Source organism: Frateuria terrea, assembly GCF_900115705.1.
Classification (GTDB): Bacteria; Pseudomonadota; Gammaproteobacteria; order Xanthomonadales; family Rhodanobacteraceae; genus Frateuria_A; species Frateuria_A terrea.
Genome location: NZ_FOXL01000006.1, coordinates 113,166 through 225,759 on the forward strand (window position 1 = coordinate 113,166; position 112,594 = coordinate 225,759).

General features: G+C 69.3%; 99 protein-coding genes and 2 pseudogenes (2 of these 101 only partly in view). 54 read left to right on the top strand and 47 right to left on the bottom strand.

Annotated elements, in window-relative coordinates:
* Positions 1–230, bottom strand: the start of a protein-coding gene (locus tag BMZ38_RS11845) for a uroporphyrinogen-III C-methyltransferase (protein ID WP_091338360.1). It extends 865 nt beyond the left edge of the window; 230 of the gene's 1,095 nt are visible here — the first part of the coding sequence; its start codon is at positions 228–230; its stop codon lies beyond the left edge, outside the window.
* Between the two features lie 213 nt (positions 231–443).
* Positions 444–1,199, bottom strand: coding sequence for a uroporphyrinogen-III synthase (locus tag BMZ38_RS11850; RefSeq protein WP_091337709.1), 756 nt, complete (start codon positions 1,197–1,199; stop codon positions 444–446).
* Positions 1,200–1,270: 71 nt separating this feature from the next.
* Here BMZ38_RS11850 and BMZ38_RS11855 point away from each other — a divergent pair, with 71 nt between their 5' ends.
* The 3 genes from BMZ38_RS11855 to BMZ38_RS11865 all read left to right on the top strand — a co-directional run bounded on the left by BMZ38_RS11855 (position 1,271) and on the right by BMZ38_RS11865 (position 2,818).
* The gene (locus BMZ38_RS11855; protein ID WP_425431886.1) at positions 1,271–1,753 is read left to right on the top strand and encodes a YiiD C-terminal domain-containing protein; all 483 of its coding nucleotides are present in this window, start codon (positions 1,271–1,273) and stop codon (positions 1,751–1,753) included.
* A gap of 26 nt (positions 1,754–1,779) precedes the next feature.
* The gene (locus tag BMZ38_RS11860; protein WP_091337712.1) at positions 1,780–2,193 is read left to right on the top strand and encodes a hypothetical protein; all 414 of its coding nucleotides are present in this window, start codon (positions 1,780–1,782) and stop codon (positions 2,191–2,193) included.
* Positions 2,194–2,374: 181 nt separating this feature from the next.
* Complete coding sequence (locus BMZ38_RS11865; RefSeq protein WP_091337715.1) at positions 2,375–2,818, top strand: rhodanese-like domain-containing protein; 444 nt, start codon at positions 2,375–2,377, stop codon at positions 2,816–2,818.
* Positions 2,819–2,837: 19 nt separating this feature from the next.
* Here the strand turns inward: BMZ38_RS11865 and BMZ38_RS11870 are convergent, their stop codons facing one another.
* The gene (locus BMZ38_RS11870; RefSeq protein WP_245747286.1) at positions 2,838–3,893 is read right to left on the bottom strand and encodes a 2Fe-2S iron-sulfur cluster-binding protein; all 1,056 of its coding nucleotides are present in this window, start codon (positions 3,891–3,893) and stop codon (positions 2,838–2,840) included.
* Positions 3,894–3,960: 67 nt separating this feature from the next.
* Here BMZ38_RS11870 and BMZ38_RS11875 point away from each other — a divergent pair, with 67 nt between their 5' ends.
* From BMZ38_RS11875 to BMZ38_RS11890, 4 genes are all read left to right on the top strand, one after another.
* Positions 3,961–4,398: a hotdog fold thioesterase gene (locus BMZ38_RS11875; protein WP_091337721.1), complete on the top strand. Its 438-nt coding sequence runs from the start codon at positions 3,961–3,963 to the stop codon at positions 4,396–4,398.
* 52 nt (positions 4,399–4,450) lie between these two features.
* Positions 4,451–5,398, top strand: coding sequence for a serine/threonine protein kinase (locus BMZ38_RS11880; RefSeq protein ID WP_091337724.1), 948 nt, complete (start codon positions 4,451–4,453; stop codon positions 5,396–5,398).
* A 69-nt stretch (positions 5,399–5,467) separates the two neighbouring features.
* Positions 5,468–5,902: a hypothetical protein gene (locus BMZ38_RS11885; RefSeq protein WP_091337728.1), complete on the top strand. Its 435-nt coding sequence runs from the start codon at positions 5,468–5,470 to the stop codon at positions 5,900–5,902.
* A gap of 36 nt (positions 5,903–5,938) precedes the next feature.
* A complete protein-coding gene (locus tag BMZ38_RS11890) occupies positions 5,939–7,126 on the top strand; it encodes a class I SAM-dependent rRNA methyltransferase (protein ID WP_091337731.1) in 1,188 nt (395 codons plus the stop codon).
* 153 nt (positions 7,127–7,279) lie between these two features.
* Here the strand turns inward: BMZ38_RS11890 and BMZ38_RS11895 are convergent, their stop codons facing one another.
* On the bottom strand, positions 7,280–8,473 hold the full coding sequence (locus BMZ38_RS11895; protein ID WP_091337734.1) for an NAD(P)/FAD-dependent oxidoreductase: 1,194 nt from the start codon (positions 8,471–8,473) through the stop codon (positions 7,280–7,282).
* A 120-nt stretch (positions 8,474–8,593) separates the two neighbouring features.
* Here BMZ38_RS11895 and BMZ38_RS11900 point away from each other — a divergent pair, with 120 nt between their 5' ends.
* The 9 genes from BMZ38_RS11900 to BMZ38_RS11940 all read left to right on the top strand — a co-directional run bounded on the left by BMZ38_RS11900 (position 8,594) and on the right by BMZ38_RS11940 (position 17,794).
* On the top strand, positions 8,594–9,664 hold the full coding sequence (locus tag BMZ38_RS11900; RefSeq protein ID WP_091338364.1) for a DNA topoisomerase IB: 1,071 nt from the start codon (positions 8,594–8,596) through the stop codon (positions 9,662–9,664).
* Positions 9,665–9,708: 44 nt separating this feature from the next.
* The gene (locus tag BMZ38_RS11905; protein WP_091337737.1) at positions 9,709–11,148 is read left to right on the top strand and encodes a DNA recombination protein RmuC; all 1,440 of its coding nucleotides are present in this window, start codon (positions 9,709–9,711) and stop codon (positions 11,146–11,148) included.
* A 251-nt stretch (positions 11,149–11,399) separates the two neighbouring features.
* Positions 11,400–11,999 (top strand): GTP cyclohydrolase I FolE, encoded by a 600-nt coding sequence (folE, locus tag BMZ38_RS11910; RefSeq protein ID WP_091337740.1) that lies wholly within the window; start codon positions 11,400–11,402, stop codon positions 11,997–11,999.
* 55 nt (positions 12,000–12,054) lie between these two features.
* Positions 12,055–13,212, top strand: coding sequence for a GGDEF domain-containing protein (locus BMZ38_RS11915; RefSeq protein WP_091337744.1), 1,158 nt, complete (start codon positions 12,055–12,057; stop codon positions 13,210–13,212).
* 39 nt (positions 13,213–13,251) lie between these two features.
* On the top strand, positions 13,252–13,587 hold the full coding sequence (locus tag BMZ38_RS11920) for an EF-hand domain-containing protein (protein WP_091337747.1): 336 nt from the start codon (positions 13,252–13,254) through the stop codon (positions 13,585–13,587).
* A 168-nt stretch (positions 13,588–13,755) separates the two neighbouring features.
* Positions 13,756–15,063: a TCR/Tet family MFS transporter gene (locus BMZ38_RS11925; protein WP_091337751.1), complete on the top strand. Its 1,308-nt coding sequence runs from the start codon at positions 13,756–13,758 to the stop codon at positions 15,061–15,063.
* Positions 15,064–15,079: 16 nt separating this feature from the next.
* Positions 15,080–15,592 (top strand): DUF1993 domain-containing protein, encoded by a 513-nt coding sequence (locus tag BMZ38_RS11930; RefSeq protein WP_091337755.1) that lies wholly within the window; start codon positions 15,080–15,082, stop codon positions 15,590–15,592.
* A 159-nt stretch (positions 15,593–15,751) separates the two neighbouring features.
* On the top strand, positions 15,752–15,964 hold the full coding sequence (locus BMZ38_RS11935; protein ID WP_091337758.1) for a hypothetical protein: 213 nt from the start codon (positions 15,752–15,754) through the stop codon (positions 15,962–15,964).
* Positions 15,965–16,150: 186 nt separating this feature from the next.
* Positions 16,151–17,794 carry an NAD(P)/FAD-dependent oxidoreductase gene (locus BMZ38_RS11940; RefSeq protein WP_091337762.1) on the top strand — a complete coding sequence of 548 codons (1,644 nt, stop codon included), beginning with the start codon at positions 16,151–16,153 and terminating at the stop codon, positions 17,792–17,794.
* 86 nt (positions 17,795–17,880) lie between these two features.
* Here BMZ38_RS11940 and BMZ38_RS11945 read toward each other — a convergent pair whose 3' ends face one another.
* Positions 17,881–20,826, bottom strand: a complete 2,946-nt coding sequence (locus BMZ38_RS11945) for a bifunctional diguanylate cyclase/phosphodiesterase (RefSeq protein WP_091337765.1) — start codon at positions 20,824–20,826, stop codon at positions 17,881–17,883.
* Between the two features lie 218 nt (positions 20,827–21,044).
* On the opposite strand from BMZ38_RS11945, the gene dinG reads away from it, so the two are divergent.
* From dinG to BMZ38_RS11980, 7 genes are all read left to right on the top strand, one after another.
* Complete coding sequence (dinG, locus tag BMZ38_RS11950) at positions 21,045–23,150, top strand: ATP-dependent DNA helicase DinG (RefSeq protein WP_091337768.1); 2,106 nt, start codon at positions 21,045–21,047, stop codon at positions 23,148–23,150.
* Between the two features lie 31 nt (positions 23,151–23,181).
* Positions 23,182–23,739: a HutD/Ves family protein gene (locus tag BMZ38_RS11955; protein ID WP_091337772.1), complete on the top strand. Its 558-nt coding sequence runs from the start codon at positions 23,182–23,184 to the stop codon at positions 23,737–23,739.
* 87 nt (positions 23,740–23,826) lie between these two features.
* Positions 23,827–24,414, top strand: a complete 588-nt coding sequence (locus BMZ38_RS11960) for an NnrU family protein (RefSeq protein ID WP_091337776.1) — start codon at positions 23,827–23,829, stop codon at positions 24,412–24,414.
* 73 nt (positions 24,415–24,487) lie between these two features.
* Positions 24,488–24,685 carry a hypothetical protein gene (locus BMZ38_RS11965; protein WP_091337779.1) on the top strand — a complete coding sequence of 66 codons (198 nt, stop codon included), beginning with the start codon at positions 24,488–24,490 and terminating at the stop codon, positions 24,683–24,685.
* A gap of 28 nt (positions 24,686–24,713) precedes the next feature.
* Positions 24,714–25,334, top strand: coding sequence for a DUF938 domain-containing protein (locus BMZ38_RS11970; protein WP_091337783.1), 621 nt, complete (start codon positions 24,714–24,716; stop codon positions 25,332–25,334).
* A 128-nt stretch (positions 25,335–25,462) separates the two neighbouring features.
* Positions 25,463–26,008 (top strand): lipocalin family protein, encoded by a 546-nt coding sequence (locus BMZ38_RS11975; protein WP_091337786.1) that lies wholly within the window; start codon positions 25,463–25,465, stop codon positions 26,006–26,008.
* 132 nt (positions 26,009–26,140) lie between these two features.
* On the top strand, positions 26,141–26,485 hold the full coding sequence (locus BMZ38_RS11980; protein ID WP_175483767.1) for a YchJ family protein: 345 nt from the start codon (positions 26,141–26,143) through the stop codon (positions 26,483–26,485).
* A gap of 76 nt (positions 26,486–26,561) precedes the next feature.
* Here the strand turns inward: BMZ38_RS11980 and ligB are convergent, their stop codons facing one another.
* The 4 genes from ligB to BMZ38_RS12000 all read right to left on the bottom strand — a co-directional run bounded on the left by ligB (position 26,562) and on the right by BMZ38_RS12000 (position 34,598).
* Positions 26,562–28,247 carry an NAD-dependent DNA ligase LigB gene (gene ligB / locus BMZ38_RS11985; protein ID WP_091337793.1) on the bottom strand — a complete coding sequence of 562 codons (1,686 nt, stop codon included), beginning with the start codon at positions 28,245–28,247 and terminating at the stop codon, positions 26,562–26,564.
* Positions 28,248–28,536: 289 nt separating this feature from the next.
* Positions 28,537–29,292: an NRDE family protein gene (locus BMZ38_RS11990; protein WP_091337796.1), complete on the bottom strand. Its 756-nt coding sequence runs from the start codon at positions 29,290–29,292 to the stop codon at positions 28,537–28,539.
* 94 nt (positions 29,293–29,386) lie between these two features.
* The gene (locus BMZ38_RS11995) at positions 29,387–32,242 is read right to left on the bottom strand and encodes a TonB-dependent receptor plug domain-containing protein (protein ID WP_091337801.1); all 2,856 of its coding nucleotides are present in this window, start codon (positions 32,240–32,242) and stop codon (positions 29,387–29,389) included.
* Positions 32,243–32,492: 250 nt separating this feature from the next.
* Positions 32,493–34,598, bottom strand: coding sequence for a TonB-dependent receptor family protein (locus BMZ38_RS12000; RefSeq protein WP_245747268.1), 2,106 nt, complete (start codon positions 34,596–34,598; stop codon positions 32,493–32,495).
* A 113-nt stretch (positions 34,599–34,711) separates the two neighbouring features.
* On the opposite strand from BMZ38_RS12000, the gene BMZ38_RS12005 reads away from it, so the two are divergent.
* Together BMZ38_RS12005 and BMZ38_RS12010 are read left to right on the top strand one after the other, a co-directional pair.
* A complete protein-coding gene (locus tag BMZ38_RS12005) occupies positions 34,712–35,884 on the top strand; it encodes a murein hydrolase activator EnvC family protein (RefSeq protein ID WP_091337805.1) in 1,173 nt (390 codons plus the stop codon).
* A gap of 92 nt (positions 35,885–35,976) precedes the next feature.
* Positions 35,977–37,320, top strand: a complete 1,344-nt coding sequence (locus BMZ38_RS12010; RefSeq protein ID WP_091337808.1) for a S41 family peptidase — start codon at positions 35,977–35,979, stop codon at positions 37,318–37,320.
* Positions 37,321–37,511: 191 nt separating this feature from the next.
* Here BMZ38_RS12010 and tatC read toward each other — a convergent pair whose 3' ends face one another.
* The 4 genes and pseudogenes from tatC to BMZ38_RS12030 all read right to left on the bottom strand — a co-directional run.
* Entirely contained in the window at positions 37,512–38,267 is a 756-nt protein-coding gene (gene tatC, locus BMZ38_RS12015) for a twin-arginine translocase subunit TatC (RefSeq protein WP_091337812.1), read from the bottom strand.
* Positions 38,254–38,718 (bottom strand): Sec-independent protein translocase protein TatB, encoded by a 465-nt coding sequence (tatB, locus tag BMZ38_RS12020; RefSeq protein ID WP_091337815.1) that lies wholly within the window; start codon positions 38,716–38,718, stop codon positions 38,254–38,256. Before tatB ends, tatC begins: the two co-directional genes overlap by 14 nt.
* A gap of 18 nt (positions 38,719–38,736) precedes the next feature.
* The gene (tatA, locus tag BMZ38_RS12025; RefSeq protein ID WP_091337819.1) at positions 38,737–38,982 is read right to left on the bottom strand and encodes a twin-arginine translocase TatA/TatE family subunit; all 246 of its coding nucleotides are present in this window, start codon (positions 38,980–38,982) and stop codon (positions 38,737–38,739) included.
* A 73-nt stretch (positions 38,983–39,055) separates the two neighbouring features.
* Positions 39,056–39,739 (bottom strand): annotated as a pseudogene (locus BMZ38_RS12030) (lipid-binding SYLF domain-containing protein); the annotation flags it as partial.
* 109 nt (positions 39,740–39,848) lie between these two features.
* Here BMZ38_RS12030 and hemH point away from each other — a divergent pair.
* Entirely contained in the window at positions 39,849–40,898 is a 1,050-nt protein-coding gene (hemH, locus tag BMZ38_RS12035; RefSeq protein ID WP_091337825.1) for a ferrochelatase, read from the top strand.
* Between the two features lie 166 nt (positions 40,899–41,064).
* Here hemH and BMZ38_RS12040 read toward each other — a convergent pair whose 3' ends face one another.
* Both BMZ38_RS12040 and BMZ38_RS12045 read right to left on the bottom strand, forming a co-directional pair.
* Complete coding sequence (locus BMZ38_RS12040) at positions 41,065–41,484, bottom strand: hypothetical protein (protein ID WP_091337829.1); 420 nt, start codon at positions 41,482–41,484, stop codon at positions 41,065–41,067.
* Complete coding sequence (locus BMZ38_RS12045; RefSeq protein WP_091337832.1) at positions 41,481–42,674, bottom strand: class I SAM-dependent methyltransferase; 1,194 nt, start codon at positions 42,672–42,674, stop codon at positions 41,481–41,483. Before BMZ38_RS12045 ends, BMZ38_RS12040 begins: the two co-directional genes overlap by 4 nt.
* 326 nt (positions 42,675–43,000) lie before the next feature.
* Between BMZ38_RS12045 and BMZ38_RS12050 the strand changes: the two genes are divergently transcribed.
* Together BMZ38_RS12050 and BMZ38_RS12055 are read left to right on the top strand one after the other, a co-directional pair.
* On the top strand, positions 43,001–43,660 hold the full coding sequence (locus BMZ38_RS12050; protein WP_245747269.1) for a hypothetical protein: 660 nt from the start codon (positions 43,001–43,003) through the stop codon (positions 43,658–43,660).
* Positions 43,661–43,697: 37 nt separating this feature from the next.
* Positions 43,698–44,441, top strand: coding sequence for a pteridine reductase (locus tag BMZ38_RS12055; RefSeq protein WP_091337835.1), 744 nt, complete (start codon positions 43,698–43,700; stop codon positions 44,439–44,441).
* A gap of 45 nt (positions 44,442–44,486) precedes the next feature.
* On the opposite strand, the gene BMZ38_RS12060 is transcribed toward BMZ38_RS12055, so the two are convergent.
* From BMZ38_RS12060 to tsaD, 5 genes are all read right to left on the bottom strand, one after another.
* Entirely contained in the window at positions 44,487–45,341 is an 855-nt protein-coding gene (locus BMZ38_RS12060) for a DUF6159 family protein (RefSeq protein ID WP_091337838.1), read from the bottom strand.
* Between the two features lie 78 nt (positions 45,342–45,419).
* Positions 45,420–45,902, bottom strand: a complete 483-nt coding sequence (folK, locus tag BMZ38_RS12065; protein ID WP_091338369.1) for a 2-amino-4-hydroxy-6-hydroxymethyldihydropteridine diphosphokinase — start codon at positions 45,900–45,902, stop codon at positions 45,420–45,422.
* A 5-nt stretch (positions 45,903–45,907) separates the two neighbouring features.
* A complete protein-coding gene (locus tag BMZ38_RS12070) occupies positions 45,908–47,161 on the bottom strand; it encodes a mechanosensitive ion channel family protein (protein WP_091337842.1) in 1,254 nt (417 codons plus the stop codon).
* Between the two features lie 85 nt (positions 47,162–47,246).
* Positions 47,247–47,606 carry a dihydroneopterin aldolase gene (folB, locus tag BMZ38_RS12075; RefSeq protein ID WP_091337846.1) on the bottom strand — a complete coding sequence of 120 codons (360 nt, stop codon included), beginning with the start codon at positions 47,604–47,606 and terminating at the stop codon, positions 47,247–47,249.
* Between the two features lie 92 nt (positions 47,607–47,698).
* Entirely contained in the window at positions 47,699–48,760 is a 1,062-nt protein-coding gene (gene tsaD / locus BMZ38_RS12080; RefSeq protein ID WP_175483768.1) for a tRNA (adenosine(37)-N6)-threonylcarbamoyltransferase complex transferase subunit TsaD, read from the bottom strand.
* 72 nt (positions 48,761–48,832) lie between these two features.
* Here tsaD and rpsU point away from each other — a divergent pair, with 72 nt between their 5' ends.
* The 6 genes and pseudogenes from rpsU to BMZ38_RS12110 all read left to right on the top strand — a co-directional run bounded on the left by rpsU (position 48,833) and on the right by BMZ38_RS12110 (position 53,671).
* Complete coding sequence (rpsU, locus tag BMZ38_RS12085; RefSeq protein WP_055999514.1) at positions 48,833–49,048, top strand: 30S ribosomal protein S21; 216 nt, start codon at positions 48,833–48,835, stop codon at positions 49,046–49,048.
* Positions 49,049–49,151: 103 nt separating this feature from the next.
* Entirely contained in the window at positions 49,152–49,598 is a 447-nt protein-coding gene (locus BMZ38_RS12090) for a GatB/YqeY domain-containing protein (RefSeq protein ID WP_091337850.1), read from the top strand.
* Between the two features lie 250 nt (positions 49,599–49,848).
* Positions 49,849–50,019, top strand: coding sequence for a DUF1328 domain-containing protein (locus tag BMZ38_RS12095; protein ID WP_091337853.1), 171 nt, complete (start codon positions 49,849–49,851; stop codon positions 50,017–50,019).
* 104 nt (positions 50,020–50,123) lie between these two features.
* Positions 50,124–51,920, top strand: a complete 1,797-nt coding sequence (locus tag BMZ38_RS12100; RefSeq protein WP_091337855.1) for a DNA primase — start codon at positions 50,124–50,126, stop codon at positions 51,918–51,920.
* A gap of 67 nt (positions 51,921–51,987) precedes the next feature.
* The gene (locus BMZ38_RS12105; RefSeq protein WP_091337858.1) at positions 51,988–52,611 is read left to right on the top strand and encodes a DedA family protein; all 624 of its coding nucleotides are present in this window, start codon (positions 51,988–51,990) and stop codon (positions 52,609–52,611) included.
* 51 nt (positions 52,612–52,662) lie between these two features.
* Positions 52,663–53,671 (top strand): annotated as a pseudogene (locus BMZ38_RS12110) (bile acid:sodium symporter family protein).
* A 47-nt stretch (positions 53,672–53,718) separates the two neighbouring features.
* Here BMZ38_RS12110 and BMZ38_RS12115 read toward each other — a convergent pair.
* From BMZ38_RS12115 to BMZ38_RS12140, 6 genes are all read right to left on the bottom strand, one after another.
* Positions 53,719–56,172, bottom strand: a complete 2,454-nt coding sequence (locus tag BMZ38_RS12115; RefSeq protein ID WP_091337861.1) for a CehA/McbA family metallohydrolase — start codon at positions 56,170–56,172, stop codon at positions 53,719–53,721.
* 116 nt (positions 56,173–56,288) lie between these two features.
* Positions 56,289–58,940 carry a magnesium-translocating P-type ATPase gene (mgtA, locus tag BMZ38_RS12120; RefSeq protein ID WP_091337865.1) on the bottom strand — a complete coding sequence of 884 codons (2,652 nt, stop codon included), beginning with the start codon at positions 58,938–58,940 and terminating at the stop codon, positions 56,289–56,291.
* 595 nt (positions 58,941–59,535) lie between these two features.
* Positions 59,536–60,456, bottom strand: a complete 921-nt coding sequence (gene cyoE / locus BMZ38_RS12125) for a heme o synthase (RefSeq protein ID WP_091338374.1) — start codon at positions 60,454–60,456, stop codon at positions 59,536–59,538.
* A 52-nt stretch (positions 60,457–60,508) separates the two neighbouring features.
* The gene (locus tag BMZ38_RS12130; RefSeq protein ID WP_091338377.1) at positions 60,509–61,732 is read right to left on the bottom strand and encodes a COX15/CtaA family protein; all 1,224 of its coding nucleotides are present in this window, start codon (positions 61,730–61,732) and stop codon (positions 60,509–60,511) included.
* 20 nt (positions 61,733–61,752) lie between these two features.
* Positions 61,753–62,331 (bottom strand): hypothetical protein, encoded by a 579-nt coding sequence (locus BMZ38_RS12135; protein ID WP_091337869.1) that lies wholly within the window; start codon positions 62,329–62,331, stop codon positions 61,753–61,755.
* Positions 62,328–63,068 (bottom strand): SURF1 family protein, encoded by a 741-nt coding sequence (locus BMZ38_RS12140; protein ID WP_091337872.1) that lies wholly within the window; start codon positions 63,066–63,068, stop codon positions 62,328–62,330. The genes BMZ38_RS12135 and BMZ38_RS12140 overlap by 4 nt, the downstream gene beginning before the upstream one ends.
* Positions 63,069–63,127: 59 nt before the next feature.
* Here BMZ38_RS12140 and BMZ38_RS12145 point away from each other — a divergent pair, with 59 nt between their 5' ends.
* A complete protein-coding gene (locus BMZ38_RS12145) occupies positions 63,128–63,343 on the top strand; it encodes a twin transmembrane helix small protein (RefSeq protein ID WP_091337878.1) in 216 nt (71 codons plus the stop codon).
* 134 nt (positions 63,344–63,477) lie between these two features.
* Here the strand turns inward: BMZ38_RS12145 and BMZ38_RS12150 are convergent, their stop codons facing one another.
* From BMZ38_RS12150 to BMZ38_RS12165, 5 genes are all read right to left on the bottom strand, one after another.
* Complete coding sequence (locus BMZ38_RS12150) at positions 63,478–64,365, bottom strand: cytochrome c oxidase subunit 3 (protein ID WP_091337882.1); 888 nt, start codon at positions 64,363–64,365, stop codon at positions 63,478–63,480.
* A gap of 98 nt (positions 64,366–64,463) precedes the next feature.
* Entirely contained in the window at positions 64,464–64,592 is a 129-nt protein-coding gene (locus BMZ38_RS18075) for a hypothetical protein (RefSeq protein WP_281243897.1), read from the bottom strand.
* A 4-nt stretch (positions 64,593–64,596) separates the two neighbouring features.
* On the bottom strand, positions 64,597–66,213 hold the full coding sequence (gene ctaD / locus BMZ38_RS12155; protein WP_091337885.1) for a cytochrome c oxidase subunit I: 1,617 nt from the start codon (positions 66,211–66,213) through the stop codon (positions 64,597–64,599).
* Positions 66,214–66,270: 57 nt separating this feature from the next.
* Positions 66,271–67,227: a cytochrome c oxidase subunit II gene (gene coxB / locus BMZ38_RS12160; RefSeq protein ID WP_091337890.1), complete on the bottom strand. Its 957-nt coding sequence runs from the start codon at positions 67,225–67,227 to the stop codon at positions 66,271–66,273.
* 20 nt (positions 67,228–67,247) lie between these two features.
* Positions 67,248–67,688: a DUF2244 domain-containing protein gene (locus tag BMZ38_RS12165; protein ID WP_091338380.1), complete on the bottom strand. Its 441-nt coding sequence runs from the start codon at positions 67,686–67,688 to the stop codon at positions 67,248–67,250.
* A gap of 373 nt (positions 67,689–68,061) precedes the next feature.
* Between BMZ38_RS12165 and putA the strand changes: the two genes are divergently transcribed.
* The 3 genes from putA to BMZ38_RS12180 all read left to right on the top strand — a co-directional run bounded on the left by putA (position 68,062) and on the right by BMZ38_RS12180 (position 73,261).
* Positions 68,062–71,250: a bifunctional proline dehydrogenase/L-glutamate gamma-semialdehyde dehydrogenase PutA gene (gene putA, locus BMZ38_RS12170; RefSeq protein ID WP_091337893.1), complete on the top strand. Its 3,189-nt coding sequence runs from the start codon at positions 68,062–68,064 to the stop codon at positions 71,248–71,250.
* A 177-nt stretch (positions 71,251–71,427) separates the two neighbouring features.
* A complete protein-coding gene (locus tag BMZ38_RS12175) occupies positions 71,428–72,837 on the top strand; it encodes a coniferyl aldehyde dehydrogenase (RefSeq protein ID WP_091337898.1) in 1,410 nt (469 codons plus the stop codon).
* Positions 72,838–72,973: 136 nt separating this feature from the next.
* Complete coding sequence (locus BMZ38_RS12180) at positions 72,974–73,261, top strand: hypothetical protein (protein WP_091337901.1); 288 nt, start codon at positions 72,974–72,976, stop codon at positions 73,259–73,261.
* Positions 73,262–73,331: 70 nt separating this feature from the next.
* On the opposite strand, the gene BMZ38_RS12185 is transcribed toward BMZ38_RS12180, so the two are convergent.
* A complete protein-coding gene (locus BMZ38_RS12185; protein ID WP_091337904.1) occupies positions 73,332–74,771 on the bottom strand; it encodes an OmpP1/FadL family transporter in 1,440 nt (479 codons plus the stop codon).
* 195 nt (positions 74,772–74,966) lie between these two features.
* Here BMZ38_RS12185 and BMZ38_RS12190 point away from each other — a divergent pair, with 195 nt between their 5' ends.
* Positions 74,967–75,254 (top strand): YcgL domain-containing protein, encoded by a 288-nt coding sequence (locus BMZ38_RS12190; protein ID WP_091337907.1) that lies wholly within the window; start codon positions 74,967–74,969, stop codon positions 75,252–75,254.
* 65 nt (positions 75,255–75,319) lie between these two features.
* On the top strand, positions 75,320–78,760 hold the full coding sequence (locus tag BMZ38_RS12195; protein ID WP_091337909.1) for an ankyrin repeat domain-containing protein: 3,441 nt from the start codon (positions 75,320–75,322) through the stop codon (positions 78,758–78,760).
* A 72-nt stretch (positions 78,761–78,832) separates the two neighbouring features.
* Here the strand turns inward: BMZ38_RS12195 and BMZ38_RS12200 are convergent, their stop codons facing one another.
* Positions 78,833–80,638 carry a monovalent cation:proton antiporter-2 (CPA2) family protein gene (locus BMZ38_RS12200; protein ID WP_091337912.1) on the bottom strand — a complete coding sequence of 602 codons (1,806 nt, stop codon included), beginning with the start codon at positions 80,636–80,638 and terminating at the stop codon, positions 78,833–78,835.
* 97 nt (positions 80,639–80,735) lie between these two features.
* Here BMZ38_RS12200 and BMZ38_RS12205 point away from each other — a divergent pair, with 97 nt between their 5' ends.
* Complete coding sequence (locus BMZ38_RS12205; protein ID WP_091337915.1) at positions 80,736–81,509, top strand: glutaminyl-peptide cyclotransferase; 774 nt, start codon at positions 80,736–80,738, stop codon at positions 81,507–81,509.
* A 104-nt stretch (positions 81,510–81,613) separates the two neighbouring features.
* Here BMZ38_RS12205 and BMZ38_RS17880 read toward each other — a convergent pair whose 3' ends face one another.
* The 6 genes from BMZ38_RS17880 to BMZ38_RS12235 all read right to left on the bottom strand — a co-directional run bounded on the left by BMZ38_RS17880 (position 81,614) and on the right by BMZ38_RS12235 (position 88,313).
* Positions 81,614–81,778 carry a hypothetical protein gene (locus tag BMZ38_RS17880; protein WP_217638751.1) on the bottom strand — a complete coding sequence of 55 codons (165 nt, stop codon included), beginning with the start codon at positions 81,776–81,778 and terminating at the stop codon, positions 81,614–81,616.
* A gap of 239 nt (positions 81,779–82,017) precedes the next feature.
* On the bottom strand, positions 82,018–83,010 hold the full coding sequence (gene hemB, locus BMZ38_RS12215; RefSeq protein WP_091337921.1) for a porphobilinogen synthase: 993 nt from the start codon (positions 83,008–83,010) through the stop codon (positions 82,018–82,020).
* Between the two features lie 315 nt (positions 83,011–83,325).
* Positions 83,326–84,558 (bottom strand): ABC transporter permease, encoded by a 1,233-nt coding sequence (locus BMZ38_RS12220; protein ID WP_091337924.1) that lies wholly within the window; start codon positions 84,556–84,558, stop codon positions 83,326–83,328.
* Entirely contained in the window at positions 84,555–85,766 is a 1,212-nt protein-coding gene (locus tag BMZ38_RS12225) for an efflux RND transporter periplasmic adaptor subunit (RefSeq protein ID WP_091337927.1), read from the bottom strand. The genes BMZ38_RS12220 and BMZ38_RS12225 overlap by 4 nt, the downstream gene beginning before the upstream one ends.
* Positions 85,766–87,655 (bottom strand): HlyD family secretion protein, encoded by a 1,890-nt coding sequence (locus BMZ38_RS12230; protein ID WP_091337930.1) that lies wholly within the window; start codon positions 87,653–87,655, stop codon positions 85,766–85,768. The genes BMZ38_RS12225 and BMZ38_RS12230 overlap by 1 nt, the downstream gene beginning before the upstream one ends.
* Positions 87,639–88,313, bottom strand: coding sequence for an ABC transporter ATP-binding protein (locus BMZ38_RS12235; RefSeq protein ID WP_091337933.1), 675 nt, complete (start codon positions 88,311–88,313; stop codon positions 87,639–87,641). The genes BMZ38_RS12230 and BMZ38_RS12235 overlap by 17 nt, the downstream gene beginning before the upstream one ends.
* Positions 88,314–88,452: 139 nt before the next feature.
* Here BMZ38_RS12235 and glk point away from each other — a divergent pair, with 139 nt between their 5' ends.
* The gene (gene glk, locus BMZ38_RS12240; RefSeq protein WP_091337936.1) at positions 88,453–89,469 is read left to right on the top strand and encodes a glucokinase; all 1,017 of its coding nucleotides are present in this window, start codon (positions 88,453–88,455) and stop codon (positions 89,467–89,469) included.
* A gap of 83 nt (positions 89,470–89,552) precedes the next feature.
* Positions 89,553–90,236 carry an HAD family hydrolase gene (locus BMZ38_RS12245; RefSeq protein ID WP_091337940.1) on the top strand — a complete coding sequence of 228 codons (684 nt, stop codon included), beginning with the start codon at positions 89,553–89,555 and terminating at the stop codon, positions 90,234–90,236.
* A gap of 592 nt (positions 90,237–90,828) precedes the next feature.
* On the opposite strand, the gene BMZ38_RS12250 is transcribed toward BMZ38_RS12245, so the two are convergent.
* The 3 genes from BMZ38_RS12250 to secB all read right to left on the bottom strand — a co-directional run bounded on the left by BMZ38_RS12250 (position 90,829) and on the right by secB (position 95,597).
* Positions 90,829–93,852 carry a DEAD/DEAH box helicase gene (locus BMZ38_RS12250; RefSeq protein ID WP_091337943.1) on the bottom strand — a complete coding sequence of 1,008 codons (3,024 nt, stop codon included), beginning with the start codon at positions 93,850–93,852 and terminating at the stop codon, positions 90,829–90,831.
* Positions 93,853–94,054: 202 nt separating this feature from the next.
* Positions 94,055–95,080 (bottom strand): NAD(P)H-dependent glycerol-3-phosphate dehydrogenase, encoded by a 1,026-nt coding sequence (locus BMZ38_RS12255; protein ID WP_091337947.1) that lies wholly within the window; start codon positions 95,078–95,080, stop codon positions 94,055–94,057.
* 10 nt (positions 95,081–95,090) lie between these two features.
* Positions 95,091–95,597 carry a protein-export chaperone SecB gene (gene secB, locus BMZ38_RS12260; RefSeq protein WP_091337951.1) on the bottom strand — a complete coding sequence of 169 codons (507 nt, stop codon included), beginning with the start codon at positions 95,595–95,597 and terminating at the stop codon, positions 95,091–95,093.
* Between the two features lie 297 nt (positions 95,598–95,894).
* On the opposite strand from secB, the gene rpmB reads away from it, so the two are divergent.
* The 3 genes from rpmB to BMZ38_RS12275 all read left to right on the top strand — a co-directional run bounded on the left by rpmB (position 95,895) and on the right by BMZ38_RS12275 (position 97,192).
* Entirely contained in the window at positions 95,895–96,131 is a 237-nt protein-coding gene (gene rpmB, locus BMZ38_RS12265) for a 50S ribosomal protein L28 (RefSeq protein WP_091337955.1), read from the top strand.
* Positions 96,132–96,141: 10 nt separating this feature from the next.
* Positions 96,142–96,309, top strand: a complete 168-nt coding sequence (gene rpmG / locus BMZ38_RS12270; protein ID WP_017463578.1) for a 50S ribosomal protein L33 — start codon at positions 96,142–96,144, stop codon at positions 96,307–96,309.
* Positions 96,310–96,679: 370 nt separating this feature from the next.
* Entirely contained in the window at positions 96,680–97,192 is a 513-nt protein-coding gene (locus tag BMZ38_RS12275) for a DUF3016 domain-containing protein (RefSeq protein WP_091337958.1), read from the top strand.
* A 67-nt stretch (positions 97,193–97,259) separates the two neighbouring features.
* On the opposite strand, the gene BMZ38_RS12280 is transcribed toward BMZ38_RS12275, so the two are convergent.
* Positions 97,260–98,450 carry a DesA family fatty acid desaturase gene (locus tag BMZ38_RS12280; RefSeq protein ID WP_091337961.1) on the bottom strand — a complete coding sequence of 397 codons (1,191 nt, stop codon included), beginning with the start codon at positions 98,448–98,450 and terminating at the stop codon, positions 97,260–97,262.
* Between the two features lie 157 nt (positions 98,451–98,607).
* Between BMZ38_RS12280 and BMZ38_RS12285 the strand changes: the two genes are divergently transcribed.
* The 6 genes from BMZ38_RS12285 to mutM all read left to right on the top strand — a co-directional run bounded on the left by BMZ38_RS12285 (position 98,608) and on the right by mutM (position 104,300).
* Positions 98,608–99,342, top strand: a complete 735-nt coding sequence (locus tag BMZ38_RS12285; protein ID WP_091337965.1) for an ABC transporter ATP-binding protein — start codon at positions 98,608–98,610, stop codon at positions 99,340–99,342.
* Complete coding sequence (locus BMZ38_RS12290; protein WP_091337970.1) at positions 99,339–100,094, top strand: ABC transporter permease; 756 nt, start codon at positions 99,339–99,341, stop codon at positions 100,092–100,094. Before BMZ38_RS12285 ends, BMZ38_RS12290 begins: the two co-directional genes overlap by 4 nt.
* A complete protein-coding gene (locus tag BMZ38_RS12295) occupies positions 100,094–101,449 on the top strand; it encodes a GldG family protein (protein WP_091337971.1) in 1,356 nt (451 codons plus the stop codon). The genes BMZ38_RS12290 and BMZ38_RS12295 overlap by 1 nt, the downstream gene beginning before the upstream one ends.
* Positions 101,449–101,934 carry a hypothetical protein gene (locus tag BMZ38_RS12300; RefSeq protein ID WP_091338384.1) on the top strand — a complete coding sequence of 162 codons (486 nt, stop codon included), beginning with the start codon at positions 101,449–101,451 and terminating at the stop codon, positions 101,932–101,934. Before BMZ38_RS12295 ends, BMZ38_RS12300 begins: the two co-directional genes overlap by 1 nt.
* A gap of 111 nt (positions 101,935–102,045) precedes the next feature.
* Positions 102,046–103,455 (top strand): NADP-dependent phosphogluconate dehydrogenase, encoded by a 1,410-nt coding sequence (gndA, locus tag BMZ38_RS12305; RefSeq protein WP_091337976.1) that lies wholly within the window; start codon positions 102,046–102,048, stop codon positions 103,453–103,455.
* A gap of 17 nt (positions 103,456–103,472) precedes the next feature.
* On the top strand, positions 103,473–104,300 hold the full coding sequence (mutM, locus tag BMZ38_RS12310; RefSeq protein WP_091337979.1) for a bifunctional DNA-formamidopyrimidine glycosylase/DNA-(apurinic or apyrimidinic site) lyase: 828 nt from the start codon (positions 103,473–103,475) through the stop codon (positions 104,298–104,300).
* Between the two features lie 27 nt (positions 104,301–104,327).
* Here mutM and BMZ38_RS12315 read toward each other — a convergent pair whose 3' ends face one another.
* The 3 genes from BMZ38_RS12315 to BMZ38_RS12325 form a co-directional block, all read right to left on the bottom strand.
* Positions 104,328–105,101, bottom strand: coding sequence for a hypothetical protein (locus BMZ38_RS12315; protein WP_091337982.1), 774 nt, complete (start codon positions 105,099–105,101; stop codon positions 104,328–104,330).
* An 85-nt stretch (positions 105,102–105,186) separates the two neighbouring features.
* Positions 105,187–105,819 (bottom strand): thymidine kinase, encoded by a 633-nt coding sequence (locus BMZ38_RS12320; protein WP_091337985.1) that lies wholly within the window; start codon positions 105,817–105,819, stop codon positions 105,187–105,189.
* Positions 105,820–105,893: 74 nt separating this feature from the next.
* Positions 105,894–107,261 carry an NAD(P)/FAD-dependent oxidoreductase gene (locus BMZ38_RS12325; RefSeq protein ID WP_091337988.1) on the bottom strand — a complete coding sequence of 456 codons (1,368 nt, stop codon included), beginning with the start codon at positions 107,259–107,261 and terminating at the stop codon, positions 105,894–105,896.
* Positions 107,262–107,375: 114 nt separating this feature from the next.
* Between BMZ38_RS12325 and BMZ38_RS12330 the strand changes: the two genes are divergently transcribed.
* Together BMZ38_RS12330 and BMZ38_RS12335 are read left to right on the top strand one after the other, a co-directional pair.
* The gene (locus tag BMZ38_RS12330; protein WP_091337992.1) at positions 107,376–109,355 is read left to right on the top strand and encodes a UvrD-helicase domain-containing protein; all 1,980 of its coding nucleotides are present in this window, start codon (positions 107,376–107,378) and stop codon (positions 109,353–109,355) included.
* Positions 109,356–109,465: 110 nt separating this feature from the next.
* Positions 109,466–110,977, top strand: coding sequence for a tetratricopeptide repeat-containing sulfotransferase family protein (locus tag BMZ38_RS12335; protein ID WP_342707651.1), 1,512 nt, complete (start codon positions 109,466–109,468; stop codon positions 110,975–110,977).
* A 49-nt stretch (positions 110,978–111,026) separates the two neighbouring features.
* Here the strand turns inward: BMZ38_RS12335 and BMZ38_RS12340 are convergent, their stop codons facing one another.
* Positions 111,027–112,594: the 3' portion of a TonB-dependent receptor domain-containing protein gene (locus BMZ38_RS12340; protein WP_091337998.1), read on the bottom strand. The gene runs 1,288 nt beyond the window's last position; only the last 1,568 of its 2,856 coding nucleotides appear in the window; the start codon falls outside the window, past its right edge; the stop codon is at positions 111,027–111,029.

Here is a 112,594-nt window from a genome sequence, read left to right on the forward strand (position 1 = left end):
ACGTGGGCGACGCGCTGGTCCAGGTTGTCGCTGGCGCTGCCCTGCATCTGCTGCCACTGGCGCCAGCCCACGTAACCGGCCAGGCCGAGCGCGAGCAGGGACAGCAGCAGTGCGAGTGCCATTGCGCCGCCGCGGCGGGGAGTCGGCGCCGGCGCACGGCGCGATACAGGAGCCGGGGCGGGAATCGGCGCCGCGGCGGGACGATCGGAGGCGAGGTCGTCTTGGCTCATGCGCGCCATGCTAGCAGCCCGCATGGCGGGGTTCGCATGGCGGGCGTGAAGCGTTCTCCGCAGGGTGCGCCCCGCACACGGGCACCCCGCACCACGGCCGCGCGCCGGCATGGGCTACTGTAAGAGAGCTCATGCGAAACCGGGTTGGCTCCATGCGCAAACGCAAGACCGGAGCATGGCCGCCACGCCCGGAGAAGCGTCCGGAGGGTGAGTTCAGCAGGCGGCGAGCAGGTCGGCGGGCAGCGCCGAAACGGCGCGTCGGACGTGGCGGAAGCCCGCCTCGCGGGCGGCGGCCTCCAGCCGTTCGCTGCTGGCCACCGCGACCGCGGCGCTCAGGCGCGACCAGGCCTCGGGCGGCAGCGTGCCATGCAGGTTCGCCAGGGCTTGCGCGCTGGACAGCAGCACGCGCGCGCTGCGACGCAGCTGGCGTACCGCTTCGGCATGCCGCCGGTCCAGCCGCGGTGCCGCGCGCCGGTAAACCCACACCTCGCGCAGGCGTGCCCCGCCATCGAGCAGGCGTTGCTGCAGCAGGCCGCGCCCACCGGGTGCGCCGATCAGCGCGACGCCGCGGCCGCGCACGTCGCGCAACGCTGGCAGGTCGAGCAGGCCTTCGCTGTCCTGCTGCCGCGTGGGCACCTGCACCGCGAGGCCGTGGCGGCGCAGCGCGGCGGCGGTGCCCTGCCCGACCGCCAGCACCGTGGCACGCGTGCGCAGGGGCGCAAGCGCGGCGGCGAAACGCACCGCGGCGGGGCTGGTGAACAGCAGCAACGGATCCGCGCGCAGCGCCTCGCGAAGCTGCGCACGCGCCTGGCCAGCGTCTTCGCTCGGGCGCAGCGCCAGGCCCGGCAGCAGCAACGGCACGCCACCGCGGGCGCGTACCTGGCGCGCGAATGCCGCGGCCGTGCCGGCCGGCCGGGTGATGACGATCACGCGGCCTTCGAGCGCGCCTGAAGTGGAAGCCAGTCTCACTGCACAGCCCACAGGAATGAGGGCCGCCAGTGTAAGCCGCTCGCTACACTTGCCGCTTTGCCGACGATGTCCTGCCCGTGACTGCCGACCCCCAGCTGCTTGCCGACGACCTGCTCCGCTTCATCCGCGACAAGATCCCGCTCGCCCGCGCCATGGACCTGCGGCTGCATCACTACGGGCACGACACCCTGGCGCTGGCCGCGCCACTGGCGCCGAACGTCAACGACAAGGGCTGCGCCTTCGGCGGCAGCCTGGCCAGCCTGATGACGCTGGCCGGCTGGGCGCTGGTGGAACTGGAACTGCAACGGCGCGGCGAAGATTGCGACGTGTTCGTGGGCGACTCGCACGTGCGCTACCTCGAACCGGTGTGGAACGATTTTCGCGCCGAGGCACGGCTGTCCGAAGGCGCCGGTTTTACGACCTTCTTCGCCACCCTCGCCGAGCGCGGCAAGGCGCGCATCGACGTGCGCTGCGTCGTGCCCGGCAGCGGCGAGCGACCGGCCGCCACGCTCGAAGCGCGCTTCGTCGCCAAGCGCCGTGCTGGGGCACAATGACGCTTCGTCGCCGAGGGGACCCGTCCATGCGCCGCCAACTGCTCCTGCTGCTCGCGTTCGTCGCCATGCTGTGCGCCGGCTGCGCCACCGACCAGCGCAACCAGGCGCTGATCCACACGCTCGGCGCCTACGGCAGCACGCTGCGCTGGGGCGATTTCCAGAGTGCGCTGCAGTTCGTCGACCCCAAGGTGCGCGAGGCCAACCGGCCGACCGCGCTGGACCTGGCGCGCTACCAGCAGGTACGCGTGACCGGCTATGACGACGGCGCCGGCCCGGTGCCGGATGGCGAGAACGTGGTGCACCAGGTGGTGCAGATCAGCCTGGTCAACATCAATACGCAATCGGAGCGGACCGTGATCGACCGCCAGACCTGGCGCTACGACACCGACAAGAAGCGCTGGTGGCTGATGAGCGGGTTGCCCGACATCACGCGCGAGTGAGACTCGAGCCCCTCTCCGGAAAGGGAGAGGGTTTCCGGTTGGATGGCGTGAGGCAGGCACTTCGACTTCGGCGCGGCGTGCCTACGCTCAGCGCGAGTGGCTTTTGGGCAGGCGCCTTTGCGCCCGCCGGGGCAGTCCCGGATAATCACCGGTTTGCGCATCCGGCCAGGCCCATCGAGCGATGAACGACTTCCTGCACAAGCTCCCCACTTTCGTGGGCAACCACCTGGCGCTCTGCGCGCTGTTCGTGATCATCCTGCTCGCGCTGCTGGTGATGGAGTTCAGCCGCCTGCTGCGCAAGTACAAGGAGCTCACCCCGGGTGGGCTCACGCTGCTGATCAACCGCGAGAATCCGCTGCTGGTGGATCTCTCCGCCCGCGCCGACTTCGAGAAGATGCACGTGCCCGGCGCCCGCCACGTGCTGCCCAGCCAGTTCGACCCCGAGCACAAGGACCTGGCCAGGGCCAGGGACCTGCCGGTGGTGGTGATGGACAAGGACGGCCGCGGTTCGGACAAGGCCGCGCAGCGCCTGGTCAAGGCCGGCTTCACCAAGGTCTATACCCTGGGCGGCGGCGTGCTGGCCTGGCAGCAGGCGCAGCTGCCGCTGGCCAAGGGAAGCAAGTAGCCGAACGGTAGATGGCCGTCTATTCGCCGATGCCCGCGCGGCCGGCGAGGATCTGCGCCAGCACGTCGGGCGCGTAGTCGAACGAATCGAAGTACAGCCGCTCGTCGGGCAGGCCGGCCTCGGCAAACAGGCGGCGACCGGCGTCGATCATCGCCGGCGGCCCGCTCATGTAGACCTCGTGGCCGGACAGGTCCGGCAGGTCCTCCAGCACCGCCTCGTGCACGAGGCCCGCGCGCAGGCCCGCCGCGGCAGCCTGTTCGGGATCGGACAGCACCGGGTGGAAGGACAGGTTCGGTGCCTCGCGCGCCCAGCGCTCGGCGAGCCCGCGCAGGTAAAGGTCGCCCGCGCTGCGCGCGCCCCAGTAGAGCGCCATCGGCCGGCGCGTCGGCAGCGCCAGGAAGTGCTCGACGATCGCCTTGACCGGGGCGAAGCCGGTCCCGCCGGCCATGAACACCATCGGGCGCTCGGAGTCCTCGCGCGGCACGAAGGTGCCCAGCGGCCCCTCGATGTGCAGCCGTGCGCCCGGCACCAGGCCTTCGTGCACCCAGGAGGTGAAGCCGCCGCCGGCGACGTGGCGCACGTGCAGTTCGATGCTGCCGTCCTGCTTCGGACCGCTGGCGATCGAGAACGGCCGGCGCTTGCCTTCCGCCAGCAGCACGTCCAGGTACTGGCCCGGCAGCCACTTGAGCGGCGCCGCGCCGGGCACGGGTTTCAGCACCAGGCCGGTGACGTCCGGCGCGAGCGGCCACTTCTGCGCCACCTCGACGGTCAGCCGGCGGCGGGCGATGTCCTCCACCGAGGCGACCTCGCGCGCGGCGATGGTCAGATCGCTGGCCGGCACCGCCTGGCACATCAGGATCGCGTGCTCGGATGCCGCGCTGCCGCTGAGCGCTACCGGCGGATTGCGCGGGTAGTCGCAGTGGCCGGACAGCAGCGTCGCCTTGCAGCTGCCGCAGACGCCGGCGCGGCATGAATACGGCAGCGCGATGCCGGCGCGCTGCGCCGCCTCGAGCACGGTTTCACCCGGCGCGGCGGGAAAGGTTCGGCCTGAACTGGCGATGGTGACGGTGAACACCTGCGCATTGTCGCCGCGACGGTGGCGGACGGACAATGCACGCTTTCCCCCAAGGCGATCCACCACCATGGCGATCTGGAAGCAGACACCGGACCTCGAGCGCATCAACGCCTGGAGCGAGAACACGCTGATGCAGGTGCTCGGCATCCGCTTCACCGCGATCGGCGAGGACTGGCTCGCCGGCACCATGCCGGTGGATGCGCGCACACACCAGCCGTTCGGGCTGCTGCACGGCGGCGCCTCGGTGGCGCTGGCCGAGACGCTGGGCAGTTCCGCCGCGTTGCTGACGCTCGATCCGGAGCAGGAGGTGGCGGTGGGACTGGACATCAACGCCAACCACGTACGCGGCGTGCGCAGCGGGGTCGTCACCGGCACCGCGAAGGCGCTGCACCTGGGGCGCTCGACGCAGGTGTGGGAGATCCGCATCGAGGACGAGCAAGGCGCGCTGGTGTGCATCTCGCGGCTGACCATGGCGGTAGTGCCGCGGCGGGCGGTGGTGCGGTGAACGCGCTTCTGGCTCCCTCCTCCCCATCCTTGGTCGAAGACGGGAGAGGCAGGTGAGTATCGCCACCCCCTACGCCAACCTCACCCCCGACCTCGTCCTCGACGCCGTGGGCGCCTGCGGCCTGTGGCCGGACGGCCGCCTGCTCGCGCTCAACAGCTACGAGAACCGCGTCTGGCAGGTCGGCATCGAGGACGGCGCGCCGGTGATCGCCAAGTTCTACCGGCCGGGCCGCTGGAGCGACGCGGCGATCGCCGAGGAGCACGCCTTCGCCCTCGAACTGGCTGCGGACGAACTCCCGGTGGTGGCGCCGCAGGCGTTCGGCGGACGCACCCTGCTCGCCCACGGCGGCTACCGCTACGCGCTCTACCCGCGCCGCGGTGGCCGCGCGCCCTCGCTGGAGTCGGCCGAGCAACTGCAATGGCTGGGACGCCTGATCGCACGCCTGCACGTGGTCGGTTCGCGCGCGCCGTTCGAGCACCGCGAGCGCATCGACCGCGCCACGCTGATCGAGCGGCCAGCGCGGGCGGTGCAGGCCTCGCCGCTGTTGCCGCCGCACCTGGCCGACGCCTACCGCGCCGCCGTGCGCCGGCTCGATGAGGCGGTCACTGCGCGGATGGAGGCGATCGGCCCCCTACGCCAGCTGCGCCTCCACGGCGACTGCCATCCCGGCAACCTGCTGTGGACCGACGACGGCCCGCACTTCGTCGACCTCGACGACGCGCGCACGGGTCCGGCGGTGCAGGACCTGTGGATGCTCGCGCATGACGACGCTGCCATGGACGCTCTGCTGGAGGGCTATACCAGCATGCGCGACTTCGACCCAGGCGAGCTTGCGTTCATCCCCGCATTGCGCGCCATGCGCCAGGTCCACCACGCCGGCTGGATCGCCGCCCGCTGGGCCGATCCGGCCTTCCCCGCGGCCTTCCCGTTCGCCGCCGAACCGCGCTGGTGGGAGCAGCACCTGGCCGACCTGCACGAGCTGGCCGACCCGCTGGGCTGAGGCGCAGACGGCGCGCCGCAAAATCGGCACACTGCGCGCTCCGCCAACCGTGTCCCGGAAACATCCCGCATGCGCAGCTTCCTCTTCCGCCTGATCGGCATCCTCGAAATCGCCGGTGGCCTGTACGGCGCTGCGGGCGCGCTGCGCCGGCTGCTTCTGATGGGCTCGACCTACGACGCTCTGCACGCGCTGCTGGCGTTGATCGCCTTCGGCTTCGTGCTGGTGGCAGGCGTGCTGCTGGTCGAGGGCAGCGAGCGCGGCGTGGCGTTCTCGCGCGTAGCGCAGCTGCTGCAGCTGCCGCTGCTGGCCACGCCGGTGTTCAGCTACGCGCTGCACGCGGGCGGCTTCCTGAACCTCTACACGACCTTGCACCTGGCGCGGCCGTGGCTGGACTGGAGCTTCGGCACGCAGGGGTTCGTGCTGGCGATCGCCGGACCGTCGGTGTCGCGCGTGGGCGTGAACCTGCTGGCGCTGGTGTCCTGGCTGGTGCTGAAGCTGCGATAGGTTCGGGCGCACGGCAGCGCCGGGTATCATGGCGCGATGAACACCCCCGCCCCGCAGGACTCCGCCGCGCTGCCGCGCATCCGCCTCAAATCCGATCGCTCCCCGGGCCATCCCTGGGTGTGGTCGGCGCAGGTGTACAAGCCTGAACAGCGGCTGCCGCCGGGCAGCGTGGTCGAGGTGGTGGACAGCAAGGACCGCTTCGTCGGCCGCGGGTTCTGGAATGGCCACGCGCGCATCGCGTTGCGCCTGCTCACGAACCGTCCCGCCGAAGCGATCGACGCGGCCTGGATCGCCGACCGCATCGCCCGTGCCGTGCAGCTGCGCCGCGAGCTGCTGCAGCTGGACCGCGCCAGCGACGCCTGGCGCGTGGTGCACAGCGAGGGTGACGGCCTGTCCGGTCTGGTGGTGGACCGCTACGCCGACATCCTGGTGATCGAGTACTTCGCCGCCGGCATGTGGAAGTTCCGCGAGGCGATCCACGCCGCGCTGCTGGAACACTTCCCCGGCGCGCGGCTGTACTGGTTCGCCGAGAGCCACGTGCAGAAGCAGGAATCCTTCGATTGCCGCAGCCCCGAGCCGCCGGCGCCGGTCGAGGTGCATGAGCATGGCCTGGCTTTCCACGCTGCGCCGGGCTATGGCCACAAGACCGGCTTCTTCGCCGACCAGCGCGAGAACCGCCGCCGCTTCGCCGAACTGGCCCGCGGCCGACGCGTGCTCGACCTGTGCTGCAATTCCGGTGGCTTTGCGGTGCACGCGATGGCTGCGGGCGCGCGCGAAGCGACCGGCGTGGACATGGATGCCGGCATCCTGGAGATCGCGCGCGCCAATGCCGCGGCCAACGATCTGGCGGTGCAGTTCGAGCAGGCCGACATCTTCGACTGGTTGCGCCAGGCCGTGGCCAACGGCGAGCAGTACGACGCGGTGATCCTCGATCCGGCCAAACTGACCCGCGACCGCAGCAAGGTGTTCGACGCGCTCAAGAAGTATTTCGCGATGAACCGGCTGGCGCTGGACGTGATTCCGCCCGGCGGCCTGCTGCTGACCTGCTCGTGCACCGGGCTGGTCGCCGAGGCGGATTTCCTGGAGATGCTGCGCCGCGTGGCGCTCAACGCCGGCCGCGAGATCCAGGTGCTGCAGATGGCCGGCGCCGGCGCCGACCATCCGGTGCGCGCCGACGTTCCGGAAGGCCGCTACCTCAAGGCAGTGTTCTGCCGGGTGGACTGAGGTTCGCGGGCCCTCATCGAAACGCCAGTTTGGCCTGCTCGTCGCGGTCATCGGGCGTAAGCCGGGCGTTGCCCAGGATTCCCCCGACATGTAGCGGTGCGCGTTCGCGCGACCGATGCGCCTCTATCGGGAGTGCGTGGAACGCCCGCACACTCAGCCGTCGTGCGAAATGCACCCGCGCAGCGAAGCGGGGTCGAATGGCCCCGGCTGGGCGATCAACGCCCGCGCGGCATCGATCTGGCCCCATACGTTCCACAGCAGTACGCCGCGCACGCGGCCGTCGTCGAGGTAGTAGACGACGCCCTTGCGGTGCGGCTCGCTCCAGTCCTCGACAAGCTCCAGGCGCGCGTCGAGCAAGCCCACCGCCTCATAGCCGAGATCGAACAGGTCCGAGTAGAAATACGGCAGCGTCGTGTACTCCCCGCCGGCGCCGGCCATCGCGCGGCCGGCGTGCGCACCCATCTCGACCGCCGCGTTCTCGTGTTCGACCCGCAGGCGCCGGCCCAGTGACGGACTGAAGAAACTGGCCAGGTCGCCTGCGGCCCAGATGTCCGGATCGCTGGTGCGCAACTGGCCATCGACCACTACGCCATCGGCCACGTCCAATCCAGCCCACTCCGCCAGGGCAGTATCGGGGATGACCCCCAGGCCGGCGACCACCGCGTCCGCGCGCAGGCGGCGGCCATCGGAGAGCACCAGCTCGACGCCCTCCTTGCCGGCACGGCCGTCGACCACCTTGACGCCGGGCAGCAGCTCGATGCCGCGCTCGCGGTAGTAGTCGTCCAGGAAGGTCGCCAGCGCGGGTGGATAGCGGCCGCTGCCGATCGATCCAGCCGGGAACAGCATGCTCACCTCGCAACCCACGCCGGCAAGCGAGGCGGCCAGTTCGCTGCCGATGAAGCCGCCACCGACCACCGCGATGCGTGCGCCGGCTACGGCCAGGCGGCGCAACTGACGGTAGTCGTCGACGGTGCGGAAATCGATCACGCGGTCGCTGCCGGCGAAGGGCAAGCGCCGCGGCGTGGCGCCGGTGGCCAGCAGCAGGCGGCGATAGCGCCAGCTGTCGCCATGGTCGTCGTGCGCGCAGTGCCGGTCGCGGTCGAGCGTCTGCATGCGGCGGCCCAGATGCAGCTCGGCACCGCTGGCAGCGGTGCCCAGGTCGATCGACGCCAGCGTCCTGTCACCTTTCCACAGCGCCTTGGACAAGGGCGGCCGTTCGTAAGGCGGCGCGGCCTCCGCACCCACGATGCCGATACTCGCCGCGGCATCATGGGCACCGATCGCCTTGGCTGCCGCATCGGCGGCCATGCCGCCGCCGACGATCAGGTAGTCGTATGCGTATTCCATGTGGCCGCTCCCATGGCTGCTCACCGGCCATCATGCGCCGGTTTGCGCGACGCGGGCGCCACGCTGGTGCAAAGCCGCGTGCACGCCGCCTTGATCGAGGCCGCCGCCACACTCGCATCGATGAACAGCAGCCCCATCGATGTCGACCCGGCCCTGCGCGCGCAGGCGCGTGCGGCCGGCCTGGTCTACGTCAGCGATGTGCAGCCGGGCATTCGCCGACTGCGCCGAGGCAGGCATTTCAGCTACCGCGACGCGGATGGCCAACCGGTCACCGACAAGGCCGAACTGGCACGCATCCGCGCACTGGCCATTCCGCCCGCCTACGAGGATGTGTGGATCTGCGCCAACCCCGATGGCCACCTGCAGGCCACCGGCCGCGATGCGCGCGGGCGCAAGCAGTATCGCTACCACCCGGACTGGCGCGCGCTGCGCGACGACGGCAAGTTCGATCGCATCCTGGCCTTCGGCGCCGCGCTGCCGAAGCTGCGTCGGCGCACCCGCCGCGACCTCGGGCTGCCCGGCCTGTCGCGCGAAAAGGTCCTGGCGCTGCTGGTGCGCCTGCTGGACGAGACGCTGATCCGCGTCGGCAACGAAGCCTACGCGCGCGACAACAAGAGCTATGGCCTGACCACGCTGCGCTCGCGCCACCTTCGCGTGGCGCGCGGCCGGTTGCGCTTCTGCTTTCGCGGCAAGAGCGGCCAGGAGCAGGAAGTCGAGCTGGACGACCGGCGGCTGGCGCGCATCGTGCGCCGCGTGCAGCAGTTGCCGGGGCAACGGCTGTTCCAGTACCTGGACGACCAGGGCGAGCGCCAGCCGATCGATTCGGGCATGGTCAACGACTACCTGCACGAGGCCTGCGGCGAGGTCTTCAGCGCCAAGGACTTCCGCACCTGGGGCGGCACCGCCCACGCCGCCGGCGTGCTGGCCTGCACGCCGTTGCCCGAAAAGGGCGGCGAACGCGCGCGCCGCCACGCGCTGGTGGAAGCGGTCAAACAGGTGGCCGCGGTGCTGGGCAATACGCCGGCCGTGTGCCGCAAGTCCTACATCCACCCCGAAGTGTTCGAAGGCTGGCGCGACGGCAGCCTGCACCGGGCGATCACCCCGGTCTGCGCCGGACAACCGCGCCAGCTGGAACGGGCCACGCTGCGCTTCCTGCGGCAGCGGCTGAAGCCGAAGCGTCGCGGCGGCTGAGACGGCTGCGCGTAAACTGGGCGGGTAGCTGCCGGAACCCTGCCATGCCCCTCGCCGACGTCCTCCTCGCCCTTCTGCTCCTGGCCACCTTCGGCGTCCTCGCGCTGCAAACGGTGCTGCTGCGCCGTGGCCGGCCCGACGAAGGCCTCGCCAGCCGCCTGGATGCGCTCAAGCACGATGGCGAGCGCCTCGAGCGCGCGCTGCGGGAGGAACAGCGCGCCGGCCGCGAAGAGCTGCAACAGGGCTTCGACCGCTTCCGCAACCACGTCGCCGAACAGCTTGGCGGCATGTCTGCCCAGCAGGCCGAGCGTATCGATGGTTTCGCGCAACGCCTGGACGCTCTCACCACGCGTACCGACGCCGGCCTGCAGGGCCTCGCCCAGCGCCTCGCCGAGGATGCCCGCAAGAGCCGCGAGGAGGTGAGCCTTACCCTCGCCCGCGCCGGTGAACAGCAACGTCAGCAGCTGGCCGCGCTCACCGCCGACAACGAAAAGCGCATGGGCGAAGTACGCACCACGCTGGAGGCGAGGCTCAAGGCTTTGCAGGACGACAACACGGCCAAGCTCGAACAGATGCGCGCCACCGTCGACGAGAAGCTGCAGAGCACGCTGGAAACGCGCCTGGGCCAGTCTTTCCAGCTGGTGTCCGAGCGGCTCGAAGCAGTGCAACGCGGCCTGGGCGAAATGCAGAGCCTGGCCAGCGGCGTGGGCGACCTCAAGCGCGTACTGAGCAATGTAAAGACGCGCGGCATCCTCGGCGAAGTGCAACTCGGCGCGCTGCTCGAGCAATTGATGACGCCCGAACAGTACGAATCGAACGTGGCGACCGTGCCTGACAGCAAGGAACGGGTCGAGTTCGCCATTCGCATGCCTGGCCAGCAGGACGGCGGGGTGCTTTACCTTCCGATCGACGCCAAGTTTCCTGTCGAGGACTACCAACGACTGCTCGATGCACAGGAGGCCGCAGACGTTGAAGCGGCTGCGTTGGCTGGTCGCGCACTGGAAGTACGCGTGCGGGAGGAGGCCAAGCGCATCAGATCCAAGTATGTCGCCGCCCCGCACACCACCGATTTCGCCGTACTGTTCCTGCCCACCGAGGGCCTGTATGCCGAAGTGATCCGACGCCCCGGCCTGTTCGAAATGCTGCAACGGGAGCACCGCGTGGTGGTCGCCGGACCGACTACGCTCAGCGCGCTGCTCAACAGCTTGCAGATGGGGTTCCGCACGCTGGCGATCGCCCAGCGCAGCTCCGAGGTCTGGAGCATCCTGGGGGCGGTCAAGACGGAATTCGGCAAGTTCGGCGGCATCCTCGAATCAGCGGTCAAGCAGGTGGACACTGTCCGCAACACGCTGCAGAAGGCCTCCGGCAAGACCACGACCATCACGCGCAAGCTACGCGGCGTGGAGACGCTCTCGGGCGAGGTCACCCAGCAGCTACTTGGCCTGGCGCCCGAAGTCGACGACGTCGAGGAAGACGCGGTCTGATGCAAATTGCGCCCTTTCCTCCGCAGAGGAGGTTGGGGTGAGGGGGCGCTCTTGCGAAGAGCCGATCCGCGCGCTCTCGTTCGTTCGCAAAAGCGCAGCAGCCACCTTCCCCGCGAACCCAACCCTTACCCAAACCCTTCCCGGTTTTCGATATAGGACGGGCTTCCGAATCGGCGAGCTTTACACATGGTCAAGCGGCATCACGTGGCAGCGGACGCTAAACTGTCACGTCCGCAAGCCGAGGCATCCGCATGAGCGACCCCAGCACCCCCAACGACGTCACCCAGGCCCAGGCCGAGGAAGCCGTACGCACGCTGCTGCGCTGGGCCGGCGACGACCCCTCCCGCGAAGGGCTGCTGGACACGCCGCGGCGCGTGGCCAAGGCGTATCGCGACTGGTTCTCCGGGTATGCCGACGATCCGTCCGAATTCCTCAAGCGCACCTTCAAGGAGGTCGAGGGCTACGACGAAATGGTGGTGCTGCGCGACATCGAGTTCGAGAGCCATTGCGAACACCACATGGCGCCGATCATCGGCCGCGCCCACGTCGGCTACCTGCCGACCAACCGCGTGGTCGGCATCAGCAAGCTCGCCCGCGTGGTCGAGGGCTACGCGCGCCGCTTCCAGGTGCAGGAGAAGCTCACCGCGCAGATCGCCCACTGCATCCAGGAACATCTCAGGCCCGCCGGCGTGGCGGTGGTGATCGATGCCAGCCACGAGTGCATGACCACCCGCGGCGTGCACAAGCGAGGCGTGTCGATGGTCACCAGCCAGATGCTCGGCGCCTTCCGCGACGACGCGCGTACCCGGGCGGAGTTCCTGCAGTTCATCGGGATCCACGGCGCCCGTTGAAGTTTCGCCGGCTTCGGCCGCTACAGGGGGCGCGATTCCAACGGCCCCTCCCCACGTGCGTTTCGACCTTGCCACCCTCAGCCTGCTCGGCGCCCTGCAGGCGCTGCTGCTTGCGCCGCTGCTGCTGGTGGCCACGCGTGCCTACACCGGCCGTGCGCGCACCAGCCTGCGCATCTGGGGCACGGTGCTGCTTTTGCAGTCGCTGGGCTGGCTGCTGGCCGCGCTGCGCGGGCAGGTCAGCGACTGGTGGTCGATCGTGCTGGCCAACGGCGTACTGATCGTGTCCTACGCCGAAACCGCGCGCGCGTTGCGGCTGCTGCTGGGCGTGCCGCAGCGGCGGGCCTGGCTGGCCGCGATCGGCCTGGCCGCGTGGCTGGGCATCGCCTGGTTCGGCATCGTGCAGCCGGATTACCGCACGCGCGTGTGCATTGCCGCCGCACTGGTGGGGTGCTACCTGGCCATGCTGCTGTGGCCGCTGCGCCACGCCCTGCGCTCCGGCGGCTCGACGGCGCAGCGTGTGATGCTGCTGGTGCTGGCCGGCGCCGCCGTGGCCTGGTGCCTGCGGCTGCGCGAGCTGGCCACGGTGCCGCAGGTCGGGCTGCTGCTGGCTACGCCCGCCAACGTCGTCAACATGGTCTACGGCACGCTGGAGCCGGTGTTCGCCAGCCTCGGGTTCCTGCTGATGTACAACGAGGCCGCGCAGGCCGAACTTCGTCGCCTGGCCCGCACCGATCCGCTCACCGGCATGCTCAACCGGCTGGCGCTGGACGAGGAGGGACAGCGGCTGTTCGGTGGCGGCGACGCACTGGCCGCCCTGATGCTCGATGCCGACCATTTCAAGGCGATCAACGACCGCTTCGGCCACGCCGTCGGCGACCACGTGCTGGCGGCGCTGGCGAACGGCATCGCGGCGCTGCTCCGGCCGGGCGACGTGCTCGGACGCGCCGGCGGCGAGGAATTCCTGCTGTTGCTGCCGCGCAGCGACCTGGCCTCCGCCATCGCGCTGGCGGAGGTATTGCGGGCCCACGTGGCGACGATGTCGCTGGAGCTGGACCGGCAGGTGCAGCCGATCACCGTGTCGATCGGCGTGGCGGTGCGTACGCCGGACGACCGCGACATGGCTGGCCTGGTGCGGCGTGCCGACCGCGCGCTGTACCAGGCCAAGCACGCCGGCCGCAACCGGGTCGTTGCCGCGGACGCGCTGGTCGCCTGATGCTTGCCGCTGCCACGGGCAGCCTGCTCCAATGCGCCGATGCGCCGCCTGCTCCCGCTGCTCGCCCTGCTTTGCACGGCCGCCCACGCGGGCGACTATCCCTCCAGCGTGTCCGCCTACCTGGCGCGGTTCGACCAGGACGGCGACGGACGCGTCGGGCCGCAGGAATACGTCGATTACCTCAGCGCCGGGTTCCGCGCCATGGACGCCAATGGCGACGGGGTGCTCGAAACCGATGAACTGCCGCCCGGGCCGCGCCGCATGCCACGAACGCTGGCCGCTTTCCAGGCCGACCTGCGCGCGCAGTTCCGGCGGATGGACCGCAACCACGATGGCTTCCTCAACGCGCGGGAGATGGCGCAGCCGCCGCGTTAGTTGCGGGTGCCATCGAGGTTCCGGACTGCCGGCCTGGAACCGGCCCCACGGGTCGGTACCCGGCCGCGGCTTTTGGCGACCTGCGTGCACGCCCGTCGTGCCTGCCGCGCAGCAATCGGGCCGCAGCGATGCGCTATCGTGCGCGCTTCACCCGCCAGCCACGCGCGCATGGACCCGACCCACACCGTACTGAGCGACACGCGCCGCCGCGCGGCGGTGGCCTTCATCTTCGTCACCGTGCTGCTGGACATGCTGGCGTTCGGCATCGTCATACCGGTACTGCCGCACCTGATCGAGCAGCTGGCCGGCGGCGGCATTGCGAAAGCCGCCTGGTGGGTGGGCGTGTTCTCCACCGTGTTCGCGGTGGTGCAGTTCGCCTTCTCCCCCGTGCAGGGTGCGTTGTCGGACCGCTTCGGGCGGCGACCGGTGATCCTGATCTCCAACCTGGGGCTGGCCGTCGATTTCGTGGTGCTGGCGCTGGCGCCGACGCTGTGGCTGCTGTTCGTCAGCCGCGCCCTGCTGGGCATGACCGCGGCAAGCTTCACCACCGCCAACGCCTACATCGCCGACATCACGCCCACGGAAAAGCGGGCGGCAGCCTACGGCATGCTCGGCGGCGCATTTGGGTTGGGCTTCATCGTCGGGCCGGGCCTGGGCGGTTTCCTCGGCGACATCTCGCTGCGGCTGCCGTTCTGGGTCGCCGGCGCGCTGGCGCTGTGCAATTTCCTGTACGGGTTTTTCATCCTGCCCGAGTCGCTGCCGAAGGAGCGCCGCACGCCGCGCTTCGAATTGCACAGTGCCCACCCGCTGGGCTCGCTCAAGCTGCTGCGGCGCCATCCGCAGGTGCTCGGGCTGGGGGTGGTGATGTTCCTGGTGTACCTGGCGCACTACGTACTGCAGACCACCTTCGTGCTGTACGCGGACTACCGCTATGGCTGGGGCCCGCAGGCGGTCGGCTTCGTGCTGATGCTGGTGGGGGCCTGCGACGGCTCGGTGCAGGCATTCCTCACCGGCCGGCTGACGCCGCGCTTAGGCGAGCGGCGCGTGCTGCTGGCCGGCATGGCCTGCGGCATCGGTGCGTTCCTGCTGATGGGCGTGGCCGGCCAGGGCTGGCTGTTCCTCGCCGGCATCCCGCTGATGGCGCTGTGGAGCCTGTCCGGACCGCCGATCCAGGCGATCATGACGCACCAGGTCGACCCGTCCGAACAGGGCCGGCTGCAGGGTGCGATCACCAGCCTGGGCAGCTTCGCCGGCATCTTCGGCCCGTACCTGTTCGCGCAGGTGTTCGCCTTCTCGATCGCGCCCGGCTCGCCGGTGCACCTGCCCGGGCTGGCCTTCGTGCTGTCGGCGCTGCTGCTGGCCGTCGGCACGGTGATTGCCGCGCGGGTGACCGCGCATACCGCACCCCTGGCAGGCGCAACGGACATCCCCGACGCGGATGCGCCGCACGCGCTGCCGCACGATTCCTCCCACTGACGACAAGGAGTTTTCCATGACGCTTTCCATGTACCAGGCTTCCGTTCCCGTGTTCGTGCGCGCGCTGTCCAACCTCGCCCACGTGCTGAAGAAGGGCGAGGCGCACGCCAAGGCCAGGAACGTCACCGACGAGGTGCTGCTGGGCACCCGCCTGATCCCCGACATGCTGCCGCTGACCAAGCAGGTGCAGATCGCCTGCGACATGGCCGCGCGCGGCACCGCCCGGCTGGCCGGCGTGGAACCGGCCTCGTTCGAGGACAACGAGACCACGCTGGAGCAGCTGTACGCGCGCATCCAGCGCGTGATCGATTACGTCCAGGGCTTCAAGGCCGAGCAGATCGACGGCAGTGAGGGCCGCGAGATCCATCTGAAGATGCGCAACGGCGAGATGGACTTCAAGGGCCAGGATTACCTCTTCGGCTTCGTGATCCCGAACCTGTACTTCCACTGCACCACCACCTACGTGATCCTGCGCGAGGCAGGCGCGGAGCTGGGCAAGACCGACTTCATCGCCGGCGCGCAGCAGTGACCTGCCGGGCGCGACGGTTCGCCGTCGCGCCTTGCTGAACGCATCCGGTGCGCCGGTTTTCCGGCACGTCGCAAAGCGTGACCGGGCGCACACTCGCCATCGACGGGTGGCGCGCGCCCTGCTTGTACTGGCCCGAGTTTCCAACCATCGGGCCAGTCCATGGACAAGTACTTCGAATGCATCATCGCCGGCGGGCCGCAGCACGGCCTCGTCTACCGGCGCCCGGTCGATCCGTGCCATCCCACGCCGCTGGCGGTGGTCACCGACGATGGCGAGCTGTGCACGCCGGCCGCGCGCAAGTACGGCTCGCGCGTGGTGCTGCTGCACCCGCAGGCCACCGGCGAGCAGTTCCGGACCATTCTCGCGGCATGACCGACGTGCCGCGTCACCGCCATCCGGCGACGCGGACGCGGCGACCTGAGCCCCTGGGGGCAATGGCTGCCAAACCACGTCACCCGGCGCCCTCGCCTTGTCCCGGCGAGCCCGGGACGCGGACAATACGCAGCCTGGCGTAACCACGGCCGTCCTGGTCGTGGTGGCCCGATCCCGTGCGAGCCCATGCTGCGACTGACCGACCTGAAGCTTCCCCTCGACCATCCGCCCGAAGCCCTGGCGGAGACGGTGCGCGCGCGCCTGAAAGTGCCGGCTGCCGCGGTGCGCGGCATAAGCGTGTTCCGCCGCGGCTATGACGCACGCAAGCGTGGCGCGATCGCGCTGATCTACACGCTGGACGTGGCGGTGGCCGACGAGGCCGGGGTGCTCGCACGCTTCGCCGACGACCGCCACGTGCAGCCCACGCCCGACACCAGCTACCACCCGGTGGCGCGGGCGCCGCAGCGGCTGGAGCATCGCCCGGTCGTGGTCGGCTTCGGCCCGTGCGGCATCTTCGCCGCGCTGATTCTGGCCGAGATGGGTTACCAGCCCATCGTGCTCGACCGCGGCAAGGCGGTACGCGAGCGCACCAAGGACACCTGGGATCTGTGGCGCAAGCGCAACCTGCATCCGGAATCGAACGTGCAGTTCGGCGAGGGCGGCGCCGGCACCTTCTCCGACGGCAAGCTGCACAGCCAGATCTCCGACCCGCACCACCACGGGCGCAAGGTGCTGACGGAGTTCGTCAAGGCGGGCGCGCCGGAGGAGATCCTCTACGTCAGCAAGCCGCACATCGGCACCTTCCGGCTGGTGACGATGGTGGAGAACATGCGCGCGACGATCCAGGCGCTCGGTGGCGAGATCCGCTTCGACCAGCGCGTGGCGGACCTGCTGGTCGAGATCGACGCCGACGGCGCGCGGCACGTGCGCGGCGTGCGGCTGGCCGGTGGCGAGGCATTGCGCTCGGACCACGTGGTGCTGGCCGTCGGCCACAGCGCGCGCGACACCTTCGAGATGCTGCACGCGCGCGGCGTCCACCTGGAGGCCAAGCCCTTTTCGATCGGCTTTCGCATCGAGCATCCGCAATCGGTGATCGACCGTGCTCGCTTCGGCCCGCAGGCCGGCCATCCCATCCTCGGCGCGGCCGACTACAAACTGGTCCATCACGGCAACAAGGCCGGCCAGAGCGGGCGCTCGGTGTACAGCTTCTGCATGTGCCCGGGCGGCACCGTGGTGGCGGCGGCCTCCGAGCCGGGTCGCGTGGTGACCAACGGCATGAGCCAGTACTCGCGCAACGAACGCAACGCCAATGCGGCGATCGTCTGCGGCATCACGCCGGAGGACTTCGCGCCTTATGGCGAAGGGCCGCTCGCCGGGATCGCGCTGCAGCGCCACTGGGAGTCGCACGCCTTCGCGATGGGTGGCGGCGACTACACCGCGCCGGCACAGCGGGTGGGCGACTTCCTCGCCGGGCGGCCCTCGCAGGCGCTCGGCGAAGTGCTGCCCTCGTACAAGCCGGGCGTGCACCTTACCGACCTGTCCACCGCCTTGCCTGACTACGCCATCGGCGCGATCCGTGAGGCGTTGCCGGCGTTCGACCGGCAGATCCGCGGTTTCTCGATGCACGACGCGGTGCTGACCGGCGTGGAAACGCGCACCTCCTCACCGGTGCGCGTTCGGCGCAACGAAGGCGACTACCAGAGCCTCAACACGCGCGGGCTGTTCCCCGCCGGCGAAGGCGCGGGGTATGCCGGCGGCATTTTGTCCGCCGCGGTCGACGGCATCCGTGTGGCTGAGGCGGTGGCGCTGGCGATCAACGCATCGCGATAGTTGCCTCGCGGTAGAACCTTGCCCAATGTGAAGCCCTCTCCCCGAAGGGGAGAGGGCGCAAAGGCGGCGCCGGCGGTGAGGCTGGCTTACTCCGCGTCGCGTTCGCGCACCCGCCACTGCCCGATCGGCGCCGGGCGCCCGAGCAGGTAGCCCTGGCCCAGCTCGCAACCCATCTCCAGCAAGGCCTGTCTCTGCGCAGGCGTCTCGATGCCTTCGGCGATGACCTGGATGCCGAGCGCCCGTGCCAGCGCCAGGATGGCGGCGACCACGGTGGTCGCGGTGGTGTGTTCCTCCTCGCCCAGCGCATGCACGAAGGCGCGGTCGATCTTCAACATGCGCAGCGGCAGCGAGTGCAGGTAGCTCAGCGAGGAATAGCCGGTACCGAAGTCGTCCAGCGCCGCGCCTACGCCGATCGCGCGCAGGCGTTCGAGCATCGCGCGCACCTGCTCGGGGTTGTCCAGCAGCGAGCCCTCGGTGACCTCCACGATCAGCCGCCAGGGCGGCAGCCCGGTACGTTCGAGCAGGTGCACCAGGCGCGCGTCGAAATCGCCGTGCCGCAGGTGCAGCGCGGAGACGTTGAAGGTGAGGAAGGTGTCCTCGTCCGGCAGCTGCAGGAAGCGCTCGCAGCCGCGCTCGAACAGCCGCCAGTCGATCGCCTCGATGTGCCCGCTGTCCTGCGCCACCCTGAGGAAATCGGCCGGGCCGAGCACGCCCAGCAGCGGATGGTTCCAGCGCAGCAGTGCCTCGTAGCCGACCACCGCGCCGTCCTCGAGCCGGCAGAACGGCTGCAGGTAGGGCTCGAACTCGTCGCGCTGCAGCGCCTGGCGCAGCTCGCCCTCCATCGTCAGCACGTCGACCACGTTCTTGGCCAGCGTTTCGTCAAACAGCTCGTAGCGGTTGCGGCCCTGTTCCTTGGCCCGGTAGAGCGCGATGTCCGCGTCGCGCAGCACCTCGTCGGCGGTGGTGTAGGTGTTGTCGCCGATGGCGATGCCCATGCTGGCCGAGGGTGCCAGTTCGCGCCCGGCGATCTGCAGCGGCACGCTCAGCGCCTCGAGCACGCGCTGCGCCACCGCCATCGCGGCGGCCGGAACCTCGATGTCCTCCAGCAGGATCGCGAACTCGTCGCCGGACAGCCGTGCCACCACGTCCGGCTCGCGCACGCAGTCGTGCAGGCGCTGCGCGATCGCCTTGAGGAAGTTGTCGCCGGCCAGGTGGCCGAGGCTGTCGTTGATGACCTTGAAGCGGTCCACGTCCAGGTAGAGCAGTGCGCAGCGGCGACCCGGCTCGCGCTGCAGGATCGCCAGCACGCGTTCGAGCCGATCGCGCAGGAAGCCGCGGTTGGGCAGGCCGGTCAGCGCATCGTGCATCACCTCGTGCTTGAGCTGGTCCTGGATGCGCTCTCGCTCGATGATCTCCTGCCGCAGCTCGGAGGTGCGCTCGGCCACGCGCAGTTCCAGCTCGGCGTAGGCACGCTGCAGCGAGGCGGCGGCGCGCCGGCGATGGATGCTGTTGGCGATCTGCATCGCCACGAACGTGAGCAGCTCCTGGTCGGCCTGGTCGTAGTCGACCGACAGCGTGTAGCTCTGCACGGTGACCAGGCCGATCACCTCCTCGTCGACCCGCAACGGCACGCCCAGCCAGCACACCGCCGGACGGCCCACGCGGAGCAGGTCGATCTCGCCCTGCGCGGCCAGCGACGCCATGTCTTCGTGGAAGCCCAGCAACGGCCGGCCGGTACGCAGCACGTATTCGGACAGGCCGCGCCCGAGCGGGCGTTCCTGCGCCTTGCGCACGCCGGCGTCGACGTAATAGGGAAACACCAGGTTCTTGCGGTCGTCCGAGAGCAGCGCGATGAAGAAGTTCTCCGCGTTGATCAGCTCGCCGACCACCGCGTGGGTGTGCTCGTAGAACTCGTTCTCGTCGATGTCGGCGGTGGCCAGCTGCGCCAGGTGGAACAGCGTGGCCTGCAGCCGCTCGGCGCGCTGGCGCTCGAGCACTTCCTGCTGCAGGCCGCGGTTGGCGGCGGCCAGCTCCTGCGTGCGCAGGCGCACGCGCTCCTCCAGTTCGTCCTTGCTCTGCTTGCGCTCCAGCGCAGTGAGCACGTGGCTGCCGACGAATTCCAGCAGCGCGCGGTCGTCCTCGGAGAAGCCGATGCCGGCCTGGTAGCTCTGCACTACCAGCGCGCCGTGCACCTGCCCGTCGCGCAGCATCGGCACGCCGAGCCAGTCGATCGCTTCCGGGCCGGAAGGCGCGAAGGTGCCGGTCACCTGGCGGCGGATCGCCTCGAGGCTGCCCATCAGCGCCTTGCCGCCGGTGAGCAGGTGCCAGGTCATCGAATTGCGCAGGCTTTCCAGCGGCACGTCGTGGCTGGTATCCGGCGCGTCGGTATCCTCGACGTCGGCGTAGTAGAGGAAGCGCATCGTGCCCTGCTGCGGATCGCTGCGCACGATGAAGAAATTCTCGCCGTACATCAGCGTGCTGATGATGCTGTGGATGCGCCGCAGCATCTCGGGCATGTCCAGGTCCGATCCGGCCAGGTCGGAAATGGCGAACAGGGCGCGCTGCAGTGCCTCGGAGCGGACCAGCTGCTTGTGCGAGTCCTCCAGGTCGGCCAGCCTGATGGACCGCCGCAGGTGCACGCCGGCCAGGTCGAGCAATGGCTGCAACTGCGCCAGCAAGGCTTCGCCCGCCTGGCCGCGTTCCAGCTGCAGCAGCATGACGGCACGTTCCTGCAAAAGCAGGCGCAGCGCCAGCTCGTTGCCCTCGATCAGGGCGCCTGCCGGGTCGAGGGCAAGCCGCGCGTGGAGCTGGCCGATGCGCTCATGGTCCACCGCGCGTGCGCCACTGCTGTAAGCGCGCGACAGGCCGGTACTGGTCCAGGCCACGGTGACGTCGCGGCAGCCGGTCAGTGCCTGCGCAAAGCTCGCGATGACCTCGGCGACCTCGGTGGGCGTGGTGGCCCCGACCAGCCGGGTCAGCCAGGCCTCCTGGCCATCGCGCGGCGGCGGCAGGGGCGTGGCGCGAACGTTCACGCGCGCGCGCCTCGCCGGTCCGCGCAATCGCCGTAGCGACCGGCGCGGCGACGCCCCCGCCCATTGCAACCGTGCCGCTTCATGGGAATAGCGTACCGTCCTCGCTCATGCCCGCCGTTGATGCTTACCACAAGATCGGCCGCCGTGACCGTATCTTGAATCGCGTGGATGCGATGCAGGCGCGCCCTGCATCGACCGGCGGCCGGTAGAATCGCGCCATGCTCACCGACGCCACCAAGGACGCGATTCGCGCCGCGTACGCGCGCCTGAAGGAAGGCCTGCCCGGCTTCCGCCCGCGTGCCGCGCAGGGGCGGATGATCGCCGAGGTGGCCAAGGCGCTGGCGGCCGAGGGCGGCGCGGCGGCGATCGAGGCGCCTACCGGCACCGGCAAGTCCATGGCCTACCTGATCGCCGGCATGGAAGTGGCGCGGGCACAGAAGAAGAAGCTGTTGATCGCCACCGCCACGGTGGCGCTGCAGGAGCAGCTGGTCGAACGCGACATCCCGCTCTATCTCAAGCTCGCCGGGCACGAGGCCAAGGTGGCGCTGGCCAAGGGCCGCGGCCGCTATCTGTGCCCGCGCAACCTGGCCATGGCGCGCCAGAGCATGGGCGCGGAGGCGGGACAGCTAGGCCTGGGCTTCGACGCGGATCTCGCGCTGTGGTCCAAGCCGCCGGCCGAACGCGACAAGCAGGCGCTGTCCAAGCTGGCCGGTGCGTTCGAGCGCGGCGAGTGGAACGGCGACATGGATGCCGCGCCCGAACCGGTCGGCGACTTCCTCAGGCCCATGCTCACCACCAGCGCGGGCGGCTGCACCGGCCGCAAGTGCATCCACTTCATGAACTGCCCGTTCTTCGCCGCGCGTCGCGCGGTGGCGGACGCCGAGCTGATCGTCGCCAACCAGGACCTGGTGCTCGCCGACCTCACCATGCCCGGCGAGGACGAGGGCTGGGGCGGCGTGATCCTGCCCAAGCCCGCCGAGACGGTGTACGTGTTCGACGAGGCGCACCACGTGCCAGCCAAGGCGATCGACCGCGGCGCCGCCGAGGTGTACCTGGGCGCCAGCGTGCGCCAGTTGAGCCGCCTTGCACGGCAGGTGCACGCGGCCTATTCGCTTACCGACAAGGAATCGCTGGGCAAGCTCTCGCTGGACGCGGGCGACGCCAGGCTGCAGGAACTCAGCGACGGGCTGGAGGAACTGGAGAAGGCGATCCGCCTGGCGTGGCTGCCCGACCCGGGCGAGAGCGAACCGATCTACCGCGGCTCGCTCGGCCAGCTGCCGGAGGACTGGGTGACGCAGTCGCAGGCATTGCACGCGCAGACCGCCGAGATCCAGCGCTGGCTCACTGCCGTGCGCCGCGCGGTGGTGGAAATGACCGATGGCGGTCCGACCCAGGAAGCACTGGCGCGCGAGCTGGGCATGGCGCTGGAACGGCTGGACCGGCAGGAGCGCACCTGGCGCGCCTGGGCCGGCGACGATGCCGACAACGCGCCACCGCTGGCGCGCTGGGTCACGCTCGCTGGCGACCAGCAACTGGTGTGCCACGCCTCGTCCGTTTCCGCCGGCGGCCTGCTGCGCCACGTCCTGTGGGGCAACGCCAGCGGCGTGGTGCTGACCTCGGCGACCTTGAGCGCGGGCGGCAACTTTCGTGGCTTCGCCGATGCGGTGGGGTTGCCGAACGACGCCGTCACGCTGAGCCTGCCCTCGCCGTTCGACCTGGCCGCGCAGGCGCGGCTGGAAGTGCCGGCGATCGACGTGCTGCCCGACGCGCGCGAAGCGCACGCGCAGGCCATCTGCGACTGGCTCGCCGATCACCTGGACTGGGCCGCAGGCAACCTGGTGCTGTTTACCTCGCGCGCCAAGCTCGACCGCGTGCTGCAAAGGCTGCCGATCGACAAGGTGCGCAAGGTGCGCGCGCAAGGTTCGCTCGGCAAGGCGCAGCTGATCGCCGAGCACATTGCCGACGTCGAGTCGGGCAAGGGCAGCACGCTGTTCGGCCTGGCCTCCTTCGGCGAAGGCCTGGACCTGCCCGGCAAGCTGTGCGAGACGGTGGTGATCACCCAGTTGCCGTTCGCCGTGCCGACCGATCCGGTCGGCGCGACCTATGCCGAATGGCTGGAATCGCGCGGGCGCAATCCGTTCCTGGAGGTGAGCATTCCCGAGGCCACCCGGCTGCTCACGCAGTACTGCGGCCGCCTGATCCGCAGCGAGACCGACCGCGGGCGCATCGTGCTGCTGGACCGTCGCGTGGTCACCAAACGCTACGGCGCCGGCATGCTGCGTGCGCTGCCGCCGTTCCAGCGGGTGATCGAGCACGTCGCCTAGGGCCGCAGGCCAGTCACCTACAATCGGCGCCATGCCGATCCTCCATCTGCACGACTGCCCCGCCCGTCCCTGGAAGAATGGCCGGGGCCGCACCCGCGAACTGGCGGTGCAACCGCCCGCCGCCGGCATGGACGACTTTCTCTGGCGCGTGAGCGTGGCCGAGGTCGACAGTGCCGCGCCGTTCTCCGCCTTCCCCGGCATCGACCGCACCATCGTGCTGCTCGACGGCGAGGGTTTCAGCATGGCGATGGACGACGGCCGCGTGCACGCGCTGACCGAACCGTTCGCGCCGTTCGCCTTTCCAGGGGAAGCGCAGGTGGCGGTGACGCTGGCCGGCGGCCCCACCCGCGACTTCAACCTGATGACCCGCCGCGGCCGCGTGCGCGGACAGGTCTGCATCTGGCGCGAGCCCATGGATGCCATCCTGCATCCGCATACCGTGCTGCTCTACTGCGCGCGGGGCCGGCTGCAGCTGGACGACGACGTGCTTGTGGCCGGCGATGCCTGGTTGCGGGCGGCGACGGCGCCGGCGCAACTGGAACTGGCCCCCGGCAGCGCGGTGCTCGTGGTGCTTGCCAAGCCCGGCTGAAGCAGCTCGCACCCGTTGGCGGCCGCCGTCACGGCAACTCGCCGGTGCGCGCCTATGATCCGGACTCCGATCCGAGGGAGAACCGCGATGCAGCTGATGATCTACGGTCTGTTCGTCTTTCTCGGCGTACACGCGCTGCCCCTGTTCTTTCCGCACTGGCGCCAGCGGCAGATCAAGCGCTTCGGCGAGCGGCCGTGGAAGGCGCTGTTCGCCCTGGTGGCACTGGCCGGGCTGGCGCTGGTCTGCATCGGCTTCGGGCGGGCGCGGCAGTTGCCCCTGGCACTGTATGTGCCGCCGCTGGCACTCGTTCACCTCAATGCGTTGTTCACCCTGGTCGCCTTCGTGCTGGTGGCGGCGGCGTACGTGCCGCGCAACCACATCAAGTCGGTGCTGGGCCAGCCAATGCTGCTGGGCGTGCTGGTGTGGGCATCCGGCCACCTGCTCGCTACCGGCATGCTGTATGACGTGGTGCTGTTCGGCGCGTTCCTGGCGTGGGCGCTGCCGATGGCGGTCTGGCTACGCCAGCGCGATCGCCTGACCGGCATGCGCTACCCGCCCGCCACGCTGCGGGGCGATGCGCTGGCGGTGGCCATCGGCGTGGTGGCCTGGGCGGTGTTCGCGTTCTGGCTGCATCGCTGGCTGATCGGCGTCGACCCGATGCCGGGCATGCATTGAGGTGTCGTGAGTCATCTACGCGGCAGCCCCGGCGCGCGCTAGAGTCGACATTCCCACCACCCGAGGACAGGTCATGGTCGGTTTCCTGCTCTGGTTGCTGCTGCTCGTGTTCTGCTGGCCGCTCGCGCTGCTGGCGCTGGTGCTCTGGCCGATCGTCTGGCTGGTGTCGCTGCCGTTCCGACTGGTCGGCATCACCCTGCACGCGGTGTTCGCCTTCCTCGGCGCACTGCTGATGCTGCCCGCCCGCGTGCTGCGCGGCCGCCCGGCCTGAACCGCTCGGCCTGAGCCGACCGCTTGGCATGGACAAGCCGTTCGCACCCGCCTGCGAACGCAATCGCGAGCCCATCCTGGGTGTGCTGGGCGAGGCGTTTGCGCATTGCAGGCGCGTGCTGGAGATCGGCAGCGGCACCGGCCAGCATGCGGTGCATTTCGCCGCGGCGATGCCGTGGCTCCAGTGGCAATGTTCCGACCGCGCGGCGCAACTGCCCGGCATCCGTGCATGGCTGGCCGAAGCCGCGCTGCCGAACACGCCTGCGCCGCTGGAGCTCGACGTTGCGGGTGCCTGGCCGTCCGCTCGCTACGACGCGGTGTTCAGCGCCAATACGCTGCACATCATGGGCTGGCCGGAGGTCGAGCGACTCTTCGCACGCCTGCCGGAGATAACCAGCGACGCTGCGGTGCTGGCGATCTATGGGCCGTTCAATCGTGGCGGGCGCTACACCAGCGACAGCAACGCCGGGTTCGACCGCGCGCTGGCGGCGCGCGACCCGCGCATGGGCCTGCGCGATGCCGAGGCGGTGGACGCCTTGGCGCAGGCTGCCGGTTTCGGCCTGCTGCAGGACCACGCCATGCCGGCCAACAACCGTTGCCTGGTGTGGCGTGTCTCCGTGCCCCGAACGCGTCCTTCGGGCCTGGCTTAGCGCGGGCTTGTCGCTACCTTGCGTGGAAGCGCCTGCATCTGTTGCCGGCACTGCGCGTTCTGCGGTTGACGCCGGATTGATTGCTTCGCGTGCTTCATGGGCGTTCTTTCGTGCACCCAGGGAGCAGCATGCGCCAGCACACAGGCAGGCGGCCGCCACAGCGCCCATCGAGTACCGGCAACCTCGGATCGCGTGGCGTCGAAGCCGTGCCCTGGCTGGACCTGGACCGCTTCCTCGGCCGCTGGCATGGCGTGGCCTGGCTGCCTTTGCCGTTCCAGCGGCGGTGCGCTGGTGAACTCACGCTGGAATATGCCTCGCGCGACGACGGCCTGATCGCGGTGCACAGTGCCTGCCGTGCGGGTGATGGAAGCATGAGCGAAGTGCACGGCGTGATGCGCCAGCCCGAGCGGTTGCGCGAACCGGCCAAGCTGCAACTGCGCTTCGCCCCGGCGTGGCTGGAACGGCTGCGCTTCGTGTGGAACGAGCACTGGGTGATCGGCCTGGACCGTGACTATCGCTGGGCGGTGATCGGCGAACCGCAGCGGCGCTACCTGTGGATCCTCGGCCGCGATGCGCGCATGGACTACCACCTGTTCGAGGAGCTCAAGGGGATCGCCCGACGCATGGGTTACGACCTCGCGCCACTGCTGCTCTCGCGCCAGCGCGTGGATTGAGCGACGCTGGCGCATTGCAATTTCCCGCCGAGTCGGCAGGATGGCCATAGCGTCCTGCCAGATACCTGCCCTCACAACGTGCGCGCCGTCGACACTCTCACGCCCTGTCCCTGCGGTAATACCGTCGGTTACATGCACTGCTGCGGTCCGCTGCACGAGGGTTCACCCGCACCGACGGCCGAGGCACTGATGCGCTCGCGCTACAGCGCCTACGTGCTCAAGCGAGAGGATTACCTGCTGGCCACCTGGCACCCCAGCACGCGCCCGGCACACCTGAAGCTGGCCACGCAGCAACCGGCACCGAGCTGGCTCGGCCTGTCGGTCAAGCGCCACCAGCACGGTACCGGCGAAGCGGTGGTCGAGTTCGTCGCCCGCCTGCGCTATGGCGGCGGGCGCGCACAGCGGCTGCACGAGGTGAGTCGGTTCGTGCGCGAGGACGGGCGCTGGTATTACGTCGACGGCGAAATCCTCGCCTAGGGTTGCTGGCCCGCTGCAGCGAATTGCTCCATCGCGCGGTACGCGCTGTCGCCGATCCGCGGACACCCAACGCGGTTCAGAAGCCCGCCACGCCAGCCGCGTGCAATCGCACAGCCAGCGCCACCACGTCCGGATGATGAAAGAAGGCGTGCAACCGGGAAGCACGGCCGGGGCCGACGCCCGGCTCGCCCTCCCAGTCGGCGGCGCTGCGGCCGGCCAGCGTGGCCCAGTCGGGCAGCGAGGCCTTGCCGGCCGGCGGCATGCCCAGCGCGAGCAACCAGCGGTCGAAGCTTTCCGTGCGTGCATGCGTGAATGCCTGCACCAGACGCACGGCACGTGCGGAACCCACGCCCTGTACCGCCGCCATTTGCGTGGGCGTCAGGCTCAGCCAGTCGAGCAGGCTTGGCATCCGTCCGGCGTCGATGAGCGCGCGCCAGGTGGTTTCGCCCATGCCGTCGAGGCGCAGCCCCTGCCCTCCGCCGAGCCAGACAAGCCGCGCAAGGAACTGGCGCCGGCAACCGGCTTTCGGGTGCCAGCAATCCAGGCCATCGCGCCCGGCCTCCTCGGGCACGGCAACGGCGGCGCGTTCGCGCGTGCGCCACACCACGGCGTCGAAACGCGGGATGGTGAGGCCCGCCAGCGAGATCGATACCTGGTCGCCCGGCCGCGCGTCGAGCCTGCGCCAGTGCGCCAACGAACCCACGCTGACGCGCTGCACCGTGCGGTCGTCCAGCACCACCGGCTCCAGTTCCAGCACGACGCTGACGCCGCCGCGCCGCCCGCGGCGGAAGTCCACCGCACGCACGGTGGCCAGCGCCTGGGCGGGCGGGTACTTCCAGGCGACCGCCCAGTCCGGCGGTGCCGGCTGCCAGTCGCGGGCATGCGGCCGATGCCCTTGCCGCAGCACGGTGCCGTCGGTGGCAAAGGGAAGCGCCTGACGGTACCAACGCTCGCGCCACTGCCGTACCCCGGCCAGGTCGTGCACCGGGTGCGTCAGTGCGGCACTGGCGCCCAGGCCCATTGCCTGCAGGCCGGTCAGGCGCGCGTGCATGTCCGCGGGACCGCTGGGCCAGTCCCACACGAACAGTCCGATGCGCGAGGCGGCCTGCGCATCGAACGGTTCGCGCGCGAGCGCGCCGGCGACGTCGGCCCGCGCACGCACGCCGCCGTCATGCGCCTGCCGGTGCCCGGGCAACCACCAGACCAGTTCACCCTGCAGCACCACGCGTGCAGGCGCATGCGGCAGGCGCTTTGGTACCGCGTCGATGCGTTGCACCTGCCGTGTCCAGTCGGAGCCGTGCAGCCCATCCCCGCGGCTGACCGCCTGGCGTAGTCGTCCATCGACGTACAGCAGGGTTACCGCCACGCCGTCGGCCTTGGGTTGCACCCACAGGTCGCGGTTGTCGCGGGCCGCCATCCAGGCCTGCACGGCCTTGGCATCCGGCAGCTTGGCCAGGCCGGTCTGCGCCACCGGCGTGCGCACCGGGCCGCTGGCATCGGCCAGGTGCGCCAACGGCGGCGGTGCCTGCGCGGGAAAGCAGGCGCGCCAGCCTTCGTAGCGGGCGAGCGCCTGGTCGTAGATCGCATCGTCGACCGGCGAACGGCCTTCGGTGCGGTAGGCGTGGTTCCAGCCGTCGAGCTGATCGTGCAGGGCCTGCAATTCGTGCGCGGCACGCGGTGCATCCCAGGCCGGGCATGCGGCCATGCACGGCCTGGCCAGCAGCCATCCGGCCAGCATCCACCAGTGCGATCCCTGTCGCATCGAGCGTTCCCTCGCGTGGGCAAGTTACACACCGTAGCGACCGGGCCAGGCGGATAGCAGGGGCGTGGGCCGGTCGTTCGCGTAGGGTGCGCCCGATGCACGGGCGAGCCGATGCCTACGTGCAACCCGAAGCTTCTCCCCGCCCGGATGCGGGTGAAAAGCCGGGGCTCGCAGAGTGGGTGTGCCCGGCGAGAAGGCAAGGCACGGGAGTCTGTTCGCCAGAGCGGCCCCACCCCAGCCCCCGGCATGGAGAGGGAGCAAAGGCAGTGCGACGAAGCAGGACCCGCTCCTACCAAGCCGTTTCCAGCTGGCCGTATGGGCGTCCGTTTGGCCCGAACCGCCGCTCGACGATCCGCCCGTGTCCGGCATGGTCGATCGCCACCACCGTACTGGCGCGCGTACCGTAGTCGGCACCCCGTATGAAAGCCGCCGATAGCCAGCGCTCGCGTTCGATGCCAACGCCCGTATCGGGCAAATCGCCATCAAGGGCTGGGCGCTCGTCCGCCAGTGCATCGAACAGCGGCGCGAAGTCATCGGCCGCCCTGTCTTCCAGCCACGCCTGCAGTCGCGCCATCAGCTGCCGCGTCTTCGGCCAGGGCGTGTTGAAATCGGCGTTGGACAATCCATGCACGCCGGGCGTGACGGCCTGCGCTCGCGGCACGGGCCGGTTGCCCAGGTAGAACGCATCGTGCGCGTCGAAGGTGAGCAGGTTGAACGGACGGTATTGCCCGGCGACCTCGCTCAAGGCCTGTGCGTGCACGGTGGCACCGGCCTCGCCACGCAGGAAATCGGTCACCAGCCAGCCGCGCGAAAGGCCGGCCTGCGGATCGCGCGGGTCGCGCACGTTGGTGACCGTGGCGCAGCGCCCGCCCGGGTTCACACCCAACCAGGTGCCGCCCGCCTCCAGGTCGCGACCGGCGATCACCGGCGCGTCGTCCCAGCGTGCCAGCGGGGCACTGGGACGGGCGTGGTATTCGTCGCGGTTGCCCGCCAGCAGCAAGCGCCAACGCGGGTGGGCGTTCCAGGCGAAGGCGATCAGGCACATGAGCAGCTCGGGTGGGAAGAAAGATTCCATTGTCGCGAATAAAGAACGGCGCGCCAGAAACGGCGCGCCGTCCCGGGAACCCACGGCGGGAAGGTCACATCTTGTATTTCACGCCGACCGTGTAGAAGCGTCCGACCATACCCATCTGCGACCAGGTCGGGTTGTAGTTGACCCCGGCATAGTTCGCCGGATCGAACGGCGCTCGGCGATTGAGCGCATTGAGGACCGACGCATAGACCGAGAAATGGTCGTTGAAGTCGTAGTTGCCGGTCAGGTCGAACTGCGTCCAGGCGCCGACGTGGCAGCTGGGCGGGTACGGGTTGCCGGCATCGTCGGTGGAGATGCATCCCTCGCCGGCGTCGGGCGAGGTCATGCTGATGCCGCTGGTGTAGTACAGCGTGCCGGTGATCGTGGCCGGGCCGAACATGAAGCTGTTCGACCAGGTCGCGCGGTCGCGCGGCGTACCCGCACCGGAGGACACCGCATAGACGCCGTGCGTGCCGACGAAGCGCTGCACCGTGCCGTCCTGCAGGGTGAGGTTCCACTCGAAGATGCGCGTGGCGCTGAACTCGCTGCGCAGCTTCAGGTTGTCACCGAAGGTGAAGTTGCCGATCAGGTCCAGGTCCACGCCCTTGGTCTGCAGCGAGTTCTGGTTGACGTAGGGCGCCTGCACCACCACCGGCTTGGGCAGCAGCGTCGGGTGCTCCGGATCGGGCACGTCGGGGACGATCGCCGAACCCGGTGGCAATGGCGTACCGGCGAAATAGGCATCGAGCACCGCTTGCGGATCGAACTGGCCGATCACCCCGGTCTTCTTGATGTCGTAGTAGTCCACCGAAGCGCTGAACTGGTCGCTCGGCTGCCACAGCACGCCAAAGGTCCAGCTCTTGGATTTCTCCGGCCGGATGTTGGGATTGCCGATGGTGTCGAAGGCCAGGCCATAAGGACGCGTGTAGGCGTCACTGCCGTGGGCGGCCACGTAATCGTCCGGCAGGTTATAGGTGGCGAAGCCTTCCGATTCGCTGGAGCCATTCTCGGCGAAGCTCGGGGCGCGGAAACCCTTCGACCAGGTGCCGCGGATCGCCAGCGACTCGATCGGCTTCCACTTGAAACCCACCTTGGGCGAGAAGTTGCTGCCGAAGTCGGAGTACTTGTCATAGCGACCGGACACGTCCACTTCCAGCGACTCAAGGAACGGTGCGTCCAGTTCGACGTAGGCGCCCTTCACCGTGCGCTTGCCGAACGTGTGCGCCACGCCCAGGCCTTGCGCTGACAAGCCGGGATTGAGGTCCGGATCGGACTGCTTCTCGCGGCGCAGGTCGACGCCCGTGGCCAGTCCCAGCGAGCCACCCGGCAGGTCCCACAACAGACGCGTGACGTGGAAGTCCAGCGACTGCAGGTCGGTAGTCGACTTCTTGTGCAGCACCGGCGCCAGCTGGGCGAGCAGTTCGGGCGAGTTCTGCGACGGATCGACGAAGTTGTACGTGCCGTTGTTGACCGCACTGATCAGCGCGGCGTAGTTGAGGAAGCCGTAGTTGTTCACGTCCAGCGAGCTGTGGTTGATCACCAGCGCGCTGTCGTAGTTCCACTCGCCCCAGACGCCATGGATGCCGCCGACCACGCGAACGTTGTCGTTGACGTTCTTCGCGCCGCCGGGGATGCCGCCGAAGGCATAGGTGATCAAGGCCGGCTGGGTGGGGAACGGATCGTTCGGATTGTCCGAGCCGTCGGGCAAGGTCGCCGGCAACACGATCGAGCGCGTGTTCACCGGCGTGCCGGCGCGGATCTGCGGCGGCACGGCCGCGGCCTCCACCTTGTTGTGGTAGTAGCTGCCGCTGACGTAGGCCTCGCTGTTGTCGCCCACCTTCACGGTCAACCGACCGTAGGCGCCCACGCGCTCCTGCTTGGGCGCCAGGTCGACGTAGTCGGCAATCTGGTTCTGCTCGCAACCGCTGCCCAGGTCGTTGCTGACCAGCCTGGTCCCCGCTCCGCAGGGAACCAGCGGCTGCCACAGGGCGCCTGGGACCGCGGTCCCGGTCTGCTGGCCGCCCGGGCCCGGAAGGCCGGGAACCGCCGGCTGCACGATGGGGACGATCGAGCCGGTGTTGAAACCGGGCTGGCCCCAGTTGAGGTCGCTGCCGCCGCCGGGGCTAAGGTCCGTCGTGTTGTAGGGATAGCTGCGGTCGCGCGCCCAGATGCGGTCGTCCTTCTGCGCCTCGACACTGCCGTAGGCGTTCCAGCCGTCCTTCTGCAGGTCGCCGCCACCGAACAGGAGCGTGACGCGCCGCGTGGTACCGCCGCCGCGTTGCGAGGTACCGATTTCGGCCGTGCCCTCCAGGCCCTTGTAGTCGTGCTTGAGGATGATGTTGACCACGCCGGCGATCGCGTCGGCGCCATAGAGCGAGGAAGCGCCGTCCTTCAGCACGTCGATGCGTTCGATCGCGTTGACCGGGATGGTGTTGAGGTCGACGAAGGTGCGCTGGCCGTCATCGGCCAACGGATAGTTGGTCGAGCGGCGACCGTCGATCAGCACGAGCGTGGAGTTGACGGTCAGGCCGCGCAAGGCGACACCGGCCGAGCCCGCGGCGAAACCCGCGGTGAACGCGGTCGGGATCGAGCCGCTGTTGTCGGCCGATATCGCACGCACGACGTCGCTGACGGTCTTCAGGCCGCTGCGCTGGATCTGCGCCGCGGTGATCACCGTGACCGGCGAAGGCGTCTCCGCGTCGATGCGCGGAATCGCCGAACCGGTGACGGTGATGGTCTGCAGTTGCTGCGCCTGTTGGGGGCTGGTCTGCTGCGGGCTGGTCTGCTGCGGGTTCGCCTGCTGCTGGTCCTGCGGCGGCGGCACGGCGCCGGCGGTGTCGGCAGGCGGGGTGGTCTGGGCGTGAACGTAACCTAGAGGCGTCAACAGCAAAGCCAACGCCGTAGCGAGCTTGTTGGGCTTCATGACTCGATCCTCGGTTGTGGGGATGCGCAATGCGCCCGAGGTCTAGCGGTATTTGTGTGCGCCGCCAGCACTGCGGGCGAGGGGAATTGCGCGAGGTGAGTCTTCCACTTTCCAGCGCCGCTTACAAGCACTTAACCCCGCGCACCGACTTTCGATACATGTGGCCCGCTGGCACGGCTTATGCCTCTTGGCAACGGCCGTCTGCAGGCTGGCTGGCGCCTTCTTGGCATGGATGTCTATACCGCCAGACTTACATGTCCAGGCGCATGCCGATCAGCACGCTTCGGCCGGGTGCCGGCTCGTAGTAGCGGCCGTTGCCGTCGTTGACGATCACCGAGCCGACGGTCCGCCGGTCGAACAGGTTGTCCACCCGCACGATCAGATGCATTCGCGCTTCGCCCAGCGCGATTCCATAGCCGACGTCGACACCCGTACGCACGTAACCCGGTGCAACCGCGCTGTTGCGGTCGTCCACCGGCACCGCGCCGACGCCTTCGAGTTCGAGCCCACCGCGCCAGCCCAGGTCGCCCCCACGTTCCAGGCGCAGCGAGCCGTAGCGATCGGGTACGCCGGGAACTCGGGTGCCTGCCGGTACCGGCAGGTCCGGCACCCGGCAGGGCGTGGCGGCGCAGGCGAGGAAGCCGGTGCGGAAGCGCGCCTGCAGCCAGGTCATGCCCAGCCGCAGGCGCCAGCCGTCGCCGAGCTCGCCGTCGAGCGACAGTTCCGCGCCCTGGCGGCGGCTGCGTCCCACGTTGCGATAGGTGGAACGGCCGCCGTAGTTGCTTGCCACCGCCAGTTCGTCGCGACTGTCCGCACGGAACAGCGCCAGTTCCACCTGCAGGTCGTCGCGCGTACGCCATTTCAGCCCGAGTTCGCCGCTGCGGCTGCGCACGGGACGCAGGTCGAGCGCCAGCCCGGCCTGGCCGTCGCGCCGGTAGCCGAGCTCGTTGAAGGTCGGCGTCTCGAAGCCTTCGCCGTAGCTGGTGTAGAGCCTCAGCGCCGTGCTCGGCCGGTAGTCGATACCGGCCACCGGCGTGGTCGCCCGGTAGCGCGTGCGGCCGCTGTCGTCGGGATTGCCCGCCGTGAGGTAGCGATCGGACGCGCGGAACGTCACCACACTGTGCCGCGCGCCCAGCAGCAACGACCAATGAGGGGCGAGGCGCCAGTAGAGCTGCGCATACTGGTCGAAGGCATGCACGCGGTCGAGCTCGTTGCGGCGCAGCGCGCCCTGCACGCCGAGCGCGTCGCCGACGAAGTTCTCGTAGCCGCGCCGGTGCTGGTCCTGCGCATCCCAGCTTGTCCCCAGGACCAGTTCCAGTGGACGTCCGAAGAGCCGGCCGCGACGCGTCCAGCGAGCATCGGCGCCGCCATAGCCACCATCCAGGTCGACCACGCCGCCGGCGCTGAGCGGGCTTTGCTGCGCCGCCGGCGGGATCGCCAATACCTGGGTGACGCCGCGCCGCCCGCCATATCCCATCAGGCGCACGTCCTGGCGGTCGCCCCGGGCTTCCCAGACCGCCCCCAGCTGTTGCTGCTGCAGACGCTTGCGCGTGTCGAAGGCGAATGCCGCCTCCACTGCCTGGCGCGGATCGGCCCGCCACTGGTCACGGGTCAGGCCGAGCGGATCCTGCGCCTGCGGCTGCGCCAGCGTGTTGGCTACCACGGTGAGCGTGCGGCCCTCTCCGAGATCGAAAGCCAGGCGCGCATTGCCTGACGTCCGCTGCGCACGGCTGTGCGCACGATAGCCGTCGGTGCGGAAATGTCCCAGGGCCACGCTGTAGTTGAGTGGACCGGCGATGCCCCGCGCCGCGCCACCCAGGCGCAGGCTGGCGTCGGCACCGGCGTAGGCTTCCAGCGTACGCTCCGGCACCGGGCCGCCTTCGGCGCTCCATAGCTGCACCACGCCACCGGACGAGTTGCCGTACAGCGCCGAGAACGGCCCACGCAACACTTCCACGCGGTCGGCCGCCGCCAGCGCGAAATGTGAGACCTGGCCTTGCCCGTCCGGCATCGTCGCGGGAATGCCATCGGCATACAGACGCACGCCGCGTACACCGAAGCTGGCACGCGCGCCGAACCCGCGGATCGACAATTGCTCATCCTGCGCGTAGTCCTGCCGGTCGCGCGCGAGCACGCCAGGCACGCCGGTCAGCACCTCGGACAGGTTCACGCCGGGCTTGCCGTCCGCGCCGGCGCGCACCGGCACGCTGGACAGGGCGGCTGGCAGGTCGAACAGCGGGATGTCCAACCGCATCGCCGGCACCGGCACCGGTGGCAGTTCGGTGACCGTTTGCGCCGCCACCGCCAGTGGCAGCCAGGCGGCTGCGATCGCGCCCCACGCTCGAACCGTTCCCATTGCACCGCCTGTCCGCCGCCGGCCGGCCATGGTAGCGCCCCAACGTGCACGCGCTGTCTGGGGTTGGGCTAAAGGCCACCCTACGCGGCGTCCGCTTCGGGGATAATCGATGCATGCGCCGTCCTTCCCTTCGTGCCCTCGTCCGCCTGCTGGCCCTCGTCGCACTGGCTACCGCGATGCCCGCCGTCGCGCAGGACAGCTCCGGCCAGCAGGCCCAGGCCAGGCAGCAGCTGACCGAGCTGCGCAGCAGGATGGAAGCGCTCGCCCGCGAACAGGCACAGACCGCCGCCCACCGCGACAGCGCCAACGCCGAACTGGCCCGCCAGGCCAACGCTCTGGCCGAGGCCGCCCGCACGCTGCGCGAAGCCGACGCTGCGCTCACCGCCAAGCAGCAGCAGCTCGACCAGCTGCAACAGCAACGTGCAGGGCTCGACCAGCGGCTGGCCGGGCAGCGTGCGGCCATTGCCGACCTGCTGCGCGCCACCTACACGCTAGGCCGCGGCACCGACTTGCGCCTGCTGCTGGGTGACCAGGACCTGGCGCAGATCGCACGCGCCCTCGCCTATTCGAAGTATTTCCAGCAGGACCGCGCCGCGCGCGTCGCCGAACTGATGGGCGAACTGAGCCGCCTGCAGCAAGTGGAAGCCGACATCACTGCCGAACAACAGGCGCTGGCCGCCACCCGCGCTGAGCGCGCCGACAAGGCACGGGCGCTGGCGGCGCAGCGCGCGGCACAGCAGAAGCTGGTCGCGCAGGCGAACGCCAAGTACAAGGACGAGGCCCAGCGCCTGGCCGCGATGAAGCGCAACGCACAGTCGCTCGACCAGCTCGTCGACAAGCTGCAGCGCGCCATCGACCAGGCAGCACGCGAAGCGGCACGCCGTTCGCAGGCCAGCCCGGCCGCGCCCAGCCGCGCCGGCGGCAAGGCCGACATCCGCGGCAACCTGCCGTGGCCGGCGGCCGGCGCCGTGGTCAGCTACGGCAACGGCGTGCTGATCAAGGCCGCCGGCGGCAGCGAAGTGCACGCAGTGGCCCGCGGCCGGGTCGTCTACGCCGCCTTCCTGCGCGGCTATGGCCTGCTGGTCATCCTCAACCACGGCGACGGCTGGCTGAGCATGTACGGCAACAACGAAAGCCTGCTGCACGGCGTCGGCGACCAGGTCGAAGCCAGCGAAGCGATCGGCACTGCCACGCCGCCGACGGGCATCAACACCGGCGTGTATTTCGAACTGCGCCACGACAACAAGCCGGTCGACCCGCGCGGCTGGCTGGCCAAGCGGCGTTGACGGACCGCTTACCGCCGCGCAGGCTGGGAATGCCCCTTGAACGACTGCGCCCGCGCGCGGTCGAAATCCGCCGGACCACCAGGAGTTTCCGCATGCAACCGTTCCCCCGTGCCCTGGCCTGCGCCGTGACCGCCGCGCTGGCGTTCGCGCCATTGCATGCGCAGGACGCGCCGGCCGCCGCCACGAGCGCGGGCGTGCCCGCCGCCGCGGCCAGCGCGCCCGATCCGGTCGACCTGGACGACGTGCGCAATTTCAGCCGCGTCTACGAGGTAATCCGCCAGGCCTACGTCGAGCCGGTCGACAACAAGACCCTGATGAAGGCCGCCATCAGCGGCATGCTCAGCGGGCTGGATCCGCACAGCGAATACCTCGACAAGCAGGGCCTGGAGCAGCTCTCCGAAGACACCACCGGCCAGTACAGCGGCCTGGGCATCGAGGTGCTTGAGGTCGACGGTGCACTGCGCATCATCGCGCCGATCGACGACACGCCCGCTGCGCGGGCCGGCATCAAGCCGGGCGACACCATCGTCAAGATCGACGGCAAGGCGGTCGACCCGGAAAACGTCGACGACATGTTCCGCCGGCTGCGCGGCGACCCGGGCAGCAAGATCACCCTCACCATCCTGCACGAGAAGAGCGACAAGCCGATCGACATGCACCTGGTGCGCGAGCGGATTTCGGTCACCAGCGTGAAGCTGCGCGAACTGCAACCCGGCTATGCCTACATCCGCATCAGCCAGTTCCAGGAGGACACCGCCGGCGACCTCGAGAAGAAGTTCGCCGCCTACGTGGCCAAGCACGGCCAACCGAAGGGAGTCGTGCTCGACCTCCGCTCCAATCCCGGCGGCCTGCTGACCTCGGCAGTGGCGACCAGCGACGACTTCCTCGATGCCGGCGGCATCGTCAGCACGCGCGGCCGGCTGGCCGATTCCAACCTCAAGTTCACCGCACACCCGGGCGACCTGCTCGACGGCGCGCCGATGGTGCTGCTGGTGGACAACGGCACCGCCTCGGCGGCCGAGATCGTCGCCGGCGCGCTCAAGGACAACCGCCGGGCGCTGATCGTGGGCCGGCGCACTTTCGGTAAGGGCGTGGTGCAGACCGTGCTGCCACTGGATGCCGACCACGCGGTCAAGCTCACCACCGCGCGCTACTACACGCCCAACGGTACCTCGATCCAGGCCGAAGGCATCAAGCCCGACATCGCGCTGGCCGACCTCACCGTCAATCCCGCCGACAACGGGCCGGAGCTGATCAACTCCGAAGCGGACCTCAAGCACCACCTGGCCAACGAGAACACCGCCTCCGGCCAGGACATCGACAACGACGGCAGTGCCGAGAACGCCAAGCTCGCCACCGAGGACTACGCGCTGGCGCAGGCGTTGAACATCCTCAAGGGGCTGGCGCTGGGGCATCCTGCGAGTGCGGCGAAGTAGCGCCTTTCCCTCTCCCCCGGCTTTCATCAAGGATGGGGGAGAGGGCTGGGGTGAGGGTCGGGGCTCGCCCGAAACTCTAAGGGGGTGGTGGCTGCTCCAAGAAGGCACCGGCTCACCACATTCCCCGCAAGCCTTGTACCCCTCATCCCAACCCTCTTTCCAAAGGGCGAGGGAGCTAGAAGCTGCAGGGATTACTCCGTCGCCTCGCGCGGCTTGACCAGCCAGCGCACCGCCAGCACGCCCAGTTCGTAGAGCAGGCACATCGGCACCGCCAGCATGATCATCGAGGTGATGTCCGGCGGCGTGATCACCGCCGCGATGGCGAACGCGCCGACGACGGCATAGCGGCGCACGCTGCGCAGCTTGGCCACGTCGACCACGCCCACCGCCGCCAGAATCACCACCGCCACCGGCACCTCGAAGCACAGGCCGAAGGCAAAGAACATCAGCATCACGAAATCGAGGTAATGCGTGATGTCGGTCATCATCTCCACGCCCGCGGGAGTGACCGCGGTGAGGAATCGGAACGCCGCCGGCAGCACCAGGAAATAGGCAAACGCGCAACCGATGTAGAACAGCACCAGCGCCGCCAGCAGCAGCGGCCGCGCCAGCCGCTTCTCGTGCTTGTACAGGCCCGGGCTGACGAATGCCCACAGCTGGTAGAGGATCACCGGCATGCTGATGAACAGCGAGGTGTAGAAGGCCAGCTTCAACGGCGTGATGAACGGGCTGGCCACTTCGGTGGCGATCAGGTGCGCGCCCTGTGGCAGGCGGGCGACCAGCGGCTGGGCCAGCAATGAGTAGAGGCGGTTGGCGAACGGGATCAGCGCCAGCAGCACGATCAGCACCATGGCGCACGCCTTGAGCAGGCGCGAGCGCAGTTCGATCAGGTGCGAAAACAGGCCCTGCTGCAGGTCGAGCTGAGGTTCGGGCTCAGGCGAGGCCATGCGGGTGTTCCTTCACCGGGGCGTGCTCGGGATCCTCGGCGAACAGGTCGCCGGTGCGGGTATCGCGTTCGGGTGGCGGGGCGTCGAACAGGTCGGCCTCGGCCCCCGTCTCGTCCGTCAGCTGCGGCAGCGGTTGGTCTTCCAGCTCCACCGGTGCCTCGTCTGCCGGTACGGCAGTGACCACGCCGACCGCTTTGCGCACCTCGCGCGCCGTGGCATTCATCTGCTCCTGCGCCGCTTCGGCGCGCGCGGCGGCTTCGCGGGCGGTACGCTTGATTTCCTCTACCTGGAGTTCGCGCTCGACCTCGGCGCGCACGCTTTCCCAGGTGCCGCGCATGCGCCGCACCAGCGCGCCGGCAGTGCGCGCCGCGCCAGGCAACTTCTCCGGGCCGAGCACGAGCAGCGCGATAAGCGCCAGCAGCAGCAGCTTGCCGAAGCTGATCTCGATCATCGCCGCGCCACCGCGCGCCTACTTGGTTTCGCTGGTGTCGCGCGCCTTGCTGGCCGTGCTGTCCGCGGGCGGCGGATCGGCGCGAAGCTGTTCCTGCGTCTTGCGCTTGGCCTCGTCCTCGTCCTCGTCACCCTGCATGGCCTTCTTGAAGCCGCGCACGGCGTTGCCCAGATCGGGGCCGATCTTGGAGAGCTTGCTCGTGCCGAAGATCACCAGCACCACGATCAACAGGATGATCCAATGCCAAAAACTGTCCAGACCCATGACTTCAAACCTCTGACGGACCGCTGTCCGAAAACCGTTGGGTTGCCAGGCGCTAATGCCAGCAACGGGATCAACGCGCAGTGTACTCCTCGAGCTGGTCGCGGAAGTCCACGACCGGGCCCGGCACGTTGCTAACCCCTCCCTCGAAGATGCGCCTGGGCGTAATGCCCGCGCCGTACGCCGCCGCGTTGGCGTCATAGTCGATGCGCAGCACCGAGCCGTCCAGCGCCACCCCGGCGAACAGGCCGCGCGAGCGCGAGTAGGAATAGATTTCGGCCTTCATCTGCGAGTCGGTGGCGGCGCTGGCGGTGCGGCCGACCGGCCCGGCCGCGGCCGCCGCATCGGCGCCGATCGTGAACTTGCCGTCGACGATCGAATCGACCCCGCGCTGGGTACGGAACACCAGCACCACGTCGGTCGAGGACACGCCCGCCTGGAAGCCTACGCTGCCACCGGTCAGGGTGATGAAACTGGGGTTGGACCAGGTGCCGTCGGGACTCTTCACCGAGATCAGGCCCTCGCCGCGGCGGCCGCCGAAGATGAAGCCGGCCTTGACCATGTCCGGGATCACCGCGATCGCCTTGGCGTCCTGCAACAGATCCTTCGGGATCGCCTTGTCCGGCGCCTGCATGATCTCACGCAACACACGCACGGCGTTCTGCGCGCGCACCAGCGGCGGATCCTCCGCATGGGCTGCCATCGCCGGCAGCAGCAGGGCCAGCGCGATCAACGACCAACGACGCAATGCCTTGAACATGGGGGGTACTCCTTCCGCAGGGGATGCTTTGGGGGTGCGGCAACGGCGCCGGCGGCGCGCCCGGCGGCCTGTGGCAGACTCCATCGCCTCCACGCCGCCTGCTGCCACCATGCCACAGCCCGACCACTATACCGGCCCTTCGGACCACGCCCGTGACCGGAACGTTCAGGCAGGCGCCGCCTGCGGGACCGGCGTGCTGCTGGTCAACCTGGGCACGCCCGCGGCGCCGACGGCGCGCGCGCTCAAGCCCTACCTGGCCGAGTTTCTTTCCGACCGGCGCGTGATCGACTACCCGCGCTGGCGCTGGTGGCCGATCCTCAAGGTGATCCTGGCGATCCGCCCGCGCCGCTCGGCGCACGCCTATACGCGGATCTGGACCGAAGCCGGCTCGCCGCTACGCGTGCTGAGCGAGGCATTGGCCACCGCGTTGCAGGCCGAACTCGCCGGCCAGGCGCGCGTGGCGCTGGCGATGCGCTACGGCGCGCCGTCGGTGGCCACGAAGATCGCCGAACTTCAGGCGGCCGGCGTGCGCCGGCTGCTGGTGCTGCCGCTGTACCCGCAATACTCGGCCACCTCCACCGGCTCGGTGATCGACGCGGTGGCCGACGCGCTGAAGCAGCTGCGCTGGCCGCCGGAGCTGCGCCTGGTCAACGACTATCACGACGATCCGTTGCACATCGAGGCGCTGGCGGAGCGGATCGAACGCTGGTGGCAAGCCCATGGCCGCGGCGAGAAGCTGCTGCTTTCCTTCCATGGCATTCCCGAGCGCTACGTACGCCTGGGCGATCCCTACCTGGCGCAGTGCCAGGCGACCGCGGCGCGGCTGCGTGCGCGGCTGGGGCTGGATGAGGCGCAGGTGCTGCTGAGCTTCCAGTCGCGCGTGGGCCGCGAACCGTGGCTGCAGCCGTACACCGACGCCACCGTGCGCCGGCTCGCCGCCGAGGGCGTGCGGCAGCTGGACGTGGCCTGCCCCGGCTTCGCCGTGGACTGTCTGGAAACGCTGGAGGAGATCGCGATGCAGAATCGCGATTTCTTCCTTGCCGCGGGCGGGCAGGACCTGCGCTACATCCCCGCGCTCAACGATTCACCCGAGCAGGTGGCGGGCCTGGCTGCGATCGTCCGCCGCCACGCGCAGGGCTGGCCGGGCTTCGGCGCTTAGCCACCTCCGGCGATGGCTCAACGCGGGAGGCCGCAAGAACGGTCGGCGCACTTTTCGGGAGCCCGGGCCCAACGGAGCTGCTCTCCCAGGTCTGGCGTCCCGCCACGTCGCCTCGCACGCTCCACCGGTTGCTGCCGGCGGCTGCCGGCGCCGCGATCGCATGGAATCAGGAACGTGCTTGCGCCAAGCCGAGCCAGCGCTCGGCGCGCGTCAGCATGTCGCCCAGCGACGTCCGCAGCAGCAGCGCACCCAGTGCCAGGCCGAGCGCATCGGCGGCCCAGTCCCACACGCTCGCGTCTTCGGGGTCGTGCGGCCACTGCGCGCATTCGATGAGCAGGCCGAACAGCAGGCAGGCGGCCGCTGCAGCAAGGCGTTGGCGCGGCCGGTGGTAGAGGTTGCCCCACCAACCCATCAGCATGGCGAAGGCCAGCACGTGCAGCAGCTTGTCGCCCTGTGGCAGCGCCAGCGCCATCGCGTCGAGATGGCGGGCGGCCGGCAGTAGAGCGAAGGCGGCCACGGCCGCCATCAGTGCCACGCCCAGCACCAGCCAGCCGTGGCGCCACTGCGGTGCTGCGGTCGCCTTCAAAGCCGTCCGCCCTGGTCAGCGGCGAGCAGTTCGGCAGCCAGCGGCAGTACGTCCAGGCCGCGGGCGAACAACATCGCCTGGAAGCGCTCGCCCATCTGCTCCGGCATCGTCAACCGACGGACCTCCTGGGCCAGGCGGTGGCGCGCAAAGTCGTCGCCGGCCTGCGCATGGGCCTGCTCGAACGCCACCTGCAACCCGCTGGCGAGCAGGAGTTGCGCCTGCGGCAGGTAGGCCGCCACGCCGAATCCGGCGCTGTTGCCGGCTTCCGCCAGCGCGGTGAAGTCGACCGAGGCGGTCAGGTCGTTCAAGCCCGGCCAGTGCAGCGGATCGTTGTGCGCGTGGTGCCGGTAGTGCGCCATCAGCGTGCCGTCGCTGCGCTCGGGCAGGTAGTACTCGCGGCGCACGTAGCCATAGTCGACGAACAGCATCACGCCCGCGGAGAGGGTGCCGGCCACGGCCTGGACCCAGTACGGCAGTTGCGGCAGCACCTCGGAGCGATAGCCGTCGGCGAAGGGCTGGCCCAGGTCGCGTTCGAGGTGGCGCACGGCGCCGGAGACCAGTGCGTCGGCAGGGCGGTCGGTGCGCACCAGGCGCCCTTCGCCGTCGAGCGCCACGTGCTCCTCGTAGACCTCGCCCGCGCGCAGGGTGAAGCGCGTAGTAGGCAAGGCGTCGACCACTTCGTTGGCGAACAGCACACCGCGCCACTCCTCTTCGGGCGGCTGGTCCAGCCAGGCCACGCGCGCGTTGAGCGCAGCCGGCAACGCGGCGGCCAGGCGTTCGCGCTGGCGATCGCGCAGGTCGGCGCTGGGTTCCAGGATCAGGTAGCGGCGCGGCAGCGTGCCGGCGGCGCCGAAGGCGCGCAGCACGGCCTCGGCAAAAGCACCGCTGCCGCCGCCCAGCTCGAGGAAATCCGCCTCGCTGCCGAGCATCGCCAGCACCGGGTGCATCGCGTTGGCGATGCATTGCGCGAACAGCCCGCCCAGTTCCGGCGCGGTGACGAAGTCGCCGGCCTCGCCGAACTTGGTCTTGCCGGCGCTGTAGTAGCCCAGGCCCGGCGCGTACAGGCAGCGCTCCATGTACTGCGCGAACGGGATCGGGCCGTGCGCGGCGATCTGCGTGCGCAGCAGCTGCAGCAGGCGATCGGAATGGGCGCGTTCGTCGGGGCCGGGGTCGGGGAGTCGGGAGGCCATGGCTCGGGGATCGTGCAAAAGGTGCACAGGGTAGCCGATGCGGCGTGGGCACCTTGTCCCGCCCCGACGTTTGGGCGGATGCTGCAAGCAGACTGCAGTAGCGCCGACCGAGCGCGACCTGGTAGTGGCGCCCAACCTGTCCTGCAGCCAGAGCACGCCGAAGCGGTGCTCCCGCGCCGCCGCATCGAGCCGCGGAGGTGGTGTCCAGGTTGGCCGAGCCGTGGCGACTGGGCGGAGCCGCCGCCGCTGTCGCCAGGAGGACATGTGCCTTCGACCCGTTCACGCCCATCCGTCCACACTGGCGCCTTCCGCTTGGAGGACGAACCATGGCCGAGCTGCCGATCCAGATCCCCGCCGTGCCCGCCACCGCCGACCACGGCCGGATCGCCACGGCCATCCTCGACTTCGCCAGCCAGATCCCCGGCAGCCAGGTCCATCGCGGGCTTCATCCGGAAGCGAAGGCCAACGAACTGGCCCGCCAGGCCGCGCGCAAGGCGGCGCTCACCGCCGGCTCGCTGGCACTGCCGCCCGGACCGCTGGGCTGGCTGACCGTGCTGCCCGAGCTGGTGGCGATCTGGCGGATCCAGGCGCAGATGGTCAGCGACATCGCCGCGGCCTACGGCCAGCACGCCAGCCTGGGACGCGAGCAGATGCTCTGGTGCCTGTTTCGCCACACTGCGGCGCAGGCGTTCCGCGACCTGGTGGTGCGGATGGGTGACCGGCTGCTGTTTCGCCAGCTCTCCGCCACGCTGGCCGAGCGGGTAGCCCGGCGGATCGGCGTGAGCCTGTCGCGACGAGCGGTCGGTGCCGGCATTTCCCGCTGGCTGCCGGTGATCGGCGCCGCCGGCGTGGGTGCCTACGCCTGGTACGACACGCGCAGCGTGGCGCGCACCGCGATGGAGCTGTTCGGCAGCGGCAGCCTGATCCGCACCGAACCGGTCGGTGCCCCGGACGGCGCCATCGAACCAGACGACCTGCCGCCCTAGCGGTGACGCCCTGCCCGCTTTGCGGCAAGCTCGCCGCATGGACACCGAACATCCACCCGTCGCACTGGTCACCGGCGGCGCCCGCCGCGTCGGCGCCGCCATCGCGCGCGCCCTGCACGCGGCCGGCTACGACCTGGCGCTGCACTACCGCCACTCCGCCGGCGACGCCGACGCCCTGATCGCGGAACTGGAGCGCGCCCGTCCCGGCAGCACGCTGGGTGTGCAGGCTGACCTGGCCGATCTGGCGCAGTTGCCGGCCCTGGTCGAACGGGTGACGGCACGCTTCGGCCGACTCGATGCGCTGGTCAACAACGCTTCGGCCTTCCACCCCACACCGATCGGCAGCGCCACGCCGGCGCAGTGGAACGAGTTGTTTGCGTCCAACGCGCAGGCGCCGTTCTTCCTGGTCCAGGCGGCCTGGCCGGCACTGCGCGAGGCGCGCGGCGCGGTAGTCAACCTGGTCGATATCTACGCTGAGCGCGCACTGCCGGGCCATCCGATCTACGTCATGGCCAAGGCCGCACTGGCCGCGATGACGCGCACGCTGGCGCAGGACCTGGCGCCACAGGTGCGCGTCAACGGCGTCGCACCCGGCGCCGTCATGTGGCCGGCGGAGGGCAAGGACTACGCCGATCGCGAGGCGCTGCTGGCGCGCACCCCGCTGCAGCGCGCCGGCACGCCGGAGGATGTCGCCTCCGCCGTGCTGTGGCTGCTGCGCGACGCGCCGTTCGTGACCGGACAGATCATCCGCGTCGACGGCGGTCGCACGCTTACCGTTTGATGGCGAATCGAAGCATGGCGGCGCCTCCGACGGGGGCGGGCCGTACTACTTCTTCGCGCGAAAGGCACCCTGCAGCAACGCCGGTTCGAACCCAGCGCCGGCCTCGCCACCCTCTGCATAGCGGTACAGCGCCGCAGCGTAGATGCCCTGCAGCGACGCCTGCACCAGGCTCAGCAGCACCAGTGCAACGACCACCACGACCACCGCCGTTACCAGCGCCGGCAACGAATGCAGTGCCACGGCGCCGCCGATCAGCAGCGCGCCCAGCAGCATGGCAAGCAAGGTGATCAATCCGGACGCCGCGCCCAGGCCCACGTTGCCGATCAGGTTCTCGCCCCAGGTGCGTTTGAGCAGTTCCACGCTGCGCTTGACCGCGTCCACCGGCCCCACGTCCTGGCTGGCCAGTACCGGCACCACCAGGAAGGTGGCCACGGTCCAGGCCAGGCCCAGCAGGCCGACCACCAGCCGCCCGAGCAACCCCAGCCGTTCCTGCAGCGCACGCAGGATCAGGCCCACGGTGGCGGCGATCAATGCGTAGCCAAGGATGCTCGCCCAGCGCGAACGCGCCAGCGCCAGGCCATCGGACAAGCGGGTCGGCTCGCCGCGCAGGTGGCGCAGCGCACAGCCAGCCAGCGCGGTGTTGAAGAACACGATCACGAAGTACTGCACGAGGTAGAAGGCGAACATCACCAGCCAGGTGACCGGCGACCAGCGATGGGCGTCGAACCTGCCGCCGTCGCTGGCGATCGCCGCCAGCGCCACCGGCACCAGGAAACTGGCCGCCACCACCAGCGAGCACAGCCCCGACAGCAGCGGAAAGGCCAGCAGGGCCTTGTCCGAGCGCAACACTGCGGCGCTTGCCTTCATCAACCCCCAACTGCGTGCGAACTTGCCGGCCATGCCCTTCCCCCTTCGGTCCGTGAATGCCAGGCGCCTTTCTAGCACCCGGCCGGCAGTGGCGACAGTGGCGTACGGGGCCTACAGGGGATACGCCTCGAGCGGCTCGCTTTGCTGCGCAAACGCCGCCCACAGGTCGGCCATGCTGCGCCCGCTCACCGGATGGCGCAGGTCCGGCGCAATGTCCGCCAGCGGACGCAGCACGAAGGCATGCTTCAGTTCACCACGCGGAACCTGCAGGTGACCGGGACCGTCGATGACGCGCTGGCCGTACAGCACGATGTCCACGTCGAGCGTGCGGTCCGAATAGCGCGGCACGTCGCGGCGCCGACCATGGCGATCCTCCAGCGCGTGCAGCCACTCGTTCAGCGCCTCGGGCTCCAGGTCGGTGTCGAGCGCCACGGCGAGGTTGACGAAGTCGGCGCCGTCGAAGCCGACCGCCCGGCTGCGGTACGCCGGCGACACGTCGATCGCGCCGAAGCGCGCACGCAGCTCATCCAGCGCCGCGCGCAGGTGGCGTTGCGGCTCGAGGTTGGAGCCCAGGCTCAGGTAGGCGCGGTCCATCGACGTCAGGCCCCGGCCCGCGCCGCGGCGCGCACGGGCGACGCGGCGGGCAGACCCCATCCCGCGCGCACGTCGTGCCCGGAGGGTTGCTGGTACAGCGCCAGGCCGAATTCCGGCAGCAGCGCGAACAGGTGGTCGAAGATGTCCGCCTGGATGCCCTCGTACTCGGCCCAGGCCACCGTGTCGGTGAAGCAGTACAGCTCCAGCGGGATCCCCTGCGGCCCGCTGGGCAGCTGGCGCACCATGCAGCTGAGGCCATGGTGGATTTGCGGATGGGTGTCCAGGTAGGCCTGCACGTAGGCGCGGAACGTGCCCAGGTTGGTCAGCCGGCGCCGGTTGCCCGGCACCGCGGCGGCCTCGCCCAGGCCCTGGTTCCACCGCGTCACGTCGCGCGTCTTCGCTGGCAGGTAGTTGGCCAGCAATGTCAGCCGGGACAGGCGCTCGATGGCCGCCTCGTCGAGGAAGTGCACGCTGGCCGCGTCGAGCGTCAATGCGCGCTTGATCCGCCGCCCGCCGGTCTCCTGCATGCCCCGCCAGTTCCTGTAGGAATCGGAGATCAGCCGCCAACTGGGGATGCTGGTGACGGTCTTGTCCCAGTTGCGCACCTTGACCGTATGCAGCGCGATGTCGATCACGTCGCCGTCCGCGTTGAGCTGTGGCATCTCGATCCAGTCGCCCACGCGCAGCATGTCGTTGGAGGACAGTTGCACGCCGGCGACGAAGCCCAGGATGGTGTCCTTGAAGATCAGCATGAGCACTGCCGACATCGCGCCCAGGCCGGACAGCAGCAGGCCGACCTGCTTGCCGGTGATCGCCGCGATCACCACCAGCGCGCCGACCAGGAACAGGCCCAGCTTGGCCAGCTGCACGACGCCCTTGATCGAACGCTGCTTCCCGGCCGGGGTCTGCCGGTAGACGTCCTCGGCGGCCGACAACGCGGCGTTGAGCGCCATCACCATGCACAGCACCAGCAGTGCGAGCATCGTCTTGCCGACAACCGCCTCGGCCGCTTCCGGCACGCCCGGCACCAGCGCGATGCCGTACTGCACGATCAGCGGCGTCACCAGCCGGGCCAACCAGCGGAAGGCACCGCGCCGCAGCAACGCATCGTCCCAGCGCCAGGCGGTGCGGCGGACCAAGCCTTGCGCCAGCCGCAGCAGCACGCGCCGGCAAAGTTCGCCGGCCAACCAGGCCAGCGACAGCAGCGCCAGTGCGCCGAGCAGGGTGCGCATCCAGGAAAGGCCGAGCAATTCGGTCATGGGCGTCGGGATTCCTCGATCAAGGCCCGGGGGAGTGCACGGCGACGCGTTCGAGCACGCTTGCGCCGCGGACACCGGCGAAGGATTACTGCGGACGCGTGCCGCGCTCGATGCGCACGCCGACCGCACGCGCGCCGCGCACGGCGCCCGGCTTGGACAGTTTCAGCCGAACCCAGCTCACGCCGAATTCCTCGCGGATGATCGCCGCGCAACGTTCGGCCAGCGTCTCGACCAGGCCGAAACTGGAGCCGCCTACGTACTCGATCAGCCGCTTGGAGACGTCCTTGTAGTTGAGCGTGTGCGCAATGTCGTCGCTTGCCGCCGGCGCGGTGTTGTCGAACGCCATCTCGATGTCGAACGCGAGCGTCTGCCGCACGCGACGTTCCCAGTCGTAGATGCCGATCACCGCGTCGATGCGCAGGTCTTCGATGAAAACGATGTCCATCGCGCCAGTTTAGGGCATGTTCGAACTCGCCCCGTGGGCGATCGCGGTACCGCATCGCGTGAATGCATGGCCGCCGCGCGCCAGGCGCGGCCCTAGACCGGTTGCAAGCCCTGCAGGTCCCAGCGCGGCGCCACCCGCACCGCCTCGTCCTGGCCCTGCCCCGCGGCCAGCCGGATCGCGCCGGCCAGCGCGATCATGGCGCCGTTGTCGGTGCAGAACTGCAGGCGCGGGAAGTAGGTGCGGAAACCATCCTGCTGCCCGGCAGCCGCCAGCGTCTCGCGCAGGCGCTTGTTGGCGCCCACGCCGCCGGCGATCACCAGCCGCCCTGTGCCGGTGGCCTCCAGCGCGCGGCGGCACTTGATCACCAGCGTGTCGACGATGGCTTCCTCGAAGCCGCGCGCGACGTCGGCGCGGGTCTGCTCGGACTGGTCCGACTGCTGCCAGGCCAGCAGCACCTGGGTCTTCAGGCCCGAAAAGCTGAAATCCAGCCCGGGCCGGTCGGTCATCGGGCGGGAGAAGCGGAACGCGCCGGCCCGGCCCTGCTCGGCCAGTTTCGCCAGCGCCGGGCCGCCGGGGTACGGCAGGCCCATCAGTTTGGCGGTCTTGTCGAAGGCCTCGCCGGCAGCGTCGTCCAGGGTGTCGCCCAGGATCCGGTAGCGGCCGATCGCCGCCACCTCGACCAGCATCGAATGTCCGCCAGACACCAGCAGCGCCACGAACGGCGGCTTGGGCGGATCGGCCTCCAGCAGCGGCGCCAGCAGGTGGCCTTCCATGTGGTGCACGCCGATCGCCGGCACGTCCAGCGCCCAGGCCATCGCCCGCGCAGCGGCCGCGCCCACCAGCAGCGCGCCGACCAGCCCGGGACCAGCGGTATAGGCCACGCCACCTAGGTCGGCCGGGGTCATGCCCGCCTGCGCCAGCGCCTCGCGCACCAGCGGCAGCAGCTTGCGCACGTGGTCGCGGCTGGCCAGTTCCGGCACCACGCCACCGTAGTCGGCATGCAGCTTGACCTGGCTGTAGAGGGCGTGGGCCAGCAAGCCGCTGCCGGGCGCCTCGGGCACCCAGCGCAGGATCGCCACGCCGGTCTCGTCGCAGGAGCTTTCCACCCCGAGGACGGGCTTGCTGGGCAGGTTTGAAAGTTGGCTGATATGCACGCTATACTTCGCGGCTCGCCCTATTCTCAAGGCGCGCCAGGTTGGCGGGCCAGTTTACCACCCGGAGTTTTCATGCCCAGCGTAAAAGTTCGCGAGAACGAGCCGTTCGAGCTTGCCCTGCGCCGTTTCAAGCGTACCTGTGAGAAGGCCGGCGTGCTCGCCGAGACCCGCAAGCGCGAGTTCTACGAGAAGCCGACCCAGGAGCGCAAGCGCAAGCGTGCTGCCGCGGTCAAGCGCCACCTGCGCCGCCTCTCGCGCGACGTTTCGCGCAAGACCCGGATGTACTGATCCCGTCGCCGCTGCGTAGCGCGCGGCACGGTAGTCGAGACATCCCGAGGCCGGTGTTGCCACGCATGGCGACACCGGCCTTTCGCGTTTCCGGAGACAGCCCATGAGCCTCAAGCAGCGGATTACCGACGACATGAAGGCCGCCATGCGCGGCGGCGAGAAGGACCGCCTGGCGGTGATCCGGCTGATTCTGGCCGCGATCAAGCAGCGCGAGGTGGACGAGCGCATCGAGCTGGACGAGGCGCAGACCCTCGCGGTGCTGGAGAAGATGCTCAAGCAGCGGCGCGATTCGATCGTGCAGTACGACGCCGCCGGGCGGGTCGACCTGGCCGACGTCGAACGCGCCGAGATGGTCGTGATCGAGGCCTACCTACCGGCCAAGCTCACCGCGACGGAGGTCGACGCGCTCATCGACGCGGCCATCACGCAGACCGGCGCCAGCTCGCCGCGCGACATGGGCAAGGTGGTCGCTGCGGTCAAGCAGCAGGCCGCCGGGCGTGCCGACATGGCACAGGTATCGGCGCGGATCAAGGCGCGCCTGGGCGGTTGACGCCCGCTCCTCTCCCCGCGGAGAGGAGCGGGGTGAGAGCCGGGCTCGCCGGAACGTCGAGCCATCACACAGCCCCCTGCAAGATCGCCCACTCACCCCAGCCTTCTCCCCGGAGGGGGAGGGAGCAAGAACGCCCTCACGCCGCACACAGCGAGCTGATGCGTAGCTTTCACGCCCCACCGCATACAACATCCGGGCGCCGCCTGATCGGAGGCATCCGCCCCCGGCCGCGCGGCGAGGGAGAAGCGGCATGCTCAAGTGGGCCATCATTTTCGCCATCATCTCGCTGGTCACCGGCTGGCTCGGTTTCGGCGGTATATCGGGCATTACTGCGACCATTGCCAAGGTGCTGTTCGCGATCTTCGTGATCCTTTTCATCATTGCCCTGCTGGCGGTGATCGGCGTCTTCCACATCCTGTAGAGCGGGAAGACCTCGCCACGCGCATTGCGCTAGGTGGTCATGCCACCCAACGCAACGTCGCAGGCGCCCCGGAACCCGGGCGCAGGCCCTAGACTAGGCCGTCTATGCGCGGCCGTATTCCCGACAGCTTCATCGACGAACTGCTCGCCCGCGTCGACATCGTCGACGTGATCGAGCGGCGCGTGCCGCTGAAGAAGGCCGGGCGCGAATGGACCGCCTGCTGCCCGTTCCACAACGAGCGTTCGCCCTCGTTCTACGTCAGTCCCGCCAAGCAGTTCTTCCATTGCTTCGGCTGCGGCGCGCACGGCAGCGCGGTGAAGTTCCTGATGGATTACGAGCGCCTCGAGTTTCCCGATGCCGTGGAGGAACTGGCCCAGTCGGTCGGCCTGGCCGTGCCGCGCGAGGGGGGCCGCGAAGCGGCGCCGCGCGAGGACAAGGGCGACCTCTACGCGCTGCTCGACAGCGCCGCGCGCTGGTACGAGAACGAGCTTCCCGGCAACGGCGAGGCGCAGGCCTACTGCCGCAGGCGCGGCCTGGATGCCGATACCATCGCGCGCTTCCGCCTGGGCTGGGCGCCGGCCGGCTACGACGGCCTGATCAAGGCCCTCGGCGGCAGCGACCGGCGCATGCAGCTGCTCACCGAAGCCGGCATGGTCGCCACCGGCGAGCGCGGCCACCGCTACGACCGCTTCCGCGAGCGGCTGATGTTTCCGATCCTCGACCGCCGGGGTCGCGTCATTGCCTTCGGCGGACGAGTGCTGAGAGGTTCTTCGAGCGCGAGTCCTTCGCGCGAAGATCAAGAAGCAGGCATCCCTGCCCGCACTCCTGAAAAAAGCTCCCCCAAATATCTGAACTCGCCCGAGACGCCGTTGTTCCACAAGGGCCGCGAGCTGTTCGCGCTGTGGCAGGTCAAGCAGGCCAACAGCAGCCTGCAGCGGATCGTCGTGGTCGAGGGCTACATGGACGTGATCGCGCTGCACCAGGCGGGCCTGCCGATCGCGGTGGCGACGCTCGGCACCGCGACCACGCCCGAACACACCGAAGTGCTGTTCCGCGCCGCACCCGACGTGGTGTTCTGCTTCGACGGCGACCGCGCCGGCCGCGCCGCCGCATGGAAGGCGCTGGACGCGGCGCTGCCGCGGTTGCGTGATGGCCGGCAGGCTTTCTTCCTTTTCCTGCCCGACGGCGAGGATCCGGACTCGCTCGTGCGCAAGGAGGGCAAGGAGGGCTTCGAGAAGCGCCTGAAGGGGGCCACGCCGCTGTCGGATTATTTCTTCGGCGAGCTCGCGCACGACGTCGACACCGGCAGCCTCGACGGCCGCGCGCGACTGGCCGAGCGCGCACGGCCGCTGATCGCCAAGCTGCCCGACGGCGCCTTCCGCGACCTGATGGCGCAGGAGCTGGAAAAGCGTACCGGCGCGCGCGCCAACGTGCCGGCCGAACCGGCCGCGCGACGCGCCGTGCAGCGGCCGGTGGCGGTACAGCGCTCGCTGGTGCGCAGCGCCATCGCATTGCTGCTGGCCCAGCCGGGCGTGGCCGAGCTGGTCGAGCCGCCCTACCGCTTTTTGCGCCTGGACAAGCCGGGGGTGGCGCTATTGGCCGAACTGATCGACCTGTGCCGCACGCGACCGGGTATCAATCCGGCGATGCTGGTCGAGCACTTCGCCGAGCGGTCCGAGTATCCGGCGCTGCAGAAGCTGATGGCGGCGATGGTGGTGGGCGAGCCGGAGGCGCAGCGTGCGGAATTCCTCGATGCGCTGGCGCGGATGGAAGACCAGGCCGTCGCGCTGCGCCGCGAGGCGCTCACGGCCAAGCACCGCGAAGGCACGCTGAGCAGCGCCGAGAAGGCCGAGCTGCGCGAACTGCTGGCGGCACGACGCTCCTCTGCCGCCCAGGGTTGATCGATGGGTGTCGTTTCCTGGCGCGTGCGCCATCACATTCCGATGCGCGTGCCAGTCAGGATGGCCGATGCCGTTGCTTGAACGGCTGATCTTGCTGTTCGCCGAAAGCGGCTACCTAGCGGTGTTCGCCGCATTGCTGCTGTGCGGTGCCGGCGCGCCGCTGCCGGAGGACATCACGCTGGTTGCCGGCGGCGTGATCGCCGGGCTGGGTTATGCCAACGTACACGTGATGGCGGCGGTCGCGCTGGTCGGCGTGCTGGCCGGCGATGCGGCGATGTTCCTGCTCGGCCATCGGCACGGCGCGCGCATCATGCAATGGCCGCTGGTGGCGCGGCTGCTCACGCTCGCGCGCTACGCGCGGGTGCAGGAGAGGTTCACCCGCTACGGCAATCGCCTGCTGTTCCTCGCGCGATTCCTGCCCGGCATGCGCACGGCGGTCTACGTCACCGCGGGAGCCACGCATCGCGTGTCGTTCCTGCGTTTCCTGCTGCTCGACGGCCTGGCCGCACTGATCAGCGTGCCGGTCTGGGTGTACCTGGGCTACGTCGGCGCCAACAACCGCGAATGGCTGGCGACGTGGATCGGTCGCGGCCAGCACGGGCTGTGGATCCTCGCCGGTGCTGCCGCGCTGGTTGCGCTGGCGCTGTGGTGGTGCCGGCGCCGCCGCGCGCGCCGCGGCATCCACGGCTGAGCCGCGGGACGGACCACTACCATCGCCCGCTTCACCGCCTCGCCCCAGTCCATGTCCCCTGCCTTCCTGCGCCGGCTGCTGCCGGACGGTTTCACCCTCGCGCTGCTCGCGGCGGTCGGCCTGGCTACCGTGCTGCCGTGCCGTGGCGACGCGGCGCTGTGGCTGGACCGGCTCACCGATGCGGCGATCATGCTGTTGTTCTTCCTGCATGGGGCCAAGCTGTCGCGCGAGGCGATCGTGCACGGCGCGACGCACTGGCGGCTGCACCTGGCAGTGTTCGCCAGCACCTTCGTGCTGTTCCCGCTGCTGGGCTGGCTGTTGGGACCGCTGTCGCGCGTGCTGCTCACGCCGCCGCTGGCGCTGGGCATGTTGTTTGTCTGCACGCTACCGTCCACGGTGCAGTCGTCGATTGCTTTCACTTCGATCGCCGGCGGCAATGTCCCGGCCGCGGTGGTGAGCGCCTCGCTGTCGAGCCTGGTCGGGATCGTGCTGACGCCGGTGCTGGTCGAGCTGCTGCTGGCCACGCACGGCGTGCCACACGCCCGGCGCCGCCGGGGTGTGGCAGATCGCCAGGCTGCTGCTGTTGCCGTTTGCCGCCGGCCATCTGTTGCGGCCGTGGATCGGCGGCCGGGTCGACCGGCACCGCGCGCTGCTCGGGCTGACCGACCGTGGCACGATCCTGCTGGTGGTCCACGCGGCGTTCGGCGAGGCGGTGGCCGAAGGCTTGTGGGGCGCAACCGCGCCGCTGGCACTCGTGGCCACGCTGGGCATGGGCGCGTTGCTGCTGGCGCTGGCGCTCGCCTGCACCGCCGCGGCCGGGCGGCTGCTCGGCTTCGCCCGGGCCGACCGCATCACGCTGGTGTTCTGCGGCTCGAAGAAGAGCCTGGCCAGCGGCGTGCCGATGGCCAGGATCCTGTTCGCCAGCCAGGCGGGCGGACTCGGCGCGGTGCTGTTGCCGTTGATGATCTTCCACCAGTTGCAGCTGATGGTGTGCGCGGTGCTGGCACGGCGGTACACGGCGCGAGCGGCGACCCCGTCCCCGCCCGCACCCTCCCCCTGAGACGAATGCCAGGTCGATCGTCCCGCCCTCGCCGGACCTTTAGCGCATCACTGCACCTTCACCGCCACGTCGTCCACCACGAACGAGGTCTGCGCGCTGCTGTCCTCGGTGCCGTAGAAATTGACCTGCACGGTCTGGCCCTTGTAGCCGTCCAGGCTGAGCGTGTGGTGCTGGTATCCGCTGGCGGCGTCCTTGTTGGAGAAAGTGGCCAGCGTGACGTACTTGCCGGTGGAGGTGATCAACTGCACCTGCAGCGTGTCATAGGCCGTGCTGGTGCCTTCGGCGCTGTCCACGTGCAGGTAGAAGTCCAGCGTCGCGCTCGTCGCGGTGGGGGGAATGCTCACCGGCTGCCGCACGTAGTCGTTGTGGCTGCTGCCGTAGCCGTCCAGCCACGCCTTCCAGCTGCCGGCATGAGCCGGTTCGCTACTGTCGTTGGTGATCACGCCGCTGGTCTGCGTCCAGGCAGTGGCACCGCTCTCGAAATCCCCATTGACCAGCAGCTGGCTGCTGCCGCCACCGCTGCCGTTGGCCACGCTGAAGCCGACAGTGGCGCTGCTGCCGACGTTGGCCGCCGCGTCGTAAGCCTTGGCGATGAGCGTATGCGAGCCATCGGCCAGCGTGGTCGAATCGAGGCTGGCCTGGTAGGGCGCGTTGCTGTCGGTGGCCTTCAGTGCACCGTCGACGTAGAACTCGACGCGGCTGACGCCGACGTCGTCGCTCGCGTTCGCGGCCAGCGAGATGGTGCCCGCGCTGCCGCTTTCCGAGGCATTGACCGTCGGTGGCGTGGTGTCGCCGCTGCCGCCACCGCCGCCGCTGCCCTGGGTCACCCACACCGGCGCCGACCACAGCCGGTTGCCGTCGGCCTGGGTGATCTTGGCGTAGTAGAAGTGATCACCCGTAGTCGGCGTGATCGTGGTGCTCGCGGTTTCCGACAGCTCGCTCACCGTGCCGTTGCTGCCGGGAACGCCCTGGAAGACCTGCACGCGCTGCGCGGTGTCGCCGGCGGTGCTGGCGTAGTCGACGGTAAGCGTGAGCGGGCCGGTGTTGCTGAAACGCTCACCCATCACGTGGCCGTTGGCGCTCAACACGATCTGCCCGGCCTTGTCCTCGGTGGCGAACACGCGCCGCGCGCGCAGCGCATCGAGGAAGCTGGCCAGGCTGAGCGCGGTGCCGCTGGGAATGAGCACGCCGGTTCGGTTGGTGTAGCTCGCGCCCCAGTTGGCGCAATGGTTGTCCTGGTCGGAACCGGGCGCCACGTGGTAGCCGCGTTCGAGGATGGTGTTGAAGGCGGTTTCGTAGTTGGGCCGCGAGGTCTCGGTCTCGCTGGTGTTGACCGAGAAGGCCGAGCTGTTGAGCACCTCGGCCAGCACCATCACGGCATCGCCGTCGGCGGTATAGCCGAAGTTGCTGCCGTTGACCACGAACTGGCCGCTGGAGGCTGGATGGTTGAACTGGCCGATCCAGCCGTGCTGGCGCATCAGCGTATACAACGAGCCATAGTCGCCCTTGGCGATGTAGTAGTCGCCGATCAGCTGCCCGGCGCTGTTCTTCTCCCATTCGATCAGGCCGTCGGCGTTGAAGATGTTCATGTGCCCGCCGTTGCTGATCACGCCCCATTCCTGGCCGTACACCGCGAGGAAGTTCGGGTGCGCGGCACGGAACGAGGATGCCGCCTGCAGGCCCGAAGCGAACAGGTTCCTGGCCGTGGCCGGGTTGGCCGAGGTATTGGTGCCGGTCGAGCCGTCGAACATGTGGTTGTGCTCGGAGGTCATCAGCATGTCCAGGCCACGGTTCATGGCGTACTGGTAGGCATCGGCGGGGCCATAGGCGCTGCTTTGCGGTGGCTGCTCGCCGTGGCAGGTGGCCAGGTCGCCGCCGCCATCGCTGTGGTTGGTCTGGCTGTGCAGGTCGCCGTAGTAGATCGTGTACGGCAGCGAGCCGGCACTGACCGACTGCGCCTGTAGCGTGGCGTGGCGCGGCAGGGCGTGGAACGAAGGCATCGCGGCCGGCGCTACCGCACCGACCTGGATGTCGTAGCGCTGTTCGTCGACCTGTTCCGGCGCACGGTTGGCGGCCAGCGCGAGCGCTTGGTCGGCCAGGCCCGTACCGAGGCGGCGGGCATTGGCTTCATCCAGCGCGATCGCACGCAGGCGCACGGTGTAGTAGCCGGGGGCCAATGCCCGATGCCGGCTGTCGTAGCCATCCCAGTTCACGCCCGCCTGCGCGGTGCGCTGCTGCAGCACGGTGTGGCCCTGCCAGGCGCGACGCACCCGACCCTGCCGGTCGAGTATGGCCACTTCCCATGCCACCGGCGTGCCGGGCGTGGCGGCCGGGTACTCGAAGTGCAGGGTGATCGGCCGCGACGCCTCGGCACGGAACGGCACCTGCAGCGCCGCGTCGAATTCCTGGTGGTCGGGAAGCGTCATCCCCGCCCATGCGGGCATGCCGCAGGCAAGGCCCGCCAGCATCAGCCCGCGGACCGTCAATGTCTTCACTTGCATGTTGAACCCCTACAGGTTTGTAAGGATTCCCCCCGCGGCTTTTATAGCCATCGGCCGATGGCATGGGTATGACCAAAATTCGTAGTGGCCGCGGCGCGAGTCCTGCGCGCCGGGTGCTACAGCCAGCGCCCGTAGCGGCGCATGTAGAGGTGCTTCACCAGTTGCGTCAGCCCGGCATAGCAAAGCAGCGTCAGCGCCAGCCAACCGAAATACGCGAATGGCAACGCGGTCATGCCCAGCTTCCCGCCCAAGGGACTGAACGGAATGAACAGGCCGATCGCGGCGATCGCCGCGGTCAGCGCCAGCACGGGTGCGGCAGCGGCGCTCTGCAGAAACGGAATCCGGCGCGTGCGGATCATGTGCACGATCAGCGTCTGCGAAAGCAGGCCCTCGACGAACCAGCCGGACTGGAACAGCGACTGGTGCGCCGGACCGTTGGCGCCGAACACGTGCCACAGAACCCAGAACGTGGTGAGGTCGAAGATCGAGCTGACCGGTCCGATCCACGCCATGAAACGCCCGATGTCGCTGGCATCCCACTGGCGCGGGCGGCGCAGGTATTCCTCGTCCATGCGGTCGAACGGGATCGCCAGCTGCGAGATGTCGTAGAGCAGGTTCTGTACCAGCAGCTGCAGCGGAAGCATGGGCAGGAACGGCAGGAAGGCGCTGGCCACCAGCACGCTGAACACGTTGCCGAAGTTCGAGCTGGCGGTCATCTTGATGTACTTCATCACGTTGCCGAAGGTGATCCGCCCTTCGATCACGCCTTCCTCGAGCACCATCAGGTTCTTCTCGAGCAGGATGATGTCGGCCGATTCCTTGGCGATGTCGGTGGCGCTGTCGACCGAGATGCCCACGTCTGCCTCGCGCAACGCCGGGGCGTCGTTGATGCCGTCGCCCAGGAAGCCGACGGTGTGGCCGCGGCGCTGCAGCGATTTGACCACCCGCGCCTTCTGCAGCGGCGACATCTTTGCGAACACGGTGGTGCGCACGACCATCGCATCGAGCGCGTCGTCGTCGAGCGCCTCGACGTCGCGGCCTTGCGCCGAGTGGGTCACTTCCAGCCCGACCTCGCGACAGATCTTGCGCGTCACCGCTTCGTTGTCGCCGGTGATCACCTTGACCGCCACGCCGTGCTCGCGCAGCGCGGCGATCGCGGTCGAGGCCGAATCCTTGGGCGGATCGAGGAAGGCCAGGCAGCCGATCGCGGTAAGGCCGGCCTCGTCGACCAGGCCATAGGCGCGCCCGGTCGGGTTCTCGCGCTTGATCGCAACGACCAGCACGCGCAGGCCGTCCTCGTTGAGGCGCCGCGTCATTGCGCGGATCTCCGCGCGGCGCGCGTCGTCGAGCGTGGTGTCGATCCCGTCAAGGCGCGCGGCCGTGCAGATGGCGAGCATCTCCTCGACCGCGCCCTTGCACACCAGCAGGTGCTGACCGTCGCTGCCGGCGAGCACCACCGACATGCGCCGGCGCTGGAAATCGAACGGGATCTCGTCGACCAGGCGGAAGCGCGAGGACATCGGCTCGAGATCGCGGTGGGCCAGCACCGCCTTGTCCATCAGGTTCCTCAGGCCGGTCTGGAAGCGGCTGTTGAGGTAGCCGAACTCCAGCGCCTCGTCGGACGCTTCGCCGTCCAGATCCAGGTGGCGCTCGAGCACGATCCTGTCGAGCGTGAGCGTGCCGGTCTTGTCGGTGCACAGCACGTCCATCGCGCCGAAGTTCTGGATCGCGTTCAGGCGCTTGACCACCACCTTGCGCTTGGACATCGCCAGCGCACCCTTGCCCAGGTTGGCGGTGACGATCAGCGGCAGCATCTCCGGCGTCAGGCCCACCGCGACCGATAGCGCGAACAGGAACGCCTGCAACCAGTCGTGCTTGTCCAGCCCGTTGATCAGGAACACCACCGGCACCATCACCGCCATGAAGCGGATCAGCAGCCAGCTGACCGAGCGCACGCCACGGTCGAAGCTGGTCTGCACGCGCTGGCCCGACAGGGTGTGCGCGAGCGAGCCCAGGTAGCTGCGCGCGCCGGTCGCCACCACCACGGCGGTCGCGGTGCCGCTGACCACGTTGGTGCCCATGTAGCAGACGCTGTTGAGCTCCAGCGGATGGCTGACGTCGGCGCCCACCATGTCGCGCGCGTTCGGCGCCGACTTCTCCACCGGCAGCGATTCGCCGGTCAGGATCGCCTGGCTGATGAACAGGTCCTTGGCCGAGATCAGCCGCAGGTCCGCCGGCACCATGTCGCCAGCGCCCAGGTGCACGATGTCGCCGGCGACCAGTTCTCCCACCGGCACCTCGATCCGCTCGCTGTGGCCATCGGCCGCGCGGCGGGTGACGGTGGCCGTGTTGCGCACCATCGCCTTGAGCTGCTCGGCGGCACGCGAGGAGCGGTACTCCTGGGTGAAACTCAGCAGCACGCTGATGCCGACCATCACCGCGATGATCACCGGTCCGGTGAGGTCGCCGCGGTCGGTCGCCAGTTGCACGGCCGCCAGCAACACCAGCACCGCGATGAAGGGGTTCTTGCAGGCGCGCGCCAGCTGGCGCGACCAGTGCGGCGGCTTCTCGTGGGATACCTCGTTGACCCCGTCGCGGTGCAGCCGCTCGGTGATCTGGTCTTCGTCGAGGCCGGCGGTGCTGGTATCGAGCGCGGCCAGCAACTCGTCGTTGCGGCTGAGCGCGTGGTCGGCGGCGACGACGCGCGCCGAGGCCGCGCTTCTGCCGGTCGCCCGTGCCGCGGCGGTCTGGAGGGTCTGCCTGATCATCTGTCCGCTTCCGTTTGTCGCTTCAACGCCCGGCGCGGCCCGTGACAGCCGCCCCTGCTATGCCACGCCCGGCCGTCCGCACGGCCGAACGGAACGCGGCACTGGCGGAGGCCAGCCCTTGCGAAGCGTACGCAGGATCATCCGTTCACCACGTGCGGCAGTGGCGGGGGCGGGAGCGTGTGTGGCACGGGACGACGGAGCTCGATCACCTCGGCGCTGGCCAGTGGCGCCGGAACAGTGACCGTGAAAGCCGTTGGCGCCGGACGCCGGCGCGCCGCAAGACGACGCCACAGGCGCAGCAACGGCAGAGCGTGAAGGAGGTTCATGACCCATCTCCTCGTAACGGTGTCCGCGACACCGCCGGGAGTGGGCCGGGCGTTCCTAGTCGAGGAAGGCGCCGGCCGACCGCAGGCGGTCGCCGCAGACGATCAGCTTGTTATGCGACGCCGGCACCCGATGCTCGCGGATGTCGACGTTGCGACTAGGGTAGACGTCCATATGCCTTGGAAGGTCTCGGGAAATGCCGCGGCGCGGCGCGCCGGAGGGCGCGCGCATTCTGGTGGCCGGGCGTGCGCCTGTCAAGCGTGCGGCGGGCCTACACCGCGCGCTGCAGGGCGATACCGGCGCCCTGCATGGGCGGCATCAGCCAGTGGTCGGCCAGCAGGAAGGCGAAAAGCGCCATCAGGTACACGATCGAGTACTTGAAGACGCGCATGGCAAAGAACTCGTCCGGCGGGTTGAGCAGACGGATCGCGTAGTAGAGGAAGCCGCCGCCGAGCACCAATGCGCCACCCAGGTAGACTGCGCCGCTGAAGCCGGTCAGCGCCGGCAGCAGCGTCACCAGCAGCAGCAGCACGGTGTAGAACAGCACGTGCCAGCGCGTGTAGGCCACACCATGGGTCACCGGCAGCATCGGGATCTGCGCGCGGGCGTAATCATCGCGGCGGAAGATTGCCAGCGCCCAGAAGTGCGGCGGCGTCCACACGAAGATGATCAGGCACAGTTGCAGCGCGAAGGCGTGCAGCTGGCCGGTCACGGCGGTCCAGCCCAATACCGGCGGGATCGCGCCGGCAAGGCCGCCGATCACGATGTTCTGCGGGGTGGCGCGCTTCAGGTAAGCGGTGTAGACCAGCGCGTAGCCGATCAGGCCGCCGAGGGTCAGCCACGCGGTCAGCGGGTTGACCAGCAGCGCCAGCACCAGCATCGAGGCGATGCCCAGCAGCACCGCGAACACCAGCACCTGCCGCGGCGTGAGCTGCCCGGTGGCGAGCGGGCGACGCTGGGTACGCGCCATCAGCTTGTCGATCCGCTCGTCGATCAGGTGGTTGAAGGCCGCGGCCGAGCCGGACGCCATCCAGATGCCCAGCGTGCCGAACACCAGCGCGCGCCATGGCGGAATGCCGGGCACGGCCAGGAACATGCCGATCACGGCGCAGAACACCAGCAGCGCGACGACGCGCGGCTTGGTGAGCTGGAGATACTGGGAAAGGTGCAGGGTCACGGCAGATCTTCGCAGTGCATGGGCCGACGGCGCGCGCAGGCAGTCGCGGCGCGGGCTGGATGCAACATCAACGTGGATGGGGCGATCCGGGCGCCATGCCCGGATCAGCGACGACGGCAAGGGATGGAGCCTGCTGCGTCCGCGCCAGCGTCGCCAGCAGGCTGAACAGCAGTAGCGCCGCCACTCCGTTGTGCAGGGTCGCCACCGGCAAGGGTAGCCCGAAATGCACGTTGCTGATGCCCAGCAGCACCTGCGCGACCAGCACCACACCGATCGCCGCGCCCGCAACGCGCAGGCCGCGCCTGGCCACGCGGTGGCCCAGCCACAGCAGGTAGACGAACACGACCAGGGCACCGAAGCGGTGCGCGATCTGGATCGCGCTGCGCGCGGCCATGTCCAGCACTCCGCCTTCGAAGTTCACGCCGATGCCTCGCCACAGCACGAAGCCTTGCCTGAAGTCGGTCGGCGGCATCCACTGGCCCAGGCACTTGGGGAACGCATCCGGCCCGGTGCCGCAAGCCAGTGCGGCGTAGTTGGACGAGGTCCAGCCGCCCAGCGCGATCTGGCATGCGAGCAGCACGATGCCCAGCACGATCCAGCGGCGCAACGGCGCGTACCGCTGGTCGGGGGCGCCGACGCCGGCCAGGCGCAGCGCCGCGTAGGCCAGCAGCGCGAAGGTGGTGATGCCGCCGAGCAGGTGGCCCATCACCACGATCGGCTTGAGCAGCAGCGTCACCGTCCACATGCCGAGCATCGCCTGGAAGATGATCACCGCCAGCGCCAGCACGGCAATTCGCCACGCACCGGGACCGCGCAGGCGGATCGCGGTGCCCAACGGCAAGGCGATCGCCACCACCGCCAGCAGCGAGGACCAGGCATGCTCGCCCCGCATGTACAAGGTGACGCCACCGCCCGCGAACACCGCGCCCAGGATCACCGCCGTGCGTGCCCAGCGAGGCCGCCAGGCCGCCAGCAGTGCCAGCGCGAGCACCAGCACGCCCAGCGTGCCGGCGAGGAAGCGGTGCACCTGTTCGCGCCACGCCTTGCTCGCCTCGTAGGGGCGATCCGGGAAGGCTGCGTCGGCGCGCGCCACCGCCTGCTCGTGGTGCGGCCAGGTCACCTGGCCGTAGCAGGTCGGCCAATCCGGGCAGGACAGGCCGGCGTTGGACAGGCGCACGAAGGCGCCGAACATGACCACGCCGAACGCGAACACCGCCGCGCACAAGGCCAGCCAGCGCATGATGCGACGTGCCGTGCCGGCTGCTTCCGTGGACCTTTCCGCAAGCCGCATGCCGCTGCCACCCTCATCGTTCATTTGATCACCTTGTGCATGTCGCGCAGCAGGCCGGTACCGTCGAAGCCCGCCGGGTAGTAGGCCAGCGCCGTGCCGTTGGATTCGACCAGCAGCGCGCTCACGCTGTCCGGCGCGGACGGGCGGAACACATCCAGCTTGCCCTCCGCGTCGCGGCCGAGCACCCAGAATGACTTCATCGCCGACACCTGGGCCGGGTCGGCCGGTGGCGTGCCGATGTACAACAGCCGCAGGCGCTTCTGGTTGCGGTTGAGCGTGACCCAGGCCTTGGCCATGCCGGTCAGCGACTCGAAGCAGCGAGCCGCGCAACCGGGCCCCGCCAGCGCGACCAGCGTCATGCGCGGCGCGGCCGGGTCGCGCCAGGCATAGTCACTGCCGCCATCGGCGAGCGACACGTGCACGTGCTCGTCGACGAAGTTGCGCTGCGGCTCGACCGGCCGTCCATAGCCCTTGCCGCCAGGCTGCCAGCCGCTGAAGGTCAGTATGCCGGCGACGATGATCGGCGCGGCGAACACGGCCATGATCGCCAGCAGCTTCATGCGGCTGGCCTTGAGGTTGGAGGGCGCGGGTGCGTTCATCGTCTGTCCGTGCGTCGTGGGCGCCGCTTGCGGTGCAGGACCAGGAAGATCACCAGCACGGCGACCGCGAAGCTGAACCACTGGAAAGCGTAGGCCCGGTGCCGGGCCGGCGGCATCGAGGAAAAATCGAAGGCGTGTTCGCGCTGGTAGATCGCCGCCGGGTCGGCGTCGAGTGCGAGCACCCGCGGATAAAGCGGGCGGCCCAGGTCCTTCGCCACCTGCCCGAGATCCAGGTAGATGGTGTTTTTGGGCCAGTGCGCCTGGCTGGCCAGCGCGTCGCCGCCCAGCTCCAGGCCGACGCCCGGCGGCGGCAGGTACAACCCGTGCAGGTCGACCCCGCCCGGCGGCAACGCCGGCAGCTGCGGCACCTGCTCGTTGCCGGTGCCGGGCAGGAAGCCCAGGTCCACCAGCAGCAGGCGCGGCTGACCGGGTAGCACCAGCGGCACGTAGACCTCTACCCCGCCGCGCGCGTCGTGCCGGGGGTTGTCCAGCAGGTAGGCGCGATCGGCGAGCCAGCGCCCGTGCACTGCCACGCGTGGGAAGGCATCGGCCGGAGGCGTGGCCGCCACCTGCCCGAACGGTACCGGTGGCGCATGGGCCGCAGCGGCATAGCGACGCACCAGGCTGTCCTTGTAGGCGGCGCGGTCGAGCTGCCATACGCCCAGCCGCACGAACAGCGCCGCGGCGGCCACGGTCAGCAGCACGCTCCACCAGGCCGGCCTGCGCCATCGTGTCACGCGGAGGCCCCGCTGGCGGCGGCTATACTGCCGATTCGAAAGTCGTCCGGACCGCTCACGTGGAAACCATCTATCCCATCGCCGTGGTGATCATGTTCCTGGTCGTGGTGTTCAACCTCGGCCAGGCGCTGTATTTCATGATGACCGACAAGGGCGCCAGCAAGCGCACCGCCTGGGCGCTGACCCGTCGCATCGGCCTGTCGCTCGTGCTGATCGCCATGATCATGCTGGGCATCTGGATGGGCTGGCTGCAGCCCCACGGCGTCGGCCGGTAATTGTAGCGGCCCCGGAGAGGCGCGGCCCGCGAGCGCGACATTTAGTGCACCTTCGCGGCGATCCTTAGGTTCCAAACAAAAAGCCCGCCATCCGGCGGGCTTTTTGCCGTGCGACAGGGCTGCCGCACCGGAACTCAGAGGATGTAGACGAACATGAACAGGCCCAGCCACACCACGTCCACGAAATGCCAGTACCACGCCACCGCCTCGAAGCCGAAGTGGTGCTCGGGCGAGAAGTGGCCCTTGAGTACGCGCAGCCAGATGATCGCCAGCATGATCGTGCCCAGCGTCACGTGCAGGCCGTGGAAGCCGGTCAGCATGAAGAAGGTCGAACCGTACACGCCGCTGTGCAGGGTGAGGTTGAGCTCCTTGTAGGCCTCCATGTACTCGTGCGCCTGGGCGTACACGAAGGTCGCACCCAGCAGCACGGTCAGGCCGAGGAACACCAGGATCTTGCCGCGATGGCCGGACTTCAGCGCGTGGTGCGCGATGGTCACGGTGACGCTGGAGGTAAGCAGGATCAGCGTGTTGAGCAGCGGCAGGCCCCACGGCACGACGGTCTGGAAGCTGCCGCCGATGTTGCCCGGGCCATTGCCGCCGCCGGCACCCCAGGCCGCGGTGTAGTCATTCCACAGGAACTGGTGGGTGAGCACGCCGTGGCCATCGCCGCCCAGCCAGGGCACCGAGAACATGCGCGTGTAGAACAGCGCTCCGAAGAACGCGGCGAAGAACATCACCTCGGAGAAGATGAACCACATCATGCCCATGCGGAACGAGCGGTCGACCTGGGCGTCGTAGCGGCCGGCAAGCGATTCATGGATCACCGAGCGGAACCAGCCGAAGAACATCAGCAGGATGCCGATGAAGCCGATGGTGATGACGGTCTTGCCGAAGCCCGCCTCGCCCGGCGCCGCATTCAACCAGTGCGCGGCACCGAACACGGTGAGGAACATGACCACCGCGGCCACGATCGGCCACTGGCTCTTGGCCGGTACGAAATAAGCGCCTTGCTGCTGACCCATGAGTGATCCCCGTGGATATCTCTTGATTTGCTTCCATCCCCGCCATGAAGCACGGGGAACTGCTTGCCGGCCCGCGCGCGGGCCGGGGAAATCTTGTACTAGCCGACCTTGAGCATGCTCAGGATCGAAAGCACGAAGAACGCGACCGCCAGCGTCCCCGTGATCCAGAGCGTGCGTCGCACGCGCTGGCGGCGGGCCGGATCGTGTTCCATCGCCTGGGTCACCATCGAATCAATCCTCGACGTGGCCGTGCGCCAGCTCGTCGTCGTGGATCACCGGCGGCAGTGCGAAGGTGTGGTGCGGGGCCGGCGAAGGCACCGTCCACTCCAGGCCGCGAGCCCCTTCCCATACGCGATCCGGCGCCTTCTTCTTGGAGAAGAACACCGCGTGGATGATCACGCCCAGGAAGATCAGCTGCGAGGCACCGAACAGGAAGCCACCGATCGAGCTGATCATGTTGAAGTTGGCGAACGCCACGTTGTAGTCGGGGATGCGGCGCGGCATGCCGGCCAGGCCCAGGAAGTGCTGCGGGAAGAACAACACGTTGACCCACACCACCGAGTTCCAGAAGTGCATCTTGCCCCAGAACTCCGAGTACATGTGGCCGCACCACTTGGGCAGCCAGTAATACGTGCCGGACATGATCGCGAACGCAGCGCCGGTCACCAGCACGTAGTGGAAATGCGCCACCACGAAGTAGGTGTCGTGATACTGGAAGTCCGCCGGCACCAGCGCCAGCATCAGGCCGGAGAAGCCGCCGATGGTGAACAGGATGACGAACGCGATGGCGAACAGCATCGGCGTCTCGAACGTCAGCGAACCGCCCCACATCGTCGACACCCAGTTGAACACCTTCACGCCGGTCGGCACCGCGATCAGCATGGTGGCGTACATGAAGAAGATCTCGGCGCCCAGTGGCAGGCCCACCGCGAACATGTGGTGCGCCCACACGATGAACGACAGGAAGGCGATCGAGGCAATCGCGAACACCATCGCCTTGTAGCCGAAGATCGGCTTGCGCGAGAAGGTCGGGATCACTTCCGAGATGATCCCGAACGCCGGCAGGATCATGATGTACACCTCGGGGTGGCCGAAGAACCAGAACACGTGCTGGTACAGCACCGGGTCGCCGCCGCCGGCCGCGTTGAAGAAGCTGGTGCCGAAGTACTTGTCGGTCAGCAGCATGGTCACCGCACCGGCCAGCACCGGCATCACGGCGATCAGCAGGAACGCGGTGATCAGCCAGCTCCACACGAACACCGGCATCTTCAACAGGTCCATGCCCGGCGCGCGCATGTTGAGGATGGTCGCGATGATGTTGATCGCGCCCATGATCGAGCTGATACCCATCAGGTGGATCGCGAACACCACGTAGGCCAGCGAATCGCTCTGCAGCGACAGCGGCGGGTACATGGTCCAGCCGCCGGCCGGGCCACCGCCGTGCATGAACAGCGTCGACAGCATCAGCGCAAAGGCGAACGGCAGAATCCAGAACGAGAGGTTGTTCATGCGCGGCAGCGCCATGTCCGGCGCGCCGATCATCAGCGGGATCATCCAGTTACCCAGGCCCACGAAGGCCGGCATGATCGCGCCGAAGATCATCACCAGCGCATGCATGGTGGTCATCTCGTTGAAGAAATACGGCTGCACCAGCTGCATGCCGGGCTTGAACAGCTCGGCGCGGATCACCATCGCGAAGCTGCCGCCGACGAAGAACGCCGTCAGCGAGAAGATCAGGTACAGCGTGCCGATGTCCTTGTGGTTCGTGGACATGAACCAGCGCGTGAAGAAGTTGGACGGCGCGCCGTGGTGCTCGTCGTGGTGATCGTGGGTGGCTGCGTGGGCCATGGCCTTGCACCTCTACCTAATGCGAATGCTTGAAAACGGATGGGTGGAGCGGAGGGTTCAGCCCCGCTTGCCCGAAGTCGTTGCTACCGGGGCCGCCTGCGCGGTGGCCGGGGCGGCAGCGGTCGATGCCGGCGCCGGCGAGGCCGGCGTCGCAGGCGTGGCCGGCGGCGCCTTGCCGGCGGCCTCCTGCTGCGCCAGCCACTGCGCGAACTCGGCCTTGGAGACGGCCTTCACCACGATCGGCATGAAGCCATGGTCCTGCCCGCACAGCTCGGCACACTGGCCGCGGTAGGTGCCCGGCACCTTGATGTTGGTCCAGGCCGCATTGACGATGCCGGGGATCGCGTCGATCTTCCAGCCCAGCGCCGGCACCCACCAGGAGTGGATCACGTCGCCGGCGGTGATGACGAAGCGGATCTTGGTGTCGACCGGCACCACCAGCGGCTTGTCGACGTTCAGCAGGTAGGTGTTCTCGTCACCGACCTTGACCGCATGCGGGTCCAGGCCCGAGCGCAGCTGGCGGGTATCGTTGCTCTGCTCGTCGAGCTTGGACATGAAGCCGACCTTGTCGATCGCCTTGCCCTGGTAGTCGACGTAGTCGTAGCGCCACTTCCACTGGTAGCCGGTGACCTTGACGGTCATCTGCGAACCGGTGGTGTCGGCGAAGGACACCAGGCCACCGGTCGCCATCCAGGCCAGCACGATCAGAATGATCACCGGAATGGTCGTCCACACCACTTCGAGCATGGTGTTGTGCGACCACTTCTCTGCCACCGCGCCGCGCGATTTGCGGAAGCGGAACATGGCGATGAACATCGCGCCGAACACCAGCACGCCGATCACGACGCACACGCCCAGCGCGACGTTGTTGAGGAAGTACGGCTCGGGCGACCACTCGCTCACGCCGCGCGTCATGTTGAGCTGGCCGGGCTGGGGGTTGGCCCAGACCGCGCTGCTGAACAGCGCACAGGCCGCTGCCGCCCATGCCTTGATCCTGATGCCGCCAGATGTCATGTCCTGCACCTTTGTTGTAGCTACCTGCGCGGCTGGCCTTGCACATCCGCCAGCAACACCTTGAGTTTCCCCGCCACCTCGATGCGTTCCTCTTCGGCGAGGAACGCCCCGATCTCCAGCTCGCGTCCATGCGACCCCAGCAGCAGACGGTCGTGCCCGTGGCCGGGCGCCAGCCGCACGCGCACCCAGTAGGACTGGAAGCGCGCGCATCGGCGCCCGGGCAGCGCACGCACCTCCAGCGACTCGTCGTCGAGGCTGATGCGTTCGCTGCGGTCGCCCGCGCGCCAGGCCTGCCGCAGGGCAAGGGCCATCGCGCAGGACTCGATCAGGGCAAACAGCGGAGCGAAGACGTTCCCCTGCCACGCGCCCAGCCCGGCCGTCGTCAGCGCCAGGGCCGCCAGCACCATGATCAAACGACGCAGTCCGCGTCGGCTGAGTGCGCGATTGGGCCGTAGCCACATCGTCACGCACGGCAGGCCGGCGGCAGCTGGTCGAAGCACGATCATGGGGATCCGGCGTGCCTGGAACAGCGGAATGATAGGCCGCCGCATCGCCGCGAGGCAAGAATGTCGCACCCCGATGACGCGGATCACGGCCGCCGCGGGCGGTGTACGGACGCCGGAGAACTGCGGTGCAACGCCTGCCTGTGACGCCAGCAGGCCGCTTGCCTCCCATTCCAACGGCCCGCGCCTGCCATCATGGCAAGCGCGCGGCAGGGCCAATCCACGCGGAGCGACAGACGCCCGCATGCGCCCAGGCACGGATGCATGCGCCTGGGCGCGGGGCGTACAATCGCGGGCTCCCCGCCGCACCGGCGGTTCCGACGAACATCCCGTGATCGAACCCATCCTCAGCCCCGAAATCCCCGCCGGTGCCGAGCCGGCCCGCGCGCGCATCACCGCCGCCTGGCTGCGCGACGAGACCGAGGCAGTCAACGACCTGCTGACCCAGGCCACGCTCCCCGCCGTCGAGCGCGAGCAGGTGATCGACCTGGCCGCCGACCTGGTCACCCGCGTACGTGCGCGCGCCAAGGACCAGAGCGCGGTCGAATCCTTCATGCGCCAGTACGACCTCTCCTCCGAGGAGGGCGTGCTGCTGATGTGCGTGGCCGAGGCGCTGCTGCGCATCCCGGACAAGGTCACCGCCGACAAACTGATTCGCGACAAGCTGGGCGACGCCAACTGGAAGAAGCACCTGGGCCAGAGCGAGTCACTGTTCGTCAACGCCTCGACCTGGGGCCTGATGCTGACCGGCCACCTGGTGAACCTTGCCGACGAAACGCGCCGCGATTTCACCGGCGCGTTCAAGCGCCTGGTCGCGCGCGCCGGCGAACCTGCCATCCGCCTGGCGGTGCGCCAGGCCATGCGCATCATGGGCCACCAGTTCGTGATGGGCCGCACCATCGATGAGGCGCTGGACCGTTGCGCGAAGAAGGAATATGCGGCCTACCGCTATTCCTACGACATGCTGGGCGAGTCCGCGCTGACCGCCGAAACCGCCGAGCGCTACCAGGAGGACTACCGCCGCGCGATCGCCCGCATCGGCGCGCGCGGCCCGTTCGCCAACCACACCGACGCGCCGTCGATCTCGGTCAAACTGTCCGCGCTGCATCCACGCTACGAAGTGGCACGCCGTGCGGAAGCCCGCCGTGACCTCACCGCCAAGCTGCTGGAGCTCTCGCAGCTGGCGAAAAGCCAGGGCATCGCGCTGTCGGTCGACGCCGAGGAGGCCGACCGCCTCGAGCTGTCGCTGGACATCATCGGCGACGTCTTCGCGCACCCCTCGCTGGAAGGCTGGAACGGCCTGGGCATCGTGGTGCAGGCGTATTCGAAGCGCACGCCGTTCGTGATCGACTGGCTGATCGAGACGGCCCGCGCCACCGGCCGGCGCTGGTACGTGCGTCTGGTCAAGGGCGCCTACTGGGATGCCGAGATCAAGCGCGCGCAGGAAAACGGCCTGGCCGGCTACCCGGTCTACACGCGCAAGCCGAACACCGACGTCTCCTACCTGGCCTGCGCGCGCAAGCTGTTCGACGCCGGCGTGGAGCTGATCTATCCGCAGTTCGCCACGCACAACGCGCACACCATCGCCGCTGTGCACCACCTGGCGAAGGGTCGTCCCTACGAGTACCAGCGCCTGCACGGCATGGGCACCGACCTCTATGCCGAGGTGATCGGACCGCAGAACTTGAACGTGCCCTGCCGCGTCTATGCGCCGGTCGGCACGCACGAGGATCTGCTGCCCTACCTGGTGCGCCGCCTGCTCGAGAATGGCGCCAACACCAGCTTCGTCAACCGCGTGGTGGACGAGAGCCTGCCGGTGCGCGAACTGGTCGCCGACCCGTGCGAGACGGTGCGGTCGTTTGCATCCATCCCTCACCCGCGCATCCCGCTGCCGGTGAACCTCTACGGTGACAATGCTGCGCTTGCGCAGCATTCAAATTTCGTATCCAGGAAGAATTCCATGGGCGTGAACTTTTCCAACGACAACGAGCTCCGCTCCCTCGCCGAAGCGGTCAACAGCCATGCCGGCCCGTGGCAGGCCGCCCCCCTGGTGCCCGGTGCGCAGGCCAATGGCCTGACCGTCGAGGTCACCAACCCGGCCGACCGCCGCCAGGTGATCGGCAGCTACGTCGCCGGCGATGCCGCCATGGCCGACAAGGCACTGGCCAACGCGGTCGCCGCGCAGCCGGGCTGGGACCGCCTGCCGGCAGCCAGCCGCGCGGCGATCCTGGAGCACGCCGCCGACCAGCTCGAGGCGCGCCGCGGCGAGTTCATCGCGCTGTGCGTGCGCGAGGCCGGCAAGAGCCTGCCCGACGCCATCGCCGAGATCCGCGAGGCGGCCGACTTCCTGCGCTACTACGCGACCATGGCGCGACGCTTGTTCGGCCAGCCCGAACAACTGCCGGGCCCGACCGGCGAGAGCAACCAGCTGTTCCTGAACGGCCGCGGCGTGTTCGTCTGCATCAGCCCGTGGAACTTCCCGCTGGCGATCTTCGTCGGCCAGGTCTCTGCCGCGCTCGCCGCTGGCAATGCGGTGATCGCCAAGCCCGCCGAGCAGACCTCGCTGATCGGCTACATGGCGGTCAAACTGCTGCACGAGGCCGGCATCCCGGCCGACGTGCTGCAGTACCTGCCGGGCGATGGCGCCGTGGTCGGCGCCGCGCTCACCAAGGACCCGCGCGTGGCCGGCGTCGCCTTCACCGGCTCGACCGAAACCGCCTGGGCGATCAACCGCGCGCTGGCCGCGCGCAACGCGCCGATCGCCGCCCTGATCGCCGAGACCGGCGGCCAGAACGCGATGATCGCCGACTCCTCCGCGCTGCCCGAACAGATCGTCAAGGACGTCATCTCCGCCGCCTTCCAGTCCGCCGGCCAGCGCTGCTCGGCCGCTCGCGTGCTGTTCGTGCAGGAGGACATCGCCGACAAGGTGGTCGGCATGCTCGCCGGCGCGATGGCCGAGCTCAAGGTCGGCGATCCGGGCCTGCTCTCCACCGACGTCGGCCCGGTGATCGACGCGGACGCGCTGAAGATCCTCGTCGAGCACGCTGCGCGCATGGACAAGGAGGCCAGGAAGATCGCCGAGGTGCCACTCGACCCGGCCGCCACCGGCAATGGCACCTTCTTCGCCCCGCGCGCCTACGAGATCCCGTCGCTGCAGACGCTCACCCGCGAGATCTTCGGCCCGGTGCTGCACGTCATCCGCTGGAAGGCAAGCGAGCTGGGCAACGTGATCGACCAGATCAACGCCACCGGCTACGGCCTGACGCTCGGCATCCACAGCCGCATCGACGACACCGTGCAGTTCATCCAGAGCCGCGCACGCGTGGGCAACTGCTACGTCAACCGCAACCAGATCGGTGCGGTGGTCGGCGTGCAGCCGTTCGGCGGCGAGGCGCTTTCCGGCACCGGTCCCAAGGCCGGCGGCCCGCACTACCTGCTGCGCTTCGCCGGCGAGCGCACGCTGACCATCAACACCACTGCCGCCGGCGGCAACGCCTCGCTGCTGACGATCGGCGAGTAAGCGCCATCAGCCCTCTCCCGTCCGGGAGAGGGCTGACGCGAGGGGCCAGGGCAGCCTCGTCCTGCCCCGGGAACGACGCCCCTCAGCCTCCGCGAACCACCGCGCCCCAAGGAGGGCCGCGGAAGCCGTTGCACGACTCGTGCGACCATGGCGTCCCGCCCCAGGCAAGCACGCGCCATGGCCGAGAATGTGGAGCTGATCGCCACCCTGCACCGCCTGCGTGCCGCGCAGGCGCGCGACCCGGTGCCGCCCTGGCGCGTCCGCGCCGACCGGCTGCAGCGCCTGGCGCGCATGCTGCGCGAACATCGCGGCGCCTTCGCCGAGGCCATCGACGCGGATTTCGGCCAGCGTCCGGTCGAGGAAACCGAACTGCTGGAGCTGTTCCCTTCGCTCTCGGCCATCCGTCATGCGTTGCGCCACGGCCGGCGCTGGATGCGCCCCCGCCGCGCACCCACCGCGCTGGCTTTCCTGCCGGGCCACAACCGGCTGCTGCCGCAGCCGCGGGGCGTGGTGGGGATCGTGGTGCCGTGGAACTACCCGATGTTCCTCGCCGTCGGCCCCCTGGTGGACGCGCTGGCGGCCGGCAACCGCGCGATGGTCAAGATGAGCGAGTTCACGCCGCGCTTCTCGGCATTGTTCGCGGAACGGGTCGCGGCCTATTTCGGCGAGGACGAGGTGGTGGTCGTCACCGGCGACGCGGCGGTGGCCCAGGCGTTCAGTGCGCTGGCATTCGACCACCTGCTGTTCACCGGCTCGACCGCCGTGGGCCATCAGGTAATGCGCACCGCCTCGGCGCACCTGACGCCGGTGACGCTGGAGCTCGGCGGCAAGTCGCCCGTCATCGTGGGGCCGGGCGCGGACCTGGCGCAGGCGGCCGAACGCATCCTCGCCGGCAAGCTGGTCAACGCCGGCCAGACCTGCATCGCACCGGACTACGTGCTGCTGCCGCGCGCGCGGGTGGGTGAATTCGTCGCCCACGCACGCGCAACGATGGCACGGTTGTACCCGGACCTCGCCCGCAACCGGCAGTACGCCAGCATCGTCTCCGAGCGGCACTTCGCGCGCATGGCGGCGCTCCTGGAGGAAGCCCGCCACGCCGGCGCGCGCATCGAGCCGCTGGCGGACGCGCCGGCCGATCCGGCCCGGCGCCTGTTCCCGCCGCAACTGCTGCTGGACGTGCCCGACGACGCCCGGATCATGCACGAGGAGATCTTCGGCCCGCTGCTGCCGCTGATCGCCTGCGATTCGGTCGCGCACGCGGTCGACTACGTCAACGCGCGCCCGCACCCGCTGGCCTTGTATCTCTTCGAGCGGGACCGCCGGACGATCGACACGGTGCTCGCGCGCACCCAGGCTGGTGGCGTCACGATCAACGACACGCTCTACCACATCGCACAGCACGGCCTGCCATTCGGCGGCGTCGGTGCCTCGGGCATGGGCGGCTACCACGGCAAGGCGGGCTTCGAGACGTTCTCCCACCTCAAGCCGGTGTTCGCCCAGTCGCGCTGGAACGGCGCCGCATGGCTGCGCCCGCCCTACGGCGTGCGCTTCCGCCGCCTGTTGGAGCTCCTGCTGCGGCACGGCTGACCGCCTGCTCGCCCGAGGGCGTCGGCCGCTGTCCACGCCGCGGCAACGGGCCGCGGGCGAAACTGCGGGCAGGCAATCGCAGGAGCCCCTCCTGGCCGATCCGAATCTCCCGAACGACGCAGGCACCCCGGCGGGTGTGGACGCAGGCCCGCAGAGCGGCCAGGGTGGCGCTGGCGGCGAGCCCAAGGGCAGCCGGCTGGACGCCACGACAAAGGAGCATGGCGCGCCACAGCCCGCCGCTGCCGGCCGGCAGTCCCGCCCCGAACACTCCTCCGATACGGTGCGATCCGGCTACCGTGCCCGGCCGGCCGGCCAGAGCGGCGTGGGTCGACAGGACGACCTCGCCTCGACCATCCGCGAGCCGCAAGGCGACGGCAATTACCTGGCGACCGACCGCGGCGACAAGCCGTTGCGCAACGGCTGAACGCGCGCGTTCCCTCCACGGACGAAAAAAAGCCTCCCCGCTCGCGCGGGGAGGCTTTCATGGGTGACGCTTAGAACTTGTACTGCGCCGACAGGCTGAGCAGGTTGCCGTAATCGTCGAAATTGCCGGCGAGCACGTCGCCAGTCGGGCTCGCCGAATTGACGTGCGCACGGTTGACGAAAATGTGCGCGTACGAGGCGTTGATCTCGAAGTTCTCGCTGGCCTTGTAGCCCAGGCCCAGCGCCGCGAACTTGCGGGTGGAGTCCGGCACGCGGGCGTCGCGGGTGGCGTTGTAGGTCGGCGTGGTGTCGACCGAGATGCCGGCGCGCAGGGTCAGCTTGTCGTTGACGTAGTAGTCGCCGCCGATCGCCGCGTACCAGGTGTTGCGCCAGTTGAAGGGCTCGACGCTGTCGGGCTGCGCCGGGTTGCCGTACTGCACGCGCAGTTCCTTGAACACGTCCCACTTGGTCCAGTTCAGGTCGATGCCGAGGCCGAACTTCTCGGCCTGGTGCCAATAGCTGAGGCCGGCCGTCGCAGGCGTGGTGAAGTTGGCCGTGCCGGTGGTGTGGGTGAACGGCACGCCGCCCAGCCCGGCGAGCAGCGGCGCGATCTGCGGGCTGGACAGCAACGCGGACACGTTGCCCGGAACGGTGAAGTTGCCCGTGCCCTGCAGCTTGTGCGAGATCTTGGAGCGGTAGTCGAACGCCAGCTTGTCGTTCGGCGTGAGCTTCCAGTAGGCGCCCACCTGCCAGCCATAGCCCCAGTCGTCGCCCTTGATGCGGGCCAGGCCATCGGACCCGGGCGGCACCACCGCGCCGACCTGCGCCAGGTAGGTCGGCACCGCTGCCGGCGGGATCGCACCGGCCGCGGCACCTTGCTGGATGAGACCCAGCGCGACGCCGTTGAAGTTGATCGCCGAGGTCAGTTCCGCCGAGGTCTTCTGCGCGATGACGCTGGCGCCCAGGCTGAACTGGTCGTTGACATCGAACGAGCCGGACAGGGTGGCATCGAGCGACTCGAAGCGCGACTTGATGGCGTTGTAGCGGCCCATCCAGTTGGAGTCGTACTCGGTCTGGAAGCCGAACGGCACCGACAGGCCGAAGCCAAGGTGCACGCGGTCGGACACCTTGCTGGCGATGAACAGCGCCGGGACCGGCAGCGTGGTGCCGGCGTCGCCGCCGTTGCCGCCGCTGATCGGACGGCCCAGCGCGTCATGCGCGGTGCCGCTGAACTTGGCGCTGAAGTTGATCGCGGTGATATCGGCCTGCAGGTAGGTGCCGTCCAGGTCGGTCATCGCCGCCGGGTTGTTCGCCACCACCGAGGCGTCGCCGCCGGCGGTCGCCGAGCCGGCATAGGCGCGGCCCATGCCCTTGGCACTGTTTTCCTTCAGCTGGAAGGCGCTGGCATGGGCGCCCTGCGGCAGCGCCAGTGCACCGGCGACGGCAAGGCTCAGCGCGGCCAGCGCAAAGGGCCGGGCAGTGCCCGGAAGGGAACGAAAAGACATAGGCATCGCTAAGCTCCTGCTTATCTTAAGACGCGGCTCGGGGTGGCAACGGGAGCGCCACGGCGAATTCATACGCGCGTTTGACGCCCCCGCGCGACACTCTGCCCAGCCATCCAGGGGCTTGCAAGTGCGACCGCAGCATTTGCCTGCCTTGCTGCTAGGCTTCGCGCCCGCCCCACGTCCCCGCCGTCGGAGTCGTCCATGCACTGCTTTGTCTACGCCAGCCAACGCAAACCCGACACTTACGTGTGGCTTGCCACGCGCGACGAATTCGGCGTCGTTCCGGAGTCGCTGTCGATGCTGCTCGGCGACCTGCGCTTCGTGCTCGAAGTGCAGCTCGATGAGCAACGCCGGCTGCCGCACGAGGACAGCCTCCTCGTGCTCGATCACCTGCGCACGCAGGGCTGGCACCTGCAGCTGCCCCCACAGGAGACGCTGGCAGTGGCCAACCAGCTCCAGCGCAGCATGCCGGACGATCGCGACGAATGAATCCGTGGCGCCGGGGTTAACGCGCCGTTACCGTCTGCGGCGCCCACGCTTCCTATACTCCCGCCATGAACGAACCCCGATCGCGTCGCCGCCCGCCGCCCCTGCTCAAGGGTGCGGCCTGGTTCCTGCCTGGATGGATCGCCGTGGCGATCGCCGCACTGGGGGCCCACCCGCTCGCGTTGATCCCGCTGCTGGCGGCCAATGCGTTGGTCATGGCCGCGGTCTGCCACGCGATCGGCTTCGATCCGGAGCCGCGCTTCGGCCGCACCGTGCTGCGCCGGGGCGCGGCGCACGTGGTGATGTTCACCGGCTACGTGGCGCTGGTGTTCCTGCTGATCGCCTGGCCTATGCTCCAGCTGCATCAGCAGCCGAGCCTGGGCGGCGCATTGCTGCTGGCAGCTGCGCTGGTGGTGGCGCTGGTGGCGCTGTGGCGCGTGTGGCCGGCGTTCGGGCTGGTGTTCCTGTGGGACGATGCCTATCCGTCGCAAAGCGACGGCTCGTGGATCTTTACCGCCACCGCGCGCAGCCTCGCCTTCGGCCGGCACCTGGCGCGCGAGGAGCGTTTCTTCACCCACTTCCTGCCGGCCGCGTTCGCGTTGCTGGTCATGGCCTATGGCGCCATCGCGTTGACCGGCCTGTACGGCGTGCTGCCGATGGAGCTGCGCACCGCGGCGCTGGTCGTCTACGGCCTGGCGGTGTTGCCGCTGGGCTGCCTGGTGATCGCCAACCGCACCTTGCGCGCGCTGCTGTGCGAGCGCACGCGGCCGCGTCGCCGTGCCGAGGACGCGCCGCTCCCGGCAGGCTTCCCCAACGCTGCCCCACGCCCGGTCACGTTGAGCGAGGAAGAGCGTACGGCAGGCACGCCTGCACAGGGCACCGCGCTGCTGGCCGCCGCGCGCGAAGGTGACATTGAACGCGCGCTGGCGCTGCTGGAGGCCGGCGCCGATCCGGACGCCGCTCCCGCACCGGGCGAGCGCGACCAGCGTCCGGTGCTCACCCTCGCCGCGTTGCTGCCAGACACTCGCCTGTTGCGAGCGCTGATCGCCAAAGGTGCGGACGTCAACCGCGCCAGCGGCGGCCTGACCGCACTGCTCGCCGCCACCCGCGACAGCTGGCACGGCCGCGCCGAGGCGGTGATGACGCTGCTTGCCAACGGCGCCAGCCCGCTGGCCACCGATGGCGAAGGCAACACCGCCCTGCATGGGGCGGCGTTGAGCGGCGAGCCGATCGTCGCGGCGATGCTGCTCGATGCCGCCGCACCCGTGAACGCCTTGAACAAGGCCGGCGTCAGCCCGCTCGCCGCTGCCTGTCGCGCCGCCAACTGGCCGCTCGCCAAATTCCTGTTGGAACACGGCGCCAAACCGGCTCCCGCCGAGGGCGAACCGGCGACGGTCGCCGCCGCCGGTATCGCCGACGACGATCCGGCCGGCGTCAAGCTGCTGCTCAAGCATCGCGCACCGGTCAACGCCACCGATGCGCACCAGCGCACCGCGCTGGTGGCTGCCGCCGCCGAGGGCCACCTGCAGATCGCAACTGCCTTGCTCGCCGCCGGTGCCGACCCGAACCTGGCCGACCGCCATGGCGCCACCGCCCTGATGGAAGCGGCGCGCAGTGGCGCCAGCGCCATCGTGCAGGCACTGGCCCACGCCCATGCCGACGCCAACGCTCGCGACAGCCACGATCGCGATGCGCTCACCCTCGCCTGCCAGTCCTCGCGCGCGCAGGCCGAAACCGTACGTGCGTTGCTCGCGCTCGGCGCCGAGCCCAAGCGCCCCTGCAGCGATGGTCGCAGCGCACTGGACCACGCCGCGGCCGCGGGCCGCTGGGACCTGGTCGCCCTGCTCGACCCCGAGTGTCCATTGCCCGCGACCCTGGGCGGTGATGCACAGGACGACACCGACACCCCGACGCGTCTGCTCGACGCCCTTCGCCACGGCCAGTGGGCGGTGGCAGCCGCTTTCGCCGAACGCGCACGGCAGTGGCCGCAGGATCAACTCGCGCAGCTGTACCTGGAGCTCTCCGAACCCGGCCTGGGCGCAGCCCGGCACTGGCTGCTCGAACACGGCCTCGCCGCCGAAGCCCGCCTGCCCGCGCCCGCCGCTGCAACCGAAGGCACGCCGCCCACGCAGGGCCGGCGCCTGTTCGATGCCCTGCTGACCCGGCTGCCCGCCGCTATTGAAGCCGTCGACGACCTGCTCAAGGCTGGCGCCACGCCCGCCGGCACCGGGCTGCTCGCGCAGGCGCTGGATGCACTCGGCGACGGTGCCCAGGGCACAGCCCTGCCGCTGAAGCTGCTCGACGCGGGCGCCGACGCCTTCGGCGCGGATGCGCGCGAGCGCACGCCGCTGCATCTGGCCGCGCTTCACCGAGGGGGCGCATTGCTCGACGCGCTGCTGGCGCGCGGTTGCGATCCCAATGCGCGCGACGGCGCCGGCCGCACGCCGCTGTTCGCCGCGATCGAGCACGGCGAAGCCGGGTTGGCACTGGTTCGTGCGCTCATCGCCCATGGCGCCGACGCCGAGGCCACCGACGTCAACGGCGAGACACCGCTCGGGTTGGCGCTCGACCACGACGCGATCCAGCACTGGCTGGACTGGGGCGACTGGTCGCGCCCGCGCCGCGCGCTGACCGCCGCGGACTTGCCGGCGGCCACCCGCGCCGGCGCGCTGACAGCGGTCGAGCGCCTGCTTGAACTCGGCTTTGACGTGGATACGCGCGATGCCCAGGGCGCCACCGCGCTGCTGCATGCCTGTGGCGCGGGCCACCGCGAAATTGCCGCGCGGCTGCTCGATGCCGGCGCCGATGCCTCGCTCGCCGCCGATACCGGCGTCACCCCGCTTGCCGCTGCGGTGGGCGCGCGCCGTGACGCCCTGGTCGGTGTGCTGCTCGAGCACGGCGTGGCGGTCGACCAGAAGCTGCCTGGCGACACGACCGCGCTGATGGTCGCCGCCGCACTCGGCTATCCGGAAATCGCCGAGCACCTGCTCGCCGGGGGCGCCGACATCCATGCCGCGGACGCCCGCGGTCGCAGCGCTCTGCACGCCGCCGCTCAGTTCGGCTTCGAGCACAACGATAGCCTGCGCGCGCGGCGCCTGTTCGACGTGCTGCTCAAGCACGACGCCGACGTCAACCGTGCCGACCATGAGGGCAAGACCCCGTTGCTATTGTTGCTCGGCGCGCAATTCAAGCCGGGCGCCGGCTGCGATGCGACTCACCTGGCCGCGTTGCTGCCGGTGTTGCTCGATGCCGGCGCGCGGCTGGAACACGCCGATCAGCGCGGCGTTACCGCCCTGCACGCCTGCGCCATGCACGCGCTGCTGCCGGCCGCGCGCGTACTGCTGGCGCGCGGCGCCGACCGCCAGGCCGCCGACGCTTTCGGCCGCACCCCGGCGGACGTCGCCCGCCACCTGGGCCTGGTCGACATCGCCCATGAGCTGGCGGTGCGCAGCAACACCATGCCCAGCGTTCGGCAGATGCTGCGCCAGCCGGCACAACCGGCCGAATAACCCGGCGCTTGCGCGAATCGAACCCTCTCCCCTGCGGGGTGGGGAATGGGCTCGCGAAAAACTATCCGGCACTCAGCTGGAGGACGGCGACCCCGAGCCTTCGCGCTCGGCATCCGCCTCGAACAACTGTTCCAGGTCCGCCAGCGCCTCGCGTGTGGTCTGCACGATGCGCGCATCGTCGTCGTAGACCAGGTATTGCCGCTTCAGCAGCTCGGCGTCCTGCTGGCGGAAACGCTCCACCCGTGCCGCCGCCACGTCGGGCGCCACGCCCAGCGCCTCCAGCGTCATGCGCGTCATCTCCAGGCTGGAGCAGAGGGTCTCGCGCACCGGTGCGTCGATGCCCAGATCCATCAAGCGCCACACATGCTGGCGGTTGCGCGCGCGGGCGATGACCTTCAGGTGCGGGTATTGCCGCCGCACCAGCCGCGCCACGCGCAGGCTCGATTCCGGATCGTCGCTGGCCAGCACGAACACCTTCGCCTTGTCCGCCTGAGCCGCGCGCAGCAGCTCGGGGCGCGCCGGATCGCCGTAGAAGATGTCGTTCCAGCCGCCGAAGCGCTGCACCAGGTCGATCTGTTCCACCGAGTGGTCCAGCGCGACGAAGCGGATACCTTGCGCGCGCAGCACGCGCGCCACGATCTGCCCCATGCGCCCGTAGCCGGCGATGATCACCTGCGGCGACTCGGTCTCGATGGTGTCGTACTCGCGCACCGCCTTTTTCGGCCGCGCGCCGAGCAGGCGCCCGGCAAGCGCCACCAGCAACGGCGTCAGTGCCATCGACAGGGTGATCGCCAGCACCAGCCGGTTGTGCAGGGTGCCGTCGAGCACGTGCTGCCCGTCGGCAAGGTTGAGCACCACGAAGGCGAACTCGCCGCCGCTGGCCAGCAGCACTGCCAGCCGCAGCGCCTCACCGCGATCGAGTCCGCCGACCAGCCGCCCCAGCGGCCACAGCAGCACGCCCTTGACCAACAGCAATCCGGCAACCAGTGCCAGCACGCGCAGCGGCTCGCCGAGCAGCAGCGAGAGGTCCATCGACATGCCCACGCTGATGAAGAACAGACCCAGCAACAGGCCTTTGAACGGCTCCAGGTGCGACTCCAGTTCGTGCCGGTACTCCGAGTCGGCCAGCAGCACGCCGGCCAGGAACGCACCGAGCGTGGAAGACACGCCCACCCGCTCCATCAGCCACGCCGTGCCCATCACCACCAGCAGCGCGGTCGCGGTCGACACCTCCACTGCATCGGCCCTGGCGACGAAGCGGAACACCGGCCGCAACAGGTAGCGTCCGCCCACCACCACCGCCACGATCGCGCCGACCGTGCGCAACACGCTCGCCAGCTCCACGCCGTGTCCGCCGGAGGCCGCCAGCAACGGCACCGCGGCGATCAGCGGGATCGCCGCCAGGTCCTGGAACAGCAGGATCGCGAACGCCTGGCGCCCATAGGCCCAGCCCGCTTCCTTGCGCTCGGCCAGGATCTGCAGACCGAATGCGGTCGAGGACAATGCCAGGCTGCCGCCGACGATCACCGCCGCCCGGCCGCTCAGTCCGAACCAGGCAAAGCCGATCGCGCCGATGGCCACGCCACAGGCCAGCACCTGCAGCAAGCCGGTGCCGAACACTGCACGGCGCATCACCCACAGCCGCTGCGGAGAGAGTTCGAGGCCGATCACGAACAGCATCAGCACCACGCCGAACTCGGAAATGGTCGCCACGCCCGCGGTATCGCTGACCAGCCCCAGCAACTGCGGCCCGATCACTACGCCGGCAAGCAGGTAGCCCAGCACCGAACCCAGCCGGAAGCGCTTGGTCAACGGCACGGCGATCACCGTCGCCAGCAGGAACACCAGCGCGGTTTCGAGGTAGTGATGACTTTCCACGCGCGCGACGCCTTGTTGTCGAGGGTTCGATTATTCCACGCCCGACCCGGCGCCATCGTCCATCCCGATGCGATGGCTGACGTGGGATCATCCGCGCATGAATCGCATCACGTTCGCACTGGCCGGCCTGTTGCTGCCGGGCCTGGCCATGGCCGCATCGATCCCGCTGCAGGGCTACACCATCGTGCGCGCCTTCCCGCACGATCCGCAGGCCTATACCGAAGGCTTGTTCTACCTCGACGGATACCTCTACGAGGCCACCGGCACGGTGGGCGCGTCCTCGGTGCGCAAGGTGGACCTCGCCAGCGGCAAGGTGCTGCAGCAGGCTGCGACGCCTTGGCCGGACTATGGCGAAGGCATCGTCGCGTGGAAGGGCCGGCTGGTGCAGCTGACCTGGCAGGACCATCAAGGCTTCGTCTACGACCTGGCCACGCTCACTCCCCTGGCCAAGTTCACCTATCCCGGCGAAGGCTGGAGCCTCACGACCGACGGCACGCACCTGCTGATGAGCGACGGCACGCCGACGATCCGCATCCTCGATCCGCGCACCCTGCAGCAGGTCGGCCGGATCGACGTCACCGCCGACGGCAAGCCGCTGGCGAACCTCAACGAACTGGAGTGGGTCAAGGGCCAGCTCTATGCCAACGTCTGGCTGACCGACCGCATCGCGCGGATCGACCCGGCCAGCGGCAAGGTGATCGGCTGGATCGATCTGGCCGGGCTCGGACCCAAGCCCGACAGCCTGCCCGATCCGAACAACGACGTGCTCAACGGCATTGCCTACGACGCTGTCGACGACCGCCTGTTCGTCACCGGCAAATGCTGGCCGAAGGTGTACGAGATCCGCCTCCACCCCAGCCGCCCACGCTGATCGGGCGGCATGGCGAGCGGCCGACGTGCCGCCCGGCTTTCGCTAGGCGCCGCGTTGATCGCCGGCCGGCCACGGGGCATGCCGGCGCACGAAGCGGCGCAGCGTCAGCCCCGGCACGGTGCGGAATTCATTCGGCCGCGTGCGCCCTCATCGGCCGCGATGAACACGAAGCGGTCGCCTTCCAGGCGATAGCTGGCCGGCAGCCGCTTGCCTGCGTCGGGCCCGATCGCATCGATCCAGGTGATCGCGCCGGGGCTTGCCCGTGGCATCCAGCTCGGACGCGCCCTCCAGCAGAAGCTCGCCCTGGAGCGTGTACACGGAAAAAGCGGTTGCCGTGGAAGCGGGTGAGCGCACCCGGGGCGCCGGTGCCGTCCGGCGCATCGACGACACCGCTCTCCTCGAACCCGACCTGTTCCCAGATACCCTGCAACGCGGCAAGTTCGCGCTCCGATGCGTCCTGCCCCCCGCACTCATCGCGCGCGATACGCTGCGGCGGCAAAAACTGGCGTCATTCGCCGCGCAACCACCGTGCAGCGTCGATGGCGTAGTAGGTGAGGATGGCATCGGCGCCGGCGCGCTTGAACGCGGTCAGCGACTCGAGCACCACCGCCTTTTCGTCCAGCCAGCCGTTCTGCGCGGCAGCCTTGAGCATCGCGTACTCGCCGGAGACCTGGTAGACGAAAGTCGGCGCACCGAAGGCGTCCTTTACCCGGCGCAGCACATCGAGATACGGCATGCCCGGCTTGACCATCACCGCGTCGGCGCCCTCGGCCAGGTCGAGCTCCACTTCACGCAGGGCCTCGTCCGAGTTGCCCACGTCCATCTGGTAGGTGTGCTTGTTGCCTTTGCCCAGGTTCGCCGCCGAGCCGACCGCGTCGCGGAACGGGCCGTAGAAGCTGGAGGCGTACTTGGCCGAATAGGCGAGGATGCGCGTGTGGATGTGCCCGGCTTCCTCCAGCGCGTCGCGGATGGTGCCGATGCGGCCATCCATCATGTCCGAGGGCGCCACGAAATCCATGCCCGCTTCCGCCTGCGCCAGCGACATCTTCACCAGCGCCTCGACAGTGGGTTCGTTCATCACGTAGCCGTGCGCGTCGATCAGGCCATCCTGGCCGTGCGTGGTGTAGGGGTCCAGCGCCACGTCGCCGATCAGGCCGAGGTCGGGATACTCCTCCTTCAGCGCGCGGGTGGCGCGGTGCATCAGATTGTCCGGGTTCCACGCCTCGGCCGCGTCTTCGCTCTTCACCGACGGATCGGGCGAGGGGAACAGCGCCAGCGCCGGGATGCCCAGGCGAACGCACTCGCCGGCGAGCTTGAGCAGCTCGTCGATCGACAGCCTCGCGACGCCGGGCATCGAAGGGACCGGCTCGCGCTGGCCTTCGCCTTCGATCACGAACGCGACCATGATGAGGTCGCTCGGCACCAACGTGTGTTCGCGCATCAACGCGCGGGAGAAGGCGTCGCGGCGCATGCGGCGCATGCGGATGGCGGGAAAGCTCATGGAGAATCCTGCGGTGGTGCGAAAGGCGCCATTCTACGCCTGGGCTCCGCGCGCCCTCCGGCCTGCGGCGATCCATCATCCCGCCGGGGGAGACCTACTCTCGGGAAAGGGGTGGGAGAAGGATTCGGTATCGCCGGGACGCCACGCTGCGCCCCAACCCTTCACCCGGCCTGTCGGGCACCCTCCCCTGGAGGGAAACGGATTTGGGCGGAGGTCGAGGCAAGGTCTTCGACTTCGGCGCTGCGCGGGCGCCTACGCGCGAATTCTTTAACCGTTCACCCTGATCGCGGCGCAGCGGAGTCGAAGGGTTACCGCCTAAGCGTCCCGTATCGCGGCGATCGGGTCCAGCGCCGCCGCCTGCCGCGCCGGATAAAAGCTGAAGACCAGGCCGATGGCCAGGCACGCGACCACCGAGGCAAGGATGCCAATGGGCTCCCACGCCACCTGCCAGCCGGCGAACAGCGCGATCGCATACGCCAGCGCGGCGCCGAACAGCAGCCCGATCAGCGCCCCAGCCGTGCAGATCACCACCGCCTCGCGCAGGAAACGCACCACGATGTCCTGCCGGCGCGCACCGATCGCGCGCAGCAGGCCGATCTCGCGGCGCCGCTCGAGCACGTTGGCGAGCATGATGTTCATGATGCCGATGCCGCCGACCAGCAGGCTGACGCCGGCGATCGAGCCCATCACGATGGAGAAGATGCGCTGGGTCTGCTGGTTCTGCCGGTACAGCTGCTGCGGCACGACCAGCTGGTAATCGTCCACACCGGCATGGCGCTGGTCCAGCACCTGGCCGAGCACCTGCGCACCGTCGCCGAGGCGATCAGGATCGGCCACGCGCAGCAGGAAGCGATCGATCTCATCTTCCATCGGCTGGAACCGGAAGCGCGCGCGGGCGCTGGCCAGCGGCACGAAGATGCGGTCGCTGTCGGCGCCTAGTGCCACACCTTCGAAGCGGTCCTTGTCCAGGTCGCGATCGGCCAGCACGCCGACTACGCGCAGCCAGACCTGGTTGACCTTGAGCAACCGGCCCAGCGGCTTGCCGCCAGGGAACAGGTCATGCGCGACCTGCGCGCCGAGCACCGCCACGGCGGCCAGCCGTGCGTCGTCCCCGGCACTCAGCGCACGGCCCTGGGCCACGTGCAGGGATGCCAGTTCGAAGTAGTCCGGGCTGATGCCGCTGACCTGCGCCTGGCTGGTGCCCTGGTCACTGAAGACACCCCAGGCCTTGATGCGCTTCTCCGCCGCAAAGCGTTCGGCAGTGGGCACGACGGAGAGTGCCGCGCGGGCATCGGCTTCGGTCAGGCCCAGGCTGCGGGCGCGTGCCTCCTTGAGCGCATCGCCGTCGGCGCTGTGCGCCTCGACGATCAGGTTGTGCAGGCCCAGGCTCTCGACCAGCCGGAGCGCTTCGCGCCGGCTGCCCGCACCCACGCCCTGCATCGCCACGATCGCGCCCACGCCGAAGATCATGCCGAGCAAGGTGAGCAGGGTACGCAGCTTGCGCCGCGAGAGTTCCTCGATCGCCTCGCGCCACGGACCGGCCTTCATGCGCCCGCTCCCGTGCCGCCGGTGGCGAGCAGGATGCGGTCGCCTTCGTGCAGGCCATCGAGTACCTGCGTGCGAGTGGCGCCGCGGGCACCGAGCTTGAGCTTGCGCACGACTTCATCGCCTCCGCTGAGCACGCGCACGGTCGCCGCATCACCGTCGCCGCCCAGCGCCAAGTTGGGCACGCTCATGCCATGCGGCGTCTTAAGCAGCAGGATGTTGCCGACGAAGCGCTGCCCGGGCGCCCAGCCGTAGCGACGCACCGCCTCGGCGGGCACGCGCGCCTTCATCAGCAGGTACTTCACCGGACTCTCGCGGTCGCGCGGCTGGGCCGCTGCAGCCAGCCAGTGGAGCTTGGCCGAGACCTGTTGGTCCGGCCGGCCCCAGGGATGCAGTTCCACCGCATCGCCCACGGCAATGCCCTGCGCCTCGATCTGCGGCACGGCCAGTTGCACTTCCAGCGCATCGAGATCGGGCAGGCTGGCGAAGCTGTTGCCTGCCCACAGGCTGCTGCCGACGTGCGGCAGCTGTTCCGACCAGTCGCGTTCCAGCACCAGTACGCCGTCGTGCGGCGCACGCAGCTCCAGCGCGTCGAGGTCGGCCTGCTTCTGTTTGGCGACCATGTCGTAGGTGTTGTGCTGGGCATCGAGCACGGCCAACTCGGCCTCGCCGCGGGCGCTGGATTGCTGCTCGCGCCATTCCAGGATCTGTCGGCGCACGCCGAGGTAAGCGGCATCCTGCACGGCATCGAGAATATCGTTGCGCGCGATCGCAGCCAGCGTGGCGTGCGCGTAGCGGTGGGCGATCGCCAGCTGGCCATCGACCTGGATCATGTCCACATCCAGCTGCCCGCGCTTGTCCGCCAGCTCGCCCTGCTTGCCGGCGCGAGCGATCAGGTTGCGCTCCAGGTCGATGCGCGCCTGCGCCAGGTCCTGCTTGCTCTGCGTGGCGGAGAAGCGCGCGACCAGCTCGCCCTTGGTCACGTGGCTGCCGTCGGGCAGCATCCAGCTCAGCTGGCGCGGCGTCCATTGCTGGCCGGGCACCAGCAGCGGCGTGGCGGTGACCGCGCGCAACTCGCCATCGGCCTGCACGCTGAATTCGAGCGGGCCGGCGTGCGCCTGTTCGAGCACGGTGTAGTCCACTTTCTGCGCGCTGCCGCAGGCGGCGAGCGACAGCAACAACGGCAACAACCCGCCTATCCGACGCCGCATCAGACACCCTCCCTGGCCGGCGGGATCGCCACCTGCACCGACTGGCCCGGCTTGAGCCCCGCCTGCTGGCCATCCTTCAGTTGGATCAGCAAGTCGATCACCGGAATCGCCTCCACCCGCGACTTGCTGTGCACGTTGTTGCCGATCTGGGCCACGGTGCCTTCCAGTCGGCGCCGGCCGCCCCCGGCGACCTGCACCTGCACGGCCTGGCCTACGCGGACCTGCGACAGGTCGCGCTCGGGCAGGACCGCGCGCACGGCGAGGGTGGACAGGTCCGGCATCTGCGCCACCGACTGCCCTCGCCAGATCTGCGAGCCGGTGTCGATCTTGCTGCCGTCCCAGGCGGACTGGTGCAACACGATGCCGTCGCGCGGGGCGGTGATGGTGAGCGCGCCGAGCGACTGCTGGAGTTCGGCCACCTCGCTTGCCAGCTGCGCCACTTCGGCATCGGCCAAGCGCTTCTCGGCCGTCCGCGCGGACGCGGCGATGCGCTCACGCTCGACGGTCAGACGCAATTTCTGTTCCGCCTTGGTGCGCGCCACGACCAGCTTGCGATACTCGACGCCAGCTACGTAGTCCTTGGGAACGGTCGCCTTGCGTCGCGCCTTCTCCGCTTCCGCGCGCGCCTGCGCGGTGGCGAGCTGCGCTTCCCGCGCGCGATCGGCGAGGTCGAGCTTGAGTTGTTCCTGCTTGCGCTGCTTCTCGGCCAGCTCGCTGCGCTTGGCGGTGAGGTTCTTCACCACCTCGCTGCTGTCGAAGACCACCAGCATGTCGCCCTTCTTCACCTGTGCGCCATCGCCGGCCATCTGCGTGACGGTGAGCTGCCACAGGCCATCGACCGCCGGCGGCGAGATCGCCAGGCTGCGCTGGGCGAACAGTTCGCCTTCGATGCGCAGGGGTGCGGTCGAAACGCTGGCTGCCGCCACCGGGGCCGGCTCCTGCGCGGTATCGACGCGCACGCTCATGCCCGGGCGCAATGCGAACGAGGTGCCCTTGTCGAACGCGATGTCCAGTTCGAAATAGCGGCCGTCGCCCCACTGCGTGCGGGCGATGGGTGCACCCGCGATGGCTTGGATGCGGCCGCGTGCCCTGCTGCCAGGCAAGGCGTCGATGCTGAGGTAAACCGTCTGCCCAACCTTCAGGCCCGCACGGTCGGGTTCGAGCACCCAGGCATTCACCGAGTAATCGTCGCCCTGGCCGACGACCTCGCCGACCTCGTTGCCCGGGTAGGCTGACGAGCCCTCCTCGTAGCGGCCGCCCCGGCCGAAGAAATTATCGAAGCCGTGGATGACCGTGCCCGCGCGCGTGGCGCGAACTTCGGCCTGGGTCACCTGGTCCTGGTTGAACGCCAGCGACAGACGCTGCTTTTCGAGCTCGAGATCGCTGTCTTGGCGCCGCCGCGCCACCGCCTCGGCCGCCTGCTGCGCCGCTTCGCGCTTGACAGCCAGTGCGCGCTCGGTGCGTTGCATCTCGCTCTGGTAGCGATCGTAGTTGAGCGCGGAGATCAGGTTTTTCGGAATCGCCGCATCCACCGCCGCGGTATCGCGCTCGGCCTGCGCGTCGGCCAGCGCGAGGTCGGCATCGGACTGCTTGAGCTCCAGCTCGGCGATCTCTTTGGCGTTCTTGGCCGCGGTCTGCTCCAGTTGCGCCTTGAGCTTGCGCAGTTCGGCCTCGGCCGGGCCGGCGTCGATGCGCAGCAGCACGTCGCCCTTGCCCACATGCGCGGCGTCGGGCACGTAGTAGCGCAGCACCACTGGCGAGCTCATCGAGGGCGGCGTGTAGATGCCCTGCGCATCGGCCATCCGTATCTCGCCGCTGAACACGGTAGCGCGTGCACCGCTGCAGGCCAGCAATGCGAACAGTGCCACCCAGTCACGCCGCCGAATCAAACTCGATCCTCCCGTCGCGGATGCCGACCTGGCGCTGCGCGTGCGCTGCGATGTCGGCGTCGTGGGTCACCAACACCACGGTCTGGCCTTGCGCATGCACCTCGTCGAGCAGCCCTAGCACGTCGGCTGCGCTCTTCGAATCGAGGTTGCCGGTGGGTTCGTCGGCCAGCAGCAGGGCGGGCTTCATCAGCAGCGCGCGGGCGATCGCCACGCGCTGCATCTGGCCGCCGGAGAGCTGGCCGGGGCGGTGTGTCAGGTGCCGATCCAGGCCCATGCGCCCGAGCAACCCTCGGGCGCGCTCCTCCAGGCCTTCGCCCGGTCCGCGCAGGAAGCGCGCCGGCAACAGCGCGTTCTCCAGCACCGACAGCCGCGGCAACAGGTGGAAGGACTGGAACACGAAGCCGATGCGCCGGTTGCGGAACTCGCTGGCGCGCTCGTCGTCGAAGGCGGATACGTCCATGTCCTCGAGTAGGTAGCGGCCGCTGTCGGGCCGGTCCAGGCAGCCGAGCATGTTGAGCAGGGTCGACTTGCCCGACCCGGACGGCCCGACGATGGCCATGAACTGGCCGCGCGGCACCGTGAAGCTGACTCCATCCAGCGCGGCGATGGTTTGCCCGCCGACCCGATAGTGCCGGGTCACTGCCTCCATGCAGACCATGCATGATTCCCCTTCAGGTCACACTTCCGGAGTGTCGCAACGGCGGTGGGTGCCCGCAAGTAGCCAGCATGGCCCGTTTCCGATACCTTCCCCCGATTGCCGCCGCGCCCGCGACGTTGCATCCACTGCACACGACCGCATGAGCTTCGACACCCGATCCCCTACCCTGCTCGCCGACCTCGGCGGCACCAACGTCCGTTTCGCACTGGCCGACGTCGACCATCCCCAGCCGCTGCTCACCGAGAGCGTGCGACGCTACCGCGTGCGCGACTTCGCCACGTTGGCGGACGCGATCCGCCGGTACTTCGCCGACACCGGTCTGACCGCGCCGTGCGCGGTCATCGCTGCCGCCGGGCGCATCGCCGACGGCGAGACGGTGAAGATCACCAACAATCCGTGGGGAGTCGCGGCGCACGCGCTGCAGGCCGACCTCGGGATGGCCTCGGTCAAGCTGGTCAACGATTTCGCCGCACAGAGCATGGCCGTGCCGCTGCTGCAGCCGGAGCACCTGCAGGCAGTCGGCGAACCACCCCTGCCGCGGCTGGACCGCTGCGGCCACCAGACCTTCGTGGTGATGGGACCGGGCACGGGCCTGGGCGTCGGTGGGCTGTTGCGGCGCGAGGGGCACTGCAGCGTGCTGGAAAGCGAGGGTGGCCATGCCGGGTTCGCCGCGCACAGCCGCGAGGACATCGAGATCCTGCACCGGCTCAACGAGCGCTTCGGCCGCGTCTCCAACGAGCGGCTGATCTGCGGCGCCGGCCTGGTGAACCTCTATTCGGCGCTGGCCGACATCGCTGGCGAGCGAGCGCAGGACTACACCCCCGAGGACATCACGGCGCACGCCGGCGCCGGCACCGATCCCTTGTGCGTGCGCACGGTCGAGACGCTGGCCGGCATTTTCGGCTCCGTCGCCGGCGATCTGGTGCTGACCCTGGGCGGCTGGGACGGTGTCTACCTTACCGGCGGCCTGCTGCCGATCCTGCTGCCCTGGCTGCAGCGGGGCGTCTTCCGCCAGCGCTTCGAGGCCAAGGGGCGCTTCAGCGACACCATGCGCCAGGTGCCCACCGTCGCCGTGCTGCATCCGGAACCGGGCCTGCTCGGCGCCGCCGCGCTGGCGGTGATGGAAGCCGGCCGCCCGCTGCTGCCGCAGGCCTGAAATCCGCCCCTCACGCCCGCGTGGGCCGCACGTTTGCGTGATGTCCGTTCGGCGACACTGGCAGCCCCCTTGGGAGAGCCGCCATGAGCCGCAACAAAACCGCCTTCCTGTTCGACCTCGACGGCACGCTGGTCGACAGCGTCTACCAGCACGTGCTGGCGTGGAAGGAGGCCCTCGACCGCGAGGGCATCGAGCTCTCGGTATGGCGCATCCACCGCAAGATCGGCATGAGCGGTGGCCTCTTCACGCGGATACTGCTGCGCGAGACCGGCATCGAGATCACCGAGGACCGCGTGGCGCGGCTGCGCCGCTGGCACGCGCAGGCGTATGGCCGTCGCGCCGAGGCCGGCGGCGTGCAACCGCTGCCCCGTGCGCGTGAATTGCTGGCCTGGCTCACCGACGCCGGCCTGCCATGGGCCATCGCCACCAGCGGACGCATGGAGACGGCGGCGCACAATCTCGAGGCACTGGGGGTGGATCCGGCGAAAGTGCCGGTGATCACCCGCGACGACGTGCGCCACGCCAAGCCCGACCCGGACCTCTTCCTGGCCGCAGCCGACCGGCTGGGCGTGGACATCCAGCACGCGCTGGTGCTGGGCGACAGCATCTGGGACATGCTCGCTGCGCAGCGCTGCCGCGCGCTCGGCGTGGGCCTGCTCTCGGGCGGCTACGGCCAGGAGGAGCTGGAGCACGCCGGTGCCTTCCGCGTCTACGAGGATCCCGCCGACCTGCTGTACCACATCGACGAAGTCGCGGCGCGCGACTGAGCCGAAGCCCACGGCGCGGCGGCGGTGCCCGCGCCGGAAGGCTCGCTTTCGGCGGGCCACTTCGCGTCGGGCGACTGCGTCGAGGCAAGACTGACAAGCCATTTCAAGAGCCTCGACGGCACGGTGATCAGCGCCGTCGTCTGGTTGCCGTCCAACCGAGTGGAGCGATTCCTACGTCGTTGGGCTGCCAGGAGCTCTGGTGGTAGACCAACAGCCGCGAGCCATCCGGGGAAAACGCCGGCGGATTGCCGGCGGACACGTTGGGCCCGGCGCCACCTGCAGCTGCGCGAGCGCCCGCTATCGACGCGCTGCAGGAACAGGTCGCTGCGCCCGTCTGCGCCCGTCTGCGTTCATCGTGTACGCCGCGCTTCGCCCATCGGGCGAACACCCGGCTGGGGAGGCTGCCCACGGACATCGGTAATCCAGCACCGCATGGAGTGAAAGGTCGATCAGCGCGGCCTGGCTATGCCGTCGCGCACATCGAAGGTGGCGTTGCGGCGCAGTCCAGGCCGCCCGCGTGGCACGCGCATGTCTCTGCGCAGCGGGCAGACGCACCCCGGTTTCCCGTCGTGATGGCCTGAACAGGCTTGGTTCAACCGGGCGCCAGCAACGCGTCCAGGTCGTCCTGGTCGAAGCTGAGCTTCTCGCGCGCACCGCCGCCTTCGAGTACCGCCTCGGCGAGTTCCGCCTTGCGCGCCTTCAGTTCCTCGATGCGCTCCTCGACCGTGTCGGCGGTGATCAGGCGGAACACGAAGACCGGCTTGTCCTGGCCGATGCGGTGCGCGCGGTCGGAGGCCTGGGCCTCGGCGGCGGGGTTCCACCACGGGTCGTAGTGGATCACGGTGTCGGCGGCGGTGAGGTTCAGTCCCACGCCACCGGCCTTGAGCGAGAGCAGGAACAGCGGCACGTCGCCGTCCTGGAAGCGCTGCACCGGCTCGGCCCGGTCGCGCGTCTCGCCGGTGAGCATCACGTAGCGGATGCGCTTGCGGTCCAGTTCTGTAGCGATCAGCTTGAGCATCTCGGTGAACTGCGAGAACAGCAGCACCCTGCGCCCTTCGGCGAGCAGCGCCGGCAGCATGTCCATCAGCAACTCGAACTTGGCCGACTCGCGTACGCCGCGCGCGGCCTCCAGCTTGACCAGGCGCGGATCGCAGCAGACCTGGCGCAGCTTGAGCAGCGCATCGAGCACCACGATGCCCGAATGCTGGATGCCGCGCTGGGCGATCACCTCGCGCAACTCGTTGGCAAGGGTCAGGCGCAGGCTTTCATACAGCTCACGCTGGCGGCCATCGAGCACCACGCGGCGGGTGATTTCGGTCTTCGGCGGCAGCTCGGAGGCGACCTGCGCCTTGGCCCGGCGCAGGATGAAAGGCGCCAGGCGGCGGTTGAGGCGGTCCTGGCAGTCCTCGTCGCGCTGCTTCTCGATCGGCACGCGGTAGTGGCGGCGGAATGCGCCCTCGTCGCCGAGCAGCCCGGGCACGGCCAGGTCGATCTGCGACCACAGTTCGCCCAGGTGGTTTTCCAGCGGCGTGCCGGTCAGGCAGATGCAGCGCGGCGCGCGCAGGCTCAAGACCGCGCGCCGGGCCTGCGTGCGCGGGTTCTTCACCTGCTGCGCCTCGTCCAGCACGATCAGCGCGAATGGCTGCTTGCGCAGTGCGGATACGTCGCGCGGCAACAGCGCATAGCTGGTCAGCACGATGTCCTGTGCGCCCAGCTGCGAGAAGTCGCCGCTGCGTTGCGGGCCGTGCAGGGCAAGCACCTTCAGGCCCGGGGCAAAGCGCGCGATCTCCGACTGCCAGTTCGGGATCAGGCTGGTCGGCACCACCACCAGCGCCGGCTGCGCCAGCGCGCCGTGTTGCTTGAGCGCCAGCAGGTGGGTGATCAGCTGCAGCGTCTTGCCCAGACCCATGTCGTCGGCGAGTACGCCGCCGACGCCGGCTTCGGCGAGCGCGTTGAGCCAGCGCAGGCCTTCGCGCTGGTAGGGCCGCAGTTCGACGGTGAGTCCCTCGGGGACCACATCGCTGGCGCGCTCGGCGGCATCGCGCAGGCGCGCGGTAAAGCCGCGCAGGCCCTCGGGGGCGCGCAGCTCGCCTCCGCTGGGCAGCGCTTCGACGATTTCCTCCAGGCGGCCGGCCTGCACGCGCGGCAGGTGCAGCTTCTTCTTCGGGCGCTCGAGGTACTCCGCCAGCGGCGCAAGCAGGCCGCGCAGTTCCTTCAGGCGCACCGGCACACGCCGGCGCTCGTCGACCGGGGCGTACCAGACGGCATCTTCGGGCTCGTTCGGCGCAGGGCTCAGGTTCAACTGGTGCTCGGCCAGCGCCTGCGCCACCGCAGGCAGCAGGTTGTGGCGCTTGCCTTCGACCTCGATGCCGATCTCCAGGTCGAAGGCGTGGTCGTCGGTGTCCTCGGTGGCGTTGCCGTACCAGCGCACCGGACCCTCGAGCACCTCGAACGGGAAGCTGGGCGCGTAGTCGAGCTGGAAGCCTTCCGCCTCGAGCTTGCCGCGCAGGGCCAGCCAGCGCGCGGGCGTGTTCACCTCCAGCGCGCCGGCATAGCCCTTGCCGGGGAACAGCCAGGCGTCCTCGGGCAGCGTGTCGGCCAGGTCCCAGGGCAGGCCTTCGGTGTCCACGCCGGGGGTGAGGCCCGCCCGCTCGAGCTGCTCCATCGCCGAAAGCTCTTCGGCGCGGCGGCGGGCGATCTCGACCAGGTGGCCGTTGCGCACGCGCCTGACCAGTGGTTCGCCGCCGCGGCCGGGCAGGCGTTCGCCGGCGTAGTCGAAGGCCAGCCGTGCGTACGCCAGCGGCGGCGTGCCCGCAGCCAGGCGCGCATGGCGGGTCAGCGCATGCAGGGTCAGCACCGGCTTGGGCGCGAGTTCCGCGCGGCGCAGCTCGTCGAACACCTGCGGCGCGGGGAGGCGCTGGCCCAGCGGACTGTTCTTCAGCGCCCTGAGCAGCGGGCGGCCGGCTTCGTGCTTGAGTGGCGGCAAGTCCAGCCAATGGCTTTCGCGCGGCTCGGCCTCCAGCAGCCCCAGCACCGCATGCTCGCCGTCCAGATACCACAGGTTGTCCAGCCGGAGCAGGCGCTGGTTGTGACCCAGCCGGGGCAGCAACCGCTGGCTGCCGTCGTGCTCGAGTTGCCAGTGCCAGCCGAGCGGGTGGGCCTTGCCGCGCGAAAGGCGCAAGCCGGCCAGGCCGCCGAGGAAACACGGCGCGGTGTCGAGCATCTGCGCCAGCAGCGCATCGCCGATATGGCCGGCCAGGCGCACGTAGCTGCGTCCCTTGCGCACGCTCTGTGGCAGACCCAGCACGGCCGCGGCCAGATGCTGCTCATGCGGCTCCAGCGAGGCATGGGCGAGATGGCGGCTGTCCAGTGGCACTGGCCGCGCGTGGCGACCATGCTCGACGACGCTCAACGCCACGGGCGCGACGTCCAGATGGGCCCAGGACGCACCCTCCTCGGGCACGACCTCGAGGAAGAACCCCAGCACCTGGGTTTCCGCCGGGGACGGCGCCGGCGGCTTGAACAGGCGGCGCCAGGCCGGCGGCAAGCCGCCCCCGGCCATGTCCTCCGGGAGGGAGGCACGGTCGGCAGGCTGCTTTTCGTCCGGTTGCTGCATGCGCGTGCGGTCCGCCTTGCCAGCCAAAACCACGAGCTTAGCAAGGGGATGGGTGGCGTGCGCGTCGAGGGCGCAAGTTCGTGCGGGCGGCCGGCACAGCACCCGGGATGCGCGGACCGCGCTGGGTTTCACGCTAACCGATGGAGCCCCTTGCCAGACCTGGCACCTCACCCCTCATCTCCCTGCAGGAGAGAGGGCGCGGTCAGGCGTTGCCGAACAGGCCTTGCGGGTACTCGGGCTTCTGTTCGCGGCTCATCAGCATGCGCACGCCCTCGACCGGGGTCACTTCGCCATGCAACACGGCGCGCACACCGTTGGCGATGGGCAGCTCCAGGCCATGCTGTTCAGCCAGGCGGGAAACCTCGTCGGCGGTTATCACACTCTCGACCACCTGGCCGATCTGGCGAACCGCTTCGTTCAGTGCGATGCCCTGTCCCAGCGCCAGGCCCAGCCGGCGGTTGCGCGAGAGATCGCCGGTGCAGGTGAGCACCAGGTCGCCGAGGCCGGACAGGCCCATCAGCGTTTCCGGCCGCGCGCCGAGCGCCAGGCCCAGCCGCAGCATCTCGTTCATGCCGCGGGTGATCAGGCCGGCGCGCGCGTTTAGGCCCAGCTGCATGCCATCGGCCACGCCGGTGGCCACGGCCAGCACGTTCTTCATCGCGCCGCCGAGCTCGGCGCCGAGCACGTCGTTGCCCGAGTAGGCGCGGAAGTTGGGCGCATGCAGCAGCGCGGCGAGTGCCTTGGCAAAGGCCTCGTCGTCCGAGTGAACGGTCACCGCGCTTGGCAGGCCGGCGGCGACCTCGCGGGCGAACGAGGGGCCCGTGACCACCGCGGCCGGCCGGCCCGGCAGCTTCTGCGCCACCAGTTCGTGCAGGAAGCGGCCGGTGCCCGGCTCGAAACCCTTGGTCGCCCAGGCGATGGCGGCATCGGGCCCGAGCAGCGGCTTCAGGTCGTCCAGCATGCTGGCGAAGGCGTGACTGGGCACCACCACCAGCACGACGTCGGCATCGCGCACCGCGACCGCCAGTTCCGGCTCGTAGGAGAGCTCGGGCGGCAACTCCAGGTCCGGCAGGTAGCGCTGGTTGCGGTGGCTGGCGGCCATCGCCGCCAGCGCTTCGCGGTCGCGACCCCACAGCCGGGTGGTGACGCCATTGCGCGCGGCCAGGGCTGCCAGCGCGGTGCCCCAGGAGCCGGCGCCGAGCACCGCGAGGATCGGTTGGTCCCGCATGGAGTGGAGGTCAGCTGTTGAGCGTCGGTGCCTCGCCGCCGCCCGCCATGCGGCGCTGCTGCTCCGCGAACAGGGCGTCGAAATTGATCGGCTGCAGCAGGAACGGCGGGAAGCCGCCCTCCAGCACCAGCGAGGAGATCACCTGGCGGGCATACGGGAACAACAGGTTCGGGCAATAGCTGCCGATGATCCCGGCCTGGTCCTGCTCGCTGAAGCCGGCGATGCCGAACACGCCGGCCTGGTGCACCTCGGCCAGGTAGGCGGTGCGTTCGCCGATGGTGCAGGTCAGGGTCAGGCTCAGCACGACCTCGTACAGGTCGTTGCCCAGGTCGGTGGCGCGCTGGCCCAGATTCAGCTGCACCTGCGGCTGCGCCTGGTCGTTCTCGCCAATCTCCTGGAAGATCTGCGGCGCGTTGGGCGCCTCGAAGGACACGTCCTTGACGTAGATCTTCTGCAGCACCAGCTGCGGCATGGCCTGGCCGGCGGCCTGGTCGTTGGCGGGCGTGACTTCTGCCATGGTGGAATCCCTCGAATGCGTGAGTGCGGCGGAGCAAAGAGGACGATTGTTCCATACATCCGGCCGCCCTGCCATCGGGAACGGCCCGCCGGACTTGCGCAGAGGCCTGTTTTTCCGGGAGAATACGCGGCTCGATTCAGGCCTACCCGGTTTTCCGGGCCTTCCGCGACGCGATGCGGAACGCAAGCCGGCCCCGTTCGAAAGCAGCACCCTCCAGCTTCGCGTGGCGCCAAGGCGCCGCTGGGCCGATGCCGCCCTGGCCAACGGGCGGTCAAAACAACGATTACGGAGGCCCTCATGGCCCGTGTATGTCAAGTCACCGGAAAGGCCGTGCAGACCGGCAACAACGTCTCGCACGCCAACAACAAGACCCGTCGCCGCTGGTTGCCGAACCTGCACGAGCGCCGCTTCTGGGTCGCCAGCGAGAACCGCTGGGTGAAGCTGCGCGTCTCCAACGCCGCGCTGCGCACCATCGACAAGAATGGCATCGAGGCCGTGATCGCCCAGCTGCGTGCCCGCGGCGAGAAGGTCTGAGGATTGAACCATGGCTAACAAGACCCAAGATAAGATCCGCCTGATCTCCTCGGCCGGCACCGGCCACTTCTACACCACGCAGAAGAACAAGAAGAACACGCCGGAAAAGTTCGAGTTCAAGAAATACGATCCGGTCGTGCGCAAGCACGTGATCTACAAGGAAGGCAAGATCAAGTGATCGAAGAAAACCCGCCCTCGTGGCGGGTTTTCTTTTTGGGGCGAAGGCGCCTACCGATACCGACACGGTCGCCCGCGTTCCGGCTCGGATTCGATGGAAGGGCGGGCCGCGGCGTTGCCGCGGGCGATACCACGCTTTGGCGCAAATCGGGCCTCGATCGGTCCGCCACTACCCCTACTTGCTGCTCGGCCCGGCACGCAGATTGCCCCGGGCAAGCCTGGGGCTTCCTCGACCAGGCGAGCGCGCCTGCAAACCCGGGCTGCAGGTGTGCACGGGCACTCGGGCCAAGCGTTAGGACGAAGGCGGAACTCTCGCGCCGCGTTTGCGCTCCATCCCTAACCTGGCTTCGCTTCGCCAACGGAGACACGCCATGTCCAAGCTCCCCATCCGCCCGACCTTCGGCCTGGCCCTTGCCCTTGTCACCTTCGCCGCCGCGGCTGCCAACGGCCCGGTCACGGTGCGCTACGACCATCCGGAGAACTTCGCCGAAACCAGGGAAGTGAAGGCGTTCGCACCCTCCCGGGCCGATCCTGGCTACCTCGACAGGCTCAAGGGCTACATCGAAAAGAAGGCCGCCAAGTCGCTGGAGCCCGGACAGAAGCTCGACATCGTGGTCACCGACCTCGACCGCGCCGGCTCCTACCTGCCATCGGTGGGCTCGCCCAACCCGGTGCGGGTGGTCAAGGACGTCTATCCGCCACGGATGACGCTGCATTTTCGCCTGCTCGACAGCCAGGGGCGGGTGATCCGCGAGGGCGAGCGCAAGCTCACCGACCTCGGCTTCATGTACGACAACCCGGGCGGCTTCTCCGACACCGATCCGCTGCGCTACGAAAAGCACATGATCGACCGCTGGCTGGCGCGCGGACCAGCAAACCTCTGATTTTCGCCAGTGCAAAGAAAAAGGCCCGCCATCGAGGCGGGCCTTTCGTTTTTCCGATGGACTGGACTCAGGCTGCGACGCGATAGCCCTTCAACCGCCCGGCGAACTCCTGCAGTGAGCGGATGCCGCTCTGCTCGGCCTCGGCGATCCACTGCTGCAGACCCTTCAGCGCCTGCTCGGCGCCGCGCTGCTCCATCAGCGCCGCCAGGCGGTTGCGGTAATCGCACACGGTGCGCAGGGTCGGACGCTTCGCCAGCACGGCCTGCATGCGGGCACTGCCTTCGCTGTCCAGCCAGCGACCGCCATCGGCCAGCGCGCGGCGCAGGCGGCGCGGCATGGCCTTGAGGTTGTCGCCGGCATGGGCAGCTTCCTCGCGCAGCGTGGGCACGATCACGCCACGGTAGTAGTCGGTCATCGCCTGGAAGCGGTGCGTGAGCACGGCCTTGAGGGTCTCCGCGTCGGGCAGGTTCACGTTCGGCCGCACGTCCAACGAGGGCGCCACGCGCAGCACCTTCGCCAGGCCCAAGGCACGCAGACCGCAGATCGCCGCCCAGCCGATGTCGAATTCCCACTTGCGCAGGGCAAACTTGGCCGAACTGGGGAATGCGTGGTGGTTGTTGTGCAGCTCCTCGCCCCCGATCCAGAAGCCCCACGGGATCAGGTTGCGCGCGGTGTCGGCGCTCTCGAAGTTGCGATAGCCGGCCCAATGACCGATGCCATTGACGAAACCGGCTGCCCAGAACGGAATCCAGATCATCTGAACGGCCCACAGCGCCGCGCCGATCACGCCAAACAGCGCCAGGCTGATCAGCAGCATCAGGGTGGGGCCCCAGTACGGATGCGCCCCGTAGAGCTTGTGCTCGACCCAGTCGTCCGGCGTGCCGCGGCCGTACTGTTCCATGTCCTGCTTGGACTCGCAGGCATCGCGGTACAGCGAGACGCCGTCCCAGAAGACCTTCTTGATGCCGTAGATCATCGGGCTATGGGGATCTTCCTCGGTCTCCACCTTGGCGTGGTGTTTGCGGTGTACCGCGACCCACTCCTTGGTCACCATGCCGGTGGTCAGCCAGCCCCAGAAACGGAAGAAGTGAGCCAGCGCGGGATGGAAATCCACGCCCCGGTGGGTCTGGCTCCGATGCAGGTACAACGTCACCGTGAAGATGGTGAGCTGGGTCACCACCAGCATGTAGACCAGCATGGCGAGCCAACTGGCGTGGGTCACGCCGTTGGAAAGGAACGTCAGCACGGCATCGAGCATCAGGAAAGCACCGGGGTAGTTGAGAGGCAGTCTATCGGAGGGGTTTCCGTACCCGCCAGCATGGCGCAATGCGCTTCGCGCGTGCGTGAAGCGACCCGCAGGTTGACCAAGCGCGCCGCCGGTTGTGTAAAGGTTGGGGCGCCGTGACAATCATGCAATGACTTTGCCACAAACCCTGTTAAAGCTTGAGCAAGCCAGCCGCCGCCGCGCCGGCCGACCCGCGGTGCAGGGCCTCAGCCTCGTGCTGGAACGTGGCCAGGTACTGGGCCTGCTGGGCGTCAACGGCGCGGGCAAGTCGACCACGCTGTCGATGATCGCCGGCGCGCTGGCGCCCGACGGCGGCCACATCCTGCTCGACGGCGTGGACCTGGCCGAGCACCCGGCACTCGTGCGTCGCCTGGTGGGTTGGCTGCCCGAACGTGCCCCGCTGTGGCAGGAACTGACGGTGGGCGAACATCTGGACGCGCACGGTCGCCTGCGCGGGTTGAACGGTGCGGCGCTGAAGCAGGCGCGCACGCGCATGGTCGAACGGCTGGAGCTTGGGCCGCTGGAGCGCCGCCTTGCCGGCGTGCTCTCGCAGGGACAGCGCCAGCGACTGGGCCTGGCCTGCGCGCTGCTGCACCAGCCGGCGCTGCTGGTACTGGACGAGCCGGGCAACGCGCTCGATCCGGTGCAGGTCGCCGCGCTGCGCGGGCTGATCCGCGAACAGGCCGCGGCCGGTACGGCGGTGATCCTGTCCACCCACGTGCTGGCCGAAGTCACCGCCGTGTGCGACCGCGTGGCGATCCTGCACGATGGCACGCTGCGCTACGAAGGCACCCTGGCCGGGGACGACCACGCCGCGCTGGAGCGCCAGTTCTTCGCCATTGCCACCGCCAGGGCCGCCGCATGAGCGTGCTGGCGGTGACGCGGCTGGAGCTGCGCCGGCTGTTCGTGCGCCCGCTCGCCTGGGTGCTCGGCGCATCGACGCTGGCCTGGCTGGCTTGGAACTTTACCCTGATGCTCGGTAGTTTCCTGGCCGCACAGATCCGCCTGGCAGCGCTGCCCGACGGCCCGGGATACACCGACCTGGTCGCCGTGCCGCTGCTGGCCAAGCTGGCCGAGCTCGCATTCCTGGTGGTACCGCTGTTGTCGATGTCGGCCCTGGCCGGCGAGCGGCGCGAAGGCCGCCTGGCGCTGTTGCTGGGCATGGGCCTGAAGCCGTCGCACATCGTGCTGGGCAAGTACGCGGCACTGCTGGTATGGCTGCTGGCGTGGCTGGCGCTGGTGCTGGCGATGCCGCTGGCACTGGCGCATGCCACCGCGATCGACTGGGGCAAACTCGCCGCCGCCGCGCTCGGCATGGCCTTGCTGCTGGCCTCGCTCGCCGCGCTGGGACTGGCCTGCTCGGCGGTCGCCTCGCACCCGGCCATCGCCGCAGCGGTCGCGCTGGTGCTCACGCTGGCGCTGATGTGGCTGAACCTCGGCGCGCAGATGGCCGGTGTGGACGACGGCGCGATCAACTGGCTGGCGATGAGCTCGCACCTGCAGCCGCTGCTGCGCGGGCTGGTGGCCAGCCCCGATGTGGTGTGGTTCGTGCTGCTGGCGACCGTGTGCCTGGCACTGGCCATACGCCGCGTCGCGGCCGAGCGGGAGCGCGGCTGATGCGCCATCTATTCGGACGTCTGGACGGCTGGCTGTTTGCGCTGGCCCTGCTCGTCGGCGCCGGTGCCGTCGGCTACCTGTCTGCCCGTCATCCTCTCGTTGCCGACTGGACCGCGGGCGGGCGGGCCAGCCTCTCGCCGGAGAGCCGCGCCGTGCTGGGCAAGCTCGACGGCCCGGTGGAGATCGTCAGCTACGCCAATCCGCAGGGCGACCTGCGCCAGACCATCGCCGGCTTCCTCGAGCGCTACCGGCGGGTGAAGCCCGATCTCACGCTGCGCTTCGTGGATCCCCAGCGGGACCCGGCGAGGATGCGCGAGCTCGGCATCACCGTCGACGGCGCGATCATCGTGCGCTACCGCGGCCGCGAGCAGCGACTGGACGAACTTTCCGAGCGCAGCCTCACCAACGCGCTCGAACGGCTGGCCCGCGGCGGCGAACGCATCGTCGCGTTCGTTACCGGCGATGGCGAACGGCGCGCGGACGGCCCCGCCAACGCCGACCTCGGCACCTTCATGGCGCAGCTGGAGAGCCGCGGCATGCGCGCGGTGCCGCTCAACTTCGCGCAGGTCACCGCGGTGCCGCAGCACACCGACCTGGTGGTACTGGCCAGCCCCACGCTGCCGCTCGAACCGGGCGCGGTGCGTGCACTGGTGGACTACCTGGGCAACGGCGGCAACCTGCTGTGGCTCACCGAGCCGGCCAACAGCGACCTGAACCTCGCGCCGCTCGCCGATGCGCTGGGCTTGCGCGTGCTACCCGGCGTGCTGGTCGACGGCGGCGGTACCGCGCTGGGCCTGAAGGACCCACGGATGATCGCGCTGGGCGCCTACCCCGCGCACGCGATCACCCGCGGCTTCGAGCTCACCACGTTGTTTCCGCAGGTCGCCGCGCTGGCCCAGGTCAACCGCAACGACTGGGCAGTACAGGGCTTCCTGCAGTCCGGTCCGCAAAGCTGGACCGAATTCCAGCCGATCGGAAACAAGGCCAGCTCGACGATCCGCTTCGACGCCGCCGCGGGCGAACTGAAGGGGCCGCTGGACTTCGGCCTGGCGCTGTCCCGCCTCTCGCCCAGCCCGGACAAGAGCCAGCAGCGCGTGGCGGTCATCGGCGACGGCGACTTCCTCTCCAATACCTTCCTCGGCAACGGCGGCAACCGCGCGCTGGGCGAGCGTGTGTTCGACTGGCTGCTCGGCGACGACGCGCTGGTGAGCCTGCCACCGCGCGGCGCACCCGACCGCGTGCTGCAGATTGCGCAGACCGAGCTCAACATCGTCAGCCTGGGCTTTCTGGTCGGCTTGCCGACGTTGCTGCTGCTCATCGGCGCCGCGCTCGTATGGCGCCGGCGCCGGCGCTGATGCGACGCGCGGCCCGGCAGCGCTGGATCACCCTTGGCGCCTTACTGGTGTTGCTCGCGTTGGCCACGGCGCAGTACCGGCATGACCAGCGCCAGGCGCCAGGCACGTTGCTGGCACTCGATCCGGCCTCGATCGTCCATGTGGTGCTCACGCTGCCCGGCCTGCCGCCCGAGAACTACCAGCGGCACGATGGCCACTGGTGGCGGGCCGACGGCCGCCGCGCCGACGAGGGCCGGCTGCAGGAGCTTGTCGACATCGCGCAGGCACCGGTGATCAGCTGGCGGCCAGCCGCGGATTTCGATGCAGCGAAGATCGGCCTGGCGCCGGCGATGGCACGTCTGCAACTGGACGGTCAGGTACTGGACTTCGGCACGACCGCCGTGACCGGCCCGCTGCGTTACGTGCGCGTGGGCGAGCGCATCGCACTGGTACCGCTGCGCTACACGCCGCGCCCGGCCACGCAGGATGCCCAACGCATTCACTGACGGGTGTGGCCGGCTGGACGCCGGCCTGGCCGGTCGCGGATGCCGCGGGCGCTTGTGGCGTGGGCGGCCGGGCCCATATCGGACGGATCGGATGCTCAGGAGAATTACGCGATGAGCCAGCAGGTGATGGGTGTGTTCGGCATGGGCGTGATGGGCCGCAGCCTCGCGCTGAACATCGAAAGCCGCGGCCACGCGGTTTCGGTCTACGACCACGATCCTGCCTTCACTGACCAGGCGATGGCGGCACACCCGGACCGTCGGCTGATACCCTTCCACGACCTGCCCGCCTTCATTGCCTCGCTTGAACGTCCACGGCGCATCCTGCTGATGATCAAGGCCGGCCCGCCGGTCGACGCGATGCTGGAGGCGATGAAGCCGATGCTCGAGCCGGGCGACATCGTGATCGACGGCGGCAACAGCTACTACCGCGACACCATCCGCCGCGAGCAGGCGATGCAGGCGGCCGGCCTGAACTTCATCGGCTGCGGCATTTCCGGGGGCGAGGAAGGCGCGCTGCACGGACCGTCGATCATGCCGGGCGGCCCGCGCGAGGCCTACGCCCAGGTCGAGCCGATCCTCACCGAAATTGCCGCGCGCGCGCCCGACGGCACCCCCTGCGTGGCCTGGATGGGGCCCAACGGCGCCGGCCACTACGTGAAGATGGTGCACAACGGCATCGAGTACGGCGACATGCAGCTGATCGCCGAAAGCTACGCTGTGCTGCGCCGCGTGCTGGGCCTGTCGAATACCGAGCTGGCGCAGGTCTACGCGGACTGGAACCAGGGCGAGCTCGACAGCTACCTGATCGAGATCACCTCGCGCATCTTCTCCCGCAGGGACGAAGGCACCGGCCGCGACCTGGTCGACGTGATCCTCGACCGCGCCGGCCAGAAAGGCACCGGCCAATGGACTTGCCAGGACGCGCTGGAAATGCGCGTGCCGCTGCCGTTGATCACCGAGGCGGTGTTCGCGCGCGGGCTGTCCGCGCAGAAGGACGAGCGCGTGGCCGCCAGCCGCGTGCTTCACGGCCCTGAGGCCACCTTTGCCGGCGACCGCGCCGCGTTCGTCGAAGCGGTGCGCCGCGCGCTCTACCTGGGCAAACTGATTTCCTATGCACAAGGCTTCGCGCAACTGCGTGCCGCCTCGCAGGCGCACGACTGGGACCTGGACTACGCCACCATCGCGAGCATCTTCCGCGCCGGCTGCATCATCCGCGCAGGTTTCCTGGAACGCATCATGGAGGCCTACACGCGCGATCCGGGGCTGACCAACCTGATGCTCGATCCGTACTTCGCCGACGTCGCCAGCCGTTACCAGCAGGCGCTGCGCGACGTGGTCGCCACCGCGGTCGCCTACGGCGTGCCCGCGCCATGCCTGGCTTCGGCCATCGCCTGGTTCGACGGCTACCGCAGCGAGCACCTGCCCGCCAACCTGCTGCAGGCGCAGCGGGACTACTTCGGCGCGCACACGTTCGAGCGGATCGACCGTCCCGGGAGTTTCCACGTCGAGTGGGAAGGCTGAGGCGAGGCCCTTCTTTCGTGCCGGAGCTTCCCGAAGTCGAAACCACCCGCCGCGGCATCGCTCCGCACGTGGAGGGCCGCCGCGTCGATGCGGTGATCCTGCGCCGGCCGGACCTGCGCTGGCCGATCCCACGCGAGGTCGGCGACCTGCTCCCGGGCCAGCGCATCGACGCGGTCGAGCGCCGCGCCAAGTACCTGCTGCTGCACACGCGCGCCGGCAGCGCGCTGATGCATCTGGGCATGAGCGGCATGCTGCGCGTGCTGCCGCCGGATGCGCCGCTGGGCCCGCACGACCACGTCGACATCGCGCTGGCGGCCGAGACGAACCGCCCTGCCCGCGTACTGCGCTTTACCGATCCGCGCCGCTTCGGCTGTCTGCTCTGGCAACCGCCCGGGCAAACCCATGAACTGCTCACAGCGCTCGGTCCGGAGCCGCTCACCGACGCCTTCGACGGCGACCTGCTGTGGCAGCGCTCGCGCGGCCGCAGCGCGGCAGTCAAGCTGTTCCTGATGGACAACGCCGTGGTCGTGGGCGTCGGCAACATCTACGCCAGCGAGGCGCTGTTCGCCGCCGGCATCGACCCGCGCCGCGCTGCCGGCAAGGTCTCGCGCGAGCGCTATGGGCGGCTGGCGGCGGAGGTCAAGCGCATCCTGGGCTGGGCGATCGAGCGTGGCGGCACCACCCTGCGCGACTTCCTCAATCCCGATGGCGCGCCCGGCTACTTCTTCCGCGAGCTCAACGTCTACGGCCGGGCCGGCGAGCCATGCAAGGTATGCGGCACACCGGTCCGCCAGGTCACGCTGGGCCAGCGGTCCACCTTCTGGTGCCCGCGCTGCCAGCGTTGAACCCGCTCAACTCTGCCGGCTCCGCGCCTACCCTGCCTGGGCCGGCCAGTCGAAGGCAACGTGGGTGTTGTTGAAGCGCGGATCGTCCAGGCTGCCGCTCGGATGCGCGACCAGCCCGCCCGCCAGGCCATCGACCTCCAGTGGCTGGCCCTCGACGAAACGGGCGCCCAGCGCCGCCAGCTCGACCAGCCGTTCGCACAGCAGGCCAGCCTGGCCGGCCTGCGCATCCGGCACGCGGCGGAAGCTCAGGTCCGGCCGGCCGAACTTGCGCAGGCCGCGCGTGTAGACGTGCGAACGCCCGTCCCCGTCGTCTTCGTTGCGCAGGATCAGCACGTGGTTGCGCGGCGGCGCACCGCCTGCGACCAGATAGTGGCGGCGCCAGCCTTCGGCATCGAACAGGGTGAGGATCTGCGGATCCAGGATCGCGCTGCCACCCACGTCCAGCAGTCCGGCAAGCACCCCCAGCGTGTCACGCAGGTAGTCCAGGCTGTCGCGGTCGGGCAGCTCGCCGCGGATCACCAGCACGTCGGGCGCGGCGCGGGCGCGGTCGAAAGCATCCGGCGCGTCCTCCTGCAGCAGCTCGCCCAGCGCACCCTTGAGCGGATAACCTTCCCAACCGCGCAGCGCATTGTGGGCAAAGCGCTGCAGCTCCACGCCTTCGGGCAGGCCGCGGCTGGCGTAGCGCGCGGCGGGGATCGCCAGGTCGACGGCGAAGCGGCCGAACACGTAGAAGTAGAGGACGACGGTTTCCTCGCTTGGCTGCCAGTACGGGCGGGGCCAGGCTTCCGGGGTGGCGGTCATGCAGGCTTCCTTCGGTCCAGTTGGAGAGCAAGCGCCTTTTCCTCTCCTGCCTCTCCCGGACACCCGGGAGGGGAGCGAAACAACGTCAGCGCTTGTCGTCGAGCGGCAGCACGCTCTGCTGCAATTCGATGCGGCCGCGGCCTTCGGTGATGTGCTTGAACTCGGCGCGGCTCACCGAGACATAGCGGTCATTGCCGCCGATCTCAACCTGCGGGCCTTCGGTCACCGCGCGGCCCTGTTCGTCCACGCGCACCACCATGGTCGCCTTGCGGCCGGTGTGGCAGATGGTCTTGATCTCTTCCAGGTTGTCCGCCCAGGCCAGCAGGTAGCGGCTGCCCTCGAACAGCTCGCCGCGGAAGTCGGTGCGCAGGCCATAGGCCAGCACCGGGACGTTGAGCCGGTCGACCACGTCGGAGAGTTGCCAGACCTGCGCCTTGGAGAGGAACTGCGCCTCGTCCACGAACACGCAGTGCAGCGCGCTGCGGTCGGCGATGTCCTGCTCCACCAGGGCGAACAGGTCTTCGCCACTGCCGAAGCGGCGCGCGTTCGCCTTCAGGCCGATGCGCGAGGCGACCACGCCCTCGCCGTAGCGGTCGTCCAGCGCGGGCGTCAGGATCAGCGTGCGCATGCCGCGCTCGTGATAGTTGTACGCGCTCTGCAGCAGCGTGGTGGTCTTGCCGGCATTCATCGCCGAATAATAGAAATAGAACTTGGCCATGCCTCGAACCGGGTGAACGCCGGCGCCCGCGCGCCTCACAAGTGCTCAAGTGTGGCACGCGCGGCCGGCTCGGTTCACGCGGCGCGTTCTTCCCGGGCCAGCTCCGGCTCGTGGTCCAGTGGCGTGGTGCCCCCGGTGAAGTGGCTGCGCGCCTGCGCCAGCCGGTACTTGCGCTCGATGCGGCTGCGCCGCCAGTCGCGCAGCACGCAGATGGCGTAGACCAGCTTGAACAGGCCGAGCTTGCGCAGCACCCGCGGCGTGTCGAACAGGTCGCCGGCCAGCATCGAGATCACTCCCTGCTCCAGCTGCCAGGTGTTGCGCGGCTGGCGGAACATCTGCTGCATCACCGGTCCGTTGAAGCGGTAGATGAAAAAGGAGAACCGCGCCATGCCCTTGCGCTGGCGCTTCTCCAGCCGGCGCAGCAGGGTCCGCTCACGCGCGGGTTCGCGCAGCGCCCGGTCGACCACCTCCACTGCCCGTTCGGCGCCGCTCATCGCCAGATACACGCCCGATGAGAAGACGGGGTCGAGGAAGGCGAATGCATCGCCAACCAGCACCCAGCCCGGACCGCCCATGCAGGACGAGTCGTACGAGTAGTTGCCGGTGACCCGCACCTCCTCGCCGATCAGCTCTGCCTGCTCCAAGCGCTTCCACAGCGCCGGGCTCGCCTTCAGCGTGTCCAGCAGGAAGTCCACCGTGCGGCCACGCCGCTGCTTGAGGTAGTCGGGACGGCACACCGCGCCCACGCTCATCACGCCGTCAGGCAGCGGGATCATCCACATCCAGCCGTGCGCGAAGCTGTAGATGCTGATGTTGCCCGCATCCTCGCCGGGGCGGCGCTGTGCGCCACGGAAGTGGCCGAAGATCGCCGCGCTCTGGTGCTGGTCGTTCTTGCGCTTGATTTTTTTCTTCGACGACAGGAACGCGTCGCGGCCGCTGGCGTCCACCACGTAGCGCGCCAGGATGCGATAGCTACCACCCTGCCGGTCGCGCACCTCCAGCCAGGACTCGCGCGGACCGGCCTGCTCGACGCGGATCACCTCCTGGCCCTCGCGCGCGTCGGCACCGGCCTCGCGCGCATGCTCGAAAAGCATCTGGTCGAAGTCCTGCCGCCACACCTGGTAGGCATGCGGCGGGCTGTTGCCGATGGCGCGCGCGAAGGCGTAGGTGTTGTAGCCACGCTCGTTGTCCGCCTCGAAGTCGGCGCCGGGCTTGAACACGCCCATCGCACGCACCTTGTCCAGTACGCCGAGCCGCTCGAACACGGGCAGGTTCATGGGCAGCAGCGATTCGCCGATGTGGAAGCGCGGATGGCAGTCTTTCTCCAGGACGATCACCTTGTAGCCGCGCCTGGCCAGCAGCGCCGCCGCGGTACTGCCGGCCGGACCGCCGCCGATCACGGCGACGTCGCATGGCTGCACGGCCCTCTGCCCCTGTTCCATCGGTTCCTCCCGGTCGCCCCCGCGGCGGTCGCTGGCCGATTATGGACGATGCTGGCCGGCGCGCCAGGGACCCTCTGCTACCATCGACACCCGCCCGTTCCCGCCGTCCGATCGATGCTCAATCCGCAACAACTGGCCGCCGTCGAACACTGCGACAGCCCGCTGCTGGTGCTGGCCGGCGCCGGCTCCGGCAAGACCTCGGTGATCACCCAGAAGATCGCCCACCTGATCCAGCGGCGGAAGCTCGCCGCCTCGAAGATCGCCGCGATCACCTTCACCAACAAGGCCGCCCGCGAGATGCGCGAGCGCGTGGGCAAGCTGGTCAGCAGCGAGGACGCCGCCGCACTCACCGTCTGCACCTTCCACGCGCTGGGGCTGAAGTTCCTGCAGATCGAGCATGCGCGCGCCGGCCTGCGCCGCGGCTTCTCGGTGCTCGATGCCGACGACAGCGAGGGCATCGTCAAGGAGCTGGCGCCCAAGGGCATCAAGCCGGACGTGCTGTTCGGCATCCGCAATCTGCTCAGCCGCGCCAAGAACGCGGGACTCTCGCCGGAGGAAGCACTGGCCGCCGCGCGCGCGCCGCGCGAGCTGGAGGCGGCGACCATCTACCAGATGTACCAGCAGCGCCTGGCGGCCTTCAACGCGGTCGACTTCGACGACCTGATCCGGCTGCCGCTGCGCATCCTGGAATCGGACCAGGAGTGCCGCGATGCCTGGCGCGAGCGCCTGCGCTACCTGCTGGTGGACGAATACCAGGACACCAACGATGCCCAGTACCGCCTGCTCAAGGCGCTGGCTGGCGAGCGCGGCCGCATCACCTGCGTGGGCGACGACGACCAGTCGATCTATGCCTGGCGCGGCGCCAACCCGGAGAACATCGACCAGCTCGGCCGCGACTGGCCGAACCTGCGCGTGATCAAGCTGGAACAGAACTACCGCTGCGGCAGGCGCATCCTGCGCGCGGCCAACCAGCTGATCGCCAACAACCCGCACCTGCACGAAAAGAAGCTCTGGAGCGAGCACCCCGAAGGCGCGCCGATCCGCGTGCTCGAATGCAAGGAGGCCGAGCACGAGGCCGAGAAGGTGGCCGCCATCGCGACCACGCTCGCCGAAAAGCACAAGGCGCGCTGGCACGACATCGCCATCCTCTATCGCGGCAACTTCCAGGCGCGTCCGCTGGAAAAGGCACTGCGCCTGGCGCGGATCCCCTACCACCTTACCGGCGCGCTCTCCTTCCTCGACCGGGCCGAGGTGAAGGACCTGCTCTGCTACCTGCGCCTGCTGACCAACCCCAGCGATGACGCGGCGTTCCTGCGCGTGGTCAACGTGCCCAAGCGCGAGGTCGGCGCCACCACGCTGGAGAAGCTCGGCCAACTCGCGCAGTCGAAGCACTGCTCGCTGCTCGAGGCGACCCGCAGCGATGCGGTGCTGCGCCAGCTCACGCCGCGCCCGGCGGCGGCGCTGGCCGGCTTCGCCGAGCTGCTCGACGAGCTGCGCAGCGCCTCGCTGCACGAGAGCGCGGCCGATCTGGTCGATCGTATCCTCAAGCGTACCGGTTACGCTGCGCACATCGCCGCGAGCACGCCCGATGCCGCCCTGCGCGACCGCCGCATGGCCAACCTGCAGGAGCTGTGCGACTGGTTCCGCGCCATGCAGAAGGGCAACAGTGCCGGCGACCTGGCCGCGCAGCTGGCCCTGCTCAGCCACGCCGACCGCGACGAGCCCGGCAACGCCGTGCGCATGATGACCCTGCACGCAGCCAAGGGCCTGGAGTTCCGCTTCGTCTTCATCGTCGGCTGCGAGGAAGGCACGCTGCCGCACGAGGGCGCCATCGACGAAGGCCGCATCGACGAGGAACGACGCCTGATGTACGTGGGCATCACCCGCGCCAAGGAGCTGCTCACGCTGTCCTGGTCGGCCCGCACCAAGCGCTACGGCGAGATCCACAGCAACCAGCCCAGCCGCTTCCTGCACGAGTTGCCGCAGGCCGACCTGCACTGGCAGGGCAAGGACCCGGAGGCGGACAAGGAGGTGGTGCGCGAGACGGCCGAGTCGCACATGGCGAAGATCAAGGCGATGCTGGCCGGTCACTGAAGCATGCCCAACCCGCTTACGATGTGGACGCCATGACCGAACAGAATCCAGCGATCGAGGCGGCGAGTGCCTTCAACCGGAGGGATTGGCGCCTTGCAAGGAAATTCGCCTTGAGGGCACTGCGCGCGGCGCCGCAGGCAGGCATGCACTACATCGCGGGCGTCGCCAGCGTGGAGTTGCAGGAACTGGGGCTTGCACACGCCCACCTCCGCCAGGCCACATCCATGGCGCCCGACAGGGCCGACTTTGCCGCGCAACTGGCCAAGGTGCTGTCGATCGCACGGTTCGGCAAGGAGGCGCTGGAGGTCGCCGAACGCGCCTTCGCGCTGGCTCCGACCGACCCCACGACCCTGGACACGCTCGGGGTGGTATTCACCCAGGCCAACGCCTACACCCGCGCATCCGAAGCATTCCGGCTGGCGGCCGGACGCATGCCGGGCAATCCGCATTACCGCTTCAACCTGGCGACTGCCCTGATATACGCCGGCTGCCTGCAGGAGGCCGAGCAAGAGCTCGAGGCATGCCTGGCTCTTCAGCCCAGCTGGTGGAAGGCTCACCTGACGTTGGCGCAACTGCGCCGGCAGACACCCGAACAGAACCATCTCGAGCGATTGACGTCGCTGCTGCCGCAGGCCGAGCAGGCGCAGGCCGGCCGCATCTACGTCAACCTGGCGCTCGCCAAGGAGTACGAGGACGTAGGAGATTACCGCCAGGCCTTCGAGCACCTGTCACGCGGCAAGGCGGCGGGCGGTGAAGGGCGTGGCTACTCCCACCGGCGGGATGAGGAGCTGTTCGAGGCCATCCGGCGCGCATTCCCGGCGCCTTCCTGTCCGGGCGGCGGCCATCCCACGCGAGAGCCCATCTTCGTCATCGGCATGCCGCGCTCCGGAACGACACTGGTCGAGCGCATCCTGACCGCGCACCCGGATGTTCATTCCGCGGGCGAGTTGCAGAACTTCGGTGTCGTGCTGAAGCGCCTGTCCGGCAGCCGTACACCGCTCCTGCTCGACCCGCCAACCATCGAGCGCGCCCGCCAGTTGGACCCCATGCAGCTGGGCGAGGCCTATCTTGCAAGCACCCGGCCGGCAACCGGTACCACGGCAAGATTCGTCGACAAGCTGCCGCACAATTTCCTGTATGCCGGCTTCATCGCGCAGGCACTGCCAGACGCCAGGATCATCTGTTTGCGACGTGAGCCGCTGGACACCTGCCTGAGCAATTTCCGCCAGTTGTTTGCGCTGAGTTCGCCCTACTACGACTACTCGTTCGACCTGATGGACACCGGTCGCTATTACGTGCTGTTCGAGCAACTGCTTGCGCACTGGAGGCGGGTAATGCCCGGCCGCATCCTGGAGGTCCAATACGAGTGCCTGGTCGATCGCCAGGAGGAAGCGACCCGAGGTCTGCTGGAACATTGCGGCCTGCCCTGGCATGGGGACTGCCTGCGTTTCGAACGCAACCAGGCGCCGGTTGCCACGGCCAGCGCGGTGCAGGTCAGGGAGCCGATGAACCGCAAGTCCATCCAGCGTTGGAAGAAGTACCAGGAGCAGCTGCGCCCGCTGCAGACATTGCTGGATGCGGCAGGCATCGCGCTGGAGCGCGAGGCGCCTTCGGACGGCTGAAAAAAAACGGCCCCGCAACGCGGGGCCGTTTTTCGTGTTGCGACGGTTCTTATTTCGCGCCGAACTTGTAGTTCGCTTCCAGATACATCGCGCGGCCATAAACGTTGTAGTTGCTGTCGTTGTATGGCTGGCTGGAAGTGCCCGGATAGCTGCGATCCAGCGGCGGCATCTTGTTGAACAGGTTGTTGACCAGGAACGACAGGCCCAGGTTCTTGGTCGGGTTGTACGTCACGCTGGCGTTGTAGAGGATCCACGCGCCCAGCTTGCCGGTGCCCGGGTCGGTGTAGTTGTCCACCACCGATGCCATGTAGTTGGGCGTCTTGCCGTACCGGTTGAAGTACAGCGTACCGCTCCACTGCTCGTTCGGCGCCCAGGTCAGCGAGCCGTTGACCTTGCTCTTGAAGTCCGTGCCGTTCGGGTACGCCGCCGGGTGGCGGAGCACGTCGATCGTCGGATCGTTCGGGTAGGCCTGGGTGGTGTGCTTGAGCACGTCGCTGTACGAGGTCGCGAAGGACAGCCTGCCCCAGCTGCCGATGTCCTGCACGTAGTTGACGCTGGCCGTGACGGCGTTGACCTGCTCGTTGGAGACGTTCACCTTCGGCGTGTAGATCTGCTGGATCTGGCCCAGCAGGCCCGGCGTGGTCGAGGTGCCGCGGGTGATCTGGCCGAAGGCGTTCGCGCAGGTCGCCGAGGCCGCGTCCAGGGTACCGATGTCGCACAGGTACTCGGTCTGCGAGAGCAGGTCAGCGCTCTCGGTGTTGACCTCGTTGCTGATGTCCCAATGCAGGTAGTCGACGCTGAAGGACAGCTTGCTGGTCGGGGCCCACACCGCGCCGTAGCTCCACACCTTCGCGGTGATCGGCTGCAATGCGGTATTGCCCGCCTGCTGGCCGAAGTACTGGGTGCTGTCATAGGGCGTGGGACAGTTGGCGATGTCCCCCGGACCGTGACCCAGGCGGCCGCAGTTGAGGTAATCGGGGACGAAGCTGTAGAAGCCACTGAGGCCCTGGAACTCGTCGGACAGGGTCGGCGCCTTGAACGCGGTGCCGTAGCGGCCACGCAGCAGCAGCGACTCCAACGGCCGGAACTCCAGGCCCAGGTTGTAGGTGCCGTGGTGGACGTTCCCGCCCGCGACCTTGTAGTTGTCCCAGCGGCCGGACACATCGAGCGTCAGCATGCTGAAGAAGGGCATGCGCAACTCGGAAGTGGCGGCGTAGCGGGAGCGATGGCCGGCGCCCTGCACGTCCGTGGTGCCCCAGACCTCACCATCGAGCAGGCGCGGATCGGGCACGTAGGACCAGCCCTGGTTGCCGCCTTCCAGAACGACGGCCAGGCCGGCGTCGCCGCCGGGCAGCGTGAACAGCGAGGCGTTGGTCAACTGGCCGCGCAGCATGTTGTCCCAGGTCTTGGCGTTGGTGTCGGTGTAGCCGGTGAAGCTCTTGAAGTCCGCCTGCGAGATCGGCTGGTAGAACGCGGCGTAGTCCGGGGTGAACTGCGGATACGCGTTGTAGTACGGGTCCATGCCCTGCTGCGGGCCCAGCACGTGCTGGATGAAGTAGTTGTCGATCGGACCGGCGAAACGCTGGAAGTTGTGCTCCAGCAGCTTGTCGTCCGAGT

What these genes read in the sequence shown, in the direction of transcription:
- BMZ38_RS12050 (WP_245747269.1), top strand. Translation starts at nt 43,001, where the DNA reads ATGGCCGAGCTGCCGATCCAGATCCCCGCCGTGCCCGCCACCGCCGAC.
- tatB (WP_091337815.1), bottom strand. Translation starts at nt 38,718, where the DNA reads ATGATCGAGATCAGCTTCGGCAAGCTGCTGCTGCTGGCGCTTATCGCG.
- BMZ38_RS11930 (WP_091337755.1), top strand. Translation starts at nt 15,080, where the DNA reads ATGACGCTTTCCATGTACCAGGCTTCCGTTCCCGTGTTCGTGCGCGCG.
- gndA (WP_091337976.1), top strand. Translation starts at nt 102,046, where the DNA reads ATGAGCCAGCAGGTGATGGGTGTGTTCGGCATGGGCGTGATGGGCCGC.
- rpsU (WP_055999514.1), top strand. Translation starts at nt 48,833, where the DNA reads ATGCCCAGCGTAAAAGTTCGCGAGAACGAGCCGTTCGAGCTTGCCCTG.
- BMZ38_RS12150 (WP_091337882.1), bottom strand. Translation starts at nt 64,365, where the DNA reads ATGGGTCAGCAGCAAGGCGCTTATTTCGTACCGGCCAAGAGCCAGTGG.
- tatC (WP_091337812.1), bottom strand. Translation starts at nt 38,267, where the DNA reads ATGGCCTCGCCTGAGCCCGAACCTCAGCTCGACCTGCAGCAGGGCCTG.
- BMZ38_RS11900 (WP_091338364.1), top strand. Translation starts at nt 8,594, where the DNA reads ATGAACAGCAGCCCCATCGATGTCGACCCGGCCCTGCGCGCGCAGGCG.
- BMZ38_RS12235 (WP_091337933.1), bottom strand. Translation starts at nt 88,313, where the DNA reads ATGGTCTGCATGGAGGCAGTGACCCGGCACTATCGGGTCGGCGGGCAA.
- BMZ38_RS11905 (WP_091337737.1), top strand. Translation starts at nt 9,709, where the DNA reads ATGCCCCTCGCCGACGTCCTCCTCGCCCTTCTGCTCCTGGCCACCTTC.
- BMZ38_RS11980 (WP_175483767.1), top strand. Translation starts at nt 26,141, where the DNA reads ATGCACTGCTGCGGTCCGCTGCACGAGGGTTCACCCGCACCGACGGCC.
- BMZ38_RS12325 (WP_091337988.1), bottom strand. Translation starts at nt 107,261, where the DNA reads ATGGAACAGGGGCAGAGGGCCGTGCAGCCATGCGACGTCGCCGTGATC.
- BMZ38_RS11990 (WP_091337796.1), bottom strand. Translation starts at nt 29,292, where the DNA reads ATGTGCCTGATCGCCTTCGCCTGGAACGCCCACCCGCGTTGGCGCTTG.
- BMZ38_RS17880 (WP_217638751.1), bottom strand. Translation starts at nt 81,778, where the DNA reads ATGCCACGGGCAAGCCCCGGCGCGATCACCTGGATCGATGCGATCGGG.
- BMZ38_RS12115 (WP_091337861.1), bottom strand. Translation starts at nt 56,172, where the DNA reads ATGCAAGTGAAGACATTGACGGTCCGCGGGCTGATGCTGGCGGGCCTT.
- BMZ38_RS12195 (WP_091337909.1), top strand. Translation starts at nt 75,320, where the DNA reads ATGAACGAACCCCGATCGCGTCGCCGCCCGCCGCCCCTGCTCAAGGGT.
- BMZ38_RS12165 (WP_091338380.1), bottom strand. Translation starts at nt 67,688, where the DNA reads ATGTGGCTACGGCCCAATCGCGCACTCAGCCGACGCGGACTGCGTCGT.
- BMZ38_RS12130 (WP_091338377.1), bottom strand. Translation starts at nt 61,732, where the DNA reads ATGCGGCTTGCGGAAAGGTCCACGGAAGCAGCCGGCACGGCACGTCGC.
- BMZ38_RS11885 (WP_091337728.1), top strand. Translation starts at nt 5,468, where the DNA reads ATGCGCAGCTTCCTCTTCCGCCTGATCGGCATCCTCGAAATCGCCGGT.
- BMZ38_RS12100 (WP_091337855.1), top strand. Translation starts at nt 50,124, where the DNA reads ATGCGCGGCCGTATTCCCGACAGCTTCATCGACGAACTGCTCGCCCGC.
- BMZ38_RS12010 (WP_091337808.1), top strand. Translation starts at nt 35,977, where the DNA reads ATGCAACCGTTCCCCCGTGCCCTGGCCTGCGCCGTGACCGCCGCGCTG.
- BMZ38_RS12105 (WP_091337858.1), top strand. Translation starts at nt 51,988, where the DNA reads ATGCCGTTGCTTGAACGGCTGATCTTGCTGTTCGCCGAAAGCGGCTAC.
- BMZ38_RS11890 (WP_091337731.1), top strand. Translation starts at nt 5,939, where the DNA reads ATGAACACCCCCGCCCCGCAGGACTCCGCCGCGCTGCCGCGCATCCGC.
- folK (WP_091338369.1), bottom strand. Translation starts at nt 45,902, where the DNA reads ATGGACCGCGCCTACCTGAGCCTGGGCTCCAACCTCGAGCCGCAACGC.
- BMZ38_RS12295 (WP_091337971.1), top strand. Translation starts at nt 100,094, where the DNA reads ATGCGCCATCTATTCGGACGTCTGGACGGCTGGCTGTTTGCGCTGGCC.
- BMZ38_RS12285 (WP_091337965.1), top strand. Translation starts at nt 98,608, where the DNA reads ATGACTTTGCCACAAACCCTGTTAAAGCTTGAGCAAGCCAGCCGCCGC.
- BMZ38_RS11970 (WP_091337783.1), top strand. Translation starts at nt 24,714, where the DNA reads ATGGACAAGCCGTTCGCACCCGCCTGCGAACGCAATCGCGAGCCCATC.
- secB (WP_091337951.1), bottom strand. Translation starts at nt 95,597, where the DNA reads ATGGCAGAAGTCACGCCCGCCAACGACCAGGCCGCCGGCCAGGCCATG.
- BMZ38_RS11955 (WP_091337772.1), top strand. Translation starts at nt 23,182, where the DNA reads ATGCCGATCCTCCATCTGCACGACTGCCCCGCCCGTCCCTGGAAGAAT.
- BMZ38_RS12090 (WP_091337850.1), top strand. Translation starts at nt 49,152, where the DNA reads ATGAGCCTCAAGCAGCGGATTACCGACGACATGAAGGCCGCCATGCGC.
- glk (WP_091337936.1), top strand. Translation starts at nt 88,453, where the DNA reads ATGAGCTTCGACACCCGATCCCCTACCCTGCTCGCCGACCTCGGCGGC.
- BMZ38_RS12175 (WP_091337898.1), top strand. Translation starts at nt 71,428, where the DNA reads ATGGCCGAGAATGTGGAGCTGATCGCCACCCTGCACCGCCTGCGTGCC.
- BMZ38_RS12135 (WP_091337869.1), bottom strand. Translation starts at nt 62,331, where the DNA reads ATGAACGCACCCGCGCCCTCCAACCTCAAGGCCAGCCGCATGAAGCTG.
- BMZ38_RS11935 (WP_091337758.1), top strand. Translation starts at nt 15,752, where the DNA reads ATGGACAAGTACTTCGAATGCATCATCGCCGGCGGGCCGCAGCACGGC.
- BMZ38_RS12320 (WP_091337985.1), bottom strand. Translation starts at nt 105,819, where the DNA reads ATGGCCAAGTTCTATTTCTATTATTCGGCGATGAATGCCGGCAAGACC.
- BMZ38_RS12000 (WP_245747268.1), bottom strand. Translation starts at nt 34,598, where the DNA reads ATGGGAACGGTTCGAGCGTGGGGCGCGATCGCAGCCGCCTGGCTGCCA.
- hemB (WP_091337921.1), bottom strand. Translation starts at nt 83,010, where the DNA reads ATGAGCTTTCCCGCCATCCGCATGCGCCGCATGCGCCGCGACGCCTTC.
- BMZ38_RS11975 (WP_091337786.1), top strand. Translation starts at nt 25,463, where the DNA reads ATGCGCCAGCACACAGGCAGGCGGCCGCCACAGCGCCCATCGAGTACC.
- BMZ38_RS11995 (WP_091337801.1), bottom strand. Translation starts at nt 32,242, where the DNA reads ATGAAGCCCAACAAGCTCGCTACGGCGTTGGCTTTGCTGTTGACGCCT.
- BMZ38_RS12045 (WP_091337832.1), bottom strand. Translation starts at nt 42,674, where the DNA reads ATGGCCTCCCGACTCCCCGACCCCGGCCCCGACGAACGCGCCCATTCC.
- dinG (WP_091337768.1), top strand. Translation starts at nt 21,045, where the DNA reads ATGCTCACCGACGCCACCAAGGACGCGATTCGCGCCGCGTACGCGCGC.
- BMZ38_RS12330 (WP_091337992.1), top strand. Translation starts at nt 107,376, where the DNA reads ATGCTCAATCCGCAACAACTGGCCGCCGTCGAACACTGCGACAGCCCG.
- BMZ38_RS12250 (WP_091337943.1), bottom strand. Translation starts at nt 93,852, where the DNA reads ATGCAGCAACCGGACGAAAAGCAGCCTGCCGACCGTGCCTCCCTCCCG.
- BMZ38_RS11920 (WP_091337747.1), top strand. Translation starts at nt 13,252, where the DNA reads ATGCGCCGCCTGCTCCCGCTGCTCGCCCTGCTTTGCACGGCCGCCCAC.
- BMZ38_RS12185 (WP_091337904.1), bottom strand. Translation starts at nt 74,771, where the DNA reads ATGCCTATGTCTTTTCGTTCCCTTCCGGGCACTGCCCGGCCCTTTGCG.
- BMZ38_RS11925 (WP_091337751.1), top strand. Translation starts at nt 13,756, where the DNA reads ATGGACCCGACCCACACCGTACTGAGCGACACGCGCCGCCGCGCGGCG.
- BMZ38_RS11860 (WP_091337712.1), top strand. Translation starts at nt 1,780, where the DNA reads ATGCGCCGCCAACTGCTCCTGCTGCTCGCGTTCGTCGCCATGCTGTGC.
- tatA (WP_091337819.1), bottom strand. Translation starts at nt 38,982, where the DNA reads ATGGGTCTGGACAGTTTTTGGCATTGGATCATCCTGTTGATCGTGGTG.
- BMZ38_RS12205 (WP_091337915.1), top strand. Translation starts at nt 80,736, where the DNA reads ATGAATCGCATCACGTTCGCACTGGCCGGCCTGTTGCTGCCGGGCCTG.
- BMZ38_RS11895 (WP_091337734.1), bottom strand. Translation starts at nt 8,473, where the DNA reads ATGGAATACGCATACGACTACCTGATCGTCGGCGGCGGCATGGCCGCC.
- BMZ38_RS18075 (WP_281243897.1), bottom strand. Translation starts at nt 64,592, where the DNA reads ATGGTGACCCAGGCGATGGAACACGATCCGGCCCGCCGCCAGCGCGTG.
- BMZ38_RS12095 (WP_091337853.1), top strand. Translation starts at nt 49,849, where the DNA reads ATGCTCAAGTGGGCCATCATTTTCGCCATCATCTCGCTGGTCACCGGC.
- BMZ38_RS12300 (WP_091338384.1), top strand. Translation starts at nt 101,449, where the DNA reads ATGCGACGCGCGGCCCGGCAGCGCTGGATCACCCTTGGCGCCTTACTG.
- BMZ38_RS12245 (WP_091337940.1), top strand. Translation starts at nt 89,553, where the DNA reads ATGAGCCGCAACAAAACCGCCTTCCTGTTCGACCTCGACGGCACGCTG.
- BMZ38_RS11875 (WP_091337721.1), top strand. Translation starts at nt 3,961, where the DNA reads ATGGCGATCTGGAAGCAGACACCGGACCTCGAGCGCATCAACGCCTGG.
- BMZ38_RS12255 (WP_091337947.1), bottom strand. Translation starts at nt 95,080, where the DNA reads ATGCGGGACCAACCGATCCTCGCGGTGCTCGGCGCCGGCTCCTGGGGC.
- BMZ38_RS12190 (WP_091337907.1), top strand. Translation starts at nt 74,967, where the DNA reads ATGCACTGCTTTGTCTACGCCAGCCAACGCAAACCCGACACTTACGTG.
- BMZ38_RS12225 (WP_091337927.1), bottom strand. Translation starts at nt 85,766, where the DNA reads ATGCGGCGTCGGATAGGCGGGTTGTTGCCGTTGTTGCTGTCGCTCGCC.
- BMZ38_RS12290 (WP_091337970.1), top strand. Translation starts at nt 99,339, where the DNA reads ATGAGCGTGCTGGCGGTGACGCGGCTGGAGCTGCGCCGGCTGTTCGTG.
- BMZ38_RS12275 (WP_091337958.1), top strand. Translation starts at nt 96,680, where the DNA reads ATGTCCAAGCTCCCCATCCGCCCGACCTTCGGCCTGGCCCTTGCCCTT.
- BMZ38_RS12005 (WP_091337805.1), top strand. Translation starts at nt 34,712, where the DNA reads ATGCGCCGTCCTTCCCTTCGTGCCCTCGTCCGCCTGCTGGCCCTCGTC.
- BMZ38_RS12070 (WP_091337842.1), bottom strand. Translation starts at nt 47,161, where the DNA reads ATGACCGAATTGCTCGGCCTTTCCTGGATGCGCACCCTGCTCGGCGCA.
- BMZ38_RS12060 (WP_091337838.1), bottom strand. Translation starts at nt 45,341, where the DNA reads ATGGCCGGCAAGTTCGCACGCAGTTGGGGGTTGATGAAGGCAAGCGCC.
- ligB (WP_091337793.1), bottom strand. Translation starts at nt 28,247, where the DNA reads ATGCGACAGGGATCGCACTGGTGGATGCTGGCCGGATGGCTGCTGGCC.
- rpmB (WP_091337955.1), top strand. Translation starts at nt 95,895, where the DNA reads ATGGCCCGTGTATGTCAAGTCACCGGAAAGGCCGTGCAGACCGGCAAC.
- BMZ38_RS11940 (WP_091337762.1), top strand. Translation starts at nt 16,151, where the DNA reads ATGCTGCGACTGACCGACCTGAAGCTTCCCCTCGACCATCCGCCCGAA.
- mgtA (WP_091337865.1), bottom strand. Translation starts at nt 58,940, where the DNA reads ATGATCAGGCAGACCCTCCAGACCGCCGCGGCACGGGCGACCGGCAGA.
- BMZ38_RS12220 (WP_091337924.1), bottom strand. Translation starts at nt 84,558, where the DNA reads ATGAAGGCCGGTCCGTGGCGCGAGGCGATCGAGGAACTCTCGCGGCGC.
- folB (WP_091337846.1), bottom strand. Translation starts at nt 47,606, where the DNA reads ATGGACATCGTTTTCATCGAAGACCTGCGCATCGACGCGGTGATCGGC.
- ctaD (WP_091337885.1), bottom strand. Translation starts at nt 66,213, where the DNA reads ATGGCCCACGCAGCCACCCACGATCACCACGACGAGCACCACGGCGCG.
- BMZ38_RS11865 (WP_091337715.1), top strand. Translation starts at nt 2,375, where the DNA reads ATGAACGACTTCCTGCACAAGCTCCCCACTTTCGTGGGCAACCACCTG.
- folE (WP_091337740.1), top strand. Translation starts at nt 11,400, where the DNA reads ATGAGCGACCCCAGCACCCCCAACGACGTCACCCAGGCCCAGGCCGAG.
- BMZ38_RS12280 (WP_091337961.1), bottom strand. Translation starts at nt 98,450, where the DNA reads ATGCTCGATGCCGTGCTGACGTTCCTTTCCAACGGCGTGACCCACGCC.
- hemH (WP_091337825.1), top strand. Translation starts at nt 39,849, where the DNA reads ATGCCACAGCCCGACCACTATACCGGCCCTTCGGACCACGCCCGTGAC.
- coxB (WP_091337890.1), bottom strand. Translation starts at nt 67,227, where the DNA reads ATGACATCTGGCGGCATCAGGATCAAGGCATGGGCGGCAGCGGCCTGT.
- BMZ38_RS12055 (WP_091337835.1), top strand. Translation starts at nt 43,698, where the DNA reads ATGGACACCGAACATCCACCCGTCGCACTGGTCACCGGCGGCGCCCGC.
- rpmG (WP_017463578.1), top strand. Translation starts at nt 96,142, where the DNA reads ATGGCTAACAAGACCCAAGATAAGATCCGCCTGATCTCCTCGGCCGGC.
- BMZ38_RS11965 (WP_091337779.1), top strand. Translation starts at nt 24,488, where the DNA reads ATGGTCGGTTTCCTGCTCTGGTTGCTGCTGCTCGTGTTCTGCTGGCCG.
- BMZ38_RS12315 (WP_091337982.1), bottom strand. Translation starts at nt 105,101, where the DNA reads ATGACCGCCACCCCGGAAGCCTGGCCCCGCCCGTACTGGCAGCCAAGC.
- BMZ38_RS11960 (WP_091337776.1), top strand. Translation starts at nt 23,827, where the DNA reads ATGCAGCTGATGATCTACGGTCTGTTCGTCTTTCTCGGCGTACACGCG.